Here is a 115,343-nt window from a genome sequence, read left to right as displayed (position 1 = left end):
ATTTCAGGCACACCGGCGTATTCCCTCCTGACTTCGGCTTTGTACTTGAGTTCGTTCCAGACGATATTGAGCGTGCTTTCCAGGCCGCTCTCGAGATTGGCCACATGCCATTCGGATCGGTCTGCTCGAGAAAAATCGCGCAGGTTGTCGACGATCTTCTTCACACGCCCGACACCTTCGAGCGACTCGGCGATCAATTCCTGGATATCCTTTTGCAGGAACGTGAAATCCACCTCGGATTTCGTTTGCCGAATGGTTTCCAACAAATCCGGATAGCCAGAAAGAACCCGCTCCGCTCGTTCGTAAACTGAGATCACAGCCAGCAGCGCGTGAACCTGGGATTTCAGCGACCCCAGGTTTGAATTGACGAAGCCGATCGGGTTATTGATCTCGTGCGCCACGCCCGCGGCAAGCTGGCCGATGGATGCCATCTTTTCGGACTGCAACAGCTGGCTATGCGCCGTTTCGAGATTCTTGTTCAGTACCTCAAGGTCCTCAAAGGCCTTGAGCAGCGCCGCGCGGTTCTCCTTGCGTTCCGAAACGTCGCGCACGACGACAATCGCACTCGTGCCGTCCTCAGGTTCGGGCAGCGGAACCGCCGACATCTCGACGTCGATCGGGTTTCCGTCCTTGTTCCAAAAAACGTCTTCGACGAAGTAAATCGCCCCCCCTTTGTCGAGCCAAGCGAGTTGGCTCTCGTTACCCGGGTACGGCCGTCCATCACGTCGTTTCGGCTGCAAGAGGTCGTGGATGTTACGGCCCGCCAGTTCGTCATACCTGTAGCCGAGGATCACGAGCGCGGCGGGGTTGGCGTAGGTAATGTTCCGATCGCCGTCGATGCCGAGAACGCCCTCGGACATCGTATCCAATGCCAAGGCGGCGGCATGCTGGCCGATCGGCCTACGAGACTCGTCCATGATCATAGCGACACCTGCTGTCCCGGCCGGCGCTGACGCTCGACCATATCGAGAAACGCGTATTCGATCTCCCTCCCGAACGATCGGCATAAGCCTTGATAGACAGGCTCGAGCAAATCCCTGAAGGGCTTCGGATCAGGACGGGAGATTTCCATTCCGTGCGCGGAGAACTCCGCGAGCTGTTGCGTCTCTTGCTCGCGAACCAGTTGGCGCATCAGGAGAGCCGCCCGCCGCGACTCATCGCGCAAGATTTCCTGATGATCCAGCGACAAGCTTTCGAGAGAACTAGTCCTCACGATATGGACGATCGTCCCGTACGTGTAGTTGAGAAGGCTGAGATACTTCTGCGAACGAAACAGACCGAGCGCATGAATCACCGCCACCGGGTTTTCCTGGCCGTCAATCAGCGAGTACCGGATGGCGCGCGAGAGCTGCTCATACTCGACGAGCGCGGGAGTGGCCCCCAGCGCCAGAATCGACTCTTGGCACAGCGGCGTCGTCGGCACCCGGATCTTCAAACCCCGCATATCATCCGGCCGGAGGATAGGATGCCGCGAATTCGATATCTGCCGGAAACCCCACTCCCACGACCCAAGGTAGCTGATGCCAAGCCGGCCGAGCGCGGGCCGCACCTTGTCCGAGAATTCCCCATCGAGAACCCGGTCGGCATGCGCATGATCGTCGAAGGCGAACGGTGAGCCCACGCACCCGAACCATGGCGAGCAATGGTTCAATCGGTCGTGTGCCGGCAAGGCCATATCGGCTTTGCCTTCCATGACGGTACTGACGAGCGCGGGTTGGTTGACCAGCTTGTTGATGGGCAACGTGGCGATCGTCACTTGGCCGTCCGTGCGAGTCGCCACCCTATCGGCAAATTGGCGTACAGCAGTTCGCGCTGCCGGCGTGCTGTCGGGAAAAACGAGAAGAAGGCTTTTGAACTTGGTCATCCACACCGCCGGGATCGATGCGAAGGTTCTCGGAACCAAGGACGTCGACGAACGCCTGCGGTTTGTGAAGACCGCGCTGAAGCGCTCGCGTACCCCCAACGCAACTTCGTCGGGACCGTAGCCCGCCGCGCGCGACCCTCCAACGACACGCGGTGAAGTCATGCGATGCGGCCAGTATCCTTAGCCGACCGCTCTTCGTCAACGCAGCCTGGCCTCTCTTTGCCCGCTGCCTCTAGTGCTCGGGACGTACTATTTCCGACAGGGCGGAAGCGATGGCCGCCGAACCTTCAGGGCGAACTACGCGCGCGATTTCCCGTCCGTCGCGCAGGAAGACGAGTGTCGGCCAGAGCTTGATGCGAAAGGACCGGCCGAGCGGACGGCCACGTCCATCTTCCACCTTGATATGGCAAACCTGCGGAAAGGCAGAGAACGCCTCCTCCACCAAAGGCCGCGCGGCAAGACAATAGCCGCACCATGGCGCGCCGAACTCGATGACCAGCGGCCCGGGCTGCCCATCAATTTCAGCGCGACTCGGTTCCGCGCCGACAAATTCAGTTGAGAATCCCACGATATCCTCCTAACCGAAAGAACGAGCTTACGCTTGGAGCACTTTGGGTCGCACTACGTTCGGCCTTTCTTCCTAGGGCGGTCTGGCATAATTCCGCCGTAGCCGCATCTTCTGCAGAGAAAAACGTAACCGTTTTCGTCCGACCATATGGCGCACAGTGAAGACGAGTGCCGAGGGATCAGCCGATCGGGACCGCAGACCTGGGGACATGCCCGGCTGGACGCAATACGCACAAACATATCCGAGGAAAACCATGACCTTCATCGAATCGCTGAGCGCCGCCTGGAACATTAACAATTCGCTGCTCTGCGTCGGGCTTGATCCTGATCCAGCCAAGTTTCCCGCTCATCTGAAAGGAAAACCCGACGCGATCTTCGAGTTCTGCAAGGCGATCGCCGATGCCACCGCGGATCTTGTCTGTTGTTTCAAACCGCAAATCGCTTACTTCGCGGCTCATCGGGCGGAAGACCAGCTTGAAGCGCTGATTAGCCATATCCACGCCAGGCATCCCGGCGTGCCGGTCATCCTTGACGCCAAGCGTGGCGATATCGGCAGCACGGCGGAACAGTATGCCAAAGAGGTTTTCGAACGCTATAAGGCGGATGCGATCACCGTCAACCCGTACATGGGCCGCGACTCGGTCGAGCCGTACCTGGCGCACCGGGACAAAGGCGTCATTCTTCTGTGCCGGACATCGAACCCTGGCGGCAGCGATTTGCAGTTTCTCGACGTCGGGACGCCGAGCAAGCCAGAGAAGCTATACGAACGGGTCGCGCGGCTCGTGTCGACTGAGTGGAATCCCCACGGACAATGTGCGCTCGTCGTCGGGGCCACCTTCCCTGGAGAAATCGCCCGCGTGCGAGAAATCGTCAGCGACATGCCGCTCCTCGTGCCCGGCATCGGCGCTCAAGGAGGCGATGTCGAGGCCACGGTATATGCAGGCCGTACTGCCGCAGGCACCGGTCTGATAATCAATTCGTCGCGAGCGATTCTGTACGCGGGGAAGACCGAGACGTTCGCCAACGATGCCCGGCGTGCGGCGCAAGAAACCCGCGACCTGATCAATCGCTATCGGTAGCTGGCTCAAGGGAAGCGGCAGAAAGGGCACCTCAACGCCGACGCGGGAACGATACGCTGTCGCGCGTCGGAGCCGCGTTGGTGCCGTTTCCTCATGTAACGCGGTCCCCGGAGAGACTCGCTCGGATAGGCTAGAGCGCGATCGGCTTGCCCTGCTCCGCCGACTCGTAAAGTGCGCGAACAAGCGCAACGGCGTTGCGTGCCGCATCGCCTCCGATCGGCATCGGCGAGCCAGTGCGTAAGGCGACGATCATCTGCTCGATCTGCCGCTGGTGCCCTTCGAAACCGATGATATTCGACGCTCCGGCTCCCGTCGCCGCCGTGTTCTTCGCGGCACTGGCGAGGATTTCGGCGTCTTCCGGAAGGCGGTCCCGAAACTCCCAACGGACGACCTTCTCGTCTTCCAAAGCCACCGACCCCAGTTCGCCACAGATTTCAATGCGACGCTCCCAACCCGGGAAGGCAGCGGTCGTCGCCTCGATCGTTCCCAGAGCTCCGTCCGGAAAGCGAAGCGCGGCACAGGCGGTGTCCTCGGCCTCGATCCCCTGATGCACACGCCGCGTTTTCCACGCGAAGATTTCGGCCGGCATTCCGGCGAGCCATTGCAGTAGATCGACGGCATGAATCGATTGGTTGATTACGGCACCGCCGCCGTCGATGGCCAACGTCCCTTTCCAACCCGAGTAGTACTGAGCACTGCGGTGCCACTTGATGTAGGCGCTGCAGAGGCATAACCGCCCAAAGCGCCCGGCGTCGAGAGCTTGCTTCAGGTGCTTGACGCCTTCGGTAAAGCGCGCCTGGAAGATGCATTCGACCGCCACTCCAGCTCGTTTCGCCGCCTCTAGCATCGCGTCGACACGCGGAAGACTGATCTCCAAAGGTTTCTCGACGAGCAGATGCTTGCCAGCTTCGATCGCCTGAAGTGCTGGCTCAAGGTGCGCGCCGCTCGGCGTAAGAATGCAGACGACCTGCATATCGCGGCGTGCGAAGAACTCCGCCGGATCCGCCGTCGCTACCGGGATTCCGTGCATCGCGGCGAATTCGCGCGCTTTTTCTTCACTGCGTCCGAGGACACTCACCACTTTCACGTCGTGCGACTTGGCAAGCGCCGTAATGGCCGCCGCATGGTTATGAGCAATGACGCCCGTTCCAACGAGACCAAAACCAATCTGCCCTTTTAATTTCTCCATCACCAATCACCTTTCCTGCAAGAAGCCGACCATCGTAGGAAGCACGCTTTTCCTTGGCAAGCGATGCGTTTTTCGCATACCGCAACCCGGAGACTCCGCCAATCCGCTAGACTTGCGGGTTGCCGCGGTTCGCGGCCTTTTCTCGTCCTCGCCCGTCATTACTGGACTGGCAATCTGGCCGATCCAAACACCAAGAATAAGCCATGGAACTCGTTGCGCGCATCATCGGAATTATCACCCCGGTACTTATTATTTCTGCGATGGGATACGCCTATGCGCGCATCAGCCGACCGGATATGACGTGGGTGAACCGTCTGAGTACCGACCTTCTGTACCCCTTGCTGATCTATACGGCGATGGCGTCAAAGGACTTCCACATCGTCACCTATCTCCCGCTTATCGGAGGCGCACTCTTAGTCATGGCCGGGTCCGGGCTGCTGGCATGGTGGATCGCCCGGTTGCTCAACTACAATCCCCACGCCTTCATCCCGTCAATGGTATTCACCAACGTGGCGAACATGGGCTTGCCGCTGACCTTGTTTGCCTTCGGGCAGGAGATGCTGCCCGCGGCCGTCTCGCTATTCATGATCTTCAGCCTCGTGCATTTCACCATCGGCATTCGCATCTGCGCGCCGCACGCCAGCGTGAAGGGGATTCTTCGTGGGCCTATGCTGTGGGCAATGATCGGCGGTGTTGCATCAAGCCTGGTCGGCTTTTCATTGCCCGAATGGCTCGCCGCCAGCACTCGGATGCTCGGCGATGCGGCAATCCCGCTCGGACTCTTTACCGTCGGCGTCGGTTTCGCGTCCTTCCGTGTCGAACGTTGGAGTATCGGCCTCGTCGGCGCTGTCCTCTGCCCAATTTCCGGCCTCATCATTGCTTGGCCGTTAGCGCAAGTGCTTGGTCTCTCCAAGCCGATGCAGGGCGTTCTGATCCTTTACTCGGCACTACCCCCGGCGGTGATGAACTACATCTTTGCGGACCGTTATCAGCAGGATCCGGGGCTGGTTTCGGCGATCGTCGTTGTCGGAAATATCGCCTCGATCCTGTTCGTACCCGTCGCCCTTTACCTGTCTCTTTGACGCCATCGAAGGCGCAATGCGTGCTTCACCACTCACTGAGACCCGGTCACTGAAGCCCAGGCCTCGGCAAACAGTTGCTTGACCGACTCGTTTTCCAACCCTTTGCTCGGAAGAAGGTAGCTTCGGATCGCCCATGGATATGGCGACTCGTCCCCAGTGGAGGGAACGAGCAGAACCCGGGGGCGACGCGGAGCAAAGGCGGCAAGCAGGCGCTCCTTATATTTTTCGAAGTCGACTCCAGCCGCCATCAGTGTTCGCTGGTCGACCAGAATGTGTTGCAGCGTGGGCATCATGTCTTTTGCGAAGAACGGCAGCGCCATTAAGTGGCAGAAGGAGCGATGATACCTGTTGCCCCGCGATCTTTCGCCTGCCGGATGCTTCGCCGAACACTGACTCTTTCCCTACCACCGTTGCCCTGACACATGAACCGACATAATGGAAAAGCCCCTATTCCGAAGAATCAGGGGCTTTTTTTGCATGGTGGGCCCGCAGGGACTCGAACCCTGGACCAAAGGATTATGAGTTTGCTACTAATGCGCTGTGCCTAGGCAAAACAAGCAAATGCGAGCGCAATCAATGAAAACGGAACGTATATACGTGACAGTAACTTATCGTACTTTGGCGAAGGCGTCCAAACATGATGACTGTACCGTAGCTGTACCGCACGAGATCACGGATTAGGGCCGATCACAACGACAGGCGGCCGAAGCTTCGAGCATCTCTCAGCCCTTGAGCATGCCAGATGTCGGACCACGAGCTAGACCGCATCGTGGCCTTGGCCCTAGACGGACATCCCGGCGTCTCGGCAATCTCAAATTGCGACCGTGGAAAGGAACGGACAGCGCCATAAGGAAGGACCATTTAGAAGTGAAGCTGCAGAGTTTGGTCTGTACAGGATAGGCGCCGCTGGAGGCGGCGCAGCATGCCGTCTAGTCCGAGTGGCATGCGGCTTACCATCGCTATGCCGGCGGCGACAGCCGGAGATTACTGGCCATCAGCCCGTCTCCAGCGACGAACATTGGCTTCTGACCGAAAACGACGAGTTGTATGCTCGATGCCAAGCGAGCGATGATGTAAACCAACGCTGGGCCTTTGTTATACTCCCACGCGAGCATGCCATTCACATGGTCTGTGGATACTTCGCCAACTGTACAAAGGGGGGTACTATGGGAAGCACAGGTTCTGGCCACTTTTCCGACTATTCTGGGTCAAAAAAGAACGATAGCGCGGGTCAGGGTGCCGGAGGTGGTTCGAGCGGCGTCGATAAATGCCAACAAGCATTCTCATGCGTTTTGGAGGAAGTGGCTCAGTGCGCCTATTACGCGCAGTCGAAAGCGGTTCCTGCTCCTGGCTCTGAGTTCAGCATTGTGTTCGATAAACGTATCTTCGCCGTGGATGCCAATGGAATCAAGGTTGGTGCACTTCCCACATCATTAAATTATCTTGCCTCATGCCTTGCAAGTGGGGTTAGGTACGCTGGGGTCGTCAGATCTTCGACAGTTGCACCAGTGCCTACAGTTGAAGCCGACTTCGCCCCACAATAACCATGGCCAAGACAGAGGCAGTCTTGATTGTAGGGGAAGTGGTCGTTGACTTCACGCTTCCCCAAGATGGTGCCGACTGCAAGCTACGATTGGGCGGCATCGTTCATGCAGCAAGAGGTCTCTGGGCGGCAGAACAGGAATACTCCGTTGCCGCTTTCTGTCCGCAATATCTTGCCGAAGAGGCGGGGCGCTACCTTGCTTCGCACGGATGTAAAGAGTTCGCTTGGCTGGGTGACATAGTAGGATCGCCGAACGTCATCGTTATTAGTGACCCGACAGAGGTCTCCAATCAAGGTTATGAGGACTTGCTGAGAGATTGCAAGCAAATCAAGCTCCGCGACCCATTCCCGAATCTGGAGGGCTACCAAAAGGTGGTTGTCTTCCCCGGCAAGTTCGATATCAACGCGTTGCTGGAAAGATTTTCTTCCGAAGCGAAGTTTACGTTCGATGTCGCGTATGACGTTAATGACCTTTCTTCGCTTCGAGCTTTCCGAGGGCGCACGCAGGCGATCATTATCTCGACATCGTCTCCACTTTTTTTGGGTAAGAAGAATGTCGAGGATTTGATTGCTGAAGTTAAGACTATTTCACCCGAAGTCTTCTTATTAAAGGAGAACCGCGGCGGAAGCCGACTCTTCAACTTGATGGACGGTAGCGTTGAAGAAATTCCTGCGAGGCTTGGGAAGACGGTCAACTCGGTCGGCGTGGGCGATGTCTACACGGCTGTCATGGCCGGCATGTCAGAAAAAGGCTGGATCGAGGCTGCGTGGCGTGGATGTCAAGCTGCGACGATTTATTCGCAGACCACTTATCCTGACGACCTGAAGCGCGACTTGCAGCGAGACTTCAATCTATCGGTTGAGGCGCTGCGCGCGCTAGGTGGCACTATCTTGCCGTGGCATGAGCGTCAGCAGTTTGCTATTTACCTTGCCGGCCCCGACTTCTCGTATGTCGATAAGACGGAAGTCGACCGCGCGGCTGAGAGCCTCGCATACCACAACTTCAATGTGCGACGCCCCATTATGGAAAACGGAGAGCTTCAGCGACCGGCCAGTCAGGTTGACCTAATTCGCACCTACCACATGGACTATCAGTTGTTGAAGGAGTGTGAAGCCGTCTTTGCCATTCCACTCGGTCGTGACCCCGGTACCTTGGTTGAGATTGGTATCGCAATCGCATTGGGCAAGCCGGTTATCACCTTTGACCCACGGAACGAGAACAACAACACAATGCTCGTTGTCGGAAGTTCTGTATACTCAGCGAACCTTGATGAGTGCCTGAATGGTACCTTCGACGCAATAGCTAGATTGAGAGCTAACCCGACATGAGAAAAGCACTTCTCCTGGCGTCAGGTGGGCTAGACTCAACGACTGTTGGATACCAGCTCGTGTCAGAAAGCGTTGAAGTCATACCCATATTTTTTGACTACGGGCAGCATTGCGTCGAAGTTGAGTGGAGCCGCGTTAACGAAGTGTTGCCAGCGAATATGCACCGACCCGAAAGATATGACATATCGGATATTTTCAGGGGCTCGCAGTCGCGTTTAATCCGCGAGGCAGACCTTTGGAATGAAGAAGTCAAGGATGACGATTTATACATCCCTTACAGGACGATGTTGTTCTTTGCGGCCGCCGCGGCTCGTGCCCAGACCATCGGAGTCCTGGACGTCTACACCGGCTTCATTAACAGTAACCATGCCAAAGAAATCGATTGTACTGCCGCGTTTATGAACGATCTTGACGGGCTTACATCGAGCATCGGTGCCGTTCGTTTCCATTCGCCATTTCGCTACTCATCTAAGGCCGATGTCGCACGCGCGGCAGTCGAACTTGGAGTGCCAATTGGACGAACCTATTCGTGTCAGGCTGCAGGGCAGTTTCCATGCGGAGCATGTCCCAACTGCGTAGAGCGACTCAACGCTTTGAAAGAGGCGGAGCTGGTATGAGCCGGGCTGGAGCGAAAGGGGGATCGATTGAGATTCTGCTTGCAGCGCGTCGTATTGCTGATCACGCAAAAGGTGAAGGTGCGCTTTGGGAGCAGAAAGTCCCGCGAGCCACATGTGAGCACTTGGGAGCGGTTCTTGCCGACTCAGTACTCCAGGCAGGGCTTAACTATGCCAACGTTGTTCGACCGCGAGTGTTAGCCATTCTGCGGACCTATCCGAAAGCAGATACGATTTCGGCCCTACTAAAGCTAATTCAGGAGCGAAGAACTGGCGAGTTCCTGAACTGGCGCCATCATGAGAAAGTGACTCGCTTCGAGACATTGGTCAACTTTTTGGGGGAGTGGGGTATCGAGGGGGTTCAGGATTTGCGAACCAACTTGGCCGCCGAACAGTTCCGTGACGCAATACAGACTATTAACGGGGTCGGTCCCAAGACCGTGGATTACATGGCCTGCCTTGTTGGTATTGACTCTATCGCAGTCGATCGGCATGTGCGCTCATTCGCGAAGACGGTTGGGGTTGAGAACGACGACTACTTCTTTCTGCGAAAGTCGTTCTGTTGCGCCGCCGACTTGCTCATGCTCCCGCGGCGTGAGTTCGACGCCTGGCTATGGCGAAGGGCGACATTTTCTGCCGAGGTCCAGCTTAGCCTAGGTATTTAGGCAACAACCGTTTTATGTCTTTTATACGGGCTGAGCTGCTGTCGCAAGTAATCGACAGATCTTCGGCCTGAGCGGTCTTTCGGCCATGGTTCGAAATTCGGAAGCTATCCGCTGGTCACCAGCGGCTTGGTTCGGGATGTCGTTGATGCTGGCATCACATTCCCCGTCTGCGAAAATACTCGCGGAGCCGTAGATAACGGCCATCTTGCGCAAGTTGCGGCGCAATTTGAGTAATTTCTTCCAAACACTGCCCCAACTCTCGTGGTGCCCACTGTTGGTCGGCAATCACAGTATTTAGCAGTCGCAGCACGTCTGCCGGGAATCGTTTACACAGACCTGATTCGTGGAGCAAATGTACGACATAGTCCGGGTGTTCAATTGGTTGCAGCCAATCCTGCACCGCAACCAAGGCAGCCGGGAATTCACCTCTGGCTGCAATCACCATGCGAGTCAAAGACTCGGCGATTCGATGGGTGGCCAGGTCACGGGATTTTGGCCAGATTTGTTGCCAGAACGGTTGAGCACGGTTCTTCCAATAATCCTCACGCTGATCGGCTGCACCTTCAAGGGCCTGATAAAGTGCTTGTGCTGACTCTTCCAAGCCTTCTTGTGGGAGGGCGCCAATCGCAGAGCGGAACTCCTCTACAGTGTATCCCTCGGTTGGGCCTAATGCTGCGTAAGTCAGGAATGTCGCGAACTGCTGACGGTGTTCACCAAGATCGTCATAATGGTTTGCGCTATCCAGGAACGGCGACTTGAAGACTGTTAACAACGGCTGGTACAAGCGCGGCGACCAGAGGAAGCCTTCCCACACGGCTTTTGCTTCGACGGGGTTGGCCCAGCTCAACAACGGCAAAAGGTGCTGTTCGGTCCATGGGCGGTCCACACGGAAAAAAGCGATCATCCGCGAACCTAGCAGCACCCGACCGTGGTGGAATCGCTCCACTTGCACGTCACACAGTGTGGTGAAGATAGACTTGAGGTCAGCTGGAAGTAGATCGTTGTCGTTCGGGTTCTGCTTAAACCAAAGATTGATGAGGGCTTGCGTGACATGCCCAATGGGGTGGTTGATTGCAGAGCCAACGGGGTCGTAGGTTTCGACGCCATTTCGGATGATGCGATAACCCGAGCCTTCTTCTAGCGACAAGACCAGTACACGGCGGCACAGGCTCAGCAGGATGCCCTCATGGCAGTTGATCGACTTGGATGCGGACTCCATCCACCAGGTGACAGCGTGGTCAATCTCCTGAAATACGGCATCGGGCATGGTCTGCACCAGCGGCGCGGCGTATCGCCAGGAGCGCAACACAATGCCTTCTTCAGCCCAAGCCTGTAGAGCTTCGCGCCATCGGCCAGCGGGCCACACACCATCTTGTGCGAGATCACATAACGCGGACAGGCTGTGAAAGAAGCGCGTGCGGCAAACGTCACGCCAAGTATCTTCGTAAAAAGGTCGCCGCTCCGGCATAGGCTTGGTGAGCCATTGCGTCAGCTCTCGCCGCTTTCGGGGAGCAATGTCGACGTCGCGGCTGTCATCGTAGTCTGGATCACCAGTGCCACTCATCCAGTGCGAGAACTCATCACGCTCGTTGGTCGCCAACTGCCATTGCGAGTAGGTAGTGGAAATCTCCTCTAAGCGTGCCGCAGCTGGCGCGCCCAGTGCGAGGCCCGATATGTTCAGTTTGGCCAGATGCAGCCAGACGGATCGGGCCACCAAGTATTGCCACCGATCTTCCTCCAGATCGTCCAGATACATCTCGCGCGGCGGACCCGCCAAAATGGCTGCCTCGAGGTGTTCCTGTGCGGCTCCTTCCAAATGCCGCCCCTGCAGAACGAACAGCCTGAACAGCTCTCGCCCCGTATCTCTGGACCACAGCCACCACGCGCCTTCGGACAACAGCCACTTCACCCACCGATCAGGTGGAATGACATCATCCTGACTGGCGGCAAAAAGCGCCAGTCGTTTGAAGGTGGGATACGGCAACTCAAACCAAGCCTGAGCGATGCGCGTGGCGCGCGCGCTATCTTTGGCGTGAACCGCCAGCCACGCATCACGCAGTAGTTCGATCAGGCTCACCCAGTCGCGGAACCCCCTGTTCTGCCAGTGGGGCGTAATTGAGGGCAGATCCCAATGCGATCGGTCGCAACGGTCGTCGGCCGCGCCCATTTCACGTAGCAAGTCCAGTGCATCACGCAATAGCTGTTGAAAATCATCCAGCAGAAGCGGTAGGGCCGACGTCCAGTGCTCTCCAGCCAAATCTCGCAGGGCGGAATACGCGTGATTAGTGACCAGCGCGAGTTCCCAGTCCACCAGTTGTTTGATCCGCGTGGGCTCGTCAACGCTACTCGTGTCTTCGTCCCCCCAGTGGAATGGCTTCTTCAAGACAACCCTGGGGGCGAGCAAGTCACGTAATTCCAGACGCAATGTGGCGGTCAGGCCCTCCCGCTTAAGGCGTCCTTTCCACCGATACAAATCAGGCTCGTGCCACGGTGATTTCACCCGGCCACTAAGCAGAAGGCGCCACAACGTGCGCATCAAAGGACCGGGAATGGCATTGGGTGCGTGCAAGCGGATTTCATTCAGCTCGGAGGTTTTGCCCTCACGTTCAAGTGAATCAAATCGATCCAGCTCGTGTTCAATCAGCCACGGCCAACGGTCGTGCAACTGCCCGCCTCGTTCCGCAATCCAGATAACTAGTCTGGGGTCATCTAGGTGGCGCACCAGCCATCGAGCCAAATGGAACATCACGTCATCCCACTGGCTGCAAATGACACCACCGGAGGCAAGCAGCATCGGCGGTGCACGGTCATAGGGCGCAGGCCTCCGAATCAGGCTGAGGCGCAGCTTGGTGTCTACTTCGTGGTGGGGCGGCACGCCAAAGCGGGTCAGATCGCCGTACCCGAAGTGCTCGTGCGCGAAGGGCTCCAGCAGCCAGTCCAGTGAAGGGGCGGGATTGAAGTCGGCAAAGCGTTTTGCCGGCAAGCCCGATGGGTCCGACAAGGCCCAAAGCATCCGCCCGACGAAATCGTCCTGCTGCGTGCTCTCCTGTGGGCGCGTCAGAGCGTGTTTGACAACGATGGCCTCTTTTCCCTGCACGCCGTCACGGTACGTTTCTGCCCACGCATGCAGAGTCTGGTGGAGCGCCGAATGGTCGTAGCTGCCAGCAGATACGCTATAGAGAATGGGCGTCACGCCCTTGGCTTCCCATTCGATGGTCTTCCGGTGTTCTTGCCCCGGTTCGCAATCACCCAGTGCCCAGGCCTGAGGTGTGACTTCGCCCAGCATCCGGTCAGCCGCCAGCGCATCCATCATGTAGCGCAGCACAGGGTCGTTTATGCTGTAGCCCACAAAGCAGACCACGTAATTGCGGAACAGCTCGCTCACAAAGCGCGCCGCCCAGCGTTCGGTCAGATACGCCAAACCGAAATCTCCACTGGTGATCACCAGACGATTCAGAGCTGTGTCGTCCACCTTTTCGGGTAGCAAGCCGTGAAGGTAGACCAACCCGTTCCAACGGCTGTTCTTGGGGACGGGTAGCATCGGTGCAGCGTAGGCTTGGAACGCTTGGCCTGTGCGTTTAGCTGCCACATGAAAGATTCGGTCGAAGTTGGTGGTGACTAGCCGCAGCGCGCCTTCGCGGCTACGTGCCAACCGCAACAGCGCCGCCTGCGTATCGGTAGCACCCTTGCGGCGGAGCTTCGGCTTTAGGGCCTGTGCCAGTGCGCGACGGACTGCCAGACGCTGGCCTGGCAGGCGTCTCTCCAGCAGATCGAGCGTGGCATCGAACTGCCCGTGCTCGAATGCGTCTCGCTCAATGTCTGTGAGTGTTGTGCCATTCAGCTGGTAGATCTGTTCCACCAACCCCTTGAAACCTGGCAAACCGGCGGGGTAGGAAATGCCTGCACCGCAGAAGAAAACTACGCGGCCTTCCTCGTGCGCCTGCAAGAGTGCATCTGGAATGTCGGGGCCCCGGGTGATGAACTGCATTCGCTTTGCTTCCAGTCTAATGACAAGATGCTGGATTCTTTAATCATGCCACTAAACTCATGCCGCCAAATATTTGTTTATGGTGGCCATATCGATTGCGATCGATACAGCTATTCAAATCCGTTCTAACCAAGACTTCGCATTAAGTACCTGCGGTTGAATGTCTTTCGGAATCGAGTTCCCCATTTTGTGATAGAACTTGAATCGTTGTTGACCGATCACAGAGCTGGATAGTCGTGGGGCTAATTTGACCGGCATGATCTTCTCCGGGACATATCGCGTTGTTCACAAGACTCCAACGGGAGGCATATGGTAATGACCGCTCCGAATACCGCGAACCAAATCGGGCCAACAGCCATACGGCAGGTATTGTTTGTGTGCTCACAGGGGGCGATACGGTCACGAACGGCCGAGGTTCTCGCAATCAGGGGGGGGCTGGATGCGCGCAGCTGCGGCACCGACAGCGACGCGGTTGTGCCGATTAACGACAGCCTGATTCGCATCTCGGATTACATCGTCTGCATGGAAGAGCATCACGCCGCAGCGGTACGCGAGTTCATGCACGCAGAAGGCAAGCCAATCTACGTCCTCGGCATAGAGGATATTTACGAACCATTCTCGCCGGCGCTCATCGCAATATTGCGGGAGAAACTGTCGGACCGCTTACCCAAGTTGGCGGAAACGCTCGGGAACGCGAGTTGAATTCGCAACCTTTCGCTCTTTCCCGATCTGGGCAGTGACACCAGCGCATGGAATGCAGGTTATCGCTTCCCGTTGTCGGGCGCGATCCGCACGCCCCGCAGCATACGGGCAAGCTTAAAGCCATCGTCCGACAGGCGATGGATCGCAACCCGATCGGGTGGGAAAAAGAACGTCAACGAGCGAAGCCCGCTTGTCGGCGGACGAAAGGGTGGCGGCGGTTTGTGTAACATTCTCTTCCTTACTGTTCTTCACATCAACGGCCACCGCGCCCCTTGCTGACCGTCGGCGCTCGTTCCGGTGTGCCGGGCACCGGTCCGATTACATGTCGACCTCGGCCGGTGTGGTATACAGCGCGATCCTCGCACCGCTCGATCAGCGTACCGAAGCGCAAATCCTCGCATGTAGCAGCGGGCGCCTCTTTCCATTTTTCGTCGAAGACCAAGCGCGCATGTTCGGCGTCCGCTGGTAATCGTCGCGCCGTTTCAACGGCAGCTGCAGCTAAACGGCTGTCGGGCATTTCATGCACGCGGCCGGTTTTCTCAGCCGCCAGTCTTGCTACATGTACGTCAAGGTTGAAGACGCGATCGTAAGGGGTTCTGAGTTGTAGGTTTTGAGCCAGGACGCGCACGGCTCCCTTTTGTAGCTTCTTGGCATTTTCAGCCCAGACCAGATTGACACGATAGGCATCAAGGGCCGGATCGGCAAACCGGACCGACAGACGGTTCAGAACGGCGGTTTCAACCGCCAGGCGCTGAAATTCAGGCGTACCAGTCAGCGTAAGCGTGTTGCCGAACTTCGCGGAGGCAAACCGTAATGCGACGCCAACGGCCTCAGCATTGCCTGCGGCAGCTCCATTTAGCTGGACTTGCTTCGATATGGCGCTATCAGTGAGAGTACGAGCGCCTCCAAGATCATAGACAACCGTTCCGTTCCTCAAGACCTGATGGTGTGCGACCAGACGCGGCGCGAGACGGTCTTCGCTGCCGGTGACGCCAGCAACGATTCCGAATGCGGTGACCTCGCGCTGACGGAGCACGTCATTCGCTTCATCGACACCGTATTTGCGAGCGAGCGATAGGGCTACGCTGTCGCCTTTCTCAGCCTCGACCACAAGAAATTCGCGAAATGTGTTACCCGGTCCGTCCGCATTCAGCTTCCGGCGTAGGGCTTGCCGCTCGTTGGCAAACTGCGTGGTAAGCGCAGTCGCGGCGAGAACGTGTTCCATCTTCGCGATCGATATGGCCGCGTGGCGTGGCGGCCCGTGCTTCGTGTGGCGGATCTGCTGTACCTCAGCTTTCTGGCGCGCACGCAAGGCGGCGCGGAGGGTCCTATGGCGTTCTCGTTGAACCTCGATTGCCGCTGCTTTAAACGGTGCGAATGCCTTTCTCGCGGCTCGCCATTTGGCGTAGGGCCCATCGCCCTGCGCACGTGTTGGGGCTGGCGCGTAACGCGCTTCTTGAACGTGCGGGCCGGCCGCCGGATGGACGGATGGGGCGATGAATGCCCCGAAGGTTTCCTGCAGCTTCTTGAGGCCGAGTTTGGATAACTGGATGGCGCCCTTCTCGCCCAACGGGCAGAGTATGAACCCGGCGCCTTTGGGCTGCACGGAGCAGCCGTAAGCCGCTGCTGCCTGGTGTAACTCGATCCAACTTTTCGCGTGCTTGAGGCGGTCTCCGATGCGGATTTCCGTAGCCCATGTCTGAAAGGATTTCTCGCCAGAGTAGATCTCCTTCCTACGAGCACGATCACTTACGCCGGGCTGTTCTGCCTCCTTGAGAGCACGCAAGGCAAGGCGTTCTGCCCGCGGAATTTCGACGATCTGCCCCAGCTCGTCAACGCGATGCATTCCAATGTCACGGGTGAGTCCGTGACGGCGCTCGATCTCACGACATACCCTGTCACGTTTGATACGGTCATGCCACAACGAAATGCCACGGTGCCGTGGCCCCTTCTCGATACGGCTCGCGAAGATATGGAGGTGCCAGTAACCGTTGTCGTCGTGAAGAAAGGTCGCAAAGTGGTGATTGGCAAGCTCGAGAGCGGACAGCATGGAATCTTCAGTGTCCAGGAGAACAGCTTCGCTGGGCTTGGCTTTACCGAAAGACGCGACAAAATGGGCGAGCTTCTGATCGACGCCAACGCGGGTGTTGCTGTCACAATTCGCTTGCATTTCGAGGGCGGCAAGTGCGATCAGCTCAGCCATTTCGTCAGAGTTACGCGCAGCGTAAACGCCGTTATCGACCAAGCCAAAACCGCCAAATCGCGTGCGGTGGGATTTGCCTAAGAGTTCTTCCGTCATCCGGTCAGGCGTCAATCCTTCACCGTAGCGCAGCGAGTCGCTACACGATGATCGACCGTCTCTCCGTCCCGCAACGCGTTTGGAGATCACCTGGCCACCTTCTTAGCGGTCTCCTTTATGACCGCTTGAGTCGCATCAATCTCACGCAGCAGAACCACGATCTCACCACGCGCATGCAAGGGAGGAACGGGTTTTTCAAAAGCGCCGGATAGCCAGCCTTTTAGTAGGCCTCCAAGTCGGCCCAGGTCAGCACGCGTGGCGGCAAGCTCAGCAATCGCCGCTTGGTCAGTTGTCGATCGCGGCGTGGCCGCGAGAATTGTCTGGCGACACAACTCGCCCATCGAGATACCAAACGCCGATGCACGAGCGCGCAGGCGTTCTTTTTCTTCGGGTGTGGCGCGTACCTGGATGAGTTTGGTCTTTTGACGCGACTCCGAACGTGTAGACATCCTTACCCCTTCATACAGCGTAAATCTTCAGCTTCCTGCCCACTTCATTGAACCGACAGCCTTCAACTCGCCGCCAGGCGCAGGACCAACATCATGAGTAAGGCGCAGCCGTCGAGTGTGTTGCAGGGCGGTATCACCGCCCTCCGTCCTGCCCGTTGTTCCGGTTAGCACAAGCCTACTGATGTCTCGTCATTCGTGTTGATTTCGTGCATCTGCCTTGCAAACTGATTGGCACGCGTTGTCACGCGCATGACATTAGAGAGAGCTTGCTGACACCAACATGGCAATCTCGGAAATAGCTACGCACTTCGCTGCCCATACAAAGCGGTTACAACTCGTTACAGAAATTATCCTTGCTCATCCGCGAGCCTCTCTTGGACGACAACCTCATGATTTTCTGGACATCGCTTGTCCGGCAAACTGGTAATAAAGTGGTAATTAATCAAAGACTTATAATCACTTCAGGCATTGACAGATAAGCCCGATCACTTCAATGTAACTGCATGGCATTTCTGATCGCGGAAAGATGAACGTGCAAGTCAATCAAATCAGCGATGACGAACTGGCGGATGTCGTTCGCATAGCTAGAAAAGCGCGAGGCGGGAAGTCGGTGAAGTACGTCTCGCTCGAAAAATATCGAGAGAGCATCGTGAAGCTCATGCAGCAGGACGTGCAGCTATCTCACATTCTTCGCTGGTTGAAGAACAAGCACGGCGAGCAGATCGTTTTGAATACGTTGCGCAAGTACGTTGTGCGGAACATTGGGCGCGAGATCTACGAGGAATACCTCGCAAGAAACCACTGGATCAAAACAAAAGGACGCGAGAGACCGGGAGTCGTCGTTTCTTCCTGTAGTCCAGAAAAGTCGTCGACTGAAAGCAGCACAGTAAGGAGCTTGGATTTCCTAGATTTCAAAAAACCGGCCGCTTTTAGACGGGCTATTGATGATGAGAGCGAGAAAAAATGAACAAAGAAAAGCAGGCCGAGAATGCAGTTCACTTTGTGCTGATGGCGAAGGGTGGCTGCGGTAAGACGTTCATCGCGACACTGCTTGCGCAGTATTTTGCAAGCCGTGGACTGGATATGAAAGGGTTCGACACTGATCAAGAAAACCGCGATTTCTTCGCTTACAAGAGTCTCCCAGTGCGGTACGTCGATGTGATGGCCGGAAAGACGACCATCGACCAGAAGAAGTTCGATGCGTTTATGGAAGCCCTTTTGACTGAAGACGGCGTGTTCGTCGTGGACAATGGAGCAAACACATTCACGCCGCTTCTCGGTTACCTAGTCGAGAACGACGGCCTCAATCTCCTGAAAGAAGCTGGCCGGAAAGTCTATCTCCATGGTGTGATCGGCGGCGGAGACAACTACCAAAGCACAAGTAAGGGGTTTACAGACCTGGTTGTGAATTCGGATACGCCCGTGGTGCTCTGGCTCAACGAGCACTTCGGCGATCTCGCAGACAGCAACGGCCAGCCATTCGTGACATCTGAGAACTTCAAGAAGCACCGATCACATGTCGCGGGAGCAGTCATGCTGCACAAACGAAATCCCCAGACGTATGGCGAAGACATCAAGAAGATGACGAAGGCCCGTCTCACCTTGGACGAAGTGATGTCGTCGAGTGCATTCACGCTGATGGAGAAACAACGTCTCCGTGTGTTCGCGAAGGATGTATTCGAGCAACTGGACAAAGTGACGTTCTGACATGGATCTCGATGAGATTCGCGTCGATGTTTTCAGACGCACGGGCATTAATATCGAGCCGGGCGATCCGTTCTATGCAGCACTTGCGATGCTCAACGCCGTTGCGACTCGCATTGAGCAGAACCATGCGAAAACGCTATCACTCATCGCGCAAGGGTTGGAGGCAGGCGTAAATGAGCCACGCTACAGCGGGCAGACGGTTCTTGACGCGCGCTTGTTGAAAGCGATCAAGGAAATTGACTTCGCAGGTCGGACTGCAAGCAAACTCGCTCGCGAACAAGCGATGCATATGTTGGAAGGCGCAATCGCCAAGGCGGTCAATAACGGCTGGGCGGCTTCGAAAAGCAAGGGCGAAAAACTCTTCGAGGATTCGGCGAAACAATATCAAGATGCATTGAGCATAATGATCAGCGGCGTTGAGGCGCGGGTCTCAAGTGTTTTGAAAGATTACGAGCGGCAGATAACAAAAGGCGCCACGAGCGGATCGAGTTGGAAAAACGCGGGGGTTGCGATGATCGGAGCTTGTTCATTAACAGGCGTCGCGGTCGGCGTGTTAACAACGTTCCTTACCAAGTAGAGCGCTGTACTAGGACGCGACAACGTCCTGGTACAGCTAACCAAAACGACTATCTGGAGTCTGACATGGCTGACACGATTTTAGCAGTATCACTAGCGCAAAAAGCAGAGTACTCGTTGTCCGACGTGGACCGTGCGGCGTTGCTAGCTCAAACCCGAGCAGGTAAACGCGCCCTTCTGATTGAGCGGCAACGCAATACCTTCATGGCGCGATACGGGGATGCGTTCGGCCAAGCATCGGCGACAAACAGCAACGCGATTGTATCGCTCGAGATGGCATCACTGCGTGGTCTCAACTTTTGCAGCAAAAGTGTTACCAGTCAATTACCACCACAAAGGGGAAACAAATGAATTTGAGAGCCTTTACGTGGGCGAGGTTTTGGAAGGGATTTTGGGACCGGCCGCTCATTCTTGGCGCATTGGCTCTCATCGGCGGCCGAGTGGGAGCGGCACTGGGCGTTGATGCTCCTTTGGCGATTTTGTTGACGCTAGAAGCCGTGTTCGCTGCGGCCTGGTATTACGAGCGCAAGCAGCGACTCCAGCGGCAACTGAAAGCGGGGACACGATGAATCGGCGCGAGATTGCCACGGCGGTGGCGATCCTGTGGCTAGCGAATAGTACGGCGTTCGCAGGCGGCGGGATGGGAGGGGGCGCGACTGAGGTAACGCAGATCATCAACATGACCCAGTTGATTATGTCGTATGCACAACAGGTTGAGCAGTATGCCGTCGAGCTGAAGCAATATGAGACCATGACGCGCAATCTCATGGAGAATCCGGCCGGGGTATTGGCGCCGGACCTAACGAGAATGGCGTCCAACGCGTCCCGGATCATGGCGGTTGGCAAGGACATTGCCTCGAGCATGGCGCGCGTCGACGCGAATTTTGCCAGCACCTTTAATAACCCGACCGCGGCTTCATTTGGGGCGAAATTTGCGCAGTGGACGGATGCCAGCAACGACGCGTTGCGCGCCTCTCTGCGTAACGCAGGCCTGCAGCGAGAGCAGTTCAAGGACGACAATGCGGCCTTGCAGGCTATGACGCAAAGCGTCGCGCAGTCGCAAGGGAATCTTGCCGCTTTGCAGGCGCTTGGCAGCCTCAACGCCGCACAAATCCAAGAGTCGATGAAATTGCGCGATCTGGTCTCCCAACAACAGGTCGCCCAGAACACGTATCTGGCGGCTCAAAACGCAAAAGACCAAGCCAAGCAAGACGACGTAAACGTCTTGCTGCAACCCTACAGCAAGAAAATCCCGACGATTAGTTCCGAAAAGACGCCGACTCGAAATTGGACTGCAACAAACTGAAAGGCTGCCATGAACGGCTCAACTATTGCCCTACTGATTTCCGCCGTCCTTATAGGCGCGTGCAGCGAACCGAAAGACTTGCGTCTGCAACCCGAATCGGCACAGCAACAACAAGACAAGGATCTGCAAACTGTCCTAATTAAGCCTTATGACAGAGAGATTCCGCTTATTGGCGACGAGAAGATGAAAACTAAGAACTGGTCTTCAAACGCGAGTGCGAAATCAAAATAATGGAAATTACCGTGAAACCTATGAAAGTCACGCTTGCCCTCCTACTGGTTTCTCTTGCCATTGCGACAGCGTCAGCGCATGCAGAGACACTCGGGGCAATCCCAACCGACTCGAAAATCATCGATATCGTGACCACTGCAATGCGTTTGACGACCGAGAAGATCGTTACGCAAGCCGCCAAATGGCTCTCATTCTTCATGTTGGCGCAATACGCAATAACGAACTACAAGCTGCTGTTGGAAGGCGCCGAAATACATACGGCCATCGCAAAGACGTGCGGCAGCGTGCTTTGGTTTGCCTTCTGCTGGTATTGCATGACCGAAGGACCAGCTTTCATTAATGCTGTGGGCAATCAGTTCTTCCGCGACTTCGCTCCGAGCATTCCATCGCCGTCGACCATAATCTTGTCGTCAATCGGTACCTCGTCCGCGCTCGTAATCCTCGCGGCGGCCGTTGGTGTCGGCAGCACGATTATCGGCCAAGCGATTCTCTATGTCGTGCTCGCGATTCTGGGCATTGGACTTTTTTTCGCGCTCAAGCTTTACCTGCTCATGCTCGAACTCGGCATTACGGTCATGATGGCGCCCTTTAATTTCTCGTTCTTGGGTCTGAATGCCCTCAAGGACAACGGGATTGCGCCATTTAAATCGCTGATGACGCTAATGTTCCGGATTGTGATTTACGGAATCTTGTTTGGTGCGTTCTCTGAGGTCGGGAACGCGATGGCGCTGGTGGCACAAAAGTACACGGCCGGCGATATGACCAGCCTGAAAACTGTGCTCTCCTCCGGCGCAGACCTCGCCGAGGTATTGATCTCTGGAACGGTAGCATACGTCGTTTTGTTTGGGCTTTTGTTCAAATCGGATGCCATCGCCGCGAATTTATCAAGCGGTTCGACAAGCCTAGGTACTGGGGACATTTCCGCCGCCGCAGCCGCAGGTGCTGCCGCCGCGTCGGTCGTTAGCGGTATGGCGACAGCAAGTACGAGTCCAGTCGAAGGGATGAGCGACTGGATTAAACGAGAGTTTGGTGGCATAGGGTTAAGCGATGCCTCGGACACGGGCGCTGGGGACCATGCACCTTTGGCTACCAAGCCCGAATTGCCTAGCTTGTCGCTAAGTGAGACGCCCGAGAAAAGCATGGCGCGTACAAATGCGAGTCCTGTCCCCGACGCCGGAGAGGGAAGCAACGGACAACGAAACAGCAACTTGGGATATCAAGGAACTCCAAATCCGATTGCCTACGAGAAGCAACGCGACCCCGAACGGGATGCGGCCCGCAAAGCGAGGCGAGAAGCAAAGGCCATGAAGGCAGCCAAAGGCGGGAGCATTGGCGGGGAAAGTGCACAAGCGATGCCGAGTAACGATCTCCGCGAGCGGATTGGTAGGCTCAATCATCACTTAGCGCAGGAACGAGCCACGACCCAGGTAAGCATCAACATGCACCACGACTGACCGGCAAGAACGACGCAGGAAGAATGTTACCGGTCGTTTGTCCAAGCGGTTTTGCTGCAAAAGTTCTCCTCAAATCGCCGCAAGGAGTTTTGCTGCAAAAGTCTGGGGGGTACCGGACGGACACCGGACGTCGCAGGAGATGCGGTAAGTCAGATCCTCTCAGCTCATTGCGGGTGAAGCACTACATCCTCATAGAACTGATTTGCAAGCTGAGGATCGACCGCGGTAAGCCGCTCATAGATTTCCTCAACCCTCTTTCGCTGGCCGATCTCTGCATAGGTAATTCCGAGCCCGTAGATTGCACGGACATCGTCGGGACGAAGCGCAGTCGCATGATGGAACGCACCAATCGCTTCGTCGTAGCGCTTCAGGAGACGGAACTGGATCGCCAACTGCCGCCATGCTGGGGCATAGTTCGGATCTAGGCGAATAGCCTCTTGCAACGCTTCAACGGCAGCCTCCTTGTGTCGCCCTCGGTGCTCTGCGATTCCGAGCGCCAACCAAGCGACGGGGCACTCTCTCTTCAGTCGTATGGCTTCTCTGGCTGTTCTCGTCGTTTCCACATAGCTAAACAACAGGTCCGAATAGGTGGCTTGAAAATATGCCAAGTTTGCCCAAGCCTCCCCAAGATCTGGTTTCAGCCGGATTGCTTCCTTTGCCGGTGCTTCCGCCAACAGGGGCTGGCCCATTTGAAGATGCGCTTCGCTCTTTGCGTTCCAAGCTTCCGCAGTTGAGGGAAGCAGTTTGATCCAGCGGTCCGCGTGTTCCAAGAGGCCCGACCAGTTATTCGCGGCACGAAGCTTATTGGCTTGTACTTCCCACGCCCTCGGGTCCGTAGCCGAGAGCTGCTGCGCAATTGCGCCAGTCATTAGGAAAATTGAAACAACGGCTGCGACAAGGAAACGCATGCACCTTCTCCGTATGTAAGTGGCGTTGAGGTCACTGGACTTGCGCAGGTTCGCGCGCGAGTTCCGATAGTCCCCAAAGTCAGGTTCCATATGCGCGACAAGCTTCAACGAACGCTTTACCAGCGACCGTGGGATTAACTCGGCCAAAACTTTCTCCTCCGCCCCAGGTCATGCCGGGCCGCAAACATCCTAGGCGAGCAAGGTTACTAAGCGAAATGACGACTTCGTCGCTAGGAAGCGCAAACTGCAGCTCCTTTTCTTCCTTGATACGGGCGTGCACGGGCAAATCAGCAGTCGTTATGCCATCGTGTTGACTCTTTTCGAACGGAAGCGCATACAAGACGTCGAGAATTTGCGCGTCCAATGGCGTTAGCTGCTCAAGAATTACAGCGTAGGAACGGCGCACTTCGCTATGGAAGTTTGCATTTGCAGCGTTAACCAGAAGCGCAGCCCATCGGTCTTGAAGGTCGTCGTTTTCTTCCAAGCTGGCGCCCTGCATGATGGGAATGAGGAGCTTCAAAGGTACGGGGCGCGTAGGCGCAGGCAGACCAGCGGCCCGGAGGAAATCTTGTGCGCGTTGCATGAGCCGTATTTGCCGCTCCCAGCGCATGTATCTCAGGCGATCCTCAAAAATTCCGATTCCTTGCTCGATGGGGCCAGCAATAAACGTTGCAATGAATCCACCGGCCTCACGTGCTGCATCGATCGCCTTGCCAGTTGTCTTCGCAACCTCCTGTACGGCTTTGGCCTCTTCTTCCATGATCATCTCGGTGGGTATGGAACCTAACGCGGAAGTGCGGGGCAGCCGGAGCGAAGCTTACGGCACCGCAAGCGCACCTTTTGTCTGTCCCGCGCAACTGCAGGGTTAGTCGGGGTTTGCATGGCAACTCGGTCTTGCTGGCGCGGGTGGAGGGGGCGGAGCTGGCCACGGTGCAGGCTTGGGCACACTTCCACGCTCGTCCCTGTGACCTACTTCAGTTAGACCCATTTTTAATACCCCTGGAAATTAGAACTTGCTCGTAACACTCTCTTTGCAGCTTCTTGTCGTCGGTTGGCAAGTCGGACGTCATTCTCCCAAGCTCGACCTCGGTCTCTTTTAACTTTTTAAATTTAGGTTCAGAAAATTCAACCTTGTCGATCTCTCTCCAGATCGACGAGTACTCAATTTCAAGCGCGTGCCATCTCGCACTTAAATCTGTCATTGCGACTGATCTTCGGGTGTAGCTCATGAATGGCAGTGCCGTTGCAATAACTGCTGTAATTGCCGAGAGCCACTTCCATATATCCAGTAGCTTCAGATCACCAAGCGCAGACAAAACTGCAGCAGACGAGAGTACTGCAAGCGCAATTTGTGAGCACCTATCGAGAAAAACAAAGCTTGCTCCTTTGGCATGCCAATATCGTCTTTGGTAGTCGGCTTCGAGCATTGCGTCCCAAACTGCTGTACGTTCAGTCGTAGAGGCCATAAAAGGCTGACGTTTGAGTTGACCGGTCTCGCGCGGCTTTTCGCGCGAGGTCCGCTCGACTGCTAGGTTGGGCATCACTTTTTCGTCCTCTTCGACGGTATGAGTTGAAAGATGCGACACCCGTATTTTGTTTTCCCTAGGTCGGCCACCATAGGCTTCCCTCGCTCCGAGAGTTGTGCAGGAAGTTTCAGTTTGTCCAGGTGACTCTTGCGACCAAAGATGCAAAGTAGTGACGCAGCCTCTGGCCGTACCGAAAGAACAGACTCAAGTTTCGCGACGTCATTATCAACGTTTGGGGATGGAGACCTTATCCACTTGACCTCTATGGCTAGTTTGAGGGAATTCTTTGTAGCGGCGAAATCAAGGCGCTTCTTATCGCCACTCGGAGCATGCTCAGCGCCAGGGCAAGGATATTCGCATCGAACCTCAAAACCACGCGCCGTCAGTATGCGGAGTATTGGTTCGTATAAGACGTATTCGCTGAATGCTTGATTCATTTCGCACGCCGCGAGATAGCTTACATAACTAGCAAGACCACGCTTAACGCGATAAAGCACGTCAGTCAATTCTCGATTGGCATCAGTGGTTGAGGTCATTGAAGTCATCATGCCCCTAACAGTTAATAGGCGGCCCGCCGGTCCGCCTATTTATCATCCTGAGGAACGGGCCGGTAACGTCCTAAACCGTTGAGTTTTTAGCATTTCTTTATTCTCTCCTTTCGATCGCTGGTTGACGAGAAGGAGGCGCGGTCAAGTATCGACCCATTTCGCATTATTCTCAATCTTTTGTCGTCTGCTATAGGAGTGAAGGTTATGGGGCCAGTTACGTACGTCGTCGAGGTAACACACGGCGTCAGGAGTCCCCTGGACCAGCTGTAACGAACGTTTCCGGTCCTTGCTCAGGTACAGCTCGTTACACAAAGCCTCCGAAAGACCTACAGACGCACTCGGGTAATCGCCCTAGACTGCAATCGTTGCTTCAGCGCCCCCCGCTGGCAACAGTTTGACCCTCCCTGACTCATCGCAAAGATGAGACTTTCAATCCCGTGCCACACTGGCGCGGGATTTTTTTTGCCTCGCTACGGCACAACCGTCGTCATCCTGCTCACTTCCTTGGCGAGAATCCGGTACGTGTCCTTGTCAAAACTCGGTTTGCCACTCGCCAGGAGCGCCTGCCTGTCCTCGTCCGAGCGGGCATACCCGAGGTAGCACCACGCATCAATGACGTGCGCCCCCTCCCCTTCGGCCAGGAACGCGGGCCCGGGGAATGGCCAAGTCGTGAGCGCCAGGTCGGAAAGCGCCGTCCGTAGGCGCGCACTGTGGGTTTCAAGCGACTCCGCGCCGTGGCACGCCCCGCGACAGCGACCCAACTGGCTCCGAAAACACGGCTTGCCGAGCGCTCCGCGTTCAAGCCCGAGCGCCACCAGACACAAGCCCTCGGTTCGCGCGATCTCCTCCATCGCCGTCGTCGCGGCCCGCCGGTTACGGAACAGACCGTAGAGGTTCGGCTGGCGCCCGAAATCGAGATCCCGGGCATAACTCAGCTCAGCGCGGCAGTAACCCAACCCCTGGTCGCTCAAGCGCCATGAACACAGCTCGCGATTACGCCGCAATTGACGGTTGAGCGTCGGCTGCAGCTCCTTGACGAGACGCGCCTCGGTAAGCAGGGCGTCGACCTCGCCCGCGCAGGCGATGCCTTCAATGCGGCGCACTTGTTGCGACAGGCTCATTTCCTTGGCGTCGGAATGGTCGGCCGCGAAATGCGAGAGCACCCGCGTTCGTACGTGGCGGCTCTTGCCCACATAGATCGGCAGCCCGGTTTGTCCGTAGAAGATGTACACGCCGTGTCCCGTGGGCAGGGCATCCACGCTCGCTGCGTCGACGTGTGCGGGCAGGCTCAGGCGTGATACGAGCTTTTGCACAAGAACGCTTAGCGCTTCGGCAGGCACCGTGCGGCGCACTGTCTGCCAGAAGGCATAGAGCGCCAATGCATCGGGAAGCGCCCGGTGTCGGCCGGGAACGGTCAAGCCATGGCGTTCAATCAGGGCATCCAGTCCATGGTGGGCGAACTCTGGAAACACCTGGCGCGACAGGCGAACGGTACATAGCTGCGGCGGACGAAAGTCGAATCCGACGCGTCGGAATTCGTTTTTTAGGAACGCAAAGTCGAACCGCGCGTTATGCGCAACGAACAAGTGACCGGCCAGCCGCTCACCGACCTCGGCCGCGAGCCCGGAAAAGGCGGGCGCCTCGGCCACCAGGTGGTTCGAGATGCCCGTGAACGCTTCAATCGCCGGCGGAATCCGCGTTTCGGGATTAACGAGATGACTCCACGTCGCGGGCTCGCCGATTCCATCCCAAGAGACGATCGCGATTTCGGTGATGCGATCCCGTGTGGCCAGGGTGCCGGTTGTCTCCAGGTCGACAAAGGCCAGCGGCAGTTCAAGGTAGTTCATGGCGCGGCAGAGACGAAGGCAGAACGCGGGATACGCACTTAACCGATTGTCTCATCCCGCGCGCCAACCTAGCGCCGCATTCGAGCTACCGGCGGGTTCCTGGGGTGGGTTTTGCAGGCATATGGTCGAGCACTTCCACGCGATCGAGGCGAATCCCCGCATCAGCCGCTTGGCCTCGAACTTCCGCGTGGGAATGGCACCCGTCCACGCGCCCGTCCTCGACTCCGTTGCGCAGAATTCGACCCCCAAAGATGCCTGGCCCACTGCGGAAGATCTGTAAAACAACGTCCTCTTTCATGTCGGCTTTCTCCTTTCGCGCCGCCATTCCCATGGCGGCATCGGGTCCGCCTCACGCCAAAGACCCACGCGCGAGCGCTGCGCCGCCTCCTGCAGCCCGTAGAGGCCGCGATCAGTCACATACCGGTCATAGACCCAGGCCATACCACGCCGAACCTGCTCCGCGTTGGCGTCGCGTCCCCGGCATACGATCCGAGCCACCGTGCGGCCGTAACGGTCGGTGGTCTGCGCCCGGATTTCCGCTTCCACCCCAAAACACAATTCGGCCAAGGACTGACGCGACTTCTCCCCGAACGGCTGCCGCTTCTCTGGCGCGTCAATCTCGGCCAGTCGAATGGTGATCTGCTCGTAACGTCCCGCCGTAGCGCATCGCGTCTTTACCGTGTCGCCGTCGGTAATGGCCACCACCAGACAAAGTGCAACCGCCGCAGGCGTCACCACCGGTCGGGTTTCCTTCGCATGTTCATATACTCATGTACTCATATAGTCACGGCCGTGGAAAGCCGGAGTGGTCTACCCGTTCCTTTGGGAAAGAGCTTTCTCGATTTTCTTGTCAGTCTTGTATTGGCCGAGGGCATACACGGCCCAAATGGTCGCCGGCAGCCAGCCGATGACCGTGATTTGGAGAATCAGACAAACGATGCCCGCGATCGGCCGGCCGATCGTGAAGAACGTGAGCCACGGCAGAATCAAAGCAATCAACAAACGCATTTTTCCTTCCCCCCGTTCGATGTCGTTTCATCGAAGCCATTAGCCTAACAGACCGCGCCAACGTAGGAACTGACAGGGCCGCAAGAGATCAGGTATTAATGACGTTGGAGCTCATGCTACCGGCAAGGTGTCATCAGACAAGCTAATTTGTCTCGTTTTCCAAAAAGCCGAAGGCTCTAAGGCAATTCGTCAGTTCCGGTTCCGCCTCCCCCACGGCTACATCGGCCAGCATGCCCAACAGAACCGCGCGGGCAAAGTCAGGTGCTATTTCCTTGGCTTGCTCCATCGTAGGGAAGTGCATGCCGTCGGTCATACCCAGGTAAAGCAGCGCATAACACCCCTCATCTTCCTTAAAGACCGTCATACGCGCGCCCGCGTACCACGCCGTTTCAAGGTTTTCGCCCTCCGACACCCAACGGCCCTGCGGACGATTCGCCGGATGATGTCGGCCGCTGTAGGCAATGATCGAATGGAGCCCACGATAACCGTCCATGACTTTCCCGATACTCATAGCGTCTTCCTTCCTACTACCCGAGTACGTCTCTGACAGAAGAACGCCCTACCAAAATCCCCGCGCACTTCGCTTTAACCGGCGCCGTGCGCACGCGAACCCCTGTCGCGCGTTGCAGTCAATGAAAGGCAGGTGTCGATTCCTACCCCGAGAGTCGGCCCGTTGGCCCACCGCAGTAATCAACGAGAGCCCGCCATGTGTTACTCCGCCATGCTCTGGGAAGACTACCACTCCTACATCAGGCGCTACGGGGCACACATTTCCATCGACGAATTCGTCCGCCTCTTCAAGCGGCGTCGGGACGGCAGCCGTCTCCTCATCCCCAAAGGCATGGCCGACGCGTTCATGGAACCGGTCAACGCGCAGGAGCGCGAGATCAAAACCTTGATCGACGAGTTCAACGAGGCCGAGGCCGCTCGTCTCGAAACCGAGTTGTTCAAGCAACGGACACGGCTCGCCGACGCCGAGCGTCAGTTGAAGGTGAAGACGACCAAGAAGGCTGAAGAGGATCGACGCATCAGTCAGGCGAAGGTTGCGCAGCTCCTCGGTCGGCTGAACGATTTACGCCGCACCGAACCGCAAGAACGCGACCATCGCATCTACCCGGGGTACTACGCGCCGGTGATGGTGGAAGAAGGCGGTCAGCTCGTCCTCAAGCCCATGCGTTATCAGTGCCGACCGCAAGGCAAGCCGGCGCTGTACGACCGGAAATTCCCCGGCACCTACAATGCCCGCCGTGACAACCTCGAAGGGTTCTGGAAAGGTCAGTTCGGCCATACGCACGCGCTGGTCGTCGCCACGTGCTTCTTCGAAAACGTGAGCCGCCATCGTCTCGAAGGCCGAGAACTCGCTGAAGGCGAAGCCCCGGAAAACGTTGTCCTGAAGTTCGAGCCACCCCCGGGGACGCTCATGCACATCGCCTGCCTGTGGTCCCGCTGGAGCGGACCCGAAGAACCGGATCTTCTCTCCTTCGCGGCGATCACCGATGCGCCCCCACCCGAAGTGGCGGCGGCCGGCCACGATCGATGCATCATCCCGATCACACGCGACAACGTGCATGATTGGCTTACCCCGAACGGCGATCGGCAACGTGCCTACGCCATCCTCGATGCGCGCGAGCGGCCCTACTACGAGCACAAGCTCGCGGCATGACCATTTCGTTCTTGGGAAGCGATGAGGGACTCCGTTGCTTGACCATAAAACGACACAAAGTATGCTTTCAGCATTGTTACTTTGTTCTCGATTGCTAGCACATTCCATTGAATTCTTGGAATGCAGGAGGAACAACAGCGTACGTTCCGACTTGGACAACGGCGGTAACGGGCGGTAGGAAAGCTGCAAAAGGACGAACTTACTTTCGGTACTCATACTTACCTATAAATTATCCCCAGCCAATCGCATCCATTAACGGGGAGATATATATGGATAAACCTAAAGGACAACAGCTATAGGATAGGGGGGGGGTAAGTATGCGCACGGATGGAGGGGCAAGTATGCGTACGGAAGGGGGGTAAGTATGCGCACCGAGGAGGGTAAGTATGCGTGGACAACTTACGTTATCCACAAGGTTATGCAATCAATGGCCTACGTCGCGGGATCGGCGGCGGTGAACGATGCAACCGTATTCCATCGGCACATATGTCCACCTTGGCGTCTGGATAAACGTGGAGGGCCGCGTGCAGCGCCTTGGTGTAAGCCCTTTTGAAGTCTCTTGCGGCATGTTTTCCGCGGTACTCTTGCCCAAATTGACCATACAGATTTGCCCAGCGCAAAAAAACGGGCTTCTCGGGCACGCGATGCAACCTTTCGGCAAGCATGAAGTACACATCCAAAGCTAGCGCGGAGTAAGACAACGCGAAAACAGCATGGATGTTGCAGGGGACAGCGTGTTCGCGCAACGAACTAAAATAGTCCGTCGACAAAACGAACTTGCTCTTTTGGGCGCTGAGATCTTGAGTTCCAGGTCGCATCACCCAACGATCGAATTTCTTGATTGGTCGCTCATTGCACGTGCTAATCCGTTCGCCCCGCCTAAAGCCAAACGACATTTCGCACGCAGCCATTGCCAGCAACTGTTTTTCAAACATTCTGTTGTTGCCCTTTTTACCGCCTGTGGACGTCTTCCCCATCATGCGGAGGCATTCTGCTTTGCTTCCTCCGCCAACAACCTCGGGAGTTTGGTTTCGTATAGCGTAGGTGTTAACGAAAGCCAGAATCATTCGGGCCATCGGCCCATAAGGTAGAGGTTGCTGCACCCATTCCTTGCCATCCCACAGACTACCGGCTGCGATGCGTAATGACGAGTTACCGCACTGGCGTTCGAATACATAGTCTGCCTGCTCGGACCGCGGCAATGCGAGCTGGCACATCGTTGAGTGCATATATACGATGTCATTGCTCTGAGGTTCGGTCGTTGAGATCCTGATTGCTCGGTCGAGCAACTTGATCTCTTGTCTTGATAGAGCGAGCGCAGACAAACCTTAACCCTCAGATGAGTCTGCCCGGTCGGTCAGGACCTTCGCTATGTCCGCTGTCCTAAAGTAGACTCGCCGACCTAACTTCAGCCTAGCTGCGTTGATTTCTCTCGTCCAATCCGAGTTCGCGCGCAAACTAATACGCAACCCTTCCGCCGAGCGGTCGAGCACTTTTGCCAACTGAGCGACGCTAAGCAGAGGGCCAAACTGAGTCGTAAGTGCATCTTCGATTTGCATACGCTGTGCATCCTTCAAGTACGTAAGTGAGTGATTGAAGGATGCCGCGCAAATGCACTATGATCGTCGGAAATAGTTAGAACATAGTTGACAAGATGGTCCGAGCGAAAGAAGCGCGAAAGCTGATCTTCGACGCAAAGCAAGGTCGCTTCCTCGAGGAGCAGGAGACGTCATCTAGTCGATTTCGGCAAAAACTCAGGCATCCATACGAACAGAGCTTTTGCGAGTTATGCTGGAGGGTTACTGAATTTGCTATCGCAACCGAGGCCCGCGTCGTTTATAAGCGGGTAAATAAGGTGATTGCGAAGCCTGTGCCGATAACGGACTCAATGCGCGAAGAGGTTCGCAAGGATGTAGATGCGGTGGTTCTGCGCTTTAAAGAGGCGTTGGCAGGTAAGCGTGGTCCTTCGGAATATGGAATGCTTCTGGCTACATACTGCGACCCGATCGACATGCGAGGGGACCGCTCAATCGAAGCATTCCGCGATCAAGCGGAACGCACGTTGCTAAACGCCGCTTGGGCACGACGGGGAGACCTATTGAGCGCTACTAGGCTACCGGGGCAGCTCAAAACCACCCCAAGACCTAGCAAACTCTATTGTGAGTGCCACAACCCAAGGCGCAGCGACGAAGCACGCCGGGCATATCAGCGAGATCGACGATTTCAAGCCGAGTTCGGTGCGTTGATTAAGGCAATCTGGATGGTCCGGGCAGGAGAACTTCCTACATCTGACATAGAGGCCCATGCCTATGTGAGACGTGAGGCCTACCACCAGCTTCAAAAAATGAAAATGCCACCCACGCGTTCGATTGTCGAGCTGCAAGAAAAAGGCGAAACCAGTCGAACGGCAATGGCAAAGCAACTCGGCATCTCGCGGCAAGCTGTTTCGGCCGCAATTAAACGTCAAAAGCGTGTCGCAACCGCCGACGCTGTTGTTAGAAAGCGCCTCGGTATCGAGCCAATCGAAGGAGTGGAACATGCGTCACGATCTTCCGCCGCACAGGAACCTGTAAAACAGTTTCCGTAGATTCTGCAACTACCGCCGCTGATTGTTCAGCGCCTCGCTCTCGCGCCGCGCCTGCGCGGCCTCGTACTCAGTCACCTCCCGCCACTGATCGACCGTCAACGGCGTGAGCTTCCATACCTGCGTCAAATAGCGGTCGGCTGTAGGCGAATGGTTGAGTTCTGATCCGGTCACATAACGAGCCTCGCGGTCTTCCTCCAACGTAGAGACGCCGTACAAGGGTTTGGGCCAGGTGTCGGTTTGGGCCTGACCCGGAAGCCGCTGCAGCCGCGCCACGGGCAGCTTAAACCCCTCGTCCATGTGTTCATAAGCAATGGTGAGCAAGCCGGCGTACCGATGCCCGAAAGCGGTCTGCCAAAGGGGCATACGCTTCCCTTTGTCGAACATGAGCTGGCAAACGTAATACATGGGGGAAAGAAGTCCAGTTTTGACATGCCTGTATACTGTATATCAATACAGTATACAGGCAAGCGCCATCCACAAATTCTGTGGAAAACCGCAGGAACAACCGGGCGGATTCCAGAACGAGCAAGGGCGCAAGCACAACGCCAAAAACGATCAAGATATGAAAGGCGTGGCATTCCACGCCGTTCGCCATGGGAGGCGACCGCGCACCGCGGCTTGAGGGTGTAGATGCCCAATTTGAATCAGGAACAGCGGGGCAGATACGCCTCGGAATAGTTCGAGCTGCTAGCGTTTGACCCTATCTAGCTTCGCGACAAGATCCTCTGCTCGCAAATGAGTGTACCGCTTCAGCATTTGCATGGACTTGTGCCCGCTGATAGCTGACACCTCTTGATCGCTGAGCCCCGCCTCGACGAAGCGACTGACGGCCTCGTGTCGAAGATCATGAAAATGGAGGTCCGCACACCCGACAGAACGCTTCAAGTCGAGCCAAACTTTATTAAAGTTATACGGCCGACGTTGCCCGTCCTTACCTGGCTCCCCAAAGAAAATCAGGTCAGTGTCAATGGGGCGTACAGGGTGAGAGAGCGCCTTTTGAAATAGCGCGGTGGCTCGTGATGTAAGCGGTACGGTACGCGGTAATGTGTTCTTCGTTTTTATAAGGCGCACTATTCGTCTCTCCAAGTCCACTTGACTACGACGAAGCGATGCAATCTCGGTCGAACGCATCCCGGTCTCAATCGCAATGCGTACGATCCACCCAAGCATCGGGTTAGAGTGCGAATCTACTGCCTCAAGCAGCCTACCCTCTTCATCCGCATCAAGGCGTCGATTACGCCCTGGCCCGGGCGCAGGCCTACGGACATTCAGAACCGGATTATAGGTAAGGCCAAGGCCCCATTCTTTCAGCGCAATGGTGAAAAGGTGACCGAGCAATGCTAGTTCAAGGCGCACCGTATTTCCGGCCCTCGGGACAGGGGCTCCTGCTTTGTCCGATCTATCCTCGCCAGCAAGCCGTTTGTCACGATACTGAGCGACCAACTCAGCCGTAATGGCCGCAAGGGAATATTTGCCAAAGAACTCGATTAAAGGAACGGATCGTCTCACCTCGCTCCTTTGAGTCAAAGGGCGTTTGTGGGGCGTGACTTCCGCCAAATAGCGTTTGATAGCCTTCTCGAACGTGAGCTGTTCAGATGGCCCGCGCTGAATAAACAGGCCACGAACCATTTCGTCCTCTGAACGGCGCGCCCAGTCTTCGGCATCTTTTTTGAGCCTGAAGGTCTTTATGGTGGTGGGAAAGCCGGCCTTCCGGATGACGGCTTTCCAAGTGCCAGATGGCGTCTTGACGATGGTTGCCATAGTGCCTCGGACTCCCTGCGGAATTGATCACTGTACCGACATTGTACCGAAAGCTTGTTTATGGCATTCTCAATCGCAATTCAAGAGCACAAGAAAAAGCCCCTGATCCTTGCGGACAGGGGCTCTCGTGTTGGTGGGCCCGCAGGGACTCGAACCCTGGACCAAAGGATTATGAGTCCTCTGCTCTAACCGACTGAGCTACAGGCCCGGAAACGGTTAATTGTTGCCGGTATCAAGAAAGCTGCGTAGTTTGTCCGAACGCGACGGATGACGCAACTTCCTGAGGGCCTTCGCTTCAATCTGGCGAATACGTTCCCGGGTAACGTCGAACTGTTTTCCGACTTCCTCGAGCGTGTGGTCAGTGTTCATTTCGATGCCGAAGCGCATGCGCAGCACCTTCGCTTCACGCGGCGTCAGCGTATCGAGCACGTCCTTGGTGATAAACCGAAGGCTTGAGAACAACGCCGCGTCGGTTGGTGCCAGGGTCGCCGAGTCTTCGATGAAGTCGCCGAGATGGGAATCGTCGTCGTCGCCGATCGGCGTTTCCATCGAAATCGGCTCTTTGCTGATCTTGAGGATTTTGCGGATCTTCTCTTCCGGCATCTCCATCTTTTTCGCCAGAGTCGCCGGATCAGCTTCCATGCCGGTCTCTTGCAGAATCTGCCGCGAGATACGGTTCATCTTGTTGATCGTCTCGATCATGTGCACCGGGATGCGGATCGTTCGCGCCTGGTCGGCAATCGAGCGGGTGATGGCCTGACGAATCCACCACGTGGCGTAAGTCGAGAATTTGTAGCCGCGGCGATATTCAAACTTGTCCACCGCTTTCATCAGACCGATGTTGCCTTCCTGGATCAGGTCCAGAAACTGCAAGCCGCGGTTCGTGTATTTCTTGGCAATGGAAATGACCAGGCGCAGGTTGGCCTCAGTCATTTCACGCTTGGCGCGACGTGCCTTGGCTTCGCCCGTGGACATCTGCTTGTTGATGTCCTTGAGTTCCTTCAGCGGGATGCCGATCCGGTCCTGCAGAGCGAGCAGCTTCTTCTGCTCTTCCTTGACGTTCGGTGCATTGCGGGCAAGCACGCCGGCATATGGCTTATTGGTCGCCGCGGCAAGCTCCTCGTCGACCCAGTCAAGATTCAGTTCGTTACCCGGGAATACTTTGATGAAGTGCGGGCGCGGCATCCGTACCGTGTCGACGCAGATACGCTGAATCTTGCGCTCACAGGAGCGGGCTTCTTCGACCATTGCACGCACCGAGTCGCACAGGCGCTCGATCGTCTTGGAGGTGAAGCGAATCCCCATCATCTCCTCGGAGATCTTCTCCTGGAGTTTGAGATAGGACTTGTCCTGCGATCCCTTCTTGACCAGCGCGCTATGCGCCTTGGCATAGAGTCCCTTGATGATTTCGAGTTTGGCGAGGCCCTCTTCCTTGAGCTTGAGCAACGACGCCGCCGCAGCGGCCCCTTCGGCGGATTCGCCGTCATCGCTCTCGTCGTCGACGTCGGCCACCTCTTCTTCCGCCAGTTCTTCGAGCGGTTCATCCTCGGCGTTCGGGTCAACCAGCCCGTCAATCAGATCGTCGATGCGCATCTCGTCGCGGGCGATCTTGTCCGCGCATTCAAGAATCTCGGCGATTGTGGTGGGGCAGGCGGAAATCGCCTGGATCATGTGCTTGAGGCCGTCTTCGATACGCTTCGCGATCTCGATTTCGCCTTCGCGGGTCAGAAGCTCGACGGAGCCCATCTCGCGCATGTACATGCGCACTGGATCCGTCGTCCGGCCGAACTCGGAATCAACAGTCGACAGCGCCTGCTCGGCCTGCTCCTCGACGTCCGCATCATCCGCGGCAACCGGCGGCGCATTGTCGGACATGAGCAAGGTCTCGGCGTCCGGCGCCTCGTCGTAGACCTGGATGCCCATGTCGCTGAACGTACTAATGATGCTTTCAATCTGCTCGGCGTCCACGACATCGTCGGGCAAATGGTCGTTGACCTCGGCGTAGGTCAGGAAGCCGCGTTCCTTCCCGAGCTTGATCAACGTTTTGAGACGAGTCTTGCGCGTTTCTTCGTCGATCGGCGAAGGCTGGCTACCGATCTGTGCCAACAACTCTGCCGCCTTTGCCTTCGCCGTTTTACTGGTTACCGCTTTTTCCCTTGCCATGGACACTTCCCGCTAAGCTTTGAACTGGAAAACATTAAATTATATCACAGGTTAGGTGTACCCGCCCGAGCGCTGCGGGTATTGAGAGCTTCCAAATAAGCCTGCTTTTCCTCGCTTGACAGACCGGCCACCCCCAACTTTTGAACCTTTGCCTGCAACATAGCAAATGCGCGTCTGTGTTCCCCCTCGATCAGGCGCTGTACCGCACCTTTGAATTCGGCTTCTATATCGTCTTCGGCAAAAGGCTCTTGCATTAGTTCGGCCGCCGCTTCACGCAAGACTGTCTCGTCCTCCGATCCACGCAATCGCTCCAAGAGAGCCGCGTATGACGGGGTCGGCTCCCCTGCCGCCAAAATCTCGTCACAAAGTCGGCGGACAGCTCGCGCGTCCGCCGTGTCTTCGGGCAGCACGTTGAGCGGCAGCAATTGTGCGAGTTCAGGCTTTTGCAGAAGCATCCGCAGCAGTGGGCGCAACAAGGAAGGTGCACGCCTCGGCGCTTTCGCCGGAGCCGGCCTCGCAACGGGCCGCAACTCACATAGGCGCTCAACTTCCGCCTGCGAGAACCCGCTCGCTTCAGCCAGTCGCTTGACCAACTGTAGTCGCAATAACGGCGTTTGCAAGCGGCCAAGCAGCGGTTTCGCTTCGGACACGAGCCGCGCGCGCCCCTCGGCGCTCGTCATGTCGCAGTGCGAAGCCAGTTCACGCAACAGAAACTCGGACAGCGGCATCGCTTCAACGATCAGTCGTTCGAAAGCTGGCGCCCCTTCCCGACGAACGAAGCTGTCAGGGTCGTCCTCCGGCGGAAGGAAAACGAAGCCGATGCTCTTCTGCTCAGGCAGCGCTTCCAGGCTATTCTCCAGCGCACGCCATGCCGCCTTGCGGCCGGCAGCATCGCCATCGAAGCAATAGACGATGCGGCTCACTTGACGCAGAAGTTTTTGCACGTGCATGGCCGTCGTCGCCGTGCCAAGCGTGGCAACGGCGTTGCCGACACCGTGCTGGGCAAGGGCGACGACGTCCATGTAGCCCTCGACGACGACCACCGCGTCCTTGTCGCGTAGGGCCGCGCGGGCCTGCGGTAAACCGAACACCTCTCGCCCTTTTTCAAAAAGCGGGGTTTCCGGGGAATTCAGGTATTTCGGTTCGCCGGCACCGAGAACTCGGCCGCCGAAGGCGATCACTTCGCCTTTTTGATTGACGATCGGGAACATCACCCGGTCGCGGAAACGATCGTACAAGCGCCCCTGATCGTTGCGAATGACCAAGCCGGCGGTCTGCAGTTCGGCGTTCGCGTAGTTGTCGAAGGCGGCTTCCAGGTTTTGCCATCCGTCGGGGGCATAACCAATCCCGAACTTTTGTGCCACCTCCCCGCTGAGCCCACGTTGCTTGAGGTACTCAATCGCCTTGGGAGACCGTTTCAGCTGTTCGTAGTAGTACTTGGCAGCGCGCGCCATGATTTCGGTAAGCCCGACCGTGCGCGGGCCCCCTTCTTTCTGTCGATGATCGTCATCAGGGACCTGCAGCCCAGTCCTCGACGCAAGTTCTTTGACGGCGTCGACGAAACCGACACCCGAATACTCCATGAGAAACCCGATCGCCGTACCGTGCGCACCGCAGCCGAAGCAGTGATAGAACTGCTTAGCGGGGCTGACGGTAAACGAAGGCGTCTTCTCGTTATGGAAAGGACAACAGGCGGCGTAATTTGCCCCAGCCTTCTTGAGCGGGACGTAGGCGTCCACCAGGTCAACGATGTCCACGCGATGCAGGAGTTCCTGGATGAAGGACTCTGGGATCATCGGCGCAAACTAGGTGGTACTTGGCGCTGTTCGGCCCGTTTGGGACCTGATAGCCCGGCCCAAGGGACTATTGGCTCAGGGCTGTCTTGACGAGCTTCGACACTTCAGCCATGTCGGCCTTGCCCGCGAGCCGGGTCTTGAGGACCCCCATTACCTTGCCCATATCGGCCGGCCCCTTGGCGCCGAGTTCCGCAACAGCATATGCCACAGCCGCGCCGATCTCTTCGCGACTCAATCCGACAGGCATGTACGCCGACAAAACGTCAACTTCCCGTTGCTCGGCGTCGACGAGGTCCTGTCGTCCGCCGGCTTGGTATTGGGCGATTGAATCACGGCGCTGTTTCAGCATCTTCTCGATCACGGTCACGACGGCCGCGTCATCGAGCGTAATCCTCTCGTCGACTTCTTTCTGCTTGATCGCTGCCAGCAGGAGTCGAATCGCACCCAATCGGGCCGTTTCACGCGCCCGCATTGCGGCCTTCATATCTTCGTTGATGCGTTCTTTCAGCGTCATGGTCAACTCCTTGCGCCGTGTGGCGCGGCCAATTGAGTTCCCCGGGTCGTAGGCGCAATCTAACCAAGGAGCAGAAGCGCAAATAGCCGCCTATCCACAGACAGGCGGCTATTCCATAATCGGTAGACCGGGACTAGTAGAGCTTGGGAGGCAGGGTTTGGCTGCGCATGCGCTTGTGATGGCGCTTCACCGCCGCCGCCAGCTTGCGCTTGCGCTCGGCAGTAGGCTTCTCGTAAAACTCGCGTGCACGAAGCTCGGTGAGCAGACCGGTTTTTTCGACGGTGCGCTTGAAACGGCGAATCGCTACTTCGAACGGCTCGTTTTCCTTCAGGCGGATGGCTGGCATTAACTGTTTCCTAGTTTCAGAATTCGACGACAGATTACAACTGAGCCGGGCATTATAAACAAAAACACTCTCGCTTTCCAAGCCCCTCGTGTTCCGGTAAAAGTTCGGCCGGCGACCATTGGTACCGCAAGGTAGAATGGCGCCCATGCTGATTCTCGGAATTGAGTCTTCCTGCGACGAAACCGGCGTTGCCCTCTATGACACCGAGGCAGGCGGAAAGCTGGTTTCGCACGCCCTCCACTCCCAAGTCGCCTTGCACGCAGAATATGGAGGGGTTGTCCCCGAACTTGCTTCGCGCGACCACATCCGACGCACCGCCCCTCTGTTGCGAAAAGTACTGGCGGACAGCGGGTGCGCGTTGAGCAGCGTCAAGGCCATCGCGTACACCCAGGGCCCCGGTTTAGCAGGAGCTCTACTCGTCGGGGCTGCATTCGCTGAAGGACTGGCGAGTTCGCTCGGCATACCGACTGTTCCGGTTCATCATCTCGAGGGACACTTGCTCTCGCCGCTGCTGTCCCGACGCCCCCCCACGTTTCCATTCATCGCGCTGCTCGTTTCGGGAGGGCACAGCCAGCTAATGCGCGTCTCTGGGGTCGGGCAATACGAACTCCTCGGGGAAACGCTCGACGATGCGGCAGGCGAAGCATTCGACAAAACGGCGAAGTTGCTTGGTCTGCCCTACCCCGGAGGACCTGCGCTTGCCGAATTGGCTGAGAAGGGCCGTCCCGAAACGGTCACCTTACCGCGGCCGATGCTGAACTCCGGGGACCTCAACTTCAGTTTCAGCGGCCTGAAGACGGCCGTTCTCACCGCGGTTCGGGAACTCGGCGAACTGGAGGATCAGCAGCGTGCGGACATTGCTCGTGGCTTCCAGGAGGCCATCGTCGACGTCCTGGTCAAGAAATCGATGCGGGCGATGAAGGAAACGGGGCTGAAACAACTGGTTGTTGCCGGTGGCGTGGGAGCCAATCGTGAACTGCGGCGGCAACTCGACGCACGCGCCGCCAAGGTCCGCGTTTCCGTTTTCTACCCCGAACTTGAATTCTGCACCGACAACGGCGCGATGATCGCTCTAGCCGGCGCTCTGCGCTTTCAGGCTGGTCTGTCGATCAAGACGGCAGGGGCTTTCGCCGTACGGCCGCGCTGGCCGCTCACCGAACTCAACGGCCGCGGCTGATCAGGATTTCTTGCCGCCGATCCGAGGCTCCGAGCCGCTCATCAAGCGCTGCAAGTTCGCCCAGTGTTTGAGAATGAGCGCAAAGGCCAGTATGGAAACGACGAGGATCATCCAGTCCCTTCCCCACAGAAGGAAAGCATACGCGGGGGCCGCAACGGCCGCGATCAACGCCGCCAATGACGAATAGCGCAAGGTGAAGGCGACGGCTAGCCACGTACCAAGGGTCGCGAGGCCGAGCCATGGGTCGATGGCGAGCAGGACTCCGGCTGCCGTTGCTACCCCCTTGCCGCCCTTGAATTTGAGAAACACTGGGAACAGGTGCCCGAAAAAGGCCGCTAGCGCGACCCCGCCGACAACCGCCGTACCCAAGCCAAACGACGGACCGAATCTTTCAGCGAGAAAGACGGCTAGCCAACCCTTCGCCATATCGCCGAACAAGGTAGCGGCGGCAGCGGCCTTGTTGCCACTACGCAAGACATTCGTAGCACCGGGGTTTTTCGAGCCGTAACTCCGGGGGTCGGCGAGTCCAAAAAGACGGCTGCAAACGACGGCGAAGGGAACCGACCCCAACAGATACGCGGCGAGGATAGCAAGTAGGGCAACGACGCTATTTGGCATGAGATGATCCGGTAATGTTGGTTGATGTCTGAGTTAGAATTCCGGCTCTATTCGGGCGCAGCCGTGCGCCCGGCCGCGATTCTACACCGAGCCCCTCACCGCCGCATGGACCTCATTTTTATCGACGACCTTCGCCTCTCGACGCTAATTGGGGTTTATCCACGCGAGCGCACGGTTCCGCAAACAATAGAGCTTTCCTTGCAGATCGGGACGTCGACAGCAGAAGCCGGTGTCAGCGATGATCTCGGCGACACAATTGATTATGCGTCGGTCGTAGAACGCCTCCGCCACGAGCTCGAAACCAAGCACTTCAGCCTTTTGGAACGGCTAGCCGAGCATGTCGCCGCAGTGCTGCTCGCCGATTTCGGCGCAAAGTGGGTGCGTGTCTCAATCGCCAAGCTCGGCATGATGAACGGCGTCCGCCGCGTGGGCGTCGTGATCGAACGCGGCACCAAACAAGGCTGAACGTTTCCATTCAGCCCTTGAGAGCGACCTCGACAACTTTGGGGGACAGTGCACGGACGAGATCGTGCGGATGGATGCCGACAAGGAAGCCACGGCGCCCACCGTTGATGTAGATGAGCGGCAGGTCGAGTATCGACTTCTCAACACATATCGGCATCGTTTTCTTGGTCCCGAACGGACTCGTTCCGCCAACCAGAAATCCCGTATGCCGATTGGCTACTTCGGGCTTGCATGGTTCCACCTTCTTGCAGCCGAGTTGTCGCGCCAGCTCTTTCGTCGACACTTTGCAGTCGCCGTGCATAAGGACGATCAAGGGCTTGGCGGTTTCGTCCTCCATCACCAGCGTCTTGATCACCGCATGCTCATCAACATTGAGCTCTCGCGACGAAACCCGTGTTCCACCGTGCTCCTCGTACTCATACAAGTGGTTCGAGTGGGCGATGCCGTGCTGACGCAGGAACTTCGTTGCGGGCGTCTCGGGCGCGTGCTCAGGTCTCATGTCAAATCCGTTGCAAGTCGTGGATTGCAATCAGCATAGCAGAAGGTTTTGGATGTTCGCTCAACCGCGTGGGTGGTGTTTGGCATGCAGCGACTTCAAGCGCTCACGTGCCACGTGGGTGTAAATCTGTGTCGTCGAAATATCGGAATGCCCCAGCAGCAATTGGACGACCCGCAGATCGGCGCCATGATTCAGGAGATGGGTAGCGAACGCGTGCCGCAATACGTGCGGTGACAAACGCGCCGGGTCAATATCCGCCAGGACAGCGTAACGCTTGATCAGTTGCCAGAATGCCTGTCGCGTCATGGCGCCGCCGCGCGAAGTGACGAAGAGATCGTCGCACGGCTTCCCAGCCAGCAACGCTGGCCGACCTTCCTCCAGGTAACGGCGCAACGCGTCGATGGCTTCCTCGCCGAGCGGAATCAAACGTTCCTTGCTGCCCTTGCCAAAAACACGCACGACGCCCATGTCGAAGTTAACCTCGTGCAGGCGCAATCCTACGAGTTCCGAAACGCGTAAGCCAGTCGCGTATAGCGCCTCGAGCATGGCTCGGTCCCGCAGCCCACGAGCATCATCGTTTGACGGGGCGGCAAGCAGCGCCTCGACCTGCTTCTCAGAAAGGACTTTCGGCAGTCGCGACGGCTTGGCCGGCATATCGATCTTCAAGGTCGGATCGATAGATATGCGCCGGTTGGCCAGCAGATAGCGATAAAACCGCCGAAGCGTCGAGATGTACCGCGCTTGCGACGAGGCTCGTAGCGTCCTCGACAGTGATGCGACAAAAGCCATCAGCACCGACTCATCGGTGGTTACGAGCGAACAGCGAGCATTTTGGGCAAGCCAACTCGCAAGACGCACGAGATCGCTGCGGTAACTCGCCAATGATGTTTTCGAGAGTCCATCTTCCAGCCAGAGGCTATCGCAGAAGGTATCGATCTCGGCAATGTCGGCGGCTACCGCAGCCGCGACCTCAGTGCCCTTCATGCGCCAACAGCCACCGCTTCACGTCGAGCATGAAGCCGCTGCCGTTACGGGAGAAACCACCCAACCCACCTCCGGCCGCGATGACCCGATGGCAGGGAACGACAAGAGGGAATGGATTGGCACCGCACGCCTGTCCCACGGCACGGGGTGCGTTATGCAACGCCCGAGCAACGTCGCCGTAGCTACGCGTCTGCCGGCTCGGGATACGCGCGATTTCATCCCACACGCGCCGCTGGAAGGCAGTGCCGGAGGGACGCAAAGGGAGTCCGAACGAAAAATCTGGGTCGGTCAGGTAGGCGTGCAACTGGCGGACCGTTTCCGCCGCAAGAGCGTTAACCGGGTCGGCCTCTGGACGGGGTTCAAGGTAATCAAGCCTGAGAACTTCCGCTTCGTCGCAAACGACGCCTACACTGAAGCAAGGAGCAGCGACAATCGCCTGATACCCGGACGTCGACAACCTCATCGGAACCCTCCTCACGTCATGATCGGACTTGCCCGTTCCCAAGCACGATCCATTTCTGGCTGGTTAGCCCTTCCAGACCCACGGGGCCGCGGGCGTGAATCTTGTCGGTGGAAATACCGATCTCGGCACCCAGCCCGTACTCGAAGCCGTCCGCAAAGCGCGTGGAAGCATTGACCATCACGCTGGCCGAGTCCACCTCGCGCAAGAAACGCATCGCGTTCGAGTAGTTCTCGGTGACGATGGTTTCCGTGTGATGGGAGCCGTAGTGGTTGATGTGGCCAATTGCTTCGTCAAGCCCCGCCACGACCTTCACGGAGATGACCGGGGCGAGGAACTCGGCGGCGTAGTCCTCTTCAGTTGCCGGCTTGGCACCGCTCACCAAAAGCAACGTCTCTGGGCAACCGCGCAATTCGACGCCTTTGCTCGTCAGCATGGACGCGACCGGCGGTAACAAGCGCACGGCCACCGAGCGCGCGACAAGAAGCGACTCCGCGGTGTTGCAGGTGCCATAGCGCTGCGTCTTCGCGTTCTCAACGATCCGTAACGCCTTATCGGCATCGGCATCGTCGTCGAGATAAACGTGGCAGTTGCCATCGAGGTGCTGAATCATCGGCACACGAGCTTCGGCAAGCAACCGAGAGATCAGCCCCTTGCCACCGCGCGGCACGATGACGTCAACATATTGGCGCATTGTGACGAGATGGCCGACCGCGGCGCGATCGGTCGTATCGATCACCTGCACGACGTCCGCCGGCAAGCCGGCCGACTGCAATCCTTCATGCACAAGCCGCGCAATCGCGCGATTGCATTCGATGGCTTCGGAACCCCCGCGCAGAATTGCTGCGTTGCCGGACTTGAGGCATAGCGCGGCGGCGTCGGCCGTAACGTTCGGCCGCGCTTCATAGATGATGCCGACGACGCCCAGCGGAACGCGCATCTTTCCCACCTGGATTCCACTCGGCCGTATCTTGAGTTCGCTGATTTCGCCGACCGGGTCGGGTAAGGTCGCTATCTGATCGACACCTTCCGCCATAGCCGCGATACCTTTTTCCGACAGAGTCAACCTGTCCAGCATGGCGGATTCCAACCCGGCTGCCCGCGCGGCCGCAAGGTCCCGCTGGTTCGCCTCAATCAACACGCCGGCTTCTCGGCGGATTGATTGCGCTATGCTTCTCAACGCTTGGTTCTTTGCATTGCTGTCCGCGCGAGCGATATACCGCGAAGCTTCGCGCGCCCGCCGGCCGACTGTTTCGACGTATTCCCGGATCTCCATACGAGCTTGCTCAAGCGTGGTCAAAACGGGATTATAGCCAGCAAGGTAACAAAACCCTTAATGGAACCATCGGAAAGCGATACACTCTTAGTGCTACAGATTCTGTTCCTTATGAGCCATGAACGAGAAATTGATCATTCCCGCTGAAGTAAAGATTTGCGCGACGTGCAGCTATTGGGACGGTGAGCGCAAGATCGATCCGGAACTGCGGGTGGTCGTAGTGGCAGACGGATGCAAAGGCGAGTGCCTGGTTCAAGGGAAGTGCTGCCAGGGCCTGAACGATGAGTTCGAATGGCGGGACGATTGCCTCTGGGAACATCTTGCCCCCGACACTCCTCCCGACGAAGAAAAGAAGTAGTAGCGCAATAGCGGCGAAACCGCCGCCACCATCATGGATTCGGCTTACGAAAGCGCAAGGCCGAGCCGCAAGAATTCATTCCAAACGTTCCCCACCCCGATTCCCTTGACGAGGCGATCAATGCGTGCCGCGCTCTCTAGTGCTGTGTTGATGGCCGGGATTTCGACCCGCTGCAATGCACGTTTGAACAGCGACTGACGCGGACCCCAAACCCGGGCTTCCTTCAGCGCCGCATCGAGAGACTGACGGGCTGTCAAGCAGGCTTTCGCGGTGGCCAGCGCGCGCACTTCCTCGGTCAGAGCCCAAAGTACAAGCGGAGGCGCTTCGCCTTCCTGCTCAAGCCCGTCCAACGTGCGTGTCAAACGAGCGATGTCCCCCACCAACAACGCTTCACGCAACCCATCGAGATCGTAGCGGGCGACGTTAAGTACGGCGGACTGTACTTGATCCAAGCTCAACGCACCCGCCGGATACAGCAATCGCAGTTTCGATATTTCCTGATGCGCTGCGAGCAAGTTACCTTCAACGCGTTCGGCGATGAAGCGCAAGGCCTCCGGCACAGCCGTCTGTTCCTGACGCCGCAAACGCCCCGCGATCCACGCGGGCAATTCCGCCAAGCCGGGCGGAACGATCTTGATGGCAACGCCCGCTTCCGTAAGGGCTTTGAGCCAAACGGCTTTTTCCTCGCTCCAGTCCAGTCCTGGCAAGGTCACCAGCAATACGGCATGTTCGGGAGACCGGGCGCAGTATTCTTGCAGAGCCGCACTCCCTTCGCGCCCTGGCTTGCCGGTCGGGATGCGCAGATCGAGAAGCTTCCGATCCCCAAATAGCGAAAGGTTGCCCGTCGCTTGGTAAAGGTCGGCCCAATTGAAACCGGAAATCGCCGTCAGCACTTCCCGCTCGACGAAGCCCCTGCCTCGAGCCGCGGCTCGGATCGCGTCTGCCGCTTCGATGACGAGCAAAGGCTCGTCACCATAGACGACATAAACCGGCTTGAGGTCGCGCTCAAGGTGAGCCGCCAATTGCTCGGCCCGCAACTGCATCGCCTACTCCGGCTCCGGAGGTGTTGGCTTGGTCGCCGCCAGACGCCGCATCAACTGCTGGACGAGGTCGGTTTCCATATCGCGCCAGAGGAGGTCCTCTTCCTGCGTTTTCGCGAGGACGTCCGAGTCGGCATAGGTCACTGTGCGCGTCAATTCGACGACGTTAGGCGAAACGAGGTCTCGCCCCTTATTGTCCGCCACGCGGTAACCGTAGCGATAACGAAGCAGTTTTTCGCGCACGCGGCCGGAGCTCGACAGTGATAGTATGATCGACTCCTTCGTCTCCGTCGTTGGCTGAAACACTGCCTGCGCATCGGCCGCCGTGTCGGCAATGCGCGTTGCTCCCGACGCCCGGATCGCGCGCTTGAGGCCTGCGCCGATCAGAGAGTAATCGGCAACCGAGAGATAAATGCTCTCGTAGGGAAGCGAGTACGACCCTCGCAGCTGAAACCCGCAGGCACTCATCAGGAGTACCGCTGCCAAAGCAATCCCCGCTGCGAACGAGGATGGGACCAGAAAAAACCCAGCACGCTTCATACGACGATATTCACCAAACGACCAGGAACAACGACGACTTTCATCGGCGTCTTTCCGTCGAGATGCTTTTGAGCAATTTCACTCGCCAGCGCAGCCGCCTCAATCGCCACTTTGTCCGCAGCCGCTGGAACGCGAATGTTGCCGCGCAGTTTGCCATTGACCTGCAGCACCAATTCGATTTCGTCTTGAGCAAGAGCGGCGGGATCGACCTTCGGGAACCGCTGCGCCCCCGCCGTCTGCCCTGGGCAAAGCTCCGCATAGAGCGCTTCGCAGACGTGCGGCACGATCGGGTAAAGCAGTAACACCGCAGCCTCCATTGCTTCCTGCCGCACTGCTCGCGCGACTTCGGACTTGTCCTCGAGTTTCACGTAGGCATTCAGGAGTTCCATGACTGCGGCAATTGCCGTATTGAACTGCTTACGCCGACCGTAATCGTCGGCGACCTTGCCGATCGTCTGGTGCACTTGGCGGCGGAAGGACTTCAGTTCCGCCGGCAATTCAGACACGCCACCTTTCGGGTACGGAGCAACAACGCCCTGCTCGACGTGTTCGAACACGAGACGCCACACCCTTTTGAGGAAGCGGAACGCCCCTTCGACCCCCGCGTCGGACCACTCGAGCGACTGGTCAGGAGGGCTGGCGAACATGATGAACAGCCGCGCCGTGTCCGCCCCGTATTGATCGATCAAAGCCTGCGGGTCAACACCGTTGTTTTTCGACTTTGACATCTTCTCGATGCCGCCGATGTGCACCGGCTGTCCATCAGAGCGCAATACCGCCGCCACCGGCCGGCCACGCGCATCGCAAGTCAGTTCGACGTCGGCCGGATTGATCCAGTTCTTCTTGCCCTCGCTGTCTTCGCGATAGAAGGTCGGTGCGACAACCATGCCTTGCGTCAGCAGGTTGGCGAAAGGCTCGTCGAGTTTCTCATTCCCGAACAACCGGACATCGCGCATGAGCTTGGTCCAGAAGCGCGAATAGAGGAGGTGCAGGATGGCATGCTCGATGCCACCGATGTACTGATCGATTCCCCCCTTGCACCAATAGTTGACTCGTTCGTCGACCATGGCTTTATCGTTATCCGGGCAGCAGTAGCGCAGGAAGTACCAGGACGATTCGACGAAGGTGTCCATCGTGTCGGTCTCACGTCGCGCAGGTTTGCCACACTTCGGACATGTGCACTCGTAGAACTCGGGCATTTTTGCCAGCGGACTTCCGGCGCCAGTCACGGTGACGTTTTCCGGGAGCACGACGGGCAGTTGATCGTCGGGAACCGGTACGTCACCGCACGATTCGCAGTGAATGATGGGAATCGGACATCCCCAATAGCGCTGGCGCGATATGCCCCAGTCGCGCAGACGGAATTGGGTCCGCTTGGCTCCGAGCCCCTTGCTTTCCAGATCGACGGCAATCGCGTCAAACGCCGCCTCAAAACCAAGCCCGTCGTACTTGCCCGAGTTCACGCAGACACCGTAGTCGGCGTAAGCGTCCTGCCATGGTGCGTTCACTTCGGAGTACGCCCCCGTGGCCGATGCAATCGACATACGTATTTCCAGACCGTACTTCCTCGCAAAGGCGAAATCGCGCTCGTCGTGCGCCGGCACCGCCATCACCGCGCCTTCGCCGTATCCCATCAGCACATAGTTGGCTACCCAGACTGGCAGCTTTTGGCCGCTAAGCGGATGGACGACATACAGCCCCGTGGGCATGCCCTTCTTTTCCATCGTCGCCATGTCGGCCTCGGCAACGCCCCCGCGTTTGCACTCTTCGACAAAGGCGGCTAATTCAGGATTGTTGCGAGCCGCCTGCGTGGCGAGTTTGTGTTCGGCCGCTACAGCAACGTAGGTCGCGCCCATCAACGTATCGGGCCGGGTCGTGAACACCTTCAGCAGCCCGCCTTCGCCGATCGTGGCCTGATCGTAAGGGAAACTGATCTCGCAACCGTAGCTCTTGCCAATCCAGTTTTTCTGCATCAAACGGACCTGTTCCGGCCACCCCCCGAGATTGTCCAGGTCGGCTAGGAGCTCCTCGGCGTATGCGGTGATCTTCATGTAGTACATCGGGATCTCGCGCTTCTCGATCAGCGCACCCGAACGCCAACCGCGCCCGTCGATCACCTGCTCGTTGGCGAGAACCGTCTGGTCGACCGGGTCCCAATTCACCGTTCCATACCGCTTATAGACAAGTCCTTTTTCGAATAGCCGGGTAAAAAGCCACTGCTCCCAACGATAGTAATCGGGCTTGCACGTCGCCAGTTCGCGTTCCCAGTCAAGCGCGAATCCCAGGCGCTTGAGCTGCCCCTTCATGTACTCGATATTGGAGTAGGTCCATTTCGCCGGCGGAACATTGTTCTGTATCGCCGCGTTCTCCGCCGGCATGCCGAAGGCGTCCCACCCCATCGGTTGCAGCACGTTAAACCCTTGCATCTTGTGGAATCGCGCCAGCACGTCCCCGATCGTGTAGTTGCGCACGTGCCCCATGTGCAGTTTCCCGGACGGATAGGGAAACATCGATAGGCAGTAATACTTTGGACGGGAACTGTCTTCAATCGCGCGCGCGGCAGCCGTCTTCTCCCAGTGGGCTTGCGCGGCGACTTCGATCTCTTGCGGTTGGTATTTTTCCTGCATGGCGGGCTAGCGTGAGAAATGGACTAAATCGCAAATTATACGCGCTTGCCTTGCCTGCCCGCGGCATCGAAAGAGAAGCTGAAGCTTGAGAGATCAAGAAGAGGCGTTGGAACCACCAGAGGTTGGTTGCCAGGGCAGCGCTTTGAGCGCCGCCCCGCCCTTTGTTGTAACGGTCAGTGCAACTTCCCTACTTCCCGTGATACGGCAATCGGGCTCGCGTACTCCTGATCGGGAATCTGTTCCAGGGCCTGCATCACGTTATCGTCAGCCCCCTCGCTTTTCGCTTTCTGCAGGATGTCTTCCTTGCCGGTCGGATAATCGAGCCCGCCAAGGAATTTCTGAACCTCGATTGGGTTCGGGGTTTGGCTCTTTTCGGGCATTGCAGTCTCCTTCAAATGGGAAGACACGGATGAGCAAGGTACGTACCCTGAGGAGGGCTCCTTAGCACTCGCAATCTTGCCGGCCTGCTCCGGCGCACTCGGTCGCTTCCAGCAAGGAATCGGCAATCAAAACCCAAAGAATCCCTGCCATTAACCCACAAACCAGATCTAACGTTAGCAATAGGGTCTTCTTTGGAGATACCGGCTTAGCGGAGATGAACACGTCTTCGACGATTCTGGCAGGCTGAGTAGCGGGGCATCAACGATGTCTCTAGAGCAGCAATGACTTGACGCTGGGCAAAAATGTCAGACTCTTTCTGCGGTCGAACAGACGTGAGCAGAGACAGCTGAGTAAAGCGGTCATCCCTCACGGAGGCCGCGGCAATGGCTTTTCCCAATTGCTGCATTGAATCGCCCCGGGAGCCGTAGACGCTCCGAAGCCTTAAGCTTGGGTAAAAGGAGAAGTCATGAGCAGCAAGCGTTATCCGGAAGAATTCAAGCTCGAAGCAGTCAATCAGGTGAAGGATCGCGGCCATCCTGCTGCGAGATAGCCAGTCGGCTGGGCGTCCCGTTGCCGACGCTGTACGAGTTGCTAAAGCGCTATAGCGTGCCAGAAGCCGAACGAAGTGAGCTGCATGCAACGCAAAGCCGCGGAGATTTGGCGACGCGAGACCAACTTGAAGCGGGTCAGCGAGGAACGCGACATCCTAAAAAGGGCCGTAGCATACTTTGCCAAAGAGTCTCGGTAAGGCACGCCTTCATTCAAGCGCACGAAACGCAGTACCCGGTATGCCGACTCTGCCACGTAATGGCCGTGCATCCTAGCGATTATTACGCCAGGAAAGCGGAACCGGCATCACCTCGGCAGCGGAATGATCGACGGCTACTGGGGTTAATCAGGCGATCCTGGCTCGAAAGCGGCGTTTATGGCTATCGCAAAATTGCCCATGACCTGCGTCGTCTGGGCGAATTGTGCGGCAAGCACCGGTTTATCGCCTGATGGAACAGGAAGGCCTACGGGCGCAGGTGGGTTATCGGCGCCGGGGCGGCCATTATGGCAAGCCGGCAGTCGTGGCCGAGAATCAGTTGGAGCAGAACTTTGATGTCGAAGCCCCGAATCAGGTTTGGGTGACTGACATCACTTATATCCTGACCCATGAAGGTTGGCTGTATCTGGCTGTTGTTCGGGGCCTGTTCTGGCGCCAAGTGATCGGTTGGTCGATGCGCTCAAGGATGGATGCCGAATTGGCGATTAATGCCTTGTTGATGGCGGTGTAGCGGCGAAATCCCAAGGCGCTCGTGATCGTCCATTCAAACCAAGGGTGCCAGTACAGCAGCCAGACTGGCGAGCCTTCCTGAACACACAGGTTTGGTGGCCAGCATGAGCCGGCTGAGGGCACTGCTACGACAACGCCGTCGCAGAAAGCTTCTTCCGACCGAGAAGAAGCTCATCGCGGCATCTTCGATTACATCGAGATGTTCTACAGCCCGAAACGTCGCCATGGCTATGTAAGTGACGTTTCTCCGGTAGAGTTCGAAAACCAGTATTTCAACCGGCTGAATAGTGTCTAGCAAAGCCGGGGCGATTCAGACGCTACTCGCAACGAAAGCTAAATTTTGCTGCATGCCAACAATGCTTTTACAACCACGAATGCCTGGTATGTCAATTGTCTTTATTTTCCCAACCCATAAACACGCTCTTTATAAACCAAAAACATATATGAGACTATTAACCACAAAGTAAAATTTAACAAAGCTCCTCCGGCCAACCCATCATGAAACATCGACATACCGAATATAGGCATTGAGGCCCCTAATAGAACCAATTTTTCATATAAAAACAAGCCGTTCTTTGTAAAAATCAATGTGACGAAAATAAATCCGACTAGTGCAAGATACCCGAGTATGCTAGGTATACCGGCTAGTAAAGATATATGGAGCATAAAGTTCGGCGGCGTGTAAAAATCATGCGTCTGACCATTCAGGTAGGTTTGGGAACGTACCCTTTGACCTGTACCCAAAACAGGCGAGTCAGCCAAGATTTTCAAATCGGCTTTCAATAACTCAACGCGGTAAACGCTGCTCCTCGCCGCGCTACTGCTCCCGTGATACATCAGATCGGTAACACTGACATGTTTATCAAGATCATCCGCTCCCATTCCGAATTTTTTTGCGAGTTCTTCAGTGTTGTACCTTTTCCCTCCCTCAATCCGGCTGACTACGTCAATTATGAAAGGGTTTCCTCGAAAGAACTCTAGAAAGAGATAATTCTGATTTGGACAAGTCATTGATATGCACACCAAGGATATCGCCGCCACCAGCAATGACAAAATTTGAAGTCTTATAATCCTTATACCATTCCTATATATAAAAACAAAAGGCAGCAAGATGAAAAGAACCATAATTGGCGTTGCTTGAGATCGGCTTCCGCTTGCAGCAGCAGAAATTAAGGCAGAAGCCAGAATAAATACGGTTTTTGCCAATTTGCTTTTTGTAAAACCCTCCCCGGAAACAAAAAAAAGACACATGACCATCAACGCACCAAGGATCGTCAGATCGTCTTCAAAGATGATGAGCCTACCCCATCTGAACGATTCATACTGATGCAAATCAAATAGATAAGCATTATAAACAACGACACTGAGCACCGACAAAGAATATAATACAGCGATGCAAAAAAATCCGCTGACAAGCTCTTCCTTTTTTAGAATGCGGGCATCTATTAGAAAAAAAAGCACCATACACCCGTAAATATTTCTGAATACGCCGATAAATTCATATACAGACCTATTGTTGAGAAGGACGTGGTACCCAGCAATCACGATAAAAACAGCGCTCGCAATAAGCGTCAAAAGAAATATTTTTCTGCTTGTTTCTGTAAAGACATATTGCTTTTTGTATACCAGACGCAACACGAAACAAAGGCCGAGAAGAATAAATAATTCGCTAAATCCAACATGGCCCGTATTTTGTGAAGCAGGTATCTCAACTCCGAATTTGATATTGCATAAAAGCACAATAAGAGAAATAAACAAGCCGTTTACTCTGCTTTGTTCGTAGAGTTTTCTAATAGATAAAAGCGTGACAATTTGCGCTGACATAAATTTCGCACCTATAAACAGCTGCCTACATATTAATTAACTATATGACGCAGAATCTCCCTTAAGAGAAGGCTCTACTTCTGACCGCACCTTATTAAGCAGAAGAGATTGCCTGGAGATTACCAGTTCTTTTCAACCACGCAATCAACAAGTGGAGTATATCCTCATAAACTTATCAACCGATTGCTCTACTTAGCCACTCCGTCACTCTGTATTGTTGGGTAACGATCAGAAGCAGAGTGGGTTAAAAGAGCTGATTTCTGTTTCAGGGTAATGCCACCGAGCGCCATGTTGGGGCGTTTGTGGTTGTAGGTCCACATCCAGTTGGTCGCATAGTTCTGGACCTCCTCGATTGACTCAAACAGGTAGTGGCTGAGCCAGTCGTAGCGGATAGTGCGGTTGTAGCGTTCGATATGGGTATTCTGTTGCGGATTGCCGGGCTTCATGTGCTCGAGCCGGATACCTCGGTTCGGCCTAGGTGATGAATGTGCCGCTGGGCATTTGGAGTTCATCGTGCACTTTTACGAGTCCTGCAACGAGAAGTTGTGCTCTTCTTTTTTTTGCCGCCAGACCTCCTTCATTCGCTTCTACACGGACCTCAATCAGATTATATGGGCCAAAACCTGACGTCGCCTTCTGCCGTTGGATTGTTACTGGGTAGAAAATCCCGTCCGCGGAATCGCGAAGATCGCGTGACTACTCCTCATCCGCTCCCATAGCGGCAGCACGAAACTGAAAAGGGGTGTCTTCATGCGTTCCACCGCTTGTGCGCCTGACCAAGGGCCATGCATGTATGCTTAGCCGGCAACAGACTTATTGCAATGCCTACGGTTGCGCCGCCTTCCTGTCGCTGCCCAAATTCGCTTCTAGCCGAGAGAAAGTTTCTTCCAAAGTTCAAAAAAACCGAACTCGTTTTCTGCAAAGTTGGTAGCGTTCATTTTCTCCTATCTTCAATCTAGTGCAAACATTCCAAAGTCTTCGTGGAACTGTTGCTCAACGATAGCCGAGCCAACTCACCGTCGCCATGGGTTGCCGGGGCATATTCCTTTACCAATAAACGCAACAATGCGAGAACTCCTTCGTAATCAAAGGACTCGCTTGCGACATCGAGCACGGCGAGCTTTTCTTTCAGGAAGTCCCACGGCATCTCATTCTCGTAAGCCCTCATGATCAGAGGATGAGCAGTGCCCTCTACATTCTCTCCGATCAGCAATTCCTCGTATAGTTTCTCACCGGGTCGCAACCCGACTATCTCGATAGCAATATCGCCTTCTGGGTTGCTCTCGTCACGCACACTCAATCCACTTAGGTGTACCATCCGTCGCGCCAAGTCGATTATCTTCACCGGCTGCCCCATATCGAGAACGTACACTTCCCCGCCACGTCCCATTGCACCTGCCTGAATGACGAGTTGCGCAGCCTCCGGGATGGTCATGAAGTACCGATTAATGTCCGGGTGAGTAAGAGTAATTGGACCGCCCGCTTTAATTTGCTTGCGGAAAAGTGGCACGACGGAACCCGAGGAACCGAGCACGTTTCCGAAACGGACCATGCAGAAACATGTCTTTCCCCCTCGCTTTGCAAGCGCCTGCAAAACAAGTTCAGACAGTCGCTTACTAGCCCCCATGACGTTTGTCGGTCGCACAGCCTTATCGGTAGAAATTAACACGAACGTTTCTACGCCAGCGGACAGAGCCGCCTCCGCCATCCGCCTCGTGCCCAGGACATTATTGCGAACGCCCTCGATTGGATTGTGCTCTACAAGCGGAACGTGTTTGTAAGCAGCGGCGTGATATACGGTCTGAACACCAAAGCTTCGCATCACTCGTTCATTGCGATGCAGGTGAACAACCGATCCCAACAGAGGAATAATTTCAACGCCAGCACACAACCGATCGTTCAGTAGAGACAGTTCCTGCTCAATCGAATAAAGGGCAAACTCCGAAAGCTCCATCAGCACCAGTTTAGTTGGCTGTAGAGCCAATATTTGGCGAGAGAGTTCAGAGCCGATCGATCCTCCCGCTCCCGAAACAAGGACGACCTTCCCTTTTATGCATTTGCTGAGCAGTTGCGGATCCGGAGCTACGGAATCGCGCCCAAGCAAATCTTCGATCTCGACCTCACGCACACTCGTCGGCTCAGCCCTGCCGGCCACTATATCTGCCATTCCGGGGACGAGTTTCACTCTGCAGCGAAGGCTCTGAAGCTTGTTGATGATTTCAGCGCGTCGGGCACGACTTGCAGAAGGGATAGCAAGGAGAACCTCGTCGAACGCTTTGGACGTAAGCATTGAAGGGAGCTCTGCCGGATCATAAACTCGGAGGCCCGCCACCTCTATCTTCTGGCGGGCCCCGTTATCGTCATAAAAGGCAACCGGAAAATACTCGCGGCCGGCACGTAGGGCGTATGCCAACTGAGTTCCAGCACGCCCAGCGCCATAGATGGCAACACGAACCCGCTTGTCTTGCTTACGCTCAGCTCGAAGGAAATAGCTACGGGCCAAAAAGCGCGTAGCCCCGACATATAAGATGGCTAGTAGCCAGTAAATTGCTAACACACCGCGGGAAGTCCCTTGGGCGTGCAAAAAGGTGATCGCAGCCGCTAAAAGCACCACAGACAGAGTTACGCCACCAGCGACAACAAACACCACCCTGTCTTCCATAAAACGGATCACCGCACGATACAGTCCTAAGCGCGCGAATATTGGAATAGCAAGCAAAGGAGCAGCCAGCATTTGCCATCTGTATGCTGCGAAGCCCTCTATCCACCAAGATTCAAACCGCAGAGCCAAAGCAGACCAAAAGGCAAAATACAGTAGGGCGAAATCGACAGCAGCAGCAATAAATTGCTTTTGGCGGCGCGGCCTAGATAGGAGGATGTTGAGCATTCTTTTTCTCAATCAAGTTTTTAGTAGACCTCTGTTTCATCAATCCCCCACACCAGGAACCGGCTTCATCGGTGGGCAATTTCTACCACGGGCACTTACAAATTTATCCTTCGATCAATGCGAGACTCCATCACGCCTCATAACCTTGATAAAGGTCAACCAGAGGATGTGAATGTCGAAAAGAATCGACTGACGATCCATGTACTCAGCGTCAAGCGCCACTTTCTCAGGGATCGGTAGTTCATCCCTGCCATTCACTTGTGCCCAACCCGTCAGTCCTGGAACCAAATCGTGAACACCGTACTGTGTCCGTAACGCAACAAGGTCATCTTGGTTGAATAGCGCAGGGCGGGGACCGACGAAACTCATGTCTCCCTTAACGATGCTCCATAATTGCGGCAACTCGTCGAGGCTCGATTTGCGCAGAAACGAGCCAATCGGTGTGAGGTATGCATTTGGGTCGCACAGCAAATGTGTTGCAACAGCCGGTGTCCCCAAACGCATGCTGCGAAACTTGGGCATTTCAAAAATGGCGTTGCCCCGACCTACTCTTCTAGACCAATAGAGAATCGGCCCTTTCGACGTGAAGCGAACGAGAATCGCCACGAGCAGAAGTGGTAAGGCCAGAACTACTGCGGCACAAATCCCGAAGAATAAGTCAAACAACCTTTTCATAAGGCGCTAGTCAAAGTAAGACCTCTATTTTTGCGAACGCAACCAGTACTGTGCGGTTCGGTGCAGCTCTTGATCGACGCTCACGGGCGGTGACCAACCGAGGACTTTTTTCGTGAACGAAATATCGACCTGCAACGACCCGCACAAGCGGCTTGCAACTCCCGGTCGGCCGAGAAAAGCGCCTCCCCATTTCAAGAGACCCGGCGGGAATGGAATCAGCTTCGCAGGCATCCCTAATGCCATCCCGATGCGCTGGAGCAACGCCGCCGTCGATAGATCTTCGCCATCGGAAACAAGGAATGTTCGATTAGCCGCGGCGGGGTGGTCAATACAGGTCACAAGCAGGTCAACAAGATTAGCCATCCCCACAAAGCTGCGGCGATTGTCAGTAATGGCGCCGAGCGGCAGAGGCCACCCACGTGAAAGCCACCGCATTATTGATCGAAAATTCGCTTTTACGCCTGGGCCATAGACTAAAGGAGGACGAACGATGACGATTTCCATGCCAGATTTAGACGCGATAGCGCGGAGACCCTGCTCAGCCTCCATCTTCGATAGTCCATAAGGGTCAACCGGCGCTGGGCTATGTTCCGCAGAAAATGATTGGCCCGCCTGCGTTTCCTCACCGTTCACCTTTATTGAGCTCACGAAGACAAATCGGTCAACTCCAAGGCTAGCCGCCTGGTTAGCTAGCCGTAAGGTGCCCTCAACGTTTACTCGCCGGAACTCCATAAGTGGGTCCGTAGATTTGTCTTTCATCACATGAACACGCGCTGCACAATGGATGACTGTTTTCACTCCGACAAGTGCATCTCTCCATTCTTCATCCGGAAGCAACAGTTTCTGGCTCACATCCACCCCATCGGGTATGTCCGTCGCTCCTCCGCGCCGGACGCAAGCGCGCACTTGACGGCTGCTGCTCAATGAAGCGCACACAGCCTTGCCGACGAAACCAGCAGCTCCAGTCACCAAGATCATCTTGCCCCTGCCCTCCGGTCCTTGTTTGCCATTTCGGCAAACCAGTGCTCCAACCTGGTTATGAGAGTCTCTCGGTCGAACTCTGTCCTGCTTAACGCAAGCCCGCGCGCCCCCATCTTCTTGCGCGCATCTACCGGCATCTCCGCTAACTGGATTACGGCCGCCGCCAGCGCATTACCATCTCCGGCTCGACACGACAGTCCTGCTCCTGAACTGCTTATGATTTGCGCGCCTTCGCCATTTAGCATCGCAAGAATGGGAAGACCCGATGCCAAATAGGACTGCAATTTGCCAGGAATCGTCATCGCAAAGATCGGCGATTCCTTCAAGGAGACTAAAAGTGCATCGGCATGTTTGTAAAAGGAAGGCATCCGTTCAATAGGATATCTTCCCAGCAACAAGAAAGACTGACCTAGCCGCCGTTTATCGACTTCAGAACGGACCCATTCGGTTGCACGCCCATCGCCGACCACCAGCCAGCGGATATTTTTTTTGTCCTTCAGAATCTCCGCTGCATCAAGGATCGCCGGGAAATCCTGAGCATCCCCCATGTTTCCGGCAAACATGACGTTGAAAAAGCCCTCTCCAGCAGGAACCTCGCGCGCGGGTGCAACAATGGAGAAGTCGAATACCGAATCGGACCAACTCGGAAAATACTCTACTCTTACGTCGCCACGACAATATTTACGGATTTGCGGAATGAAGCTTCTGGACTGTGCTAGGACGAGGTCGCAGCGATTGTAGATAAATGACACCAAGCCCCCGACCAACTTTAGGATAGCGGAGGAACGAACCGCCCCGATGGCTTCCAGCGTTTCCGGCCACAGATCAAGCACCCAGAACACTAACGGAACGCGCTTAAGGTGTCGCAATAAAACTGCAGGAATCCCGACGGTAATAGGCGATGGCTCGAAAACGAAAATCGCGTCAAAAGCCATGCCTCGAAGGCGCAAGGCTCCCACGAGGCTCGCACTCAAAGTAAAGCTCAAGTAATTCAGCAAGAGTCTAAGCGCCCCGCTTCCACGCGGCAGCAGTGGTACCCGCACGACATCCGCCGCTCCAAATTTGCCGTAGTCACTGCGGTGACTTCTAAACTCCGGGAACACTTTACCCGACGGATAGTTGGGGCACCCCGTCAGGATGGTGACGTCATGCCCGCGGTCGCACAAGGCCGCCACGAGATCATTGATTCGGAAATTTTCTGGCCAGAAATACTGGCTGACGACAAGTATTCTCACAGCATCGCCGAATCAATAGCGCTTCCAGACCACCCTGCCCACATAATCTGTATAGCTATGGATCAGTCGCACCACCTTTTCAGCCACATTCGGCATGCAGTAATCCCCAACGAGGCGCATACTGCGCTCATCTCCACGCGGTTGCGACTCTAGGATCTGAAGCGCCTGCATGACCCGAACTTCCTCTAACCCCACCATCATCACTGCTGCTTCTTCCATACCTTCGGGTCGTTCATGGGCTTCCCGGAGGTTAAGTGCCGGAAAATTTAGGATGGAAGATTCTTCGGTAATCGTCCCGCTGTCCGAAAGTACAGCCTTCGCCGTCATCTGTAACTTGTTGTAGTCCTTGAAGCCAAGTGGCTTGAGAAGGCGCACCAACGGATGGAATTTCACACCCATGGAATCAACCCGTTTCTGCGTCCGCGGATGGGTGGAGACGATGACGGGGTAGCCGTGAAGCGCGGCGACGCGGTTCAAGACGTTCACCAGTTTGAGGAAATTTTTGTCCGAATCAACATTTTCTTCACGGTGCGCGCTCACCACAAAGAACTTTCCCGCATCCAGTGCAAGGTGCGCCAGAATATCAGACTGCTCGATCTCCTCTCGGTAATGGTTGAGGACCTCGAACATCGGGCTACCGGTCTTGATTACCATATCTGGTGGCAATCCCTCGCGAAGGAGGTATTCGCGCGCGATCGTGCTGTAGGTTAGGTTGATGTCTGCTGTGTGATCTACGATGCGCCGATTGATTTCCTCCGGCACGCGCATGTCGAAACATCGGTTACCCGCTTCCATGTGGAAAGTCGGAATCTTGCGTCGCTTGGCGGGAATCACCGCCATGCAGCTATTGGTATCCCCCAACACCAGCATGGCGTCCGGCTTTTCTGCCGCTAGAACCTCATCGACCGCAATGATTACCTTGCCGATCGTTTCCGCGCCGCTTGCGCCAGCTGCATTGAGGAAGTGATCCGGTTTACGGATGCCAAGGTCATCAAAGAAGATTTGATTCAGCTCGTAGTCGTAGTTCTGACCGGTATGAATCAGCACATGGTCGCAATGCTCATCGAGTTTGGCCATCACGCGCGAGAGTCTGATGATTTCCGGCCGAGTACCGACGACGGTGGCGACTTTCATTTTTCTCATGTCAAACCTTGCTGGCGATCGTATCGGGGCGATTGCGGTCGAAAATCTCGTTCGCCCAAAGCATGACGACCATTTCGCCATCGCCGACATTCGTAATATCGTGCGTCCATCCGGGAACAGTCTCAACCACCTGCGGCTTGTCGCTGGAGGTGAACACCTCGTAGCGCTCATTGGTCACGATATGGCGGAAACCAAATCGCGCAGCGCCCTTGATTACCAAGAACTTCTCGGTCTTGGTATGGTGGTAATGCCCTCCCCGGGTAATGCCAGGGCGCGCAGTAAAAAATGAGAACTGCCCGCTGTCTTGAGTCTTAAGCATCTCGACAAACACACCGCGATCATCACCATGACGCGGGAGGTGATAAGTAAATTTGTCTGGCGGCAGATAACTCACGTATGTCGCATACAGGGCACGAACCAGGCCGGTACCGACGCGCTCGGATACAAGGGAGTCCCTGCAGTTCTTGAATGCCTCAATCTGCGCCGCCAGTTCGCCGAGGTCAATGCTGTAGACGGGCTCAACCCGCCCCTGCCGAACGCCGGGTGCCACCTTACCTAATGAGGAAATGAACTCAGCGATGACGTCATCGACATAGACGAGACTCAGTTGCGCCGCCCGATCGTTGATCTGAATCGGCAGATCGTTGGCGATGTTATGGCAGAACGTTGCCACAACCGAGTTGTAGTTCGGGCGGCTCCATTTACCAAACACATTCGGCAGGCGATAGATGGCCACCGGATTTCCGGTCCTTCTGGCCAGTTCTTCCACGACTTCCTCTGCCGCACGCTTGCTTTCGCCATACGGGTTGGCTCGTTCAGCCTGGATCGAAGAAGATAGAATCAAGGGAATGTTTCGGCCAGTCGAGGAAATGAACTCGCAAAGCCGTGCCGTCAAATCCGCGTTTCCCTCGGCAAACTCCTTGATATTTGCGGGCCGATTAACTCCCGCCAGGTGCACTACCGAGTCTGCATGCTCCACCCTCTCCCGGAGGTCCGATAGGGAATCCTCCTTATCAAAGCCAATAACCTCATAACCCTCAAGCTCCCCGAGACGAACGGCAAGGTTCTTCCCAATAAAACCATTTGAACCGGTAATCAGAACGCGCATCTTCACTCCTCCAGCGAAGCATTTTCGCCGCGAGCAATCGCACGCATGAAAGAAAGCCGGAGCAATAGCTTCTTCATGTCTTCGACATCCAGGCGATTGGTATTGTGAGAGTTGTAATCTTCCGCGAGAGAAATTTTAGTTTCGCCCTGCTCGACAAACTTGTCATAGTTCAAGTCGCGCAAGTCGGGGGGCACCCGGTAGTACTCGCCCATGTCGTGCGCCGCGACTCGTTCTTCTCTGCTCAACAAAGCCTCATAGAGCTTTTCGCCGTGCCGTGTGCCAATTACGCGAATCTCATGACCGGGCGCCCCAACCAATTGCGTCAGGGCTTGGGCCAGCGTTTCAATCGTCGCCGCCGGCGCCTTCTGGACAAAGATGTCACCAGGGCTGCCATGCTCGAAGGCATACAGCACCAAATCAACTGCATCGTCCAACGTCATCATGAAGCGCGTCATTGATGGATCCGTGATTGTGAGCGGCTTGCCGGCACGAATCTGCTCGATGAACAACGGGATCACCGAACCGCGAGAAGCCATCACGTTGCCGTAACGCGTGCCGCAAATCACCGTGGAATTGCTGCTCCGGGACTTAGCGACCATCACCTTTTCCATCATCGCCTTGGAAATCCCCATGGCGTTGATCGGATACACCGCCTTGTCGGTGCTTAGGCACACCACGCGCTTCACACCAGAGCCAATGGCGGCTTCAAGCACGTTCTCAGTGCCGAGAACGTTGGTTTTTACCGCCTCAAGCGGATGAAATTCGCAGGACGGAACCTGCTTCAATGCGGCAGCATGGTAGATGTAGTCAGCCCCCCGTACCGCACTCAATACCGACTGAAAATCCCGCACGTCGCCGATGTAAAACTTCAGTTTCGGATCGTTGTAGCGCTTACGCATGTCATCCTGCTTCTTCTCGTCACGACTGAAGATGCGTATTTCCCTCAGGTCGGACTGCAAGAAGCGGCGCAGCACGGCATTGCCGAATGACCCGGTTCCCCCGGTAATTAATAAGGTTCTATTTGAGAACATGGAATCTCTCTTATCCACCGCGGACAAATGCGTATTTAGCTCAAAGCACGGCGAATCAAATCGTCGCGCAACGTCTGCGTGGGGTAGTTGATCAGCACAGCTTTGTACACTCCCTTGAAGACAAACAGGCTGCCCGCCGAGGCACCAATCACACCGCAAGCGCGAATCAACGATTCAAGATCATTCAAGGAACCGGCGCCGCCAAGAACGGTGATCGGGATATTAACTGTCTGACGTATTTGCTGAGCCAGCACCAAGTCATATCCCTTCATCTGGCCATCAAGGTCGATGGAGTTGATAACCAGTTCTCCGGCGCCCAGTTTTTCCGCATGGGCAGCAAGTTCGAAAACGCTTTGTTTTGTGTTGTGGCGGGCATTCTTGGTCAGAACGTCGTAATCCTTTCCAAACATCCGCTTCTTGGCATCCAGCACCACGACAACGCTTTGGCAGCCGATCTCTTCCGCAATTTGGGTAATCAATTCCGGGTTTTCCACAGCCGCCGAACTGATGGCGACCTTCTCGACCCCCAAACCAACGATGCGCTTCGCCTGCTCCGGAGTCTTAATGCCGCCTCCATAGCACAGCGGCATCCGGCACTCCGCCGCAATATTTGCGATCATCCGATAATCGGGCTCAACATTGTTGACGGTCGCATCGATATCCAAGACGACTAGCTCGTCTGTTTCCTTTTCGTTGAATATCTTGACGGCGTTGATCGGATCGCCAACATACTTCGGTGTCTTGAAGCCAACCGTCTTGACAAGCCCGCCTTGGTGGACGAGCAGACACGGAATGATTCTTGGGCGCAGCATCTCAAAGCTCCGCAAAATTCTTCAGCAATTGCGCGCCGAAGTGATGACTCTTCTCTGGGTGGAACTGGACGCCATGCACATTACCGGCCGATACGGCACAACCGAAATCAAAGCCATACGATGTGGTAGCCGCGACATGGGAGGGATCATCACATTCAAAAAAGTAAGAATGGAGAAAGTAAAACCGCGCCTCCGCTTCAAGCCCGACAAAGAGGGGCGAACCCGATTTCGGCTGAACGTCGTTCCAACCCATGTGTGGCAACGGCAAGCTGGCGGAACACTGTTCGGAGCGGAACGAACGCACCCGACCGCGAACCCAGCCCAGGCCCGAAAGTCTTCCTTCCTCGCTGGTAGCCGCCAATATCTGCATTCCCACGCAGATGCCGAGCACTGGCACCCCGTCATCCCGCACCTGCGCTTCCAGCGTAGGACGCATTCCGGATCGATCAAGCAACTGCATCGCGTGGTCGAACGCCCCAACCCCGGGGAGGATAAGCTTGGTTGCTCCCTCCAGATCAACGGCAGACTGAGCGCGCACCGCCTCCACACCCAAGCGCTTGAACATCGTCAGGAAGGCCTGAATATTCCCCAGCCCGTAATCAACGATATGAATCATCGGAACAGCCTTCTCTCCAGACCCAGCCGCCGCATCACGTTCGCGCCGACTCCGATGGCCCAGCGCTTGTTCTTATAGTCACGGTAAGTCTTGTTCTCACCTTCAAAAATCTGTTGCAACTCGTCCACCGTCAGGTTGAGCTTGTTCGCAACATATTCAAATTCTTGCTTCAGGAAGTGCTCGTCCATCTCTGGGCGTGAAATGCGATCCAACGCCTCGTCACGTGTCATTTGCCCGGTCATGATCAGGCTGGAAAAATGTGCCCGGCGCTTGTGAAATCCGAACTTGCGTGGCATCCAGTAGTCTTCGTAGAAGCGAGTAAAGCGCGACTCATGATGCTTATGCTGGAATTTCTGCCAACCAAACCGGCTCTCCAGTTCGGCTTCGGCATCCTTCTTGACATAGGGGACCAGATTCAATGGCTTGACAATCTCCATGCCAAACACGCGCTGATATAGAATTTTGTAAACGAAGATATCGACCAAAGGAAAGGTATCCAGAGGGCGCTTGCCAAACCGGAAATGGATATCCCGAAACAAAGTTTTGTCGATCCCCGGATAACCGCCCCATTCTTCCGGTTCACGACAGCATTCCGTAGAAAAATTCGACCCGGTAATCACATGCTTGATCTTGTACTTTCGCGCAAACCGGTACAGGGCCGAGAAGAACGCACCATCCTGAGGGAGGTCTTGATCCGGGATCTGGGAACGCAGGAACGCCACCTGCAGGTCCTTCATCTCTTCCCAGTTGATAACCTCGGTATAGAGGTTGAGGTTTAGTCCGTCGATAAGCTTCTCGATGTTTCCCACCGCCTGATCGGTGTTCCATCCGGCGTCGACGTGAAACAGCAAGGGGCGCAACCCCATCTTCTCCTTCGTCACATAGGCCGCGTAGGAACTATCCAAACCGCCACTCAAACCGATGATGCAATCAAAGTCTTTACCGCGGCCCAGTTGACGAATCTTGTCGGCGAGTTCGGCCAGTGCCCGCGCTCCACGCTCATCGGTATGCCAGTTCGGCCGTATCTCCGCATCGAAATTGGCACAGTAGTCGCACACCCCAACGTCGTCGAAGCGAATGTTGGGGTCACTGGTGTCCATAATGCATCTCGTACAGACCCGGTATGAATTGCCTTGTTGCATCATGCCCCCTCGTTGGGCTGTTGAATATGGCTCTCACCTTCGTCAGAGCAACAAATGGCCGCCAAGAATTCTTCGACATTGGTGAAATGCCGGCCCAACTCTGCAAGCCGGTGGTCAGGGAAATTCCACCACTGGGATTTTTCCAATGCCCGAACGACGAGTGCAGGAAATCTGTATCGGATAATCTTCGCTGGATTGCCCGCCACGATAGCGTACGGAGGAACATCTTTGGTAACAACCGCCCCCGCGCCCACAACGGCACCATTACCAATACTTAGGCCACTCAACACAATGGCGGATCGGCCGATCCAGACATCATTCCCGACCAGGATATCTGCCGGAGGCGGCAGCACATGCTCCGCAAACTTCGTCTTGATGCTATCCCGCCCGGAGTAGAAGGCCGGGGACATTCCGACCCACTCCATGGGGTGTCGCGCACCACCTAAAACGACTCCGTTGGCAATCGAGGTAAAAGCGCCTATTTTCGTTCGGTAGATTTCGCAATCGTAGCCGCAGAAACTATGCCGCCCCATTTCCGAGTCGATAAACGCGGCCCCGGCTTCCACTTTTGCCGTTGAATGGACAATGGATCCGCGTATTGATGCCAAACAGCTTTTTTTAATGAGTTTTGATAGCAGATAACGAAACATCTGGACTCCTCACGCAACTCTTTGATGAATTGGCGCATGCCTCAAGAACAATAAAAAATACAGAAAATAAAAAAACCAGAGCTGTTGGAAAAAATAAGGGTTCAGTAATCGCGCGCACCAAAGCAAGCAAGACCAAAACTCCGACCACGATCCGACTGAAGACTTCTCTGCGTGAGAGGAAAATCATCGCTGGTGAAATCAACACTAGCAGTACACCTGGGAGCCCAAAGAAAGAATGAGGACGTATACGTATGTATGAGTTGTGAGGATTGCCACCGTAAAATTCATCAATCGCAGTGCCGGCATAATCCGCTCCGACTAAGATAGAGAATACATCCAACCTAGCCAGGTAGTCGCGCACCATGTGCGCCCTTGGTGGATCCATAGGCCCCCATGCCCATTTAGTTTGGCTAAACCACGTAACCAGACTTTGAGTCTCAAGCAAAACGTAGGCCACACCGAGCAAGGCGGTTCCTGCTATAGCGAACAAGTAGCGCACGTCAACACCACCCCGTCGATCAAGCAGCAACGCGCGAACATGGACAGCGCCACTTACCAGCACGATCAAAAGGGCAACAGTGATGGAGCCGCAACCGACCCCTGCAACGACCACCAGAAACGTCGCTGTTGCAGAGAGCAATGGCAGTCTCTTTCGTTCAAGAAAAACGACGACCGAAAAAGCAATCTGCGGAATAATCAGATAGGAAGGCAACCCGTTAGTACTCGAACCCGGTATCAAATTACCCAACAGCTCCGGTTGCCCCCAATACACAACCAGAGCACTGACGATACCGCCCACAGAGAGCCAGAAGGTCAGTTCAAGACAACGCCAGACATGCGTCACCGGGAAAGATGCAAATCGCTGGGCGGCACAAATAGCAAACCCCGTGGGAAAAACGTGAAAAATAGAAGAAAACTGCTGGTCATTCCTGAACGACACGACAAGCATTAGTATCAGCATGACCAGCAGAACACCAACCATTTCATCCCGTCCTAGCAACCAAGTGCGTGGTCGCAAGGACACATAGATCCCTAACAGGCCTGTAGCTGCAAAGAGCGTATCCGGTCGGCGCAAGGCAAACAAGACCAAAAGTATGCTCAGGAATAGACTATCGATCAAAAGCGCCAACGGCATCAGAGAACGGAGCTGAGTGGCGCCCGAGGGTAGGCATCTAGTAGGCTAGTTGGAGTCAGGTTCACTATCTTTATTCCTTTCCTTTTGGCAAACTGGGCAATGAGGTAGTGAAACTCGGTCGTTATCCAATAATATTTAAGAAAAAAGGCCAGATTGTATGGAATAGCGTCAGGGTCTTTTTTGTCATCATAGCAATGACCAAGCCCGCCGGCACCACAAAAGGCATTGTAGTCACACCCAAGTAAATAAATCTCTTTGAATCCCATATAAGCCGCAACAAGAATGCAGTTGCTTACAACATTCATCGTCACATAAATATTCCTTGAGATATCATCTATGATTTTATCTGTAGGATATCTTTTTGCATAGATATACCCCTGGGGGCGGGATAACCCCAGGTTTTTGACAATTCCTGCTGCTCTATAGTCAGCAATAAACGTTGGAGGCGCATCAGCGAACCGCTCCACAACTTCTGCAAAGACTCGACTCAAGTCCTGTCTGTAGCGCTCATCCAGCAGTGCATAGTACGTGGGCACCAAGACGGACGCGATGTCTGCCTTATGGTAGGAATTCACACCAAACAGAACTTCTGTTTTCAACTTTTTCTGTTCCTCTGGAGAGAGCAGGCTAAGTGAAGGCCCCGTTCCGAGGATGAAGCAGCGACCCCCTTTATGAATATCCTTGAACGCGACATTTTTCCTGATCAATCGTCGGGACTTGTAATCCAGTACATACATGATCGTCGAAAAAACGTTGTATGCCCTGTATATCGATTTGTCTAGTTTTTCTTTCAGATCGAATTTGCTCATTTATGCTCCAATTGCCCACAGCGAGTTGTAGACGCCACCCACAAAGGATTTGGATCGCGAGTAGGAGTCAAAAAACACCATTCGCCATATGAACACGGATGCCGATAAAAAGGCCGACCACAGCACAAGAGCCAAGAAGCGAGGAACCCAGATAGTCCCAGACAGTGCTCGAGACGCCACCAAACAGGCGCCTCGTCGCCAAGTAAAGACCTGAGGTGAAGGCGACCAATCCCGCCAGTTGCCCCCACGCGGCACCGAGCTGCGTGAAACGAACATCCACCGCGTGAGCCACCAGGAGCCCGACCCCCAAGGCTACGGTAATCATCAATAGGTAAAGCAAGGTCTTCCTCTTGCCGACCATGCAATTGCCCAGCAGCAGGAAGAAGGGATACAGAGCGATGCCGGGCAATAGCCCAAGCAGCGTGGCCATGTCGAAGTGGTAGCCTGGAAAGACGACCCCGAGCACCTGAATGGCCAATTCGGTCGCAACCAGTGTTCCGGCAAGCACCCACCACACGGTTCTCGCGAGCACATCCTTCATGTATACGAAAGCCTCTTGGTCGTTTTTCCCCAGCCGCCCCAGTAGGCCAACGGAAACCGGAATGAATGCGGAGATCAGTAGCGTCGAAATGGACTGATACGCTGCGCCGACAACGCCATAGTACGCCACAGCTTCCGCTGGGTAAGCCATGCTCGCATACAGACGGCCAAAGTTCAGGAGTTGTGTCCACGCCACGGTGACCACACACAGCTGCAACGCTTCGGGCAGGTGTCTCCTGAGCAGCACCCAGTCCACCCGCCCCATGGGCTGCCACAATACCCGGCCAATCTGTACGATCACCAGCATCGCCGCAACCACTTGGCCGATGAACCACCCCGAGATACCTCCGACCATGGCAAGGGGGATGGCCAGCAAGGAGGTGAGGGAGCGGGCACCGATCGCCCGGCGATACTCGTCGAAACGGCATGCCGCAGTCATTCGGGACACATGGAAAGAAACCCAGTAAAGCCCCACGGGAAGCACAGACAATGCTAGCGCATGCCCCACTTGCTGGAACCTAATCCAATATATGAACGCAATCATCAGCGAAAAAAACACCGCCGCGGCAGAGCCAAACCCTAGTACGGATGCGTCCCAGCACCGAATAGCTTCCTTGTTGCCGCTCATTGCTAAACCTGGGACCACGCGACCATAGACCAAAGACAGGCCCAGGTCAGCGAGCGCTAAGAACCCAAGCAGTACTCCGACGAACACGACCTGAGCATACTCCGCCTTGCCCAGCAGGTTAGGCAATGACAATAGTAGCGCCGCCGCACAACACTGCTGAATAAGATTCGCAAAAAGAGTATGGCGACTGCCTGACAAAATCATACAAGCTTGGCAGACCGCTCTCGGCCACATGCTGAGCAGTTCAGGGGCTCCACACGAAAACCTCGAGGGTTAATAGTTTCGTATATTTTTATCGCATAGTAATGTGAAGGCAGCTCTATTGTTCGATATAGCCAGTAGGATCCATAAAACACCAACGGCATGCAAAGCAGTGAAAGGAAACTACTAACATGAAGCAGCTGCACAAGAATCAAAAAGAGCGGCATATGCAACAGATAGATTGAATAACTCCACTGCCCTATCCATCCAAGCCGACTTTTGTAGGAGGAACAGACCTCTGCTCTAATCCAAAAAGAAACCACGAGGGCGAATCCGTTCATCGTCAGATGATATCCGAATTTCGTGTTCATCGTTGCCCAATAGAGCGTCGACGCAATCGTCGCAACTCCGAACCTCCAGCATATAACTTCCCAGACGGATGATCTGCGGAGTTGATTCTTCTGATCGTATGTAGGTTCTGCCAATTCGCACCCCACCAGCCAACTTGGCAATGCAACTATCCAATTAAGTACCGGCCCATAGATACGGGCGTTACCGTATTGATCGGATCCTATGGCAGCAACTATTGAAAGAGATAGCAGCAGCGCTAGAAAAAACGGCATACGCCACGTACCGCGAAGTTAGTAGGAAAAACGGATAAAAAGTGTAATAAAAAAGCTCGCAGACAATACTCCACCGAATGTATCCATCCCAGAAATTGTAATCTTGCAATTTTAGCCAGAACTATTGCAACTAACGCAGGAATCATTATCCATGTCCAACGGGCAGCCCAGAACGGCAAAATCGGTAGTGGCTTATTGATATACTGGAAATGAATACAAAACCCTGACACAACAAAAACGCGATGACGGCAGGATGGCCGGCAACTCGGGGCCGAGGATATGGGCAAACACAACGGACAGAGCGGCAAGGGCACGGACACTATCAATTCCTTCTACACGCCCAGCCTGAAAACCTGGAGAGAGACTACTTTTGCTTGTCACGTTTCCAGCCATTTCACCACTTCGAATACCTCGGCGTACCGTACACCGATCCGTTGCCCAGCGTTTTCCGCTTCATTGTGAAAAAAATCGATCCAGCGTCGGCCCGTACGTTCCATTTCGGAGACATGCGCTTCGATCGCTCGCTGTTTCGTCCCCCAGTGCTCTGTGATGTCCGTGTAAAAGTGCCCGCGAAAATCCTGGGTCGAGTGATACCAATTGCTGCGGTACATCAGCAACCGCGGCACATGCCGGCAACTGTGCAGGGACGCTCTCGCCACGGCCTGGTGGTCATGATGTATGTCTCCCACCCAGTGGGTGTAGACCAGATCTACCTTCAAGTCCTCGACCAGCTTGAGTATCTTGATGTTCAATGCATCGACGAACTCGACCTCCAGAGTCTTGAAGTCGCCGCAATGCATTTCCCGGACGCCCAGAACCTTCATGGCTTGATCCGCTTCTTGGCGTGCCACCAAACTGTTACGCACGGATTGGTCATACTGATTCGTGAAACCGGAAACGGTGGCGACGAAGACGTAAACTTCATCGCCCTTCCTCACATGACGGGCGAGCGTCCCGCCGCAGCCTAGCTCGACATCGTCGAAATGCGCGCCAATCGCCAGAATCCTCATGGATTGCTCCTTACCAGAGCACGGGTCCCCGCAACACCGCAATTGAATAAAGCATCCAAAACAGAAAGATTGGGCATGAAAGGCCCGAATTGTTGAGGGTAAATTGGGGGCACAAACGATTGCCAGATCAACTCAATGTTTGCTGCGGCAAACTTCTTAGGTTCCGTATAGGCTCGCGCGCCATTGCCGGACAGGTAATGCGAGGCCCCGACCTTCTGCAGCAGGTCGATCAGCAACTCATTTTTCTGCCCCTGTGGCTTAAGCGTGCTGGACAGAACATAGGGAATACGGACATCTAGGAGATCCGCCAGTTCCTCCAGCCAACGCAGATTGAAGTCGGCCATCCGCACAGGAATCGTCCGGTACAAATCCTCGACCACAGGCATGACTTCTGCATACGCCGGTGCTTTGCGGTAGTTCTGTCGCAGCAAAGCCAGGTTGCCCTCCACCCACAGACTGTCCGTCGCGAGTTCAACCTTGTTGATCGGGGTACCAAACGGTGGCTTCTTGATCCCCAATGTTAACCACCGCTCACCCGCATCGGTCTTGATCTTGTCGCGGTGGGTCCAACTGCGGCTGGTGTTGGTAACAAACTGCACGTGGTCCAGTGCGATGAACAGGTCGGCATGCGCAAAGCGGTGGAAAAACCCAAGATAGGGAGCGAAATCCGGCTGGTGTATGACGACCGTGCAGTTCACACTTCCCCCTTGATCAGCGCCACCAAGGCGTCTGCCACGCGATCACGGCCTTGCAAGTCGATCATGTTCATTCCGGCCTCGCTCATCCGTGCGATCGGCAACCGACGATGGAATACGGAAGTGTCCATAGTCCGATGGAAACCTGCAAACACACACCCGCCGAACCGCTCAAGCGCACGCCCCACGGAAACCTCAAACAATTCATTGGCCACCACGATGCATGGCAGCCCACTCGCATTTGCCTCAAATGGGGTCATACCACCACCGGTGATCGCTAGGTCATGCCGCGCCATTTCGTCCGCCAGTGAAGAAACGCCACGACGGTGCACCGTGAACAGGCCGGCCGGCGCCCGAGCCAGCACGGCATCGACCTCAGCCCAATGCTGGAACGACGGCCCTAGAACGATAGACGCACCTTGTCTCTGCGACAGCAACGCCTCCATGATACGTGGCGTCACGCCCCAGGTGTCGCTGCCGCCCAATGTTACCAACCACGCGTCAGCAGCATTACGCAAACGCCTGCGGGTCGCCAATCCTGGATCCAGCATGAGATACTCCACCCCGCTCAAGACGCGCCCACCCAGTAGGCTCGCGGCGTCGTCGAACGCCAGCGCAGCGATGTTCAGATCGGCGAAAGCAGCGCCAGGTCCGCGGTCATCGAACGTCGCCAAACGAACGCCGTGGGACCGCACGCGCTGAGTGTGAAGCGCACCGGTGTCGAGCCTGTCATTCACCCAGACACGCACCTCCGGGTGGGCAAGCAGCCAGGCGCCTTCCCAATGGGCGTTGTCATCTAGGTCGACCACCTCGACCTCATGCCCACGGTCGCGAATTAGGTTAACAGCGTGTGTGTGATCGTTGACGAGGAAATGCGACAGCCATCCACGCTGGCGCAACCCCTCCGCCAGCGTCAATGAGCGGTAGAGGTGACCAAGGCCACGCGCGTGAGAACTTTCTATGCAAATCGCGAACACAGCCGAATCGCTTCTTCAGTTTCAAGTTGACAGTCGGGACGCGCGCCCACTAACCGGCATGCCCTTTGCCAGTCTTCCAGAGTATCCACTGTTAGACGCAATAATGGCGCCACCTTAGCTGCGGGCACCACCAAACGTGCGATCCGGAAGTCCTCAGGGACTTCCTCGATGTACTCATTGACGTGTTCCCTGTGGTTCGGCTTGTGGCCCTGCGCGTGGCTCTTCGCCAAGGCCTCTCGGCTGAAGACTTCCGCTCCGACCCCCAGAGGCATCTGGCCAAAGGAATGGCTGTAGTCGTAGTGTCCGGACAAATGAAGGGCCAGCAGCCGGTCCAGTTCCTCGATGTCCGTAAAGGGGTTATCCGCCGTCAGGCGCACCACATGCTCGAACCCGCACTGTTCGGTACACCGCCAGTAGCGGTCCAGCACATCGCCTTCGCTACCGCGGAAGCATTCCACGCCGCGGCATCGGCACCACGAGGCAATGTCGTCGTCCTGTACCTTGGTTGACGTCGCGACCACGACCCGGACCTCATGGCGCAAACGACCGAGCCGCTCCACCACGTGAGCCAGTAGAGGACGCCCTCCAATGTCCCGCAACACTTTGCCAGGCAGGCGCGTCGACCCCATGCGCGCCTGAATAACGATGCCGATAGTCACGCCAAGTCTTCCCAGGTCAGTACACTGTCCGGATCAAGGTCCCGCGACAGGCGGCGGCCAAACAGGTCGGGAAAAAACTTCGGCGCAATGCCATATCCAGGACGCTTGACCGCGATGTCTCCCGCAGCAATGGCGTCACCGCCCTTCAGCGCCCGCAACAGCACGACACTTTTCCGGTTGTTGCGCCGGGTGGTTGCCTCGCTTGCGGCGGGCTCCTTGACACCACTCCCGCGCATCATCTCGAAAGCCCGAATGGCATCGACCAACCACTTCATTTCCGGGGGATCGGCGGAAAGTATGTGGTCTGGCCCATCGGCGTTCTTGTCCCATGTAAAATGGCGCTCGATGACCCGCGCGCCCATGGCCACCGCGCACAGGGATGCCACCGGCGTCAAGGTGTGGTCCGAGTAGCCAACCTCGATGCCCGGAAAGGTAGCCATGAGCGTCTGCATCGCCGCCAGATTGACATTTTGCGGGTGGGTCGGGTAGCTGGTGATAGCGTGCAGCAGCAGCAACTGTTGGCAACCGGCCTCCAGGATGGCTACCACAGACTCTTTGACTTCTTCCAGTGTGCACATCCCCGTCGAAAGGATCAGCGGCTTTCCGGTCTTCGCGACGTACCGCAAGAACGGGAGGTTAACGGCATCGTCGGAACCAATCTTGTGCGCCCCCACGCCACAGGCCTCGAGTAAATCGACATCGAGTTCGTGGGAGGGGGTCGAGAACCAATCCAGTTGCTTGGTTTCGGCATAACGGAAGACTTCGCGATGCAGATCGGGATCGATCTCGTACTTCTTGAACAGATCGTACTGGGATGCCACGCCAGTGTTCTCCATATCGAAAACCGCCCGCTTGCTGGCTACTGTCTCCGCTCGGTAGGTCTGCAGCTTGACGGCATCGACCCCACAAGCCGCCGCCTCGTCAATCAAGCGCTGGGCTTGATCAAAGGTCGTGAAATTGCCACCGATCTCGGCAATGATATAGCAGCGATCACTACGGTAATTCTTGAACATGGGATCAACTCCGAAACTTCACGACTCGCGCCGACACCCCGACGGCGATGCCATAGTCAGGCGCTTCATTGGTGACAACTGCATTGGCTCCGATGATCGCCTTCTGTTCCTCTAAGGGCTGGTTACTGGAAACACCATGGCTGTGATGACGACTTCACATCAGATCCACGTTGCTACCGGTGCCGACCAGATTTTTTCAGTAACGACATTCCTGCGTCCAACTGAGTCTTCTACGATGAACACCTTTAGGAGCATGCAGTGTCAGTTGGCAAAAGCTGTGATCCTGGATCGTGCAACTGTTGCCGACCTCCAAAGCAGCACTGTCTGCCTGATGGAATTCGGCGCCGGGCTTGAAAAACAGACCGCGACCTGCGCGACTGAGAAACCGCCAGAACTTGTACAGGGTCACCAGGCGCAGCCAAGTCCGGAGCGGAAGCCCCCTGGGCTGTCATTTCCCGACCTCTTGGATACGGAAGACATAGTTTTTCACCGTGAAGGTCCGCCCTCCCACTTCGGCCGCCTCGTCTTCTGTCTTACGGGGAAGATAACACCGGCGGCACACGGCGCTGCGCATGAATCCGCGGTCTTGTTTATGGAGTTCACGAACCGCGTTCATCTTCTCCCCATGCCATACTTGGTGAACAGTCTCAGTCTTGATATCGCCGATGACTTCCCGGTTTTCCTCATCGTTGGAACATTTCATCACCAGGCCATCGGCACCAATCACCAAACGCTGGTACTGCTGGGGACAGGTGAAGTTCTCCAGATACTCGATGTGAGTGTCGTTACCCAGGTAATCAATTAGTGGATTGAACGCAACGAGGTCGACATTAGGAGCAAAAGTATCGTAGTACTCCTGCGCGTTGTCACGAATGGCTGGCCAGATGCCCTGGACCTTAATGACCGGTCGGTGCAGACCATGCGCTTTCTTGTACTCGTTCATGGCCTGGATGTTTGCCATAAGGTCTTTGAATTTGATGGGCTTACGAATCTTCTCGTAGGTCTCCCCCACGCCATCCGCAGAAATCGTGATCCAGTCGATGCCCGCGTCGACAATTACCTTGAAGAATTCCGGCGTCAGCTTGCCTCCGTGCGTCAGAGTCGAAACCTCCTTGATACCCTTGGACTTGGCATACCGGACGCAATCGGCAAATCGCTTATGCAGGAGCGCCTCACCCCGGAGAGATAGGCGGATTGCAGGAACCTTACCACCGATCTCATCGATGATCCGCGTAAAAAGATCCCACTCCATGCGCGTGGTGTTGACGTGCTCCTTGAACTGGTCGGTGATCGTGTAGCACATCGGGCAATGGAGGTTGCAGATAGATGACAGTTCCAGATCAACCAGCAAGGGGTAGTCACGGACCTCTTGCCGCTTAGGTAGATCTGCCCAGTCACGTCGATAAGTGGCGTATTCAGCCTCCCAGCCTTCACCTCGGTAGCGCTCGAACTGCGCCTCCCGTTCGGCGGTATCCATCGAATAGTTGCCCTTGTTAATGGGAACGTAGCGCTCCCCATTTCCCTTAGCCATTCTCAACTTCCTTCAACATGTCATGTACCCCTGCCGCAAAGTCAAAGCGTGGCGCCCATCCCAAGACCCGTGCCGCAAGGTCTACATCGGCCCGAACATCCGAAATTTCCTGAGGCCTCGGCTCTTCCGCAGACACTACCGGTAGAGACGTGCCGGCCACCTCTTGCAAGGTGGCGATGATGTCCGCTACTGAGTACGATCGCCCGCTCCCGATGTTGAGGATATGCATGCCCTTCGGGGCGCTCAAGGCCCGGACGAACGCATCGACTACGTCGAGGAGGTATACATAGTCGCGCCGCGGGGTCAGGTCCATGACACGGATCTCTTTCCCTGACAACTGCTTGATCAGAGTCGGAATCAGGAACTCGCTCTTCTGCCCGCGGCCAAATACGTTAAATATCCGCAGCACCGTGACATCAACATCGAAATGGCACGCAGCAAACTCACAGCACTGCTCGGCGACCCATTTGCTGAAGGCATACGGATTATTCGGATGAGCGTCATCGGTTTCGCGTACGGGAAGATGCGCGGGAATGCCGTATACATAGGCGCTCGCAAAGACCATACGCGCCCCATGTCGCCGACACCAGTCGAGCCCATGCTGAACGCCGATGACATTAGCGTCAATAAATTGTGACGGGTACTTCCAACTGTCCGGCACGTACGTCCGACCAGCCAGGTGCACCAGCGCGCGTGCCGGCGGCAGCTTCGCCCAGAAAGCTGCATCGACCACGTCTCCATCGGCATGGGTCATCGCCAGTACTGCGCGCCCACGGGCCCGGAGTCTCTGGGACAACGCCTGACCAATAAAGCCCCCCGCCCCCGTAACGACTGCATCAAGCACCCAGGAAACGTCCTTTCATGGCCTCGAACTCTTCAACAGCAAGCGCATAGTCATCCGGGCGGCCGATATCTAGCCAGTAGCCTTCGAACGGACGGACCCGCGCCTGTTCGCCGGCAGACAGCATGTCCAGCATGAGGTCGTCGAAGCCATAGGCACGCCCAGCAGGTATGCGCGTTAGGATGGCCGACGAGAGCATGTAGACGCCCATGCTCACAAGGAAGGATCCCCGTGGCTTTTCACGGAAAGCCGTGAGCTTGCCAGAGCCATCAGTTTCCAGTACGCCATAGTCGATATGGTTTTCCCGCCGTTTGGAGGAGATAGTGAATAGATCGCCTGACGCGACGTGCTCGTCGTGGAAACGTGCAAAATCGAGATCCGACAGAATGTCCCCGTTCATCACCAGAAAGTTGGCAGGTAAATCGGGAATCAACTTCAACGCACCCATAGTCCCCAACGGGCTGGTTTCGCACGAGTAATCTATTCGCGCGCCCCAACGGCGGCCGTCTTGGAAGAATGCCTTGATGATTTCTGCTTGATGGTTCACCGCCATCGTGATGTGGTCAAACCCACTCCTGATCAATTGGCGCAAGATGACTTCGAGAATCGGAAACTCTCCAATCGGCATTAATGGTTTGGGTAGGACCACCGTGTAAGGTCGCAGCCTCGTTCCCTTTCCTCCGGCCAGAATGACCGCACGCCTAGACATTGTAGATTGCCGCCTTATAACCCCTGGCATTCTCAGGCTGGACGAACCACTCTACCGTTTTAACTAGCCCTCGCTTGAACCCATCAAGGCCGCCATAGGCCGGCTGCCAACCAAGCAGTGACTTGGCTCTCTCGTTGGACGCCCACAGGCGTTCCACTTCGCTTTTTTCTGGTCGCAGCCGCTGGCTGTCAGAAACGACTTTGACGTCCACTCGCATCACCTCTGCAATCGCCCTGACAGTGTCCCCGATCGATATTTCAAAATTGCTTCCCAGGTTAATCGTTTTCCCGATCCCACGATCCGAATTCACTGCGGCGACAAACCCGCCAACCGTGTCGGAGATAAAACTAAAATCCCGCGTGGGATGCACGGACCCGAGATTGATTTCCCGCATGCCGCTGGCAATCTGCGTAATAATCGTCGGAATAACGGCCCTAGCAGACTGACGCGGCCCATAAGTATTGAAAGGACGCAACAAAACTACTGGGGTTCCGAAGGAGGAGTAGAAGGACATGGCAATCTGATCCGAGCCGATTTTGCTCGCAGAGTAGGGGGACTGCCCTTGCAAAGGGTGGTCTTCGGTGATGGGCACAAATTGTGCCGTTCCATACACCTCACTGGTGGACGTTTGGACAACTTTCTGCACACCAAGGTCACGCGCCGCTTGAACCACGTTCAATGTACCCCGGATATTGGTATCGACATACATGTCGGGCGAATGATACGAGTAAGGGATAGCTATCAATGCGGCCAGATGCAACACAACTTCACAGCCCTTGACGGCCATCCGGACGCCATTCGGGTCTCGGATATCACCGGCAAAGACTTCAAACTTCCCTTCAACATCTTTTCCACAATGATCGAGCCAACCCCAAGAATTGAAGGAGTTGTACAGAACGAAAGCTCGTACGTCATATCCAGCCCGGACCAACGCCTCGGTCAAATGCGATCCAATGAAGCCATCTGCCCCAGTTACGAGAATGCGCATGATGCTTTATTTCCAATGAATTGATCGTAATGCATCCCAGAATATCTTGAATTCCTATCAACTTCCCGTAACTATTGAGAACGCCAAATCATTACGCTAGCCCATCAAAAGACGATCTATATCAGCATCAAAGCAGGGCACGCTAAAGCCGCACCGCCGACAAGCTGTTGCCCAGTTGTTTCAAAATCAGCAAGCGCAACCAGCAAATCGAACAAGGAGGCCGAGATTTGAGAGCGCGCAGCGGATACTACACGGGCCGTACACTCTAATGTAGCAGTTCCATTTTGCCACACCTCATGACTTTGAGAAATGTCTCAGCGGGCTTTCGGCAAACTCCCAGCAAACTCTCTTGTGCTTTTCGGCTGTCACCATCAGGCAAATTGCACTAGGCATGCCTTGTCCAGTCTTGGATACAAAGAAAGCCGAGAACCCCCGGAACCCTGGGTTTCTTGGGTTTCTTGGGTTTCTTGGCTTTCTTTGGACCTGCTTGGAAGTGTTGGTGGCAGTCGCGGAATCGAACCACGGACACGCGGATTTTCAGAACTTACCAGTACTGGCCACGGTCGCCAGTGGGGCGCGCATCGTTTTCGCGTATTTCGGGTTGCGTGCCGGCGACAAGTCAGCTTGCCGGCAAATTCCGTTTGCCGTCTTCCAGCCGCTCATTCCTTGCAAGGTGTAGAACGGCTCACCATTCTGCATTAGCCCGCCATTATCCCATAGTGCGCATTATCCTGTTGGCTGACCACCACTTCCCATCGCGTTGACCATCAATCTCGCGCCTTGCCCACGACACATTGAAGGTGCTTAATCGTAACCAGGTGGCACCCGACCACAAACCGCCGGTCACCCACTCTCCAGACCGGACGTCTAACGGACCTCTTCACTTTGGAACCTGCCGGAAGGGAAATTCCGGCTCATCGGCCTTTGCCGACATTCGAAAGGCCCGCCTATTCAGTCAGCAGGTGGGCGGTAAGTTGTTTCTCAACCACCGCACCGACCGAAGGGCAAGTCGTCGAGGGCCGGTTGGTGGAACATTCGTACAGAACTCGCGACTGACTGAGCGTCGTTCGAACAACTAAAGCAGTACGCGTTGCCGCAAGTCGGAAGAATGCGCTTGGTTGAACGAGTCGGAAGCCACCATTGAAATAAAGTCGCTTTGCGATCGCAACGCATCGTTCAGTGCACCAAGTTTAAGCAAAGAAACTAGAAGGGCGCAGGTTCGAGCTTGGCAGTTGATCGACTTCTCTGGATTAAATTCAATATCCGTAAAGCCCTTGTATTCGAATAGGCGCTTCAGGAACTCTTGATGGGGCTCCAAAGCGGAGAGGTAGAGCCAGTCGTAGAACGCCGTTTTTGGAACTAGCGGCCATTTTTGACCAAAAAAATCAAACGCAAGCAACTGGCCTGAATTCCTCAACCTTTCATCCTGCTTTGCTGAGCGGCTATCCATTAAGTAAATGTCGGTATACGGCCCCCCTCCTCGGAATACCTTGCTCCCCTGATACGCAGATTCGATACTTATCTCGCCTAGTGCCGTACCAATCTTCAGATTGAATGCGCTTAGTCTCTGGCCTAGCTTCTCCTCAGACTTGGTGGAAACCTCCAAAAGAGGGAAAAGCCCTTTCGTACGTGCCGCCTCGTGCATAGCGACGATGTTCCTCTTCTTCTGAACAGGAGCGAAACCAGGATTCCAAGCGAAGGTGATCGGAATCTCCTGCACCAATCGAGAGGATTCACCAAGAGCTGAAAATATAGGGCGGCTAGCCATCCTTAAAACCTAGCAATTTGTCCATCGGAACTACGCGAGGCACTAAGATTTCAGATTTGAGCGCAGCCTTCCGGCGCACTTTAATCTGAGGGTCTCGCCAATCTGTGTGAGTAAACAAGACTTCAAAGTCGATGAGTTCCTTGGCTTTGTCCGCAACAAGAGTACAAACCCCGGCCTTATTCGACACATCAATTGAAAAACGCACCCCATCCACCAGAATGATGGAAGGATCGATTTTTATCCAAATGGGATCGGGCAGCCTGCCGTCTTTCTTGGCACAATACTGCATAGGGTGATCATCTACGAAGGCTAGATGCACGAAATCATAAACATCACTTGTAACGTCCGCGTCGTGGCTCCACTGGTTTCCCCCTGGCTTCGGCACTACGATGCCACGCCGCTGAAGTTCGCCCCATGAAAACAGACCGCCATGCTGTCTGATTAGGTCAAGATTCGACCTGTCCGTAAAGTGCCAGACACCGTCGAATTTGTATCGTTCGAGTATCGATTTCATGGCAAAGACCAGGCGGATGGCATGGGTATGAGGATAATGCACGCCCCAAAAGATTGCTACCAGCTACTCGGGCAAATTTCTCAAGACAAAACAATTGCTGAGGTTGCCGTTGTCCCTCTTCATTAAATGTCATTGACCCCTTAAGCGTTTCCAACCCGGCACAACTACGTCTTATCAGACGTAAGCGCTCGAATCGCCCAAGCCGTTCTGAGATCGCAGACTCGTGATTCCACTTGAGGGCTGCGCTTCGTCGTTCTTCTATATGACGCTGACCCCCGCGTAGCCTTTCTCCGTAGATTTTGGGTTTTATGCGGGGACAGGGGGAATTCCCGGCAAGATGCTCAGCGAGTTTCCGGTGATGGCCATCGCTTTCTGAGAAAAATTGTGGCCAGCATGCAATTGAAGAACGTCATAGAGCCTTACGGTCCTCACGTTAAGCCAAGAAGCGGCATCGGGTAGTTTTATTTCCCTCTTGCTTTGAGGTTCTGATCTTTCGTTGGTGACGATCACGAAATTTCCTTCGTGAGCGGCGTGAGCAATTAACCATGCATCCGCCTTTTCCTCATCGAGAAACTTTGCTTTTGCCGATGCCTTGAATTGGTTCGCCGGATCGTTGGCGATCTTGGCGAGGGCTCCCCACTGAGGGAGAGAATCGAGGCTGTTTTGGAAAAAGGTCGAGTGGGCTACCGCCCACGAATTAAGGGGGTCTTTGTCACCTTCTAACAACTCACTCTTAACCTTGTCGATGCTGTAAAAGAGACCAGCCTTGTGGCCGCCAGCAAGCCAATCCCAAAAAGCGGCGCAATAGCCTAGGCAGTAGTGCAGCCTCGCTGATGCGATAAGCACGTCCGAATCAAACAGATAGCGGGTTCTGCTTGGCATAGAAAGTCACCACTTTATTAGGATTTGTATTGAGTAACTTGCCAGCCTGTCCCAGAGTGATATGCCCAGAAATCGCCAAAGCTGCTACCTCTTTAGAGAATCTCTTGCTGTTTCTCACAGCAAGCGTTCTATAGAAATCGCCGCCGCTAGCCTCACTGCTTTTTCGTTTTTGCCTCAGTCGGGCTTCGTCATAAATATTTTTGTAGTTCGCTCTGTCTATAAAACCGAGGTCTAGCGCCCGTCGGGCGATGACCAACCCGCTGACCTTGAAGGCACGCCTGGCACGTTCCAATTTCTCGCTTGCGGAACTTTTCGCGTCAGACTGCCATAACGCGATGAAACTTTTCGCCGGGACGAGAATTTCTGCGGCAACCGAGTTGCAGAATCGCTCGATTTTGTTTTCCGCGCTAGGATCAGCGGCAGAGACCCCAGATGCGCCTAACCATATGTGCGCGAGTTCATGAGCGAGGGTGAAAACCCAAGCTGCGGGTGCATCTGCTCCATTGATGAAAATGACTGGGGCGAGTGCATCGGCCAAAGCGAACCCACGGAATTCGTCGACAGAAAGAGAACGGTGAGTGTTATTGCCGACGACCCCGTTCTTGAAAACCAGAATACCAATCGCCTCGCATTTTTGCGCGAGCAGGGCAAACAACTCGTCTGGATCTTTCAAGCCGGTCAAGTCGGCGTCTGCGAAGTCAAGGGCGGAGCGAATTTCTTTCGCTAGCTCGGGAGCTGTGGGGGACTTGTTCTTGAACTTGCCGACAAAATCGAGTGGGTCTCGTTCTTGTGCAATCAGAAATTCTCGATACCACGCCTGCTTGAACTCGATATCGTCAAAAGTGTAGAAAAAATCGCTCTTCAGCGGAACAGAAAACTGAGGAGTTCGAAAGTCGGCGACTGGCAGTTGCCGGTCTGCCGGCGGAGACTGCAAAAAGAGATCGCCTAGAGAGACACCGGACGTCTTAGCAAATTTGATCGCTTGGGCGTACGTGAGCACGCCATTGGCTATCTCTTCGGCACTGCGTTTAGAAATTCGTTTCGCGAACTCATACAGGGACTCGCCGGCGCGAGAGGCTGCCCAATCGAGCACCGTCGGGGAAAGCTGTATGGTATTCATGGCGCGGGGCATTCTAGCATCCGTACCTGCGGTATCACGCGACGAACTCGCACGTTAGAGCTTCTGCATTTAGATCTGTTCGAACCTCGCGCGCGAAGCCATAGCCAAAGGCAATGGCAGCTTTTCGTCCCGAGGTCCTTTGGATTTTGCAGCACACTATGCCTCTTTAGTTTTTATTTTTCGCTTACATCTTGACTCGATGTTCGTATCAAGCTGACTGATGGCGTGACAGACATCGTAGCAACGGCGGGGGTACAAAACAACCGGCCCTGGAAGTCAAGGCCGGATCACAGACAACTGATTGTCAGAATTCTCCGAGGTTCGCCACGGTCGCCAACGAGGCGTCAATGGTTTGGGCGTACCGCAGATTGTGTGCCGGCGACAAATGGGCGTACCGGCGAACCATGCTGGCGGTTTTCCAGCCGCCCATTTCCTGCAAGGCGTAGAGCGGTACACCTTCCTGCACTAGCCAACTGGCCCACGTGTGACGCAAGTCGTGCCAGCGAAAGTTTTTTATCCTTGCTCGCTTTAGAGCTTTGTACCAAGCCCGCGTTGTTAGCCGCTGTAGCGGTTTCCCTTGGTAGGTGAAGACGAATTCGGGGTGGACGAACCGACGCGCGTAGAGCACGGCCATTGCGCTGTCGTTCAAACTGATACTGATGTCTTCGCCGTTCTTTGTTTGGTCGGCGTAGAACCAGCACACCCGCCTTTTGAGGTCGATTTGTTCCCATCGGAGGTTGAGGACGTTGCCGGCCCGGAGCCCGGTGGCGAGGGTGAATAGCATGGGGTGCCGCTGGTGGTCGGCAAGTTCTTCGAGTAGGGCTCGGGCTTGTTCGGGGTGGAGCCAGCGAACGCGCCGGCTTGGTTCATGTTCGAGGCGAATGTAAGGCGGTTTCTCGATCCATTGCCACTCACGAGCGGCCCGGCGAAGGATGGCGCGGATTAAGGCGAGGTAGCGGTTGACGGTTGAGGGCTTGGCCGTCCGTAGTTTGCGTTTGGCGAGTTCGCGGACGGTTTCCCGGTCGATTTCGCGCAGGAGCTTGCCGCTCCATAGTTGCCCGATCCAGCGAAGTTTCGCCTTGTCGTTGCGGCGATCCTTTTTGTGGACCGTTTCTTCAAGCCACTTATCAGCGGCCTGTTGCCATGTCCATTGCTCGTCTATCGGGAGCTGCAATTCAACTCATAAATCCTGTCGTTAACGATCCGATGCCGTTCGTTCCAGTAGTCGGAACTGTAAGCCCTTTGCTGTGCAATAACTGCTTTCTTCTGTCTCCACAGCGAGTCACACAAACGTACTCTCTCTCTTTCCTCGGCCGCAGCTACCGCCTTTTGTTGCTCGCGGATTTGTTCGTATTGCTGGCCCTCTCGATACAGCCGCTCACGGATACCTTGTTCTCGTTGACGCTCTTCCACCGACAGCCCTTGCGACGTATTCAATGGCGGCATGTCAGACGTATTAACCCGCTTCCTCTCCTGGGCACCAAGGTCGGCGCACGGCTGATCAGTGACCATCTTTCGGCCATCCTTCAGGCAGTGATAGATCACTTCCTGAGCGCATGCGCTGCCAGAACACAGAAGCATTACGAGTACAAGGATACAGCGCCAGTTCATCCCTTTGTCATTCTCCTGATCTCGTTTCGATTTCTAGTTCACTGTACCGGCGCAGCGCCTCTGCCATACCCTCGGCCGGGACGACCGGCCGACCCGACGTGCCGGATCCACGTCGGGCAAGGGGCACATGGCAACGGAAACGCACTCGAAACCCCGCGCCCCTCTCGGGCTCGCGGCGAGTGCTTCCCTTGTCGCACCCCGAGCGGCCTGTTTGTCAGCAAGTAAGCAACTAGATGCCTCTGGCTCTCAGTCCTTCGGAAAATCGACATCATGCGCGACGGTTCTTTCAATTTGATCCAGCCTATACGTTATGGACTGTTTCCCAATCAAGAAGGCGCAATGAGTCCCGCTACATAAGATCGAGTGCGCTTTAATCGGCTCCGCATGACCTGTGAGATACAAATCAATAGGAGACCGTCTACCCGCTTCAATTCTCTTCAGCATGAAGGCAGCGGTTTCCCGTCCACTTCGGTCTGCAAGAGAAGCGGCGAATAGAAACCCAAGAACAATGAGCAGCACTGCTATCGAAAAAAAGAAGGTATAAGTCGTCCATTGCCAAAACCAAGCGATCGCCTTCGGTGGTTTGATTTCTCTCTCTTCTTCCTTTGGCGGGCTAGCCTTGAACTTGTTGTCGAAATAGTTACGGATCCTGGCAGAGGTGCTTAGGACAACAATAGCGAGCGCAACTAAGGCGATGGCTTCAGTTGCAAACACGAAATACACCAGTTGAACTGCACTGCGGTCCATCAGGGCGAAGAACCCGTAGAACAACGTCCTATCTACCGCAATGGGGAACAACGACTCCTCTAGCCCCCACGCCCCAACAAATCCTTGGTAAAAGGATATTCCTAATACATAGAGAGCAGCCGTTGCAACAGGCAACCCCGTAAGAATCGTCCCTAGAGAAAGGCTAGACTGTTTTTCGTTCATAGCGAAGAGCCCGTAAAACCAACTTGAATGGTAAGGCAAGTGGCATACAGCACCTTTGCAAATATGTTAAATCGGTTGTCGTCCTAACTTATAGCTTCTGCACATGCAACATAAGGAGTATTTCGCTCCGGGTCGCATCCGAGGCGGTCGAGCGAAAGAACGCCGGCAGGAAGGAGAGGCCGGACGAGCTTTCCGTGTTGCGGTCGGACTCCAAGCCACCGATGACCACGATTTCGTCATCGGCTACGGTGAGGTCGGTGGATAGCTCGCGCTTGTTGAGCGTTGGCGAGCCATTCACGCCGGTTTCGGTTTTAGCGAAGCTCGAAATCTGCTGCGACAGGTGCACGTCGACGCCCCCTTCCCTGACCTGCGGTTTCAGGTCGAAGAGCACGCCCGAGCTTTTGTAGGTGACGCTTTGAACGGCTTTGCCGTTGGTGTCGTAACTCACTGAGCCGAGGATGGGCGTTTCGTCGCCCACCGCGAAGTGAGCCGAGGCCCCGGAGCGGACACGGACCCGTGGGGCACTCACCACCTTAAAGCGGCCATCAGCCGACAGCGCCGAATACATCGCGGTCAGATCGAGCGAGCCAGTCAGCTTCGCAAAGACGTTCGAGACATCGGCCGCCCCACCGGCGAGTTTGATGCCGAGTTTGCCCGAGAGGATCGACACGGCGAGGTCAACGGCCGTGCCTTCGTGCGCCGTGGTCTGGACTTCGTAGATGACGGCCTTGACCATGACTTCACCACTCGGCGTATCGAGTTGCACGAGCAGTTTGTTTAGGCGTTCGATGTCCTTCTCGTTGCCCCGGAAGATCATCACGTCGGCGTCGGTATCGAGTTGGCGGTTGGCCCCCTGATCGATGGCCCGCACGGTCCCGGCGAGCGAGCCGTTCCCCATGGTCCCATTCGGCCCGGTCGAGTTTCCGGCGATGGCGTTAATCGGCATCGCGCCGCCGCGTTGTGTGCCGAACGCGCCTTGCGGGAACAACGCCTGCGTTAAGTCTTGCAGGTAACGAACGCTCCGGTATTTCGGTTTGTAGACCATCCATTCGGTCGGCTCCGGGACGGTCCCGGCCTTGCGCACGAAGACGACGCCGGCCGAGGTATCGACGGTGACGCCCTGCCCCTTTAACACGTCACGTAACACCCACTCCACGCGCTTAGGCTCCACCTTCTCCAGTCGCAGGGAAACGGGCTTGAGGTCATCGGCCACCGAGCCGTCAATCACGTAGGAGACGCCGAGCAGTTCGCCGTAGACGAGGCGGATCAGGTCTTTCATCGGCACGGCCTGCAAGTCGAGGGTGACGGGCTCGGCGAAGGCGAGCAACGGCCAGAGCAAGAGGACAAGTAGGCGTTTCATCGACGGCCCCCCGGCAGCATCGAGGCCGAGGAAATCGCCACGGGGGCCGGCCCGGTCCAGTGCGTGACGACTTCGCCCCCCGGGAGCGCCAACTCGATTTCGTTGGCTCCGACTTTGAAGCCCGGCGGATTCTCGACGTAACGGACGCGGTTCGAGGCGTCGACCAGCATGAACTGGACGAGGCCGCCGCGCATGACCGTACCGACGAGCCGCCACGTGCCTGACGTTTCCGGCCCGGCCGGTTTCTTTGCTGGAGCGGCTTGTGTACTTTGCTGCCCTTCCGTGCCCTGCCCGGCTTCGGTTTTCGGGGTGGTGACCGGTTTGAGGTCGGGATGGAAGAAACGCCAGGTGTTCCAGATGCCACCGCCAATGGCGAGGACGGCGAGCGGGATGCCGAACTTGAACAGTTTGCGGTTCAGCACGTTGCCGCGCTTGTCGGCTGCCGCCTCGCTGGCCTGCGCCGCGCCGCCCGACTGCGAATACGAACTGTAGAGTTCGAAGATTTCCGGCTTATAAGACTCTTGGAACTGCTCGGTGATCGCGGCGTGGGTTTGGCGCTTGCCACTAAAGGCGGTCACCGAATAACGGTTATCCATCCCGAGTTCTTTGTGTTTCTTCATCAGGAAGGACTTTTCGACGGTGGCGCGTACCTTGCGTTGCAAATCGTCGATGTCCTGCACGATCAGCACGAGGTCACAGCACTGGCCGGTTTCCGGGTGCAGGAAGTGACGATGCATGCGGAAGAACGTGAGGTGACCGTCGGGGAGCTTTTCTCCGGTGACGTAATAGCGCCAACACTCGTCGATGATGATCACGTCGCCGCCTTGCACGACGCAATCGGTGTTGTCGGCGTTCTCAATCGGAAAGAACTTGGGTTCGACGATGCGCTCGTTCGTGACGTTGACGATATCGCCGAGTTTTTCGGGATCGGCGCCGAGCTTGTCGACGCAGTAGGCGCGGATTTTGTCGACGTTCAGCCCGGCGACGTTGGTCACGACGCGCCGCCCTTTCGCGACGTTGGGCACGATGACCGAGCGCACGACCTCATAACTTTTGCCGTGCCCTTGCAGGCCGCTATAGACGCTCTCGGCCATGGCTAATCGTCATCGTCCCCGCGGTACAACTTGACGTAGGACACCCCGCACTCGATCCAACCGAGAATCCAATCGGCCGCTTGCACCAAGCTTTGGAAGCCGGCGATGGCCCCGAGGACCAGCAGCACGGCCACGATGACGTTTGTGTAGTCAGCCGCCGCCGTCAAGGTGGAGAAGTCCGCCGCCCAAACCGGCCGCGAAACGCACAGCATCAACGCGAGTAGGGTTTTCATCGGGTCACCCAATGACCGGCAAGCGCCGGATAAGGAAACGCGCCACAAAGGCGGAAATGAGCAGGGGAACGCCAAGACCGGCTTGGCAGTAGTCGAGGAAGAACCAGATCCCCGGCGACAGGCTCGCGAACGCTGCCGTCAGGTTCCCGACGCCGATAAACCCGGCGAGGTAGCGCACCGCGTAGGGCACCAGAAACGCCACCACAGCAATGACGCTGGTGAGGATCAAGAACTTGATCACCAGCTCGCGGAATATCCAGGTGACGATGGGCCATAAGAGCGCTTGCATTTCAGGCTTTCAGAACGATGAAGAGGGCGCAGACGAGCCAGAGCACGGTGAACGCCGTCGACGCCACGTTGTACACGTCGGGATCATTGAGCAAGGCGCATTGCGCGTTCATGTGCAGGTCGAACGGCTGACCGAAGAACGTGAACGCGATATCGGCCGTGGGGCAAACCCCGGCATGCCCCGGCAGTCGCCAGCCGAGCAGATCGGTGAACGTGCCGTTGAAGAACGCGCCTTCGAAACCACCGCCCGCATCCGGCACCACGGGGTCACCCGCCGCCGTCGACGCTTTCGTCAAATCGTCATGCAGGGTATCGAGGCGCGCAACGGTCGCTACAGTTGCCGCCGCCGCTTCCCCTTGCCTCGCGTAATCGGTCGGAAAGACGATTTCGCCGGTCCCCGTTCCTGACTGCCCCGAGGCAATGACATCGGACGCCACCGCGCCGGCGAGGGTCTTTTCTGTCACGGCCGTTGGCTGCGCCGTTGGGGCGAGTTCGAGCACGCGGTATTTGACATCGGTGCCCGCCTGCGTCGCGGCTTCGATGCGCGTTTGGGTATTGCTCCCGGTCACCCGGACGAGCGAGTTTTGATTCTGGAATTGCAGCGCCTTCGCCGTGTTAAACGCGGCTTTCTCTTGTGCGGTCCAATCCGGGTCGGCTTCGTCCGGTAGGAAGCCTTCGGCCGTGCGGATGAAGCGTTTGACCGAGTCCGGCGACTCGGCGAGCATGTACGCAAACTTACTGCCTTGATCTTCCTTGTCGTTCGTCGCGTCATACAGGCCCCATCGCCGTAAGCGGTAGGTCGCCGTCGACGTGTTCACGGTGTAGGTCGTGGTCGAATCCGTTTGATCGACAGCGACCCATTGACCCCCGGCCAAACCCGAAGCCGCGTTCCAAAACACCTTGGTCGCATTACACGCCGCGACGAGTTCGGCCAAGGTGTACCACTTCACTTCAATGAGATGCGCGGCTCCGTCCGTCGAGTAATTGGATTGCACATTGCAGAAGCTTCCGTAACCCGCCGTCGGCTTCAAGCGCAAGGTCGTTTCGAAAGCCGTCATCGGGTTGGCGTACGTGCCGACATCGCCGGATGGCGCGACCACCGGAGCGGGCACGGGTACGCCGACTTCGACGGGAATCTCGTATTCGATTTGTCCGGCCGCGATCTTGAGAATTTGAATCGCCCGCGCCGCCAGGGTCATGGCTTGCACCCAGGACGAATCGTTCGCCGCGACACCCACCGCCATGATCGTTTGACGCGCCGCCGTGCGCAGCAGCAAGCCGCCGACGAACTCTCCGGCCAACGCAATCACCGGCGGCAACAGCGCATAGGCGACGGAAGAACAGAGCAGCAAGCCGAGCAAACCGCCGATCAGGACGTTGCGCTTAATCATCGCTGATGCCCTTGATCACCGCCCACGCGGCGAGCAGTCCGAACGCGGCCCACATCAGAATCCAGTAATCGTTCGAGGACATGACTACCCCCTACGAAAAAGGGGATACCGTGGTATCCCCTCCCCCTACCCACGGGTCAACGACCGCCGCGCAACTTTTGCAGGATCATCGAGCCGCCGGACATGACGATATACACGCCGGCTAAGCCCGCCATGACGACCAAGATCGCCGCAATCGCGGTGCTGTAGTCGACCGCTGCCGTCAGGGTCGTGAAGTCCGGCCCCGTGGCCGCCCGAGCGGCCATCGACATCAGGAACAGCCACACACTGAGAAGGAACAGATAGGCTTGTTTCATTTTTTTACTCCTTACCAAACGCACGGAATACGCCGTGCACGTCTTTCGGAACACCCCCGAAACCTAGCCGCGCCATCGTTCACGGATGGCACTGAGAACTGCGCCGCCGCCTTTGGCGACCGAGTACAGGAGCAATACGCCCCCGAAGAAGAAGGCGAAGGCCGACCATGCGAGGTCGACGTTGAAGGGCTCGGCCTGCGCCGTGAGTAAGGTTTGGACGTTGGTTTGTGTCGTCGCTACCGTGGCGTTCGTCGTCGCCAGCGTGGTTTGCAGTTGCGCCACGGTCTGTTGCAAGGCGTTGACGGTGGAGTCGCCGCTACCGGGCGTGGGGTCATCGCCGCAGGGCATGTAGTAGCCCATGAATTGCTGGTTGCTGGATACCTCGGTGGCGATCCAGTCGCCGTTCGAATCCACCGAGATCGCCCGCCAGCCCATGCCGCCATTCGGGAACGAGGCGATGGCCGTGAACGCATCGTCGTAGCAGCCGGAGCGCATGCCGGAGTACAAGCCTTGCGGCCACCAGTTGTTGGCGTCGACGCTCACCTGCACTTCGGCGAAATACTTGGCGTGTGCCAGCCCGCACACGACGAGCGCGAGCAGGAGACTAACGACGCGGAACACGTTTCGTCCTTCGCTGCCAGAACCAGCGCCCAAGGGCCACGCGATCAAGGAGGACGCCGAGCAAGGCGCCTATCGCCAACCCTTCCCCAATCGCTGCCCAATAAACGGCGTTCATCGCTGTCATGACGTCCTCCGCGTTGCCGTCCACGTGTTCGCTCTATTCCGTTACGCGTGACGGAAAACCGGTTCTCCACCAATTTCTGTTACATAACGCGAATCGCAGTAGCTCCCGCGTGACCTGCAATTCGGAGAGTTCGAACTGCTCGGCCAAACGCTTTATCGTGGCTCCGATGCGTTCGCCGGTTTCGATGGTTTTATGACGTTTGCGAAACCGCCGTTGACGTTCGGCTCCACTCATTGCCCTTCCGGTGACTGGCCGGCCACGCTTCGCGGGAATACCGGGCAACGTTAACGTCATGGCTACAGCGGCGTTTTGTTGCTTGCTCATTAGTCCACCCTCGGTTCCCAAAACGTGTGAATTTCGAACGGCCCGCTGAGGTTGAGCCGTGCGGTTTCTTGAGCGCAGAGCGGATCAGGAGCGCGACCCGCTTCCTTGAGCGAGCGGGTTAGGTACAGATCGAGATGCAGGAACATCCCGCTTCGCTTGTCCTGTATCACCCACACTTGGCGCAGGTCGCGTCCCATGGCTTACCCCTTGTTCGGTTGCTCTTGAGCTTTCACCGCCTTGAAGCCGAAGCACTCAATGCCCTTGGTGTTGATTTCCAAATCGAGTTCGGCCATGACCGGGAACGGGAGGTTTTTGAGTTTTTGGAACTCTTCTTCTTTGCCGAACTTCACTTCCTTGACGTTGAACCCGGCTTCGGTCCCGGCGCGTTTTGACACGGGCATAACGATGTAAAGCGTTGTCGAGTCGTAGTTCACGCCTTCCACTTCGCCCTTGAAGCCTTTGCATCCCAACACTTGAAAGCGGCTTTCCATTTGCTATCTCCTCAAAGAAGGCGCTATGCGAGCGCCATGTTGTCGAAAACTTCTCGCGGGCATTGCTCGCGTTGGTACTCGTGGATGCATTCGCCGACCGTGCGCCACATGGGCACTTTGAGACGCGCGGGGATGGCGTCCCGGATCAGCTTTTGCACGACCTTTTCCGCCGTGCCTTCGATGGCGAGCATTACGTTGATGAGTGCGCCGAGTTGCTTACGGCCGTTCTCACACGCCGACTGGTAGGTGATTTCGGTTTTCTTTTGCGTGGTCAAGATGCGTTCTTGACGTTGGGATATCCACGCAAAGGCGGGATACGCCGCCGCTAGGAATTGGCCGGGCTGTAGGAGGATTTCGAAGGGGATAAAGCGGTGGATCGCTTTGAACTCGACTTCGACGCGTACCCATTCGGAGGTACGGTCGCCGAGTTGGCGTCCCTTCTCGTAAACGCGACAGAATTTGCCGCTTTCTCGATTGCCGATGTAGAGGGTTCGACCTTTGCCGGTCGGGCGTTTCCAGTTGCCCCGGTATTCGTGATTGGGGTTACGGCCCCCGGTGTTGAACTTGCCGGCGTCGAAGTCAGCATCGGCTTGCGTGACGGAGTAGCTTTCGCCCTTGTAGTCGTCGTGGGCGCAGTCGACGCGGGTTAGCTTGGCGCGATGGCTGCACGCTGTGGTGAGGAAGTGGTACAGGCGTTTTTCCCATCCGTCCCTCGCCGCAGCGCAGCCTTCACCGGAGAGCATGATGAGGATGGTGTTCCGTTGCCCGCCGTAGCAGACAAGGCCGTAGCCATCGCCGATGATGTAGGAGCGGTCGTAGAAGTTCGCGCCGCCGTCGCGTTGTTTGGTGATCCCGAAGCCAAAGATTTCTTTGAGCTTGTAGGACACGCGGTCCATCACTTCTTCGTCGGTGACGCACGCCTTACCGAAAAAGAAGTCCCGTTCGTCGGTGGTGAAGTTCACCCAATCGAGGAACGCGGCCGACCCTCCCCACGTCCGACGCGCCGGAATTTCGATGACTTGACCGTCTTCTAAACGGAGCTTGGCGGCGATGACTTGGCGCGGTTGCCCGGACTTTACCCCCCTGTTAGTAGCGGGGGAAGCCATGCGGCCGCGCGCGTCCTCGCTGCGCTCCGGGCGACGCGCGGACGCATGGAAGCGGAGGTTCGCTTCGGCCTGCGCGAGCCCTCTTTTAACGTCTTGGTAGATTTCGGCAAGCTGCGCCTCGGAGAGACGCATCGTTTCGAGTGAAGGAGCTTCCGGCGCTCTTTTGGTCATCGCGAACCCTCTTTTGCTTCGGTCGGTCTATATTTCCGTGGTGAATCGATCACCACGAACAGCAAGGGTTGGAATGACATGCCAATAGACGAGCGCGACTATCATTCGTATCACCTGCCGGAACGCGTCAAGGAACGGAGGCTGCAAGCGATGCGGCAGCGGTTTGCCCGAGCCACTCCCCGAAAGCGCGTTAATCCGTTCAAGGTCTTCGCCATCACCACTTGGCTCCTTGCCGCTTTGGCCTTCGCGGGTTTGGCTTTGAAGTACATGAGCCGGTAGCCCCACTCGTGCCTTTTGCTAACGTCGATCGATACAGCTAGAATCAATCGAACTTACAAATTTGCAACCTTGCAATTTTGCAAGACTCTACATCTTGCATTTTTGCAAGTCAACGGCCGAAGGAAACCGATGGAACTGCGCAACTACATCGAGCTAGGGATTCAGAAGGCGGGTTCGGTGATCGCTCTTGCGAAGCACCTAAGCCAGTTGGACACGACGATTACCAATGCAAAAGCCCACAGGCGGGGCCTGCCGAACTACGCATGCGTCATGCTGGCGGATTTGCTGGAAGTGGAGCGAATTGAGGTCATCGCGGCTAGCGAACTAGTGACGGAAAAGAACCCGACCCGCCGCGAAGTGTGGCTCCCTTTTGTCTTGGCGGCCGAAGCCCGACAGCTTGCCGAAACTGCCGAGAAAACCGCCGCGAAGCCTGCCCCAGAAACGAAAACGGCCCCCGAGCGGGAGCCGTCTAAAAAACTGGTGGCCAGTCGCGGAATCGAACCACGGACACGCGGATTTTCAGTCCGCTGCTCTACCAACTGAGCTAACTGGCCAAACAAGAAGGCGCGATTATAGCGGCTCGGGTTGGCTTCGTCAAAAGTCCGCAGTACCTTTTCTACGGCTGGCTAAAAAGCACTTCCGAGGAGCGTTCCTGAGGCGGGTCGGCCTCGTCGGGCGTCATGTACAGGGGAAACAGGACGCGAGCGATGCAGCCGGGGGGGCGTTGGCCATGCTCGTCGACGGGTCTCGGGCGAAGGCTCGCTACCGCCCGGTGCAATTCGGCGATTTCGCGCACAATGGCAAGCCCGAGCCCTGTGCCCTCGACGCCAGTGCCCTCCACCCGGTAGAAACGGTCGAACACTTTATGCGCTTCGGCCTCGGAGATACCGACGCCGCTGTCTTCGATTTCGAGCATGACAAAATCCGACTGAGCGACAACGCGGGCTGTAACGCGACCTTCGTCGGGCGTGTAGCGCAAGGCGTTGTCGAGCAGATTGTTGATCATTTCGCGCAGCAGAAACGCATTACCGAAAATCGGCATGCGCCCGGTCCGTTCAAAGCCGAGGTCGATGCGGCGGACTCGCGCGCGCATGACCCAATCCTCGACGGTTTCGCGCAACAATTGGTCGAGATCGATCGCGACCATCGGCTGTTCGGCGTGTTCGCCGGTTTCCGCCCGTGCCAATGCGAGCAGTTGGTTAACGAGATGCGACGCACGGTCCACGCTGCTTGAGATATTTTCAAGCGCATAGCGAAGCTGGTCAGGATCGTTTTCCCGCATCGCGAGTTGAGCCTGCATCTTCAACCCCGTAAGCGGCGTGCGCATCTGATGCGCGGCGTCCGAGATGAAGCGTCGCTGGGCGTCCATATTGTGCTGCATACGGGCCAGCATCGAGTTGAAGGCTTCGGTCAGGGGCGCCAGCTCCTCGGGAACGCGACCAGCCGCGATTGGGGAAAGGTCCGCCTCTTTCCGCGTTTCGATGCGTTCGCGCAGATACGCCAACGGGCGCAGTCCTTGCGAAAGCCCGAACCAGACGAGGATCACTGCCAGGGGAATGATTACAAACTGCGGCAGGATTACGCTAGCGATGATCTTGTTCGAAAGTTGCGAACGCTTTTCCAACGTTTCGGCTACTTCGACGATCACCTCCCTCCCGCTGGGTGGCCCAGCTGCAGCTACGTAGGTGTAGGCGACGCGCAAGTCCTGGCCGCGATAGTCGATGTCGCGAAAGTAGACCTCGCCAGGCTCCGTACCCGCAGGCATCTCGTCGACCGCGGCCGGCAACTCTGCGTCACCAGCGAGCAGGCGACCATCATGTCGACGTACGCGGAAGTACACGTTGTCCGTTTCGTCCGACCGCAGGAAAGCACGCGTAGACGCCGGCAGTGAGAGCGAAGGCTCACCGGCCACGAACCTGACCTGACGGGCGATCGCCGTGGCGCGTTCGCGTAGCGCCTGATCGTAGGGGTAGTCGGCGACCGTCGTCGCGAAGTAGTGCGTCACCGCTATACTGATCGGCCACACAAACAGCAGCGGGGCGAGCATCCAATCCAGGATCTCGCCGAACAGCGAGCGCTGCGTGTCAGGCGTGAGTTTCTTGCGCTGACTTTTCAAAGCAGTATCCGAGGCCACGGACGGTGGTGATGGTGGCGCCGCTTGATTCGAGTTTTTTCCGCAAGCGATGAACGTAGACCTCGATGGCGTTGTGACTCACTTCCTCGCCCCAGCCGCAGAGGTGGTCGACCAGCTGATCTTTGCTTACCAGACGCCCCGCCCTGAGCATGAGAATTTCGAGCAGGCCAAGCTCGCGCGCCGAGAGGTCGAGCACCTCGCCATTGAGCAACGCGCAGCGGTCGGTTTGATCGAAAGACAACGCGCCAAACTGGATGACCGGCGTCGTGCCCGTGGACCGCCGAGTCAATGCACGAACACGCGCCTCCAGTTCCGGAAGCTCGAACGGCTTCACCATGTAATCGTCAGCGCCCAGATCGAGCCCTTTGACGCGGTCACTGATGCCGTCCAGCGCCGTCAAGATCAGGACAGGAACACGCGACACCCGGGCACGGAAACGGCGCAGCACTTCCAAGCCCGATAGCTTGGGCAGGCCAACATCGAGGATCACTAGATCGTAGCTCGCCGTCAGCAGGGCGTTGTCGGCATCCTGACCGTTCGCTACCCAGTCGACGGCGTACCCCGACTGGCGTAGTGAGCGTCCCAATCCGTCCGCGATGATCCGGTCATCTTCTGCAAGCAGGATTCGCATATCGCCTCCCTGGCGAAATGGTTTTTCGTAAGGTTTCTGTAAGCCGCCGGTCTTAGCCTGCGTTTGCTGTTCTCCTTTACGGTCTTAGGAGTTTTGGTTTCGGCCTAAACTCGGGGGGTGCCTGCTACTGCACCGGGCGCTCCCCGCCTTTTTTTCCGGGCCCAATCGGGGTTCGCTTCCGGATTCCCTCTTTTTCTCAATTGCTTCAACCGCAGAGATCGAACGCGGCATATGACACGCAGCGCGCGAATAAGTGCCCATGAACGCATTGAGGCCTTTCGGCCGCGTATTCAGCCGCGTTGCACCGGCAATCGACAAAAGACGGCAATAAAAAAGCCCCGCGTCTCTGGAAGACGCGGGGCTTTCGACGAATGACTGGGTCAGTTCGGCTTTATCGGCCGGCTGATTACATTCCCATGTCCATGCCGCCCATACCGCCCATGCCGCCCATACCGCCAGGCATGCCACCGGCAGCCGGCTTGTCTTCGATGAGTTCGGCAACCATGCAGTCGGTGGTCAGCATCAGGCCGGCGATCGACGCGGCGTTTTGCAGCGCCGTACGGGTCACCTTGGTCGGATCGAGAACGCCCATTTCGACCATGTCGCCGTACTCGCCGGAGGCGGCGTTGAAGCCGTAGTTGCCCTTGCCGTTAACCACGGCATTGACGACGACGGACGGCTCATCCCCGGCATTGGCGACGATTTCACGCAGCGGCTGTTCCATCGCGCGCAGGACGATCTTGATGCCGGCTTCCTGATCGACGTTGCTGCCCTTGAGTTCGCCCAGAGCGGCGCGCGCACGCAGCAACGCCACGCCGCCTCCCGGAACGATGCCTTCTTCGACAGCGGCACGGGTCGCATGCAGAGCGTCTTCGACGCGGGCCTTCTTCTCCTTCATTTCGACTTCGGTTGCGGCGCCGACCTTGATCAGCGCAACACCGCCGGCCAGCTTGGCCACACGCTCTTGCAGCTTCTCCTTGTCGTAGTCGCTCGTCGCTTCTTCGATCTGGGCACGGATCTGCTTGACGCGCGCTTCGATATTCGCGGCAGCACCGGCGCCGTCGATGATCGTGGTGTTTTCCTTACCGACTTCGATGCGCTTGGCTTGACCGAGCTCATTGAGCGTGGCCTTTTCAAGCGTCAGGCCAACTTCCTCGGCGATCACTTGGCCACCGGTCAGGATAGCGATGTCTTCGAGCATGGCCTTGCGGCGGTCACCGAAGCCCGGTGCCTTGACGGCGCAGGTCTTCAGGATGCCACGAATGTTGTTTACCACCAGGGTCGCTAGCGCTTCGCCTTCGACGTCTTCGGCGATGATCAGCAGCGGACGGCCGGCCTTGGCGACTTGCTCGAGGACGGGCAGCAGATCGCGGATGTTCGAGATCTTCTTGTCGAAAAGCAGAACATACGGGTTTTCGAGGATGGCGATCTGCTTGTCGGGGTTGTTGATGAAGTAGGGCGACAGGTAGCCGCGGTCGAACTGCATCCCTTCGACGACGTCGAGTTCGTTGTTCAGCGACTTGCCGTCTTCAACGGTGATGACGCCTTCCTTGCCGACCTTTTCCATCGCTTGGGCGATGATGTCGCCGATCGACGTATCGGCATTGGCAGAGATGGCGCCGACTTGAGCGATTTCCTTGTTCGTCGAGCAGGGCTTGGAAAGCTTCTTCAGTTCTTCGACGGTGGCGACGACGGCTTTGTCGATGCCGCGCTTCAGATCCATCGGGTTCATGCCAGCGGCGACGTACTTCATGCCTTCGCGCACAATCGATTGGGCGAGGACGGTGGCGGTCGTCGTACCGTCGCCGGCGATGTCGGAGGTCTTGGACGCAACTTCCTTGACCATCTGCGCGCCCATGTTCATGAACTTGTCTTTGAGTTCGATTTCCTTGGCGACGGAAACGCCGTCCTTGGTCACCGTGGGCGAGCCGTACGAGCGCTCGAGCACAACGTTGCGGCCCTTCGGACCGAGCGTGACCTTGACCGCGTCGGCCAGGATGTTCACGCCTTCAACCATGCGGGCGCGTGCGGAATCGCCAAACTTAACGTCTTTTGCTGCCATAGAGATACTCCTAACTATTCGTATTGGTGTGAATCGGGATCGTTATGCACGCCGGCGCCGGATCAGGCTTCGACGACACCCATGATGTCTTCTTCGCGCATGACCAGCACTTCCTCACCGTCAACCTTGACGGTCTGACCGGCGTATTTACCGAACAACACGCGGTCGCCCACCTTCACATCCGGGGTGATGTACTTGCCGCTCTCGTCGCGCTTGCCCGGTCCAACCGCCAGAACTTGCCCTTGATCGGGCTTTTCGGCGGCGTTGTCCGGAATCACAATGCCGGACGCGGTCTTGCGTTCTTCTTCCAAGCGCTTGACGATCACGCGATCATGCAAAGGACGGATTTTCATGCAGTTTTCTCCTAGGTATTAGCACAAGTGACGACTTACTTTTAACTGGATCTGCCGCGAGGAGCAGAAAGCGTGCAGATGGAGTTATTAGCACTCACATCGGACGAGTGCTAATAATAGGGACAGGGTGCCGGAATTTCAAGGTGCGAATTGTTTGTGCTGTTGTTGTTGATCATCCAGTTTGAGAGCCTTGATCACGAACTTGAGAGCCCACAACATTGAATGGTAAGGGTTTTATCGATAGCGTGCGCTCACTATCAAAAGATCACTTTTTTCAGACCTGAACGCGGAATTCACCTTTTGTACGGATGATGCGCGTTGTAATTTCTATTAGGGACGAGCAGCAAGGTGCAGCGAACAACATGTGGTCATGTGTACTGGCAGATCGTCGGCCAAAGCCGACCTTGGACATTTGGTTGAATTCGGGCAGCTAGGCGCCAGTTAGCTGCCACTCGCTATCCATGGCGATTATCGACCGGTATCGTTACTGCAGTGGATGGCTCACGACCCAAGGGCTCATGTTCAACGTGGAGCGGAGGCGACCGCACGGCCTGTCGTGCGGATCGTTGAACGCAGGCCTAGCCGGCTGGATTAGCACGCTTCTCCAGATAGGTGATGGATGCCGCCGGAGAGAGCGACTTGGTTCGGGTGATTCGATAGCCCGCCCGTTGATAGAGCCGAAGGTTGCTTTCACTCTTGCTTCCGGTGAAAAGCTCAAATCGGGTAACCGCCGGAAATTGGTCTTCAATGGCCGTCAGCAGTCGTGAGCCGATACCTCGACGTTGAAAGGCAGGGTGCACAATGAGACGACCAACCTCGCAGAGGCCATCGTGACACCTGGCGCGAACAGACCCCACAAGCTGACCCTCGGCAATCGCCTTGAGAATGATAGCGGCGGAAAACTCTTTGAGTAACGCCTCGAGCGTTTGCGTGAGCGGCGGAATCGACCAGTCGTTGTAGAGCGCTGCTTCGGACTGAAAGGCGAGCCTCTGGAGAGCCAGGATCGCAGGGGCATCTTGAGGTAAGGCGCGTTCAATCGTAAGCATGTTCAGCCCTGTACCGTAGAGCTATCCGCGTCGCCGCCTTATCGCGTAGCATCCGGTTGAGTGCCGCGTTATCCGTAGCACGTGCCGTAGGCCGTTTGCCATGGACAGTGGTTCCTTTAGCGACCCACGAACCGGCAGACTTCACTTGAATACTCGCGAAGAAAGGCTTGCTTATCTGGCAAGGGTTCCGTGGTTTGCGGCGGTGGCAGATCCATGAATGAGAAATGACCGGCACCCGCCGTGACGCGAACATCGACGGCTTGCCAATCACGCATGGCCTGCACCAACCATTCCGTTTGAGCTGGCGGTGTGATGTCATCTCCGGAACCGACCCAGGCCAAAATTGGAACGCGCACGGCATCGAGTGCCCCAGGCGCTTTGAAGAATCCGGTGGGTGGCGCCAACAGGGCCAACCGAATTATTCGACTGTCCGGCGCGATCTTGACGCGCCGACCAGGCCCTAACCACATCTGCGCTCCCGCTAGAGCGACAAGGGTACTTGCGCCAATAGAGTGCCCTACCCCTACGACGGTGGCGCCGGGTTGCACGAATACGTCGAGTGCGAGAGACAAGCGCCTCGCCCGGAGAGTCAAGTTGGCTTCGCTAGGAACCGGCGAAGCGAGTCGGTCGAAATGCGGAGCAACGACCGTGTAACCGGATTCAGCCAGAGCGTCCAGAAGCGTCGCATGACGCTCAGGCTGGCCCCCTGCGCCCACCGCAAAAAGCACAACTCGGGAAGCTTTCTTGGCTTCGTGTACGGAGACTGTGAATGATTCAGCCCCATCTCGCAGGGTTTGCGTCTGCATTAAGGGCTTGCTCCTTGAGTCAGTCGATGCCGACAGAGAAAGCGTACAAGCTCAGCTGACAGCAGGCCGCGAAGCGGACTGGGGCAGATCGGATGCAACGACGGGTTAGCCGGCAAATTACTCATACACTGCCTTCACGCTCCACTACGAGGACCCGTGCCTCACCACGGGGGTGAGCGACGTGCTCACACCCTACCTGAGCAAAGAAAATGTCGCCAACGCCAAGCCTGACGATGCTTTCGACACCTGCCTCGCGGTAATGCATATCGACGATGCCATCGAGAACGGCGAAGACCTCTTCACCGTCGTTTACATGCCACTTGTAGGGCTTGTCTGTCCAGTGAACGCGAGTAGTGATACCGCTCATGTTGGCGATTGATATGGCACCCCAAGCACGGTCGGCGGTGAACTCTCTGGAGCGAATGATCCGCATGGGGCGACACCTCGCTGGTGATGGTGAACAGAGGTAGTGTTCCTGACGGCTGACGTTTGACATGAGAGACGCTTGGAGGCCGAAGGCCGGATAGCGTCCTCTCGATGGAAGAGTCAGGCCGCACTTTGTGTACGACCTTCACTAGCTTTTAGTACTTTCTGGCACCCGGCCATATAGCTTGATCCTGGACCAGTGATTGAGAGGCTGGACGACCACGTGGCGAAAGAACAGAAACTGCCCCTCAGGAACGCTGGCAATCTGCTTCCATGGAATGAAGATCGGTGGACTGAGAAATCTGAAAGGGAACAAGATTTCGATACCAAGCCCATCGTCAGCTACTGTGACCGTGAGGCAGTTGCTGTACCTCACTGGAAGCAGCCCTATTCCGATTGCGCCCGATGCAAACCAAAAGCGCTTGCCCTTTGGCTTGGATTGCCTGGGCCAATTTGTTGCGAGGCTTCTCCAACCGGAGAGGAGTGCAAGGCCCCCTGTGATTGCAAGCCACATAAAAGCGAAGAATACAAAGAACCAAGGCGAGCTTAGTTCTTGAGGTAGTGAGAAAGCGGACATATCGCTCTGTGCGGCCTAACGTGGAAGAGAGAGGCGCCGCGCGAGGCGCCTGGTCCGGAGAGCCGCCACTTGACCGGCGTCCCTGTCGACTGCCGGGTTAGCCCTGTTTGGTGAGCGCAAGGCGAACCCCCAGATAGACAAAGAAAACACCTATGCTGCGACTAAACCAAGCGGCCGCCTGACGCCCGATACCAAGCGAGCCGATGCGCGCCGTGGCCCACGCCAGGAACAGGCACCATAGGGTACCGTTGAAATTGAAGATGGCCCCGAGAAACAAAAACGCAAGCGGTTTGTTGGTAGCAGATGGCTCAATGAACTGCGGCACAAAGGCCAAGAAGAACAGCGCAACCTTTGGGTTGAGGACATTGGTAAGGAAACCTTGGGCAAAGATGGTTCGTAGCGAAGCATCAGGGACGATGCCAACGGACTGCGCTTGCGCAGGGCGAGAGCGGATAAGTGACAGCCCGACATAAAGGAGATAGGCGGCGCCCGCGAGCTTAACGAAGGTAAATGCCACGGCAGAAGTTGTGAGAACTGCCGATAGCCCTAAAGCGGCAGCCAAGACATGAACATAACAACCGAGGCTGATGCCGAGGGTCGCGACAACACCAGCCTTAGCACCCTGAGTAACGCTACGGGTGGCTATGTAGAGCGAGTCAGCTCCCGGCGTGATGTTGAGCAGCAGACCGGATATGACGAATAGTGTGAGATCGTGAGTGCCGAGCATGATGAGGCTAACCTCTGACATGAGGGGCGGACGGACGCAGGCTAAGCCTGCTGGAGGATGTCCCCTCGATGGAAGGGTTAGGCGCCAGTTGCAATGCGTTGCTCCAGCAGGCGTCGAGCTTTGACAGCCTCGGGGTAGAAGCCTCCCGCCGTGAGCACGATGCCAAACATGAACATACCCGCGGGAATGAGCACAGATTGGATGCTCCTACTTTCGGACATGAAGGCAGCGACTGCGCCGACACCGACTGCTCCGAGCCAGAACAATATGAAGGCAGCGATAAGAGGATGCAGATTCATTCTTACGAGAATTCTGGAACCAGCTGGAGCCGATATCACATTGCCATGCACTTGGGGTAAGAATGAGTTCCGGTAGCGAATGTCGCGGCGCATCTTGAACGTGGTCCCGTCGAGGGTGCCGATGAACGGTGGGCCGCCTTGCGGACGCTTTCCAAACGACTCCTTGATCGCCTGGAGAATACTCGGTGATTCGCGCATAAGCCCGCGCACGCGAAGCAGTACGGCTTGCGTTGCGAGCGGCGAGTCAATCTGGAAGCGATAGAAGGGCATATGTTCTGGCACCTAACGTGAAGGTGAGGGGCGGCAGCGTGGAAGCGCTCGAAGAAACCAAGGACCGTACCCTGCCGTCCCCTCGACCGTAGTGTTAGGCGATGTGCACCAATGGTTTTGTTGCACTTCACGATCGAACTCAAACATAAAGCACCTCGGAAGCGAACCGCGGGAATTGGAATTCCATATCTGTGAAGCACTCTTTCATGATTCTCGCATCACGCGGTAGGCGTAGAGAGAAGTCTTGCCAGCCAATTAGTTTTAGCTTCAATGGCATTTCAACCAAACCTGTAACGGCATCCCAAAATGCATCCCAGTTGCAGCCGTACCAACTCGGGAACCCCAGCGCTTCCATCAATAAGGAATGCAGTTCCTCGGAGCTTGATATGTTTCTGAGATCAATTTCAATCAGCTGCGCGCGGGCCATTTTTGGCTGCCTAACGTAGAGCTAACCGGCGCTGCGCGGCTTTATCGCGCAGCGTCCAGCGACTGAAAGGAACGAGATTGAGCGCCGGCTTAGGGTTCATAGGTTGGAGAAATACGCTCGATTCTTAACTGCGGCGGATTCAAGAACCTGCAGCAGTCCCGATGCTCCCTGCTTATAAGGCGCCCAAGCTGAATGGCTCATTGCCTCTTGGTTGGCAGAGGCAGACGTAGCTGAGACGAGCAATGACCTCGGAATGCCATTGAGATTACTTAGAAAACTACGAACTTCTTGCTTCTGCTCTTCGCTAAGGTAACTGCAACTCATAGTGACGACTGAGTTTCCGTCTGTGTTGAGATCAGAAACGAGTTCCCACGCTACGTTGTAATTGCCCCACGTATTGCATAGCTCAATAGGTTTCATAGTCAGAACTTCAAGCCATTGCAGGAAGTGGTGCAATGAATACTCAAAGCTTTCTTCGAGAGAGATGGTTTCCGACATAGCGACGAGAACAGTCTTGATATGGGAAACGGGGCCTAAGGAACTACCGAAAAAATAAGTAGGTTATCCAGCCAAAGACGATTGCTACCGATAACCAGTAAATCCTCTTTCCGCGAGGTGTCATCTTTTTCCACGCATCTTCGTCTGGCCCACCTGGCGCTCCCACGACATTGTCTCCTTAACGTAGAGCTAACCGGCGCTGCGCAGCTTTATCGCGCAGCGTCCAGCGACCAAAGGGAGCGCGGTTGAGCGCTTGGTTAGGCGATGGTTTTAGCATTGGAGGGCTCGTAGTTCATAAGTGATGACCACATGGCGATGAGAGCTTCAACCCTCCAGAATATGTGAGCGACAACCGCCTTGTGCTGAGAGTCGCCGATTGGAAGTTGGAGACCTACATAACCATTGAACACTAGCATTGATACTTGAAACACGCTGAGGAAGACCACGGGCTTGAGGCCAGGCTTTATGACAAGCCACACTAACCCGGTTATTGGAACGACTGTGTCAACCATCAAGCCCAACAAGTTAATAGGAACTTGGATTCTTGAAAACAGCACGGGTAAAAATGCCGTGCTAACGGCAACTTGGGCTGATTGTGCGGCAATCGAGATTGCGTATGTAGCCGCTTTAGGAGAGAGAAATCTTCTCGCCAGCCAATAAATCAATAAGCTAGGAAAGAGCAATAGGAAAAAGAACGTACTCGAATACCAGCCAACAACACATGCGGCGACAAGAATTCCAAGGTTCCGATTGACAATGTTGGATGTCATCTGTAGGCCTAACGTGGAAGGTAAGGGGCGCTGCGCGCCGCTTGATCGCACAGCGTCCAGCGACCGAAGGGAGCGGCCTTGACCACTGTGTTAGGCATCTGCTCGCTCAACCGCAGACTGCAAAACGTTAGCATCATGCCCTGACTCCAGCTCAACAACATAGGTTGGTTCCGGTAACAATGAGAGAACCGTTACGAGTGACCCGCATTCGCCTTGATGTTCGCCATCCGCGACTCTGACGTAGGCATTATGGAAAAACTTAACGCTGACGATAGGCTCTCGGTTAAGAAATGCTTGCGCAATATCGGCGCTGCTCAATGATCTCGGCAAGTCGGTTTGCTCAGACCAGACCGTTTCGTTCGGGTAGTGTTGTTTGATGGTAGCGATTGCGCGGGAGACTGCCTCGGGAGAAGCTATCTCATACGTAAACACCGTCACATCTTTTCCACATCCGCGCAGGATTGCGACTTCGTCGGCGGAGAGAACCTGAGCGGAAAGCCAAAGCGCGACGCCGGGCGCTCCAATGGTGAGGTAGCTTTCCACTCCAAGACGACTGGTTGCAAGGAACGGCATAAAGACGCTTAACGTCCAAAATCACCGGCCTGCGCGGCTTTTCGCACAGGTCCGGTGCATTGCCGGGTTAGGCCGCAGTCAGCGAGGAATGAAACCATGCTTATCTACGAAACCGACTGCAACCAATGAAAGGAGTGACCACGCAACAATAATCGGCAGGTAGTCTCGCCAAACGCGACGAACCTGTACTAGCGGGTGGTTCACCTTCCGCCAGAGTTCTAAGATGCCCTGGTATGGGCGGTCGTGGTGATAGCCAAACAGAATCACAACAAAGAAGCTCGCGTAGGCAAACTGAATAGGCGCGTCCGTAGATGCAGCAGCAAACGCGAGACTGGCCGTTAGCACGGCCATTTCACGGTTAATGAAGCGCAACCGTTTCGCGTAAATGTCGAGTTCGAGCTTACGGACATTCATCGGCAATTGCGTCATCGTTGGCTCCCGAGCAGAACGAAATGACAGCGGTCTGAGCCTCTGTCGTCATGTGGGCCAGTCGTGCGGCCTAACAGTGTTTACACGGACACCGGGGTCCGTATAACAATTGATATGGATGAGGTTCAGAAGGCGGCTTGTGACCCATGGTTTTCAAGCACTTGGTATTTTGGCTGTCAGTATAACAACTCCAATATGCCGGACGCCTGTGGATTTCTTCCCTGGCGGCAGGACGCCGGTATGCTTGTGGTTTTTACTTGCTAAAGGAGTGACACTCATGGAGTGACAACCCCACCGGAAGCCCCCGCCTGCTGGACCTTCTGTCGATTGTTTGCCTGCGCCGTCACTTCAGTCGTAGCACCGAGAGCGCCTATCGGTATTGGGTGAGGCAGTTTGTGCTGTTCCACGGGAAGCGCCATCCCAAAGACATGGGGCCAGGTGAAGTTGAAGCCTTCCTCAATTATCTGGCGGCGGTGCGCCATGTCTCAGCGTCGACGCAGTCCCAGGCGCTAAACGCGATCGTTTTTCTCTACGGCGAGGTGCTGAACCATCCGCTGGGCCGCCAGGGGAATCTGCAGCGCGTGCAGCGACGCCTTCGGGTTCCGGTCGTCCTCACCACGGATGAAGTGAGGAGTACGCTCGCTCAAATGCAAGGAACGGCGCGGCTGATGGCGGAGCTGATTTATGGGGCCGGTCGGCGCATTCATGAATGCGTCAGCTTGCGGGTCAAGGATATCGATTTGGCGTCACGTACGCTGTCGATCCGCAACAGTAAAGGGAGCAAGGACCGGACGACGGTGTTGCCGGTCCGGCTGGTTTCTCCATTGCAACAGCATTTGCTGCGCATTGCTACCCTGCATCGAGACGATACGGCCAAGGGCGCGGGGCTCGCCTCGATGCCGGATGCCTTGGTCAGGAAGTATCCAACCGCTTCGGCTTCGCTCGCCTGGCAATACGCCTTTCCGTCGGCGAGCTTGCGGCCCTGGGGTTCCAGTGGGCGTCAGGCCCGCTGGCACACGTCGGACTCGACGATTCAGCGGGCCTTTAAGCAGGCCATCCGACGGGCGGGGATTACCAAGCACGCGAGTATCCATTGCTTACGCCATAGCTTTGCGACGCACTTGTTAGCTGCGGGGACGGATATTCGAACCATACAGCTGTTGTTAGGCCATCGCAGCTTGCAGACGACGATGATTTATACGCACGTTCACCAATTAACTAGGTCGGTAATCAGCCCTTTCGATTCGTTGTAACTAGGAAAAGCGTGAGGATGGTTCGGTAGCGGGTCTGTGGGTCCGCTTCCTGGTGGTCTGCAGACCTTGTGGCGCCCTAGCCGAAACACCAACCCCGCGGCCCGTATGTGTTGGCATATGAGTAAAGTCCCGCATCCGCACTCCGCTGCCAACCGCCCCGTCCCATTCCTGCGCCCACACCGGCTGAAACAATTTGCAATCCTTCCACGCCGGCGCGAAATCTTTCTGAATTGCCGCCTCCGGAAAATAGAGCCCGTTACGCCGCTGAAGCCATAACGGCGACTGTCCGCTAAAGCGACTCACCGTGTCGCGGCGTATCGCGTTCTGCCGCGCCGCCAACATTCCGGGCTTTTCTTACGACAGAGGCTCTTGCGCTGCGTTTGCTTACGGACTGCCGATTGAACTTACAAAGGAGCCCACCTTGAAGGCTGTCCGCTATTGCCTATCGCCCCGCACCCGTGCAACGGCACCAATTGCCGCTCTCTGTATCGCGTTCGGCTCTGCCGTCTTTCTCATCGGCTGTACCGAGAGCCAATCGGCCACGGGGGGTACCCCGCCACTACCAGAAGTTGGGGTGGTCACGCTTTCCACACAACCCTTGACGCTGAGCAAGGAGTTGTCGGGACGCACGTCGGCGTACATGGTCGCCCAGATCCGTCCCCAAGTCGGTGGAATCATTCAGAAACGCAGCTTCACCGAAGGGGCTCTCGTCAAGGCAGGGGAACTGCTTTATCAAATCGACCCAGCGAGCTACCAGGCGGCGTATGCGAGCGCGAAAGCGAGCGTGCAGCGAGCCGAGGCAACGCTCAACGCAGCGCGCCTCAAGGCAAAGCGCCAGACAGAACTGCTCGCGATCGACGCAATCAGCCAACAGGATAACGAAGACGCACAGGCGAGCTTGCAGCAAGCCGAAGCCGATCTCGCGGCCGCAAGAGCCGCGCTGGACACGGCAACGATCAACTTGGAACGGACCCGGATCTCGTCGCCGATCACCGGCCGCGTTGAAGAATCGTCGGTCACGCCGGGCGCGCTCGTAACGGCGAACCAGGAAACCGCGCTGACGACCGTGCAACAGCTCGACCCGATCTATATTGACGTTCCGCAGTCCAGCCTCGAAGTGCTACAACTGCGCAAGGCTCTGGCCAGCGGCGCGCTCAAGAGCGATGGCGACACAGCGCGCATCCTGGTCGTTCTTGAGGACGGCAGCACCTACGCACACGAAGGCAAGTTGCAATTTACCGGCGTCACGGTCAATACAACCACGGGCGCTGTCACCTTGCGCGCGCTGGTGCCGAACCCCGAACGTCTGCTGATGCCCGGCATGTACGTGCGCGCACGTCTCGACAACGGTACAGACCCCGAAGCGCTGCTGGTGCCGCAACCCGGCATTGGCCGTGACAACACCGGCAAAGCCACGGCGCTAGTTGTTACCCCGGAAAACAAGGTTGAGCAGCGCAAAGTGGTCGTTGCAGAAGCGATCGGCACGAATTGGCGCGTGACCGAGGGGTTGAAAGCCGGTGAGCGGGTAATCGTCGAAGGTTCCGGCAAGGTTCGCCCCGGCCAGAACGTCCGCGTTGTCGATGTAAAGGCGGCTGCCGGCAACATCGCGCCCTCCGGGGATTCGTCGTCGAAAACCGCGGCGACGCCCCCCCCCACAACGGTCGCAACGAAGTAGGAGAGCTCATGTCCCGCTTCTTTATCGACCGGCCCATCTTCGCTTGGGTCATCGCCATCCTCATCATGATCGGCGGCGCGCTGTCGATCCACCAGCTGTCGCTCGAACAATACCCGGACATCGCGCCGCCGCAGGTTTCGGTCTCAGCCTCCTACAACGGCGCGTCGGCGAAGACCGTGGAGGACTCCGTCACGCAGGTCATTGAGCAGCAGATGAAAGGACTCGACCACCTGCAATCGATGTCGTCGAACAGTACCTCCAGCGGCCGCGCCCGCGTCACACTCAGCTTCGCGGCCGGTACGAATTCCGACGTAGCGCTGATGCAGGTGCAGAACAAGGTGCAGCAGGCGATGTCGCGCTTGCCCCAAGCCGTGCAGAACCAGGGCGTTACGGTCACCAAGTCCGGCGACGACAACCTGCTCGTCGTTTCCCTGGTTTCCGACGACCCCACCGTGACCTCGGTGGATATCGGCGACTATATTTCGTCCAACCTCGTTGACGTCGTCAGCCGCATCGATGGCGTCGGCGAAGTGCAGACTTACGGCTCCGGCTATGCGATGCGCATCTGGCTCGATCCGGGCAAGCTGGAAAAGTATTCACTGATACCGTCCGACATTACCACGGCACTGACGGCGCAGAACACGCAAATTTCAGCCGGGCAGCTTGGTGCATTGCCGGCACCCTCCGAGCAGCTGATCAACGCGACGGTCTCGGCGCGCAGCCGCCTGACGACGGTCGATGAGTTCAAGAACGTGGTGATCAAGTCATCAAGTGACGGTACGGTGATCCGTCTCTCTGACGTCGCTCGCGTCGAGCTTGGCGCCGACAACTACTCGGTCGTCGGCCGTCTCAACGGCAAGCCCACGACCGGCATGGCCATCCTGCTCGCCGACGGTGCGAACGCGCTCGGCGTCGCCGATGCCGTGAAAGCCAAGATCGCGGAACTTGAACCGTATTTCCCGAACCAGATGCACTCGGTCGTTCCCTACGACACGACGCCATTCGTCAAGGTCTCGATCGAGGAGGTAGTAATCACGCTGGTCGAAGCCGTCGTCCTCGTTGTCGCCGTGATGTACCTGTTCATGCAGAACCTGCGTGCGACACTGATTCCGGCGATCACCGTACCGGTCGTGCTGCTCGGCACCTTCGGCGTACTCGCGGCGTTCGGCTACTCGATCAACACGCTGACCATGTTCGGCATGGTGCTCGCCATTGGCCTGCTGGTCGACGATGCGATCGTCGTTGTGGAGAACGTTGAGCGGCTGATGACCGAACGCAAGCTGGAAGCGCGCGAAGCGACGCGCGAGTCGATGAAAGAAATCACCGGCGCGCTGGTCGGCATCGCCTTGGTGCTCTCGGCGGTGTTCATCCCGATGGCTTTCTTCGGCGGCTCAACCGGCGTCATCTATCGCCAGTTCTCGATCACCATTGTTGCGTCGATGCTGCTTTCCGTTTTCGTGGCCATGACACTGACGCCTGCCTTATGCGCGTCGCTGTTGCGTCTCTCGGACGTCGATCACCATGAGGACGCCACGCCGCATGGCCCGATCCAGCGCTTCTTCGCCTGGTTCAACCGATCGTTCGTCAGTAGCGGCACACGTTACGAAAAGGGTGTGTCCGGCATTTTGCGGCGTAGCAAGCGTTTCATGCTGATCTACGCATTGATCCTGGGCGTACTCGGCGTCTCCTTTGTCAAACTGCCCACATCGTTCCTGCCGGAGGAAGATCAGGGCCGGCTGATGATATCGGTCCAGTTGCCATCCGGATCGTCATACGCCCGCACCGATGCCGTGCTGCGTCAGGTCGAAAGCTATCTGGCGAAACAGAGCGAGGTGACCGACTTCATGACCGTCGTCGGCATAAACGGCGATCAGGCCTCGGCCAACGGCTTCATCAAACTGAAGGACTGGAGCGAACGCAAGGGCAAGGGGCAGGATGCGGCATCGCTCGCGCGCAAGATGACCGCCGACTTGGGCCAGATACGCGATGCGCGCGTCTTCATCATTCTTCCGGCACTCATTCGCGGCCTCGGCTCGAGCGCGGGTTTCACGGTCGAGTTGCAGGATCTTGCCGGTAACGGCCATGACGCGCTGGTCAAGGCGCGCGAACAGTTCATGAAGCTGGCTCGCGAGGACAAACGGCTGGCGCAGGTACGCCAAAGCGGTCTGGAAGACGTGGCGCAGTTCTCGGTGAATATCGATGATCGCAAGGCATCGGCGCTGAAGCTAGCGACCAGCGACGTGAACAGCACGCTGTCGTCCGCGCTCGGAGGGACTTACGTCAATGACTTCATCGACCGCTCTCGCGTTAAGAAGGTGTACGTGCAGGGCGATTCTGCGTTCCGCATGAAGCCGGAGGATCTCGGACAATGGCATGTGCGCAATTCTCTCGGCGAGATGGTGCCCTTTTCAACCTTCTCGAGTACTAGCTGGACCTACGGATCCCCACGCCTGGAGCGCTATAGCGGCATCTCGTCCTACGAGATTGTTGGCTCGGCGGCCCAAGGGGTCAGTTCCGGCGACGCGATGGCCGCCGTCGAGGAAATCATCAAGCAACTGCCGCCCGGCATCAGCTACGAATGGGCCGGCCAGTCGTATCAGGAACGGCTGGCGGGTTCGCAGGCGCCGGCGCTTTACGCCATCTCGATACTCTTCGTCTTCCTCTGTCTCGCCGCGCTGTATGAGAGCTGGACGGTGCCGTTCTCGGTGCTGCTCGTCGTACCCCTCGGCGTCATTGGCGCCGTCCTCGCGACTTGGCTCGCCGGCCTCGAGAACGACGTCTATTTCCAGATCGGGCTGCTAACCACGGTCGGCCTCTCGGCGAAGAACGCCATCCTCATCGTCGAGTTCGCCAAGGCGTTGCGCGAGCAGGGCAAATCGCTCGTCGATGCCACGCTCGAAGCCGTTCGCCTGCGGCTACGCCCGATCCTGATGACTTCTCTCGCCTTCATGTTCGGCGTTCTGCCGCTGGCCTTCAGCACGGGCGCCGGCTCGGCGAGTCGCCGAGCCATCGGCACAGGCGTTCTAGGCGGCATGGCAACCGCCACGGTCCTCGGGCTCATTTTCGTACCGCTGTTCTTCGTTCTCGTGTGCCGATTATTCGAGCGGCGCCGTACGCCCCAGGTGTCCGACCGCCTGACGGTTGCCAATGCCGAAGGAGATCTCTGATGCGTCCCGCCGTTACACCCCTCGCCCTGCTCTGCGCGGCTTTGCTTGTTGGGTGCGCCAATCTGGCACCCGACTATGCTCGTCCTGAACTTCCCGTTCCGGCTACCGTCGACCGCCAGACGCCGGCGTCTGCACCAGCCGCCGATATCACCGGCCAGCTCGAATGGCGGCGCCTCGTCGCCGAAGAGCGCCTGCAACGAGCGATCGAACTGGCGCTGACCAACAATCGGGATCTGCGCATCGCCGCTCTGAATATCGAAAAGGCCCGCGCGCAATATCAAATCGAGGATGCCGCGCGTTATCCGGCGCTGAACGCTACCGCTAGCGGCAACTCGGCGCGTTACGAGGGATCGATCACACGCAAGTACAGCGTCGGTGTGGGAATAACGTCGTACGAGATTGACTTCTTCGGCCGCATCGCCAACCTGCGGGATGCCGCGCTGCAGGACTTTCTGGCAACCGAGTCAACGCAGCGCAGCGTACGTACATCGCTCATTGCAGAGGTCAGCAATGCCTGGCTGACACTCGCGTCCAATCAGAGCTTGCTCAAGCTCGCGCGGGATACGCTGGAGAGCCGCGAAGCCACGCTGGAGCTCACTCGCAAACAACAGGCGCTCGGCGGAACTTCGCGCCTTACCGTCGCGCAGGCCCAAGCTTCGACGGAATCGGCACGCGGCGACGTCGCGAATTATGTCGCTCTCGTCGACAAGGCACGGAATGCACTCGATCTTCTGGCCGGAACTACCGTCCCCACAGAATTGTTGCCGAGCGCAGCAAACGGGGGGGTGGCGGACACGGTGGCCCTAGTCGATGTGCCGGTCGGATTATCGTCTTCGGTCCTGCTCCAGCGTCCGGACATCGTGTCCGCCGAGCACACCTTGATCGGTTCCTACGCCGACATCGGCGCGGCGCGCGCCGCGTTCTTCCCCTCCATCACCCTCACGGGCACCCTCGGGACAGCGAGCAGCAGCCTGAGCAATCTCTTCGACGCCGGTACCCGTGCCTGGTCCTTCATTCCGACGCTGACGTTACCGATCTTCAACGCCGGAAAACTGAGCGCGGCGCTCTCCGTTGCCGAAAAGACACGTGATGTGCAAATCGCCACTTACGAGAAAACGATCCAGACGGCGTTTCGCGAAGTCGCCGACGCACTCGCCGAGCGCCGTACGCTCAACGACCGGCTGGGCGCACAAAAAGCCGAAGTCGACGCCTACGCAACAAGCCTGCGTTTGGCGACCGAACGCTACCGCTCGGGCGCCGACAGTTACTTGAACGTCCTCGACTCTCAGCGCTCGCTCTACACCGCGCAGAAAAGCCTGATCACGTTGCAGCTCACCGAGCAAAGCAACCGCATAAGCCTGTTCAAAGCACTCGGTGGTGGTTAAGGGGTTAAGGCCCCGCCCGCCTGCTAATGCATAAAGTCGGAGCTTGCAGGTAGCCCCGTATCGGCGGCCGGCAGGATGAAGGTACCGGGCGACCGTTTCACGGTCGCCCCCCGCTTACTTCACAGCTCCACGCCACTCGTCTCGATCCGCTCGATAACCGGCATTTCGGGAATGCGGGTTGCCGGTGCGCTCGACATGAAGCCCGAAAGGAAGGAGAAGCCTCGCGCCGTCACGCACGAGGCAAATCATGCGCGGCCATGAAATTCCTGTTGAGCATCGCATCGAAAGACGCTACGCCGTCGGGGCCGAACCGCAGCCTGGAGGCGGCGTGCATTTCCGCGTTTGGGCGCCCAAACGGCAGCGGGTGTGGGTCGTACTCGAAAGCCTTGCAGGCGCGCCGACGGAGAAGGAGCTTGCGCGTGATGCCGACGGTTACTTCAACGGTCTGGTGACCGAGGCCGGTCCCGGCACGTTTTACCGTTTCCGCCTGGATGATTTGGACTCCCGGCCGGACCCGGCCTCGCGGTACCAGCCGGAGGGTCCGCACGGGCCGTCACAGGTCGTCGATCCGCTGGCGTTCCCATGGTCGGACGGCGCATGGCCAGGGTTGCCGCTAACCGGCCAGGTCGTGTACGAAATGCATGTCGGTACATTTACCCGAGTAGGAACGTGGCAGGCGGCGCTGGAACAATTGTCGCCACTTGCCGAACTCGGAGTGACCGCCGTCGAGGTCATGCCGGTGGCCGAGTTTCCGGGCCGTTTCGGTTGGGGCTACGACGGGGTCGGGTACTTCGCACCGTTTCACGCCTACGGAGCCCCGGACGACTTTCGCCGTTTCGTCGACACAGCGCACAGCCTCGGCATCGGCATCCTGCTCGATGTCGTGTACAACCACTTCGGTCCCGACGGTTGCTACCTGCGCGATTACGCCGACGTGTATTACTGCGGCCGACACCATAGCGACTGGGGCGATACGCCCTGCTTCGACGGACCGAATAGCCAGCCTGTCCGGGAGTTTTTTCTGGCCAATGCGGCCTATTGGATCGACGAGTTTCACCTCGACGGTCTTCGCCTCGACGCGACGCAAGCTATCTACGACGACTCGAAACCGCACATTCTCGAAGAGATCGGAAATCGCGTGCGCGCGGCGGCGCGCGGTCGCAGGACAATCGTTGTCAACGAAAACGAGCCGCAACATGCACAACTCGTGCGCCCGCCCGCCGCCGGCGGTTACGGCCTGGACATGATGTGGAACGACGACTGGCATCACGCCGCGATGGTCACGCTCACTGGACAGGATGAGGCCTACTTCACCGACTACCGCGGCAGCGCGCAAGAGTTTGTCTCCGCCGCCAAGTACGGTTTCCTTTACCAGGGACAGTGGTATCGCTGGCAATACCAGCGGCGGGGCCGCCCGGCCTTCGATCTTGAACCGGCCCGCTTCGTGCACTTTCTCGCCAATCACGACCAGGTCGCCAATGCCGCGGGCGGGCGCCGGCCGCACGAACTGGCAAGCCCAGGCCGCTGGCGCGCGCTGACCGCCCTCCTTCTGCTCGGCCCACAGACCCCGATGCTCTTCCAGGGCCAGGAATTCAGTGCCTCGGCACCCTTCCTATTCTTCGCCGATCACCATCCGGAACTCGCCCGCATCGTCGACAAAGGGCGGCGCGAATCACTCGCCGAGTTTCCCAATCTCGCGTTGCCGGAGATGACAGCGTTGATCGCCCCACCCAGTGAGCCCACGACCTTTGAGCGCTGCAAACTCGACCATGGCGAACGGGTTCTTCCGGGACACCGCGAGATTTGGCAACTGCACAAGGATCTCCTGCACCTGCGGCGAGAAGACGCCTGCTTTTCGGCACAACGACAGGGCGGCGTAGACGGCGCCGTTCTTGACGCTAACGCCTTCGTGCTCCGGTTCTTCGGAGAGGACGGGAACGACCGGCTCCTGATCGTCAATCTCGGGCCGACTCTGCACCTCGATCCGTCGCCGGAACCGTTGTTGGCGCCACCCGCCGATTCGTGCTGGCACGTCGCGTGGTCGAGCCAGGATCCAGCTTATGGCGGCGTCGGAACGTTGCCGCCGGAGGCGGCAGAAGCGAACCGCCGCGTCCCCAACCGCGACGCCCCCAGACCGCGCGAAAACTGGCGTGTGCAGGGCGAAACCGCGCTTGTGCTCATTCCTCAACCCATAGGAAAGGAAGATCATGACTGATCCATTGCAGTCCGTCGTCCATTCCCTGCCGATCTTGAAGACATCTCCCGCGGCGCTGACCGAACGGGAATGGCTCGTTACCAACGGTATTGGCGGCTACGCGTCAAGCAGTCTGCCGGGGCTGGCCACCCGCAAATATCACGGCCTGCTCGTCTCCGCGTTGCCCAATCCGCTCGGGCGTACCGTGATGCTCAACCATCTCGCCGAGTACGTCACGCCGGCCAATGGTGCCCGAGTGCAATTGAGCGGGGAGGAATTGTCGGGGCGGCGCCTGGCGCTCCCTGGCGTCGAACGGCTGCGTGATTTCCGTCTCGAAGGCGGATTGCCGGTTTGGGAATTCGATCTCGACGGCGCTACGCTCGAAAAGCGCGTGGTCATGCCCTACCGACAGAACACCGTGGTGATCGCGTACCGCCTCACCAAAGGCGATGCGCCGATGCGCCTCGAACTGCGCCCTGCGATGCACTTTCGCCATTACGAGAATGATGTCACCGAATCGCTGCAGCCCGGGTACCGGCTGACGCTCGGCGAAACCTACGAGGTCGCCTGCGATAACGGCCCTGCCGTGTTGCGGCTGTGGATTTGTGGCGAGGAAAGCTCGTTCATTCACAACGAATGCGAACTCACCGAGCGCCATTACCGCATGGAAGAAAACCGCGGCTACGGCCACGAAGGACGACTGTGGAGCCCGGGCCTGTTCTCGTTCCGCCTGGCGCCGCAACAAACGGCGGCCATCGTCGCGTCAACCGAGAGCACTGACACGATGTTCGCATTGAGCCCCGACGAAGCACTGGCGGCCGAACACGAACGCCGGCGCAAGTTGCTCGTGGCCGCTCCCGAGTTATTGCGGCAAGGCGCCGCGGCGCAGCTCGTCCTCGCCGCCGACCAGTTCGTGATCACGCCTGTCGGCCGCCGCCGGGATGCCGCGCGTGCCGTTGCCGAAGGCGACGAGATGCGCAGCATCATCGCCGGTTATCACTGGTTCACGGACTGGGGCCGCGACACGATGATCAGCCTGGAGGGGTTGACCCTTTCCACCGGCCGCATCCGCGAGGCCGCCGGCATCCTGCGCACCTTTGCCCACTACGTGCGCGACGGGCTGCTTCCGAACATGTTTCCCGACGGCAGCAACGAGGGGCTGTACCACACGGCCGACGCGACGTTGTGGTTCTTTCACGCCCTCGACCGTTATTACACGCTCACCGGCGATGACACGTTGCTGACGCGCCTGTTGCCGACGATGACCGACATTGCCGAGAAACACCTCGCCGGGACGCGCTTCAACATCGGCGTCGATCCCGAGGACGGTCTGTTGCACCAAGGTTCCGAAGGCTATCAACTGACGTGGATGGACGCCAAGTGCGACGGCTGGGTGGTGACCCCGCGGCGCGGCAAGGCGGTGGAGATCAACGCACTGTGGCACAACGCGCTCAGCGTGTTGAGCGCCTGGTCGCGGCGTTTGGGGCAGGAAGCGCGCGCCGA

At 56.7% G+C, this 115,343-nt stretch carries 112 protein-coding genes, 2 tRNA genes and 3 pseudogenes (2 of these 117 running past the window's edge); 26 read left to right on the top strand and 91 right to left on the bottom strand.

Annotated features, from left to right (window positions below; translation table 11 throughout):
• The 3 genes from NZ453_RS08740 to NZ453_RS08730 form a co-directional block, all read right to left on the bottom strand.
• Positions 1-917: the 5' portion of an ATP-binding protein gene (locus NZ453_RS08740; RefSeq protein ID WP_263770136.1), read on the bottom strand. The gene continues 352 nt to the left of window position 1, outside the view; the window shows 917 of its 1,269 coding nt (coding positions 1-917); it begins with the start codon at positions 915-917; the stop codon falls past the left edge of the window.
• Positions 918-919: 2 nt separating this feature from the next.
• Positions 920-2,026: a TRAP transporter substrate-binding protein gene (locus tag NZ453_RS08735; protein ID WP_263770135.1), complete on the bottom strand. Its 1,107-nt coding sequence runs from the start codon at positions 2,024-2,026 to the stop codon at positions 920-922.
• 70 nt (positions 2,027-2,096) lie between these two features.
• Positions 2,097-2,432: a thioredoxin family protein gene (locus NZ453_RS08730; RefSeq protein WP_263770134.1), complete on the bottom strand. Its 336-nt coding sequence runs from the start codon at positions 2,430-2,432 to the stop codon at positions 2,097-2,099.
• A gap of 253 nt (positions 2,433-2,685) precedes the next feature.
• Here NZ453_RS08730 and pyrF point away from each other — a divergent pair, with 253 nt between their 5' ends.
• Positions 2,686-3,510: an orotidine-5'-phosphate decarboxylase gene (pyrF, locus tag NZ453_RS08725; protein ID WP_263770133.1), complete on the top strand. Its 825-nt coding sequence runs from the start codon at positions 2,686-2,688 to the stop codon at positions 3,508-3,510.
• Between the two features lie 130 nt (positions 3,511-3,640).
• Here pyrF and NZ453_RS08720 read toward each other — a convergent pair whose 3' ends face one another.
• Complete coding sequence (locus NZ453_RS08720; protein ID WP_263770132.1) at positions 3,641-4,699, bottom strand: Gfo/Idh/MocA family protein; 1,059 nt, start codon at positions 4,697-4,699, stop codon at positions 3,641-3,643.
• 203 nt (positions 4,700-4,902) lie between these two features.
• On the opposite strand from NZ453_RS08720, the gene NZ453_RS08715 reads away from it, so the two are divergent.
• A complete protein-coding gene (locus NZ453_RS08715; RefSeq protein WP_263770130.1) occupies positions 4,903-5,781 on the top strand; it encodes an AEC family transporter in 879 nt (292 codons plus the stop codon).
• A gap of 32 nt (positions 5,782-5,813) precedes the next feature.
• Here NZ453_RS08715 and NZ453_RS08710 read toward each other — a convergent pair whose 3' ends face one another.
• Positions 5,814-6,074 carry a hypothetical protein gene (locus NZ453_RS08710; RefSeq protein ID WP_263770129.1) on the bottom strand — a complete coding sequence of 87 codons (261 nt, stop codon included), beginning with the start codon at positions 6,072-6,074 and terminating at the stop codon, positions 5,814-5,816.
• A 1,253-nt stretch (positions 6,075-7,327) separates the two neighbouring features.
• On the opposite strand from NZ453_RS08710, the gene NZ453_RS08705 reads away from it, so the two are divergent.
• The 3 genes from NZ453_RS08705 to NZ453_RS08695 are packed head-to-tail and all read left to right on the top strand — an operon-like array spanning position 7,328 to position 9,932.
• The gene (locus NZ453_RS08705) at positions 7,328-8,653 is read left to right on the top strand and encodes a nucleoside 2-deoxyribosyltransferase (protein WP_263770128.1); all 1,326 of its coding nucleotides are present in this window, start codon (positions 7,328-7,330) and stop codon (positions 8,651-8,653) included.
• Entirely contained in the window at positions 8,650-9,270 is a 621-nt protein-coding gene (locus NZ453_RS08700) for a 7-cyano-7-deazaguanine synthase (protein WP_263770127.1), read from the top strand. Before NZ453_RS08705 ends, NZ453_RS08700 begins: the two co-directional genes overlap by 4 nt.
• Positions 9,267-9,932 (top strand): HhH-GDP family DNA glycosylase, encoded by a 666-nt coding sequence (locus NZ453_RS08695; protein WP_263770125.1) that lies wholly within the window; start codon positions 9,267-9,269, stop codon positions 9,930-9,932. Before NZ453_RS08700 ends, NZ453_RS08695 begins: the two co-directional genes overlap by 4 nt.
• A gap of 154 nt (positions 9,933-10,086) precedes the next feature.
• Here the strand turns inward: NZ453_RS08695 and dsr1 are convergent, their stop codons facing one another.
• Positions 10,087-13,920, bottom strand: coding sequence for an anti-phage defense-associated sirtuin Dsr1 (gene dsr1 / locus NZ453_RS08690; RefSeq protein WP_263770124.1), 3,834 nt, complete (start codon positions 13,918-13,920; stop codon positions 10,087-10,089).
• Between the two features lie 315 nt (positions 13,921-14,235).
• Here dsr1 and NZ453_RS08685 point away from each other — a divergent pair, with 315 nt between their 5' ends.
• A complete protein-coding gene (locus tag NZ453_RS08685) occupies positions 14,236-14,622 on the top strand; it encodes a hypothetical protein (protein WP_263770123.1) in 387 nt (128 codons plus the stop codon).
• 253 nt (positions 14,623-14,875) lie between these two features.
• On the opposite strand, the gene NZ453_RS08680 is transcribed toward NZ453_RS08685, so the two are convergent.
• The 3 genes and pseudogenes from NZ453_RS08680 to NZ453_RS08675 form a co-directional block, all read right to left on the bottom strand.
• Positions 14,876-16,468 carry an LPD7 domain-containing protein gene (locus NZ453_RS08680; protein ID WP_420851621.1) on the bottom strand — a complete coding sequence of 531 codons (1,593 nt, stop codon included), beginning with the start codon at positions 16,466-16,468 and terminating at the stop codon, positions 14,876-14,878.
• Between the two features lie 75 nt (positions 16,469-16,543).
• Positions 16,544-16,792: pseudogene (locus tag NZ453_RS22180) on the bottom strand (relaxase/mobilization nuclease domain-containing protein); the annotation flags it as partial.
• 215 nt (positions 16,793-17,007) lie between these two features.
• Positions 17,008-17,370, bottom strand: a complete 363-nt coding sequence (locus NZ453_RS08675) for a plasmid mobilization protein (protein ID WP_263770122.1) — start codon at positions 17,368-17,370, stop codon at positions 17,008-17,010.
• Positions 17,371-17,902: 532 nt separating this feature from the next.
• Between NZ453_RS08675 and NZ453_RS08670 the strand changes: the two genes are divergently transcribed.
• The 7 genes from NZ453_RS08670 (at position 17,903) to NZ453_RS08640 (ending at position 22,644) form a co-directional block, all read left to right on the top strand.
• Entirely contained in the window at positions 17,903-18,337 is a 435-nt protein-coding gene (locus NZ453_RS08670; protein WP_263770121.1) for a hypothetical protein, read from the top strand.
• A complete protein-coding gene (locus NZ453_RS08665) occupies positions 18,334-19,077 on the top strand; it encodes a nucleotide-binding protein (protein ID WP_263770120.1) in 744 nt (247 codons plus the stop codon). The genes NZ453_RS08670 and NZ453_RS08665 overlap by 4 nt, the downstream gene beginning before the upstream one ends.
• Before the next feature lies 1 nt (position 19,078).
• Positions 19,079-19,654, top strand: a complete 576-nt coding sequence (locus NZ453_RS08660; RefSeq protein ID WP_263770119.1) for a hypothetical protein — start codon at positions 19,079-19,081, stop codon at positions 19,652-19,654.
• A 65-nt stretch (positions 19,655-19,719) separates the two neighbouring features.
• Positions 19,720-20,004 carry a hypothetical protein gene (locus NZ453_RS08655; protein ID WP_263770118.1) on the top strand — a complete coding sequence of 95 codons (285 nt, stop codon included), beginning with the start codon at positions 19,720-19,722 and terminating at the stop codon, positions 20,002-20,004.
• Positions 20,005-20,218: 214 nt separating this feature from the next.
• Positions 20,219-20,959: a TrbJ/VirB5 family protein gene (locus NZ453_RS08650; RefSeq protein ID WP_263770117.1), complete on the top strand. Its 741-nt coding sequence runs from the start codon at positions 20,219-20,221 to the stop codon at positions 20,957-20,959.
• Between the two features lie 9 nt (positions 20,960-20,968).
• A complete protein-coding gene (locus NZ453_RS08645; protein ID WP_263770116.1) occupies positions 20,969-21,190 on the top strand; it encodes a hypothetical protein in 222 nt (73 codons plus the stop codon).
• Positions 21,190-22,644, top strand: a complete 1,455-nt coding sequence (locus tag NZ453_RS08640; protein ID WP_263770115.1) for a hypothetical protein — start codon at positions 21,190-21,192, stop codon at positions 22,642-22,644. The genes NZ453_RS08645 and NZ453_RS08640 overlap by 1 nt, the downstream gene beginning before the upstream one ends.
• 164 nt (positions 22,645-22,808) lie before the next feature.
• Here NZ453_RS08640 and NZ453_RS08635 read toward each other — a convergent pair whose 3' ends face one another.
• From NZ453_RS08635 to NZ453_RS08605, 7 genes are all read right to left on the bottom strand, one after another.
• A complete protein-coding gene (locus NZ453_RS08635) occupies positions 22,809-23,552 on the bottom strand; it encodes a tetratricopeptide repeat protein (RefSeq protein WP_263770114.1) in 744 nt (247 codons plus the stop codon).
• A gap of 79 nt (positions 23,553-23,631) precedes the next feature.
• The gene (locus tag NZ453_RS08630) at positions 23,632-24,312 is read right to left on the bottom strand and encodes a DUF4393 domain-containing protein (RefSeq protein ID WP_263770112.1); all 681 of its coding nucleotides are present in this window, start codon (positions 24,310-24,312) and stop codon (positions 23,632-23,634) included.
• A 214-nt stretch (positions 24,313-24,526) separates the two neighbouring features.
• Complete coding sequence (locus tag NZ453_RS08625; protein WP_263770111.1) at positions 24,527-25,093, bottom strand: hypothetical protein; 567 nt, start codon at positions 25,091-25,093, stop codon at positions 24,527-24,529.
• A gap of 1,003 nt (positions 25,094-26,096) precedes the next feature.
• Positions 26,097-27,473, bottom strand: coding sequence for a 3'-5' exonuclease family protein (locus tag NZ453_RS08620; RefSeq protein WP_263770109.1), 1,377 nt, complete (start codon positions 27,471-27,473; stop codon positions 26,097-26,099).
• A 294-nt stretch (positions 27,474-27,767) separates the two neighbouring features.
• The gene (locus tag NZ453_RS08615; RefSeq protein ID WP_263770108.1) at positions 27,768-28,211 is read right to left on the bottom strand and encodes a thermonuclease family protein; all 444 of its coding nucleotides are present in this window, start codon (positions 28,209-28,211) and stop codon (positions 27,768-27,770) included.
• A 72-nt stretch (positions 28,212-28,283) separates the two neighbouring features.
• Positions 28,284-28,481 (bottom strand): YqaE/Pmp3 family membrane protein, encoded by a 198-nt coding sequence (locus tag NZ453_RS08610; protein WP_263770107.1) that lies wholly within the window; start codon positions 28,479-28,481, stop codon positions 28,284-28,286.
• Between the two features lie 142 nt (positions 28,482-28,623).
• Positions 28,624-28,992: a hypothetical protein gene (locus tag NZ453_RS08605; protein WP_263770106.1), complete on the bottom strand. Its 369-nt coding sequence runs from the start codon at positions 28,990-28,992 to the stop codon at positions 28,624-28,626.
• Positions 28,993-29,187: 195 nt separating this feature from the next.
• Between NZ453_RS08605 and NZ453_RS08600 the strand changes: the two genes are divergently transcribed.
• Positions 29,188-30,144 carry an SOS response-associated peptidase family protein gene (locus NZ453_RS08600; RefSeq protein WP_263770105.1) on the top strand — a complete coding sequence of 319 codons (957 nt, stop codon included), beginning with the start codon at positions 29,188-29,190 and terminating at the stop codon, positions 30,142-30,144.
• 416 nt (positions 30,145-30,560) lie between these two features.
• Here NZ453_RS08600 and NZ453_RS08595 read toward each other — a convergent pair whose 3' ends face one another.
• A complete protein-coding gene (locus NZ453_RS08595) occupies positions 30,561-31,373 on the bottom strand; it encodes a replication protein RepA (protein WP_263770104.1) in 813 nt (270 codons plus the stop codon).
• A 425-nt stretch (positions 31,374-31,798) separates the two neighbouring features.
• Between NZ453_RS08595 and NZ453_RS08590 the strand changes: the two genes are divergently transcribed.
• Positions 31,799-32,731, top strand: a complete 933-nt coding sequence (locus tag NZ453_RS08590; RefSeq protein ID WP_263770102.1) for a hypothetical protein — start codon at positions 31,799-31,801, stop codon at positions 32,729-32,731.
• Positions 32,732-32,740: 9 nt separating this feature from the next.
• Here NZ453_RS08590 and NZ453_RS08585 read toward each other — a convergent pair whose 3' ends face one another.
• The 7 genes from NZ453_RS08585 to rpsU form a co-directional block, all read right to left on the bottom strand.
• On the bottom strand, positions 32,741-33,136 hold the full coding sequence (locus NZ453_RS08585; protein WP_263770101.1) for a hypothetical protein: 396 nt from the start codon (positions 33,134-33,136) through the stop codon (positions 32,741-32,743).
• A 282-nt stretch (positions 33,137-33,418) separates the two neighbouring features.
• Entirely contained in the window at positions 33,419-34,492 is a 1,074-nt protein-coding gene (locus NZ453_RS08580) for an integrase (RefSeq protein ID WP_263770100.1), read from the bottom strand.
• A 131-nt stretch (positions 34,493-34,623) separates the two neighbouring features.
• Positions 34,624-34,700 (bottom strand) — tRNA-Ile (locus NZ453_RS08575).
• Between the two features lie 8 nt (positions 34,701-34,708).
• A complete protein-coding gene (gene rpoD / locus NZ453_RS08570) occupies positions 34,709-36,655 on the bottom strand; it encodes an RNA polymerase sigma factor RpoD (RefSeq protein WP_263770099.1) in 1,947 nt (648 codons plus the stop codon).
• Between the two features lie 44 nt (positions 36,656-36,699).
• The gene (dnaG, locus tag NZ453_RS08565; RefSeq protein ID WP_263770098.1) at positions 36,700-38,451 is read right to left on the bottom strand and encodes a DNA primase; all 1,752 of its coding nucleotides are present in this window, start codon (positions 38,449-38,451) and stop codon (positions 36,700-36,702) included.
• A 67-nt stretch (positions 38,452-38,518) separates the two neighbouring features.
• Positions 38,519-38,965 (bottom strand): GatB/YqeY domain-containing protein, encoded by a 447-nt coding sequence (locus NZ453_RS08560; RefSeq protein ID WP_275983123.1) that lies wholly within the window; start codon positions 38,963-38,965, stop codon positions 38,519-38,521.
• Positions 38,966-39,098: 133 nt separating this feature from the next.
• Positions 39,099-39,311 (bottom strand): 30S ribosomal protein S21, encoded by a 213-nt coding sequence (rpsU, locus tag NZ453_RS08555; protein WP_153109694.1) that lies wholly within the window; start codon positions 39,309-39,311, stop codon positions 39,099-39,101.
• A 145-nt stretch (positions 39,312-39,456) separates the two neighbouring features.
• Between rpsU and tsaD the strand changes: the two genes are divergently transcribed.
• Positions 39,457-40,488, top strand: coding sequence for a tRNA (adenosine(37)-N6)-threonylcarbamoyltransferase complex transferase subunit TsaD (gene tsaD, locus NZ453_RS08550; RefSeq protein WP_263770096.1), 1,032 nt, complete (start codon positions 39,457-39,459; stop codon positions 40,486-40,488).
• On the opposite strand, the gene plsY is transcribed toward tsaD, so the two are convergent.
• Positions 40,489-41,106 (bottom strand): glycerol-3-phosphate 1-O-acyltransferase PlsY, encoded by a 618-nt coding sequence (gene plsY, locus NZ453_RS08545; RefSeq protein WP_263770095.1) that lies wholly within the window; start codon positions 41,104-41,106, stop codon positions 40,489-40,491.
• A gap of 105 nt (positions 41,107-41,211) precedes the next feature.
• On the opposite strand from plsY, the gene NZ453_RS08540 reads away from it, so the two are divergent.
• Positions 41,212-41,571, top strand: coding sequence for a dihydroneopterin aldolase (locus tag NZ453_RS08540; protein WP_263770094.1), 360 nt, complete (start codon positions 41,212-41,214; stop codon positions 41,569-41,571).
• Between the two features lie 10 nt (positions 41,572-41,581).
• On the opposite strand, the gene ybaK is transcribed toward NZ453_RS08540, so the two are convergent.
• The 4 genes from ybaK to NZ453_RS08520 are packed head-to-tail and all read right to left on the bottom strand — an operon-like array spanning position 41,582 to position 44,790.
• Positions 41,582-42,070 carry a Cys-tRNA(Pro) deacylase gene (ybaK, locus tag NZ453_RS08535; RefSeq protein WP_263770092.1) on the bottom strand — a complete coding sequence of 163 codons (489 nt, stop codon included), beginning with the start codon at positions 42,068-42,070 and terminating at the stop codon, positions 41,582-41,584.
• A gap of 60 nt (positions 42,071-42,130) precedes the next feature.
• A complete protein-coding gene (xerD, locus tag NZ453_RS08530; protein WP_263770091.1) occupies positions 42,131-43,054 on the bottom strand; it encodes a site-specific tyrosine recombinase XerD in 924 nt (307 codons plus the stop codon).
• Complete coding sequence (locus tag NZ453_RS08525; RefSeq protein WP_263770090.1) at positions 43,041-43,517, bottom strand: methylated-DNA--[protein]-cysteine S-methyltransferase; 477 nt, start codon at positions 43,515-43,517, stop codon at positions 43,041-43,043. The genes xerD and NZ453_RS08525 overlap by 14 nt, the downstream gene beginning before the upstream one ends.
• A gap of 16 nt (positions 43,518-43,533) precedes the next feature.
• A complete protein-coding gene (locus NZ453_RS08520; RefSeq protein WP_263770089.1) occupies positions 43,534-44,790 on the bottom strand; it encodes a glutamate-5-semialdehyde dehydrogenase in 1,257 nt (418 codons plus the stop codon).
• A gap of 118 nt (positions 44,791-44,908) precedes the next feature.
• Between NZ453_RS08520 and NZ453_RS08515 the strand changes: the two genes are divergently transcribed.
• Entirely contained in the window at positions 44,909-45,148 is a 240-nt protein-coding gene (locus tag NZ453_RS08515) for a hypothetical protein (protein ID WP_263770088.1), read from the top strand.
• Positions 45,149-45,192: 44 nt separating this feature from the next.
• Here the strand turns inward: NZ453_RS08515 and holA are convergent, their stop codons facing one another.
• The 5 genes from holA to NZ453_RS22175 form a co-directional block, all read right to left on the bottom strand.
• Positions 45,193-46,191 carry a DNA polymerase III subunit delta gene (gene holA, locus NZ453_RS08510; RefSeq protein ID WP_263770087.1) on the bottom strand — a complete coding sequence of 333 codons (999 nt, stop codon included), beginning with the start codon at positions 46,189-46,191 and terminating at the stop codon, positions 45,193-45,195.
• Between the two features lie 3 nt (positions 46,192-46,194).
• A complete protein-coding gene (locus NZ453_RS08505) occupies positions 46,195-46,728 on the bottom strand; it encodes an LPS-assembly lipoprotein LptE (RefSeq protein ID WP_263770086.1) in 534 nt (177 codons plus the stop codon).
• Positions 46,725-49,355 carry a leucine--tRNA ligase gene (gene leuS, locus NZ453_RS08500; protein ID WP_263770085.1) on the bottom strand — a complete coding sequence of 877 codons (2,631 nt, stop codon included), beginning with the start codon at positions 49,353-49,355 and terminating at the stop codon, positions 46,725-46,727. Before leuS ends, NZ453_RS08505 begins: the two co-directional genes overlap by 4 nt.
• A 173-nt stretch (positions 49,356-49,528) precedes the next feature.
• A complete protein-coding gene (locus NZ453_RS08495) occupies positions 49,529-49,735 on the bottom strand; it encodes a DUF2795 domain-containing protein (protein WP_263770084.1) in 207 nt (68 codons plus the stop codon).
• A 61-nt stretch (positions 49,736-49,796) separates the two neighbouring features.
• Positions 49,797-49,970 carry a hypothetical protein gene (locus NZ453_RS22175; RefSeq protein ID WP_420851620.1) on the bottom strand — a complete coding sequence of 58 codons (174 nt, stop codon included), beginning with the start codon at positions 49,968-49,970 and terminating at the stop codon, positions 49,797-49,799.
• Positions 49,971-50,202: 232 nt separating this feature from the next.
• Here NZ453_RS22175 and NZ453_RS08490 point away from each other — a divergent pair.
• Positions 50,203-51,307, top strand: a pseudogene (locus tag NZ453_RS08490) (IS3 family transposase).
• Positions 51,308-51,408: 101 nt separating this feature from the next.
• Here NZ453_RS08490 and NZ453_RS08485 read toward each other — a convergent pair.
• The 43 genes and pseudogenes from NZ453_RS08485 to NZ453_RS08275 all read right to left on the bottom strand — a co-directional run bounded on the left by NZ453_RS08485 (position 51,409) and on the right by NZ453_RS08275 (position 91,859).
• Positions 51,409-52,836 (bottom strand): O-antigen ligase family protein, encoded by a 1,428-nt coding sequence (locus tag NZ453_RS08485; RefSeq protein ID WP_263770083.1) that lies wholly within the window; start codon positions 52,834-52,836, stop codon positions 51,409-51,411.
• 188 nt (positions 52,837-53,024) lie between these two features.
• A pseudogene (locus tag NZ453_RS08480) lies at positions 53,025-53,300 on the bottom strand (integrase core domain-containing protein); the annotation flags it as partial.
• Positions 53,301-53,791: 491 nt separating this feature from the next.
• Positions 53,792-55,723: a polysaccharide biosynthesis protein gene (locus NZ453_RS08475; RefSeq protein ID WP_263770082.1), complete on the bottom strand. Its 1,932-nt coding sequence runs from the start codon at positions 55,721-55,723 to the stop codon at positions 53,792-53,794.
• A gap of 114 nt (positions 55,724-55,837) precedes the next feature.
• Complete coding sequence (locus NZ453_RS08470; RefSeq protein ID WP_263770081.1) at positions 55,838-56,398, bottom strand: sugar transferase; 561 nt, start codon at positions 56,396-56,398, stop codon at positions 55,838-55,840.
• Positions 56,399-56,422: 24 nt separating this feature from the next.
• On the bottom strand, positions 56,423-57,376 hold the full coding sequence (locus tag NZ453_RS08465; protein WP_263770080.1) for a UDP-glucose 4-epimerase family protein: 954 nt from the start codon (positions 57,374-57,376) through the stop codon (positions 56,423-56,425).
• On the bottom strand, positions 57,373-58,614 hold the full coding sequence (locus NZ453_RS22050; protein WP_263770079.1) for a glycosyltransferase family 4 protein: 1,242 nt from the start codon (positions 58,612-58,614) through the stop codon (positions 57,373-57,375). The genes NZ453_RS08465 and NZ453_RS22050 overlap by 4 nt, the downstream gene beginning before the upstream one ends.
• Before the next feature lie 12 nt (positions 58,615-58,626).
• Positions 58,627-59,748: a non-hydrolyzing UDP-N-acetylglucosamine 2-epimerase gene (wecB, locus tag NZ453_RS08455; RefSeq protein WP_263770078.1), complete on the bottom strand. Its 1,122-nt coding sequence runs from the start codon at positions 59,746-59,748 to the stop codon at positions 58,627-58,629.
• 10 nt (positions 59,749-59,758) lie between these two features.
• Positions 59,759-60,865, bottom strand: a complete 1,107-nt coding sequence (gene wbjC, locus NZ453_RS08450; RefSeq protein WP_263770077.1) for a UDP-2-acetamido-2,6-beta-L-arabino-hexul-4-ose reductase — start codon at positions 60,863-60,865, stop codon at positions 59,759-59,761.
• Positions 60,866-60,867: 2 nt separating this feature from the next.
• Complete coding sequence (locus NZ453_RS08445) at positions 60,868-61,896, bottom strand: polysaccharide biosynthesis protein (protein ID WP_263770076.1); 1,029 nt, start codon at positions 61,894-61,896, stop codon at positions 60,868-60,870.
• 35 nt (positions 61,897-61,931) lie between these two features.
• Positions 61,932-62,708, bottom strand: coding sequence for an AglZ/HisF2 family acetamidino modification protein (locus NZ453_RS08440; protein WP_263770075.1), 777 nt, complete (start codon positions 62,706-62,708; stop codon positions 61,932-61,934).
• Position 62,709: 1 nt separating this feature from the next.
• The gene (gene hisH, locus NZ453_RS08435; protein ID WP_263770074.1) at positions 62,710-63,324 is read right to left on the bottom strand and encodes an imidazole glycerol phosphate synthase subunit HisH; all 615 of its coding nucleotides are present in this window, start codon (positions 63,322-63,324) and stop codon (positions 62,710-62,712) included.
• Positions 63,321-64,466: an N-acetyl sugar amidotransferase gene (locus tag NZ453_RS08430; RefSeq protein ID WP_263770260.1), complete on the bottom strand. Its 1,146-nt coding sequence runs from the start codon at positions 64,464-64,466 to the stop codon at positions 63,321-63,323. The genes hisH and NZ453_RS08430 overlap by 4 nt, the downstream gene beginning before the upstream one ends.
• On the bottom strand, positions 64,466-65,116 hold the full coding sequence (locus NZ453_RS08425; RefSeq protein ID WP_263770073.1) for a CatB-related O-acetyltransferase: 651 nt from the start codon (positions 65,114-65,116) through the stop codon (positions 64,466-64,468). The genes NZ453_RS08430 and NZ453_RS08425 overlap by 1 nt, the downstream gene beginning before the upstream one ends.
• Positions 65,085-66,098, bottom strand: a complete 1,014-nt coding sequence (locus tag NZ453_RS08420; protein WP_263770072.1) for a hypothetical protein — start codon at positions 66,096-66,098, stop codon at positions 65,085-65,087. The genes NZ453_RS08425 and NZ453_RS08420 overlap by 32 nt, the downstream gene beginning before the upstream one ends.
• A 152-nt stretch (positions 66,099-66,250) precedes the next feature.
• Positions 66,251-67,060 (bottom strand): 6-hydroxymethylpterin diphosphokinase MptE-like protein, encoded by an 810-nt coding sequence (locus tag NZ453_RS08415; protein ID WP_263770071.1) that lies wholly within the window; start codon positions 67,058-67,060, stop codon positions 66,251-66,253.
• Between the two features lie 67 nt (positions 67,061-67,127).
• Positions 67,128-68,039 carry a hypothetical protein gene (locus tag NZ453_RS08410; protein ID WP_263770070.1) on the bottom strand — a complete coding sequence of 304 codons (912 nt, stop codon included), beginning with the start codon at positions 68,037-68,039 and terminating at the stop codon, positions 67,128-67,130.
• Positions 68,040-69,429: 1,390 nt separating this feature from the next.
• Positions 69,430-70,062 (bottom strand): PIG-L deacetylase family protein, encoded by a 633-nt coding sequence (locus NZ453_RS08405; RefSeq protein ID WP_263770069.1) that lies wholly within the window; start codon positions 70,060-70,062, stop codon positions 69,430-69,432.
• Positions 70,059-70,760 carry a WbqC family protein gene (locus NZ453_RS08400; RefSeq protein ID WP_263770068.1) on the bottom strand — a complete coding sequence of 234 codons (702 nt, stop codon included), beginning with the start codon at positions 70,758-70,760 and terminating at the stop codon, positions 70,059-70,061. Before NZ453_RS08400 ends, NZ453_RS08405 begins: the two co-directional genes overlap by 4 nt.
• The gene (locus NZ453_RS08395; RefSeq protein WP_263770067.1) at positions 70,757-71,566 is read right to left on the bottom strand and encodes a hypothetical protein; all 810 of its coding nucleotides are present in this window, start codon (positions 71,564-71,566) and stop codon (positions 70,757-70,759) included. Before NZ453_RS08395 ends, NZ453_RS08400 begins: the two co-directional genes overlap by 4 nt.
• A gap of 149 nt (positions 71,567-71,715) precedes the next feature.
• Entirely contained in the window at positions 71,716-72,393 is a 678-nt protein-coding gene (locus NZ453_RS08390; protein WP_263770066.1) for a cytidylyltransferase domain-containing protein, read from the bottom strand.
• Positions 72,390-73,406 carry an N-acetylneuraminate synthase family protein gene (locus NZ453_RS08385; RefSeq protein ID WP_263770065.1) on the bottom strand — a complete coding sequence of 339 codons (1,017 nt, stop codon included), beginning with the start codon at positions 73,404-73,406 and terminating at the stop codon, positions 72,390-72,392. The genes NZ453_RS08390 and NZ453_RS08385 overlap by 4 nt, the downstream gene beginning before the upstream one ends.
• 448 nt (positions 73,407-73,854) lie before the next feature.
• Positions 73,855-74,937 (bottom strand): radical SAM/SPASM domain-containing protein, encoded by a 1,083-nt coding sequence (locus NZ453_RS08380; protein WP_263770064.1) that lies wholly within the window; start codon positions 74,935-74,937, stop codon positions 73,855-73,857.
• On the bottom strand, positions 74,930-75,781 hold the full coding sequence (locus NZ453_RS08375; RefSeq protein ID WP_263770063.1) for an NAD-dependent epimerase/dehydratase family protein: 852 nt from the start codon (positions 75,779-75,781) through the stop codon (positions 74,930-74,932). The genes NZ453_RS08380 and NZ453_RS08375 overlap by 8 nt, the downstream gene beginning before the upstream one ends.
• A complete protein-coding gene (locus NZ453_RS08370) occupies positions 75,774-76,487 on the bottom strand; it encodes a nucleotidyltransferase family protein (RefSeq protein WP_263770062.1) in 714 nt (237 codons plus the stop codon). The genes NZ453_RS08375 and NZ453_RS08370 overlap by 8 nt, the downstream gene beginning before the upstream one ends.
• Positions 76,480-77,475 carry an NAD-dependent 4,6-dehydratase LegB gene (locus tag NZ453_RS08365; RefSeq protein WP_263770061.1) on the bottom strand — a complete coding sequence of 332 codons (996 nt, stop codon included), beginning with the start codon at positions 77,473-77,475 and terminating at the stop codon, positions 76,480-76,482. Before NZ453_RS08365 ends, NZ453_RS08370 begins: the two co-directional genes overlap by 8 nt.
• Positions 77,476-78,550: 1,075 nt before the next feature.
• Positions 78,551-79,243 (bottom strand): DarT1-associated NADAR antitoxin family protein, encoded by a 693-nt coding sequence (locus NZ453_RS08360; protein ID WP_263770060.1) that lies wholly within the window; start codon positions 79,241-79,243, stop codon positions 78,551-78,553.
• Complete coding sequence (locus NZ453_RS08355) at positions 79,236-79,757, bottom strand: DarT ssDNA thymidine ADP-ribosyltransferase family protein (RefSeq protein ID WP_263770058.1); 522 nt, start codon at positions 79,755-79,757, stop codon at positions 79,236-79,238. The genes NZ453_RS08360 and NZ453_RS08355 overlap by 8 nt, the downstream gene beginning before the upstream one ends.
• A gap of 306 nt (positions 79,758-80,063) precedes the next feature.
• Positions 80,064-80,639, bottom strand: a complete 576-nt coding sequence (locus tag NZ453_RS08350) for a DUF4411 family protein (protein ID WP_263770057.1) — start codon at positions 80,637-80,639, stop codon at positions 80,064-80,066.
• Positions 80,611-81,771, bottom strand: a complete 1,161-nt coding sequence (locus NZ453_RS08345; protein WP_263770056.1) for an ImmA/IrrE family metallo-endopeptidase — start codon at positions 81,769-81,771, stop codon at positions 80,611-80,613. The genes NZ453_RS08350 and NZ453_RS08345 overlap by 29 nt, the downstream gene beginning before the upstream one ends.
• Before the next feature lie 292 nt (positions 81,772-82,063).
• Complete coding sequence (locus tag NZ453_RS08340) at positions 82,064-82,933, bottom strand: tyrosine-type recombinase/integrase (protein ID WP_263770055.1); 870 nt, start codon at positions 82,931-82,933, stop codon at positions 82,064-82,066.
• Positions 82,918-83,370: a hypothetical protein gene (locus NZ453_RS08335; protein ID WP_263770054.1), complete on the bottom strand. Its 453-nt coding sequence runs from the start codon at positions 83,368-83,370 to the stop codon at positions 82,918-82,920. Before NZ453_RS08335 ends, NZ453_RS08340 begins: the two co-directional genes overlap by 16 nt.
• A gap of 246 nt (positions 83,371-83,616) precedes the next feature.
• On the bottom strand, positions 83,617-84,300 hold the full coding sequence (locus NZ453_RS08330; protein ID WP_263770053.1) for a hypothetical protein: 684 nt from the start codon (positions 84,298-84,300) through the stop codon (positions 83,617-83,619).
• 88 nt (positions 84,301-84,388) lie between these two features.
• On the bottom strand, positions 84,389-85,660 hold the full coding sequence (locus tag NZ453_RS08325) for a type II secretion system protein GspD (protein ID WP_263770052.1): 1,272 nt from the start codon (positions 85,658-85,660) through the stop codon (positions 84,389-84,391).
• Positions 85,657-86,754, bottom strand: a complete 1,098-nt coding sequence (locus NZ453_RS08320; RefSeq protein ID WP_263770051.1) for a zonular occludens toxin domain-containing protein — start codon at positions 86,752-86,754, stop codon at positions 85,657-85,659. The genes NZ453_RS08325 and NZ453_RS08320 overlap by 4 nt, the downstream gene beginning before the upstream one ends.
• Positions 86,755-86,756: 2 nt before the next feature.
• Entirely contained in the window at positions 86,757-86,987 is a 231-nt protein-coding gene (locus tag NZ453_RS08315; protein ID WP_263770050.1) for a hypothetical protein, read from the bottom strand.
• A gap of 4 nt (positions 86,988-86,991) precedes the next feature.
• On the bottom strand, positions 86,992-87,276 hold the full coding sequence (locus NZ453_RS08310) for a DUF2523 family protein (RefSeq protein WP_263770049.1): 285 nt from the start codon (positions 87,274-87,276) through the stop codon (positions 86,992-86,994).
• 1 nt (position 87,277) lies between these two features.
• On the bottom strand, positions 87,278-88,666 hold the full coding sequence (locus NZ453_RS08305; RefSeq protein WP_263770048.1) for a hypothetical protein: 1,389 nt from the start codon (positions 88,664-88,666) through the stop codon (positions 87,278-87,280).
• 137 nt (positions 88,667-88,803) lie between these two features.
• Complete coding sequence (locus NZ453_RS08300) at positions 88,804-89,022, bottom strand: hypothetical protein (RefSeq protein ID WP_263770047.1); 219 nt, start codon at positions 89,020-89,022, stop codon at positions 88,804-88,806.
• 63 nt (positions 89,023-89,085) lie between these two features.
• Positions 89,086-89,643 (bottom strand): hypothetical protein, encoded by a 558-nt coding sequence (locus NZ453_RS08295; protein WP_263770046.1) that lies wholly within the window; start codon positions 89,641-89,643, stop codon positions 89,086-89,088.
• Positions 89,627-89,767 (bottom strand): hypothetical protein, encoded by a 141-nt coding sequence (locus NZ453_RS08290; protein ID WP_263770045.1) that lies wholly within the window; start codon positions 89,765-89,767, stop codon positions 89,627-89,629. Before NZ453_RS08290 ends, NZ453_RS08295 begins: the two co-directional genes overlap by 17 nt.
• 323 nt (positions 89,768-90,090) lie before the next feature.
• Complete coding sequence (locus NZ453_RS08285; RefSeq protein ID WP_263770044.1) at positions 90,091-90,288, bottom strand: hypothetical protein; 198 nt, start codon at positions 90,286-90,288, stop codon at positions 90,091-90,093.
• A gap of 3 nt (positions 90,289-90,291) precedes the next feature.
• Positions 90,292-90,582, bottom strand: coding sequence for a hypothetical protein (locus tag NZ453_RS08280; RefSeq protein WP_263770043.1), 291 nt, complete (start codon positions 90,580-90,582; stop codon positions 90,292-90,294).
• A 23-nt stretch (positions 90,583-90,605) separates the two neighbouring features.
• Complete coding sequence (locus NZ453_RS08275; protein WP_263770042.1) at positions 90,606-91,859, bottom strand: replication initiation factor domain-containing protein; 1,254 nt, start codon at positions 91,857-91,859, stop codon at positions 90,606-90,608.
• Between the two features lie 78 nt (positions 91,860-91,937).
• Between NZ453_RS08275 and NZ453_RS08270 the strand changes: the two genes are divergently transcribed.
• A complete protein-coding gene (locus tag NZ453_RS08270) occupies positions 91,938-92,138 on the top strand; it encodes a hypothetical protein (RefSeq protein WP_263770040.1) in 201 nt (66 codons plus the stop codon).
• A 478-nt stretch (positions 92,139-92,616) separates the two neighbouring features.
• Here the strand turns inward: NZ453_RS08270 and NZ453_RS08265 are convergent.
• The 14 genes from NZ453_RS08265 to NZ453_RS08200 form a co-directional block, all read right to left on the bottom strand.
• Positions 92,617-92,692, bottom strand: a tRNA-Phe gene (locus NZ453_RS08265).
• Positions 92,693-92,754: 62 nt separating this feature from the next.
• The gene (locus tag NZ453_RS08260; RefSeq protein ID WP_263770039.1) at positions 92,755-94,254 is read right to left on the bottom strand and encodes a sensor histidine kinase; all 1,500 of its coding nucleotides are present in this window, start codon (positions 94,252-94,254) and stop codon (positions 92,755-92,757) included.
• On the bottom strand, positions 94,223-94,903 hold the full coding sequence (locus NZ453_RS08255) for a response regulator transcription factor (RefSeq protein WP_263770038.1): 681 nt from the start codon (positions 94,901-94,903) through the stop codon (positions 94,223-94,225). Before NZ453_RS08255 ends, NZ453_RS08260 begins: the two co-directional genes overlap by 32 nt.
• A 406-nt stretch (positions 94,904-95,309) precedes the next feature.
• Positions 95,310-96,965, bottom strand: a complete 1,656-nt coding sequence (gene groL, locus NZ453_RS08250) for a chaperonin GroEL (RefSeq protein ID WP_263770037.1) — start codon at positions 96,963-96,965, stop codon at positions 95,310-95,312.
• 62 nt (positions 96,966-97,027) lie between these two features.
• Positions 97,028-97,318, bottom strand: coding sequence for a co-chaperone GroES (locus tag NZ453_RS08245; RefSeq protein ID WP_263770036.1), 291 nt, complete (start codon positions 97,316-97,318; stop codon positions 97,028-97,030).
• 578 nt (positions 97,319-97,896) lie between these two features.
• A complete protein-coding gene (locus NZ453_RS08240) occupies positions 97,897-98,364 on the bottom strand; it encodes a GNAT family N-acetyltransferase (RefSeq protein WP_263770035.1) in 468 nt (155 codons plus the stop codon).
• Positions 98,365-98,480: 116 nt separating this feature from the next.
• Positions 98,481-99,170: an alpha/beta hydrolase family protein gene (locus NZ453_RS08235; protein ID WP_263770034.1), complete on the bottom strand. Its 690-nt coding sequence runs from the start codon at positions 99,168-99,170 to the stop codon at positions 98,481-98,483.
• A gap of 121 nt (positions 99,171-99,291) precedes the next feature.
• The gene (locus tag NZ453_RS08230; RefSeq protein WP_263770033.1) at positions 99,292-99,603 is read right to left on the bottom strand and encodes a cupin domain-containing protein; all 312 of its coding nucleotides are present in this window, start codon (positions 99,601-99,603) and stop codon (positions 99,292-99,294) included.
• 667 nt (positions 99,604-100,270) lie between these two features.
• Positions 100,271-100,900 carry a LysE family translocator gene (locus tag NZ453_RS08225; protein WP_263770032.1) on the bottom strand — a complete coding sequence of 210 codons (630 nt, stop codon included), beginning with the start codon at positions 100,898-100,900 and terminating at the stop codon, positions 100,271-100,273.
• A 77-nt stretch (positions 100,901-100,977) separates the two neighbouring features.
• A complete protein-coding gene (locus NZ453_RS08220; protein WP_263770031.1) occupies positions 100,978-101,469 on the bottom strand; it encodes a hypothetical protein in 492 nt (163 codons plus the stop codon).
• 139 nt (positions 101,470-101,608) lie between these two features.
• The gene (locus tag NZ453_RS08215) at positions 101,609-101,896 is read right to left on the bottom strand and encodes a barstar family protein (protein WP_263770030.1); all 288 of its coding nucleotides are present in this window, start codon (positions 101,894-101,896) and stop codon (positions 101,609-101,611) included.
• A gap of 755 nt (positions 101,897-102,651) precedes the next feature.
• Complete coding sequence (locus NZ453_RS08210; RefSeq protein WP_263770029.1) at positions 102,652-103,164, bottom strand: hypothetical protein; 513 nt, start codon at positions 103,162-103,164, stop codon at positions 102,652-102,654.
• A gap of 90 nt (positions 103,165-103,254) precedes the next feature.
• Complete coding sequence (locus NZ453_RS08205; protein ID WP_263770028.1) at positions 103,255-103,707, bottom strand: hypothetical protein; 453 nt, start codon at positions 103,705-103,707, stop codon at positions 103,255-103,257.
• Between the two features lie 108 nt (positions 103,708-103,815).
• On the bottom strand, positions 103,816-104,166 hold the full coding sequence (locus NZ453_RS08200) for a hypothetical protein (RefSeq protein WP_263770027.1): 351 nt from the start codon (positions 104,164-104,166) through the stop codon (positions 103,816-103,818).
• Between the two features lie 308 nt (positions 104,167-104,474).
• Between NZ453_RS08200 and NZ453_RS08195 the strand changes: the two genes are divergently transcribed.
• From NZ453_RS08195 to NZ453_RS08170, 6 genes are all read left to right on the top strand, one after another.
• A complete protein-coding gene (locus NZ453_RS08195; RefSeq protein ID WP_338051153.1) occupies positions 104,475-105,419 on the top strand; it encodes an integron integrase in 945 nt (314 codons plus the stop codon).
• 421 nt (positions 105,420-105,840) lie between these two features.
• Entirely contained in the window at positions 105,841-107,094 is a 1,254-nt protein-coding gene (locus tag NZ453_RS08190) for an efflux RND transporter periplasmic adaptor subunit (protein WP_263770026.1), read from the top strand.
• Between the two features lie 8 nt (positions 107,095-107,102).
• Positions 107,103-110,261: an efflux RND transporter permease subunit gene (locus tag NZ453_RS08185; protein WP_263770024.1), complete on the top strand. Its 3,159-nt coding sequence runs from the start codon at positions 107,103-107,105 to the stop codon at positions 110,259-110,261.
• Positions 110,261-111,646, top strand: coding sequence for an efflux transporter outer membrane subunit (locus tag NZ453_RS08180; RefSeq protein WP_263770023.1), 1,386 nt, complete (start codon positions 110,261-110,263; stop codon positions 111,644-111,646). The genes NZ453_RS08185 and NZ453_RS08180 overlap by 1 nt, the downstream gene beginning before the upstream one ends.
• A 247-nt stretch (positions 111,647-111,893) precedes the next feature.
• Positions 111,894-113,861, top strand: a complete 1,968-nt coding sequence (gene treZ / locus NZ453_RS08175; protein ID WP_263770021.1) for a malto-oligosyltrehalose trehalohydrolase — start codon at positions 111,894-111,896, stop codon at positions 113,859-113,861.
• Positions 113,854-115,343: the 5' portion of an amylo-alpha-1,6-glucosidase gene (locus NZ453_RS08170; protein WP_263770020.1), read on the top strand. The gene runs 586 nt beyond the window's last position; only the first 1,490 of its 2,076 coding nucleotides appear in the window; its start codon is at positions 113,854-113,856; its stop codon lies off the right edge, out of view. Before treZ ends, NZ453_RS08170 begins: the two co-directional genes overlap by 8 nt.

The organism is Propionivibrio soli, assembly GCF_025770765.1.
In the GTDB taxonomy this organism is placed as follows: domain Bacteria; phylum Pseudomonadota; class Gammaproteobacteria; order Burkholderiales; family Rhodocyclaceae; genus Propionivibrio; species Propionivibrio soli.
This window is presented reverse-complemented; position numbering and strand designations above follow the sequence as displayed.

Coding starts and splice junctions, on each gene's coding strand:
- NZ453_RS08735 (WP_263770135.1), bottom strand. CDS start 2,026: ATGACTTCACCGCGTGTCGTTGGAGGGTCGCGCGCGGCGGGCTACGGT.
- pyrF (WP_263770133.1), top strand. CDS start 2,686: ATGACCTTCATCGAATCGCTGAGCGCCGCCTGGAACATTAACAATTCG.
- NZ453_RS08720 (WP_263770132.1), bottom strand. CDS start 4,699: ATGGAGAAATTAAAAGGGCAGATTGGTTTTGGTCTCGTTGGAACGGGC.
- NZ453_RS08715 (WP_263770130.1), top strand. CDS start 4,903: ATGGAACTCGTTGCGCGCATCATCGGAATTATCACCCCGGTACTTATT.
- NZ453_RS08710 (WP_263770129.1), bottom strand. CDS start 6,074: ATGATGCCCACGCTGCAACACATTCTGGTCGACCAGCGAACACTGATG.
- NZ453_RS08705 (WP_263770128.1), top strand. CDS start 7,328: ATGGCCAAGACAGAGGCAGTCTTGATTGTAGGGGAAGTGGTCGTTGAC.
- NZ453_RS08700 (WP_263770127.1), top strand. CDS start 8,650: ATGAGAAAAGCACTTCTCCTGGCGTCAGGTGGGCTAGACTCAACGACT.
- NZ453_RS08695 (WP_263770125.1), top strand. CDS start 9,267: ATGAGCCGGGCTGGAGCGAAAGGGGGATCGATTGAGATTCTGCTTGCA.
- dsr1 (WP_263770124.1), bottom strand. CDS start 13,920: ATGCAGTTCATCACCCGGGGCCCCGACATTCCAGATGCACTCTTGCAG.
- NZ453_RS08685 (WP_263770123.1), top strand. CDS start 14,236: ATGACCGCTCCGAATACCGCGAACCAAATCGGGCCAACAGCCATACGG.
- NZ453_RS08680 (WP_420851621.1), bottom strand. CDS start 16,468: ATGCATCGCGTTGACGAGCTGGGGCAGATCGTCGAAATTCCGCGGGCA.
- NZ453_RS08675 (WP_263770122.1), bottom strand. CDS start 17,370: ATGTCTACACGTTCGGAGTCGCGTCAAAAGACCAAACTCATCCAGGTA.
- NZ453_RS08665 (WP_263770120.1), top strand. CDS start 18,334: ATGAACAAAGAAAAGCAGGCCGAGAATGCAGTTCACTTTGTGCTGATG.
- NZ453_RS08660 (WP_263770119.1), top strand. CDS start 19,079: ATGGATCTCGATGAGATTCGCGTCGATGTTTTCAGACGCACGGGCATT.
- NZ453_RS08655 (WP_263770118.1), top strand. CDS start 19,720: ATGGCTGACACGATTTTAGCAGTATCACTAGCGCAAAAAGCAGAGTAC.
- NZ453_RS08650 (WP_263770117.1), top strand. CDS start 20,219: ATGAATCGGCGCGAGATTGCCACGGCGGTGGCGATCCTGTGGCTAGCG.
- NZ453_RS08645 (WP_263770116.1), top strand. CDS start 20,969: ATGAACGGCTCAACTATTGCCCTACTGATTTCCGCCGTCCTTATAGGC.
- NZ453_RS08640 (WP_263770115.1), top strand. CDS start 21,190: ATGGAAATTACCGTGAAACCTATGAAAGTCACGCTTGCCCTCCTACTG.
- NZ453_RS08635 (WP_263770114.1), bottom strand. CDS start 23,552: ATGCGTTTCCTTGTCGCAGCCGTTGTTTCAATTTTCCTAATGACTGGC.
- NZ453_RS08630 (WP_263770112.1), bottom strand. CDS start 24,312: ATGGAAGAAGAGGCCAAAGCCGTACAGGAGGTTGCGAAGACAACTGGC.
- NZ453_RS08625 (WP_263770111.1), bottom strand. CDS start 25,093: ATGCCCAACCTAGCAGTCGAGCGGACCTCGCGCGAAAAGCCGCGCGAG.
- NZ453_RS08620 (WP_263770109.1), bottom strand. CDS start 27,473: ATGAACTACCTTGAACTGCCGCTGGCCTTTGTCGACCTGGAGACAACC.
- NZ453_RS08610 (WP_263770107.1), bottom strand. CDS start 28,481: ATGCGTTTGTTGATTGCTTTGATTCTGCCGTGGCTCACGTTCTTCACG.
- NZ453_RS08605 (WP_263770106.1), bottom strand. CDS start 28,992: ATGAGTATCGGGAAAGTCATGGACGGTTATCGTGGGCTCCATTCGATC.
- NZ453_RS08600 (WP_263770105.1), top strand. CDS start 29,188: ATGTGTTACTCCGCCATGCTCTGGGAAGACTACCACTCCTACATCAGG.
- NZ453_RS08595 (WP_263770104.1), bottom strand. CDS start 31,373: ATGCACTCAACGATGTGCCAGCTCGCATTGCCGCGGTCCGAGCAGGCA.
- NZ453_RS08590 (WP_263770102.1), top strand. CDS start 31,799: ATGGTCCGAGCGAAAGAAGCGCGAAAGCTGATCTTCGACGCAAAGCAA.
- NZ453_RS08585 (WP_263770101.1), bottom strand. CDS start 33,136: ATGTATTACGTTTGCCAGCTCATGTTCGACAAAGGGAAGCGTATGCCC.
- NZ453_RS08580 (WP_263770100.1), bottom strand. CDS start 34,492: ATGGCAACCATCGTCAAGACGCCATCTGGCACTTGGAAAGCCGTCATC.
- rpoD (WP_263770099.1), bottom strand. CDS start 36,655: ATGGCAAGGGAAAAAGCGGTAACCAGTAAAACGGCGAAGGCAAAGGCG.
- dnaG (WP_263770098.1), bottom strand. CDS start 38,451: ATGATCCCAGAGTCCTTCATCCAGGAACTCCTGCATCGCGTGGACATC.
- NZ453_RS08560 (WP_275983123.1), bottom strand. CDS start 38,965: ATGACGCTGAAAGAACGCATCAACGAAGATATGAAGGCCGCAATGCGG.
- rpsU (WP_153109694.1), bottom strand. CDS start 39,311: ATGCCAGCCATCCGCCTGAAGGAAAACGAGCCGTTCGAAGTAGCGATT.
- tsaD (WP_263770096.1), top strand. CDS start 39,457: ATGCTGATTCTCGGAATTGAGTCTTCCTGCGACGAAACCGGCGTTGCC.
- plsY (WP_263770095.1), bottom strand. CDS start 41,106: ATGCCAAATAGCGTCGTTGCCCTACTTGCTATCCTCGCCGCGTATCTG.
- NZ453_RS08540 (WP_263770094.1), top strand. CDS start 41,212: ATGGACCTCATTTTTATCGACGACCTTCGCCTCTCGACGCTAATTGGG.
- ybaK (WP_263770092.1), bottom strand. CDS start 42,070: ATGAGACCTGAGCACGCGCCCGAGACGCCCGCAACGAAGTTCCTGCGT.
- xerD (WP_263770091.1), bottom strand. CDS start 43,054: ATGAAGGGCACTGAGGTCGCGGCTGCGGTAGCCGCCGACATTGCCGAG.
- NZ453_RS08525 (WP_263770090.1), bottom strand. CDS start 43,517: ATGAGGTTGTCGACGTCCGGGTATCAGGCGATTGTCGCTGCTCCTTGC.
- NZ453_RS08520 (WP_263770089.1), bottom strand. CDS start 44,790: ATGGAGATCCGGGAATACGTCGAAACAGTCGGCCGGCGGGCGCGCGAA.
- NZ453_RS08515 (WP_263770088.1), top strand. CDS start 44,909: ATGAACGAGAAATTGATCATTCCCGCTGAAGTAAAGATTTGCGCGACG.
- holA (WP_263770087.1), bottom strand. CDS start 46,191: ATGCAGTTGCGGGCCGAGCAATTGGCGGCTCACCTTGAGCGCGACCTC.
- NZ453_RS08505 (WP_263770086.1), bottom strand. CDS start 46,728: ATGAAGCGTGCTGGGTTTTTTCTGGTCCCATCCTCGTTCGCAGCGGGG.
- leuS (WP_263770085.1), bottom strand. CDS start 49,355: ATGCAGGAAAAATACCAACCGCAAGAGATCGAAGTCGCCGCGCAAGCC.
- NZ453_RS08495 (WP_263770084.1), bottom strand. CDS start 49,735: ATGCCCGAAAAGAGCCAAACCCCGAACCCAATCGAGGTTCAGAAATTC.
- NZ453_RS08485 (WP_263770083.1), bottom strand. CDS start 52,836: ATGTCAGCGCAAATTGTCACGCTTTTATCTATTAGAAAACTCTACGAA.
- NZ453_RS08475 (WP_263770082.1), bottom strand. CDS start 55,723: ATGCTCAACATCCTCCTATCTAGGCCGCGCCGCCAAAAGCAATTTATT.
- NZ453_RS08470 (WP_263770081.1), bottom strand. CDS start 56,398: ATGAAAAGGTTGTTTGACTTATTCTTCGGGATTTGTGCCGCAGTAGTT.
- NZ453_RS08465 (WP_263770080.1), bottom strand. CDS start 57,376: ATGATCTTGGTGACTGGAGCTGCTGGTTTCGTCGGCAAGGCTGTGTGC.
- wecB (WP_263770078.1), bottom strand. CDS start 59,748: ATGAAAGTCGCCACCGTCGTCGGTACTCGGCCGGAAATCATCAGACTC.
- wbjC (WP_263770077.1), bottom strand. CDS start 60,865: ATGCGCGTTCTGATTACCGGTTCAAATGGTTTTATTGGGAAGAACCTT.
- NZ453_RS08445 (WP_263770076.1), bottom strand. CDS start 61,896: ATGTTCTCAAATAGAACCTTATTAATTACCGGGGGAACCGGGTCATTC.
- NZ453_RS08440 (WP_263770075.1), bottom strand. CDS start 62,708: ATGCTGCGCCCAAGAATCATTCCGTGTCTGCTCGTCCACCAAGGCGGG.
- hisH (WP_263770074.1), bottom strand. CDS start 63,324: ATGATTCATATCGTTGATTACGGGCTGGGGAATATTCAGGCCTTCCTG.
- NZ453_RS08430 (WP_263770260.1), bottom strand. CDS start 64,466: ATGCAACAAGGCAATTCATACCGGGTCTGTACGAGATGCATTATGGAC.
- NZ453_RS08425 (WP_263770073.1), bottom strand. CDS start 65,116: ATGTTTCGTTATCTGCTATCAAAACTCATTAAAAAAAGCTGTTTGGCA.
- NZ453_RS08420 (WP_263770072.1), bottom strand. CDS start 66,098: ATGGTTGGTGTTCTGCTGGTCATGCTGATACTAATGCTTGTCGTGTCG.
- NZ453_RS08415 (WP_263770071.1), bottom strand. CDS start 67,060: ATGAGCAAATTCGATCTGAAAGAAAAACTAGACAAATCGATATACAGG.
- NZ453_RS08410 (WP_263770070.1), bottom strand. CDS start 68,039: ATGACTGCGGCATGCCGTTTCGACGAGTATCGCCGGGCGATCGGTGCC.
- NZ453_RS08405 (WP_263770069.1), bottom strand. CDS start 70,062: ATGAGGATTCTGGCGATTGGCGCGCATTTCGACGATGTCGAGCTAGGC.
- NZ453_RS08385 (WP_263770065.1), bottom strand. CDS start 73,406: ATGTTCAAGAATTACCGTAGTGATCGCTGCTATATCATTGCCGAGATC.
- NZ453_RS08380 (WP_263770064.1), bottom strand. CDS start 74,937: ATGGCTAAGGGAAATGGGGAGCGCTACGTTCCCATTAACAAGGGCAAC.
- NZ453_RS08370 (WP_263770062.1), bottom strand. CDS start 76,487: ATGTCTAGGCGTGCGGTCATTCTGGCCGGAGGAAAGGGAACGAGGCTG.
- NZ453_RS08365 (WP_263770061.1), bottom strand. CDS start 77,475: ATGCGCATTCTCGTAACTGGGGCAGATGGCTTCATTGGATCGCATTTG.
- NZ453_RS08360 (WP_263770060.1), bottom strand. CDS start 79,243: ATGGCTAGCCGCCCTATATTTTCAGCTCTTGGTGAATCCTCTCGATTG.
- NZ453_RS08355 (WP_263770058.1), bottom strand. CDS start 79,757: ATGAAATCGATACTCGAACGATACAAATTCGACGGTGTCTGGCACTTT.
- NZ453_RS08350 (WP_263770057.1), bottom strand. CDS start 80,639: ATGCCAAGCAGAACCCGCTATCTGTTTGATTCGGACGTGCTTATCGCA.
- NZ453_RS08345 (WP_263770056.1), bottom strand. CDS start 81,771: ATGCCCCGCGCCATGAATACCATACAGCTTTCCCCGACGGTGCTCGAT.
- NZ453_RS08335 (WP_263770054.1), bottom strand. CDS start 83,370: ATGAACTGGCGCTGTATCCTTGTACTCGTAATGCTTCTGTGTTCTGGC.
- NZ453_RS08330 (WP_263770053.1), bottom strand. CDS start 84,300: ATGAACGAAAAACAGTCTAGCCTTTCTCTAGGGACGATTCTTACGGGG.
- NZ453_RS08325 (WP_263770052.1), bottom strand. CDS start 85,660: ATGAAACGCCTACTTGTCCTCTTGCTCTGGCCGTTGCTCGCCTTCGCC.
- NZ453_RS08320 (WP_263770051.1), bottom strand. CDS start 86,754: ATGGCCGAGAGCGTCTATAGCGGCCTGCAAGGGCACGGCAAAAGTTAT.
- NZ453_RS08315 (WP_263770050.1), bottom strand. CDS start 86,987: ATGAAAACCCTACTCGCGTTGATGCTGTGCGTTTCGCGGCCGGTTTGG.
- NZ453_RS08310 (WP_263770049.1), bottom strand. CDS start 87,276: ATGCAAGCGCTCTTATGGCCCATCGTCACCTGGATATTCCGCGAGCTG.
- NZ453_RS08305 (WP_263770048.1), bottom strand. CDS start 88,666: ATGATTAAGCGCAACGTCCTGATCGGCGGTTTGCTCGGCTTGCTGCTC.
- NZ453_RS08300 (WP_263770047.1), bottom strand. CDS start 89,022: ATGAAACAAGCCTATCTGTTCCTTCTCAGTGTGTGGCTGTTCCTGATG.
- NZ453_RS08290 (WP_263770045.1), bottom strand. CDS start 89,767: ATGACAGCGATGAACGCCGTTTATTGGGCAGCGATTGGGGAAGGGTTG.
- NZ453_RS08285 (WP_263770044.1), bottom strand. CDS start 90,288: ATGGGACGCGACCTGCGCCAAGTGTGGGTGATACAGGACAAGCGAAGC.
- NZ453_RS08280 (WP_263770043.1), bottom strand. CDS start 90,582: ATGGAAAGCCGCTTTCAAGTGTTGGGATGCAAAGGCTTCAAGGGCGAA.
- NZ453_RS08275 (WP_263770042.1), bottom strand. CDS start 91,859: ATGACCAAAAGAGCGCCGGAAGCTCCTTCACTCGAAACGATGCGTCTC.
- NZ453_RS08270 (WP_263770040.1), top strand. CDS start 91,938: ATGCCAATAGACGAGCGCGACTATCATTCGTATCACCTGCCGGAACGC.
- NZ453_RS08255 (WP_263770038.1), bottom strand. CDS start 94,903: ATGCGAATCCTGCTTGCAGAAGATGACCGGATCATCGCGGACGGATTG.
- groL (WP_263770037.1), bottom strand. CDS start 96,965: ATGGCAGCAAAAGACGTTAAGTTTGGCGATTCCGCACGCGCCCGCATG.
- NZ453_RS08245 (WP_263770036.1), bottom strand. CDS start 97,318: ATGAAAATCCGTCCTTTGCATGATCGCGTGATCGTCAAGCGCTTGGAA.
- NZ453_RS08240 (WP_263770035.1), bottom strand. CDS start 98,364: ATGCTTACGATTGAACGCGCCTTACCTCAAGATGCCCCTGCGATCCTG.
- NZ453_RS08235 (WP_263770034.1), bottom strand. CDS start 99,170: ATGCAGACGCAAACCCTGCGAGATGGGGCTGAATCATTCACAGTCTCC.
- NZ453_RS08230 (WP_263770033.1), bottom strand. CDS start 99,603: ATGCGGATCATTCGCTCCAGAGAGTTCACCGCCGACCGTGCTTGGGGT.
- NZ453_RS08225 (WP_263770032.1), bottom strand. CDS start 100,900: ATGCTCGGCACTCACGATCTCACACTATTCGTCATATCCGGTCTGCTG.
- NZ453_RS08220 (WP_263770031.1), bottom strand. CDS start 101,469: ATGCCCTTCTATCGCTTCCAGATTGACTCGCCGCTCGCAACGCAAGCC.
- NZ453_RS08215 (WP_263770030.1), bottom strand. CDS start 101,896: ATGGCCCGCGCGCAGCTGATTGAAATTGATCTCAGAAACATATCAAGC.
- NZ453_RS08210 (WP_263770029.1), bottom strand. CDS start 103,164: ATGACATCCAACATTGTCAATCGGAACCTTGGAATTCTTGTCGCCGCA.
- NZ453_RS08200 (WP_263770027.1), bottom strand. CDS start 104,166: ATGACGCAATTGCCGATGAATGTCCGTAAGCTCGAACTCGACATTTAC.
- NZ453_RS08185 (WP_263770024.1), top strand. CDS start 107,103: ATGTCCCGCTTCTTTATCGACCGGCCCATCTTCGCTTGGGTCATCGCC.
- NZ453_RS08180 (WP_263770023.1), top strand. CDS start 110,261: ATGCGTCCCGCCGTTACACCCCTCGCCCTGCTCTGCGCGGCTTTGCTT.
- treZ (WP_263770021.1), top strand. CDS start 111,894: ATGCGCGGCCATGAAATTCCTGTTGAGCATCGCATCGAAAGACGCTAC.